Here is a 115343-nt window from a genome sequence, read left to right as displayed (position 1 = left end):
CCGCCCTTCGCCCCCGTCCGGGGCCCCCTCTTCCCCACGGCCCCGGCCGGCGCCTCGCGGCTGCGGCGGATCGCCGTCCCGGCGGGCGTGCTCGCCGCCGTCGTCGGCGCCTTCGGATACGTCGCGACCGTCGACCCGAACCAGCCCGGCCACTACCCCGTCTGTCCGCTGCTGCGGTTCACCGGCGTCTACTGCCCCGGCTGCGGCGGCCTCCGCAGCGCCCACGCCTTCGCCCACGGCGACCTGGCCAGCGCCTTCGGCGCGAACGCGCTCGCCGTGGCCGGCTACGCGGTCTTCGCCGCGCTGTGGACCGTATGGCTGATCCGCGAGGCCCGCGGCAGGCCCCTGCGGATCGCACCGCGCCCCGTGCACTGGTGGGCGATCGGCGCCGTACTGCTGCTCTTCACGGTCATCCGGAACCTCCCCTTCGGCGCCGTGCTCGCCCCGTGAAGTCCCAGCCAGTGGGACAGCCGGCGGCCGGATGCGGGCCCGGCGTCCTCCTGCGGATAACATCGGAGTGGCTGAGCCCGTGGCCTGCTACGTTTTTCTGTCACCGTTCCGGAAGGGGGCCGCTCGCGTGAGTGTGCTCGACGAGATCATCGACGGCGTGCGCGCCGACCTCGCGGAGCGGCAGGCGCGGGTCAGCCTCGACGAGCTCAAGGAACGCGCCGCCCGCGCCCCCCGCGCCAAGGACGGCGTCGCCGCCCTGCGCGGCGAGGGCGTGACCGTCATCTGCGAGGTCAAGCGCTCCAGCCCCTCCAAGGGCGCGCTGGCCGCCATCGCCGACCCGGCCGCGCTCGCCGCGGACTACGAGGCCGGCGGGGCCTCCGTCATCTCCGTCCTCACCGAGGAGCGCCGCTTCGGCGGCTCGCTGGCGGACCTGGAGGCCGTCCGCGCCAAGGTCGACATCCCGATCCTCCGCAAGGACTTCATCGTCACCTCGTACCAGCTGTGGGAGGCGCGCGCCTACGGCGCCGACCTCGTGCTGCTGATCGTCGCCGCCCTCGAACAGGAGGCCCTGGTCTCCCTGATCGAGCGCGCCGAGTCCATCGGCCTCACGCCGCTGGTCGAGGCGCACGACGAGGAGGAGGCGGAGCGCGCCGTCCAGGCCGGGGCCCGCATCGTCGGCGTCAACGCGCGCAACCTCAAGGACCTCAAGGTCGACCGCTCCACCTTCGAGCGCGTCGCCCCCGAGATCCCGGACCACATCGTCAAGGTGGCCGAGTCCGGCGTCCGCGGCCCGCACGACCTGATCGCCTACGCCAACGCCGGCGCCGACGCCGTGCTGGTCGGCGAGTCCCTGGTCACCGGCCGCGACCCGCGCACCGCCGTCGCGGACCTCGTCGCCGCCGGCGCCCACCCGGCGCTGCGCCACGGACGGGGCTGACCCGCCCGTGCCCCTCCCGCCCCCCGAGCCGATGCGCTGCGCGTTGCCCTCGTGGCACCGCGGCTGCCGGGCGCCCGCGCGCCGGGTGCACGGCCGGCGGGTGCGGTACGTGATCGGCGCCGAGCCAGGCCAGGTCAACGGCATGCGATGGCGCACCGGGCGCGCGCTGTAGGCGAGCCCGCAACCGCCCCGGTCCAGGACCGGGGCGGCGCTCCGCCCACGGCGCAGACGGTGCAGCCACCCCTGTGACGACGAGGAGCACATTCCGCATGTCTTCCGACTTCTTCATCCCGGACCCGGAGGGTCTGATCCCCAGCGCCGAGGGCTACTTCGGCGCGTACGGCGGCAAGTTCATCCCGGAGGCGCTGGTCGCCGCCGTGGACGAGGTCGCCGTCGAGTACGAGAAGGCCAAGGCCGACCCCGCGTTCGCCGCCGAGCTCGGCGAGCTGATGGTCCACTACACCGGACGGCCCAGTGCCCTCACCGAGGTGCCCCGCTTCGCCGAGCACGCCGGCGGAGCCCGCGTCTTCCTCAAGCGCGAGGACCTGAACCACACCGGCTCGCACAAGATCAACAACGTGCTGGGCCAGGCGCTGCTGACCCGGCGCATGGGCAAGACCCGGGTCATCGCGGAGACCGGCGCCGGCCAGCACGGCGTCGCCACCGCGACCGCCTGCGCCCTCTTCGGCCTCGACTGCACCATCTACATGGGCGAGATCGACACCCGGCGCCAGGCGCTGAACGTGGCGCGCATGCGCATCCTGGGCGCCGAGGTCATCGCCGTGAAGTCCGGCTCGCGCACCCTCAAGGACGCCATCAACGAGGCGTTCCGCGACTGGGTCGCCAACGTGGACCGCACCCACTACCTCTTCGGCACGGTCGCCGGACCGCACCCCTTCCCGGCGATGGTCCGCGACTTCCACCGCGTCATCGGCGTGGAGGCCAGACGCCAGATCCTGGAGCAGGCCGGCCGGCTGCCGGACGCGGCCGTCGCCTGCGTCGGCGGCGGTTCCAACGCCATCGGCCTCTTCCACGCCTTCGTGCCCGACGCGGAGGTCCGCCTCATCGGCTGCGAGCCCGCCGGACACGGCGTGGAGACCGGCGAGCACGCGGCGACCCTCACCGCGGGCGAGCCCGGCATCCTGCACGGCTCGCGCAGCTACGTCCTCCAGGACGACGAGGGCCAGATCACCGAGCCGTACTCCATCTCGGCCGGCCTGGACTACCCGGGCATCGGCCCCGAGCACGCCTACCTCAAGGACGTGGGCCGGGGCGAGTACCGCGCCGTCACCGACGACGCGGCCATGCAGGCGCTGCGCCTGCTCTCCCGCACCGAGGGCATCATCCCGGCCATCGAGAGCGCGCACGCGCTGGCCGGAGCGCTGGAGATCGGCCGGGAGCTGGGCAAGGACGGGCTGATCCTCGTCAACCTCTCCGGGCGCGGCGACAAGGACATGGACACGGCGGCCCGCTACTTCGGGCTGTACGACACCGACGCGGCCGTCGAGGCGGACGCCGGCAGCGGTGACGCGGAGATCGAGGGGGACGCGCTGTGAGCGGCAACATCGAACTGCTGAACACCACGCTCGCCGCCGCGCGGGCCGAGGACCGGGCCGCGCTCATCGCGTACCTGCCGGCCGGCTTCCCGACCGTCGACGGCGGCATCGAGGCCGTCAAGGCCGTCGTGGCGGGCGGCGCCGACGTCGTCGAGGTGGGGCTGCCGCACAGCGACCCGGTGCTCGACGGCCCGGTCATCCAGACCGCCGACGACATCGCGCTGCGCGGCGGCGTGCGGATCGCCGACGTGATGCGCACGGTCCGCGAGGCCCACGAGGCCACCGGGGCGCCGATCCTCGTCATGACGTACTGGAACCCGATCGACCGGTACGGCGTCGAGCGGTTCACGGCCGAGCTGGCCGAGGCGGGCGGCGCCGGGTGCATCCTGCCCGACCTGCCGGTCCAGGAGTCCGCGCTGTGGCGCGAGCACGCGGGGCGGCACGGTCTGGCCACCGTCTTCGTCGTCGCGCCCAGCAGCAAGGACGAGCGGATCGCCACCATCACCGACGCGGGCTCCGGCTTCGTCTACGCCGCGTCCCTGATGGGCGTCACCGGCACCCGCGCCTCGGTCGGCGCGCAGGCGGAGGACCTGGTCCGGCGGACCCGCGCCACGACCGAGCTGCCGGTCTGCGTCGGCCTCGGCGTGTCCGACGCCGCCCAGGCCGCGGAGGTCGCCGGCTTCGCCGACGGCGTCATCGTCGGTTCGGCCTTCGTCAAGTGCCTGCTCGACGCCCCCGACGAGGCGACCGGGCTCGCCGGTGTCCGTTCACTGGCGGCCGAGCTTGCCGAAGGTGTTCGAAAGCGCTGACACCTGAGATCACCCGAACGGGTGGACCTCGGTCCGGGGAGGCACGCGAGTGCCTCCCCGGGTCGTTTGCGCGGTGTGAGCGAGAAGAACGAACAGGGTAAAAGGGCCGCGCGAGACCGGCTGATCCAGCAGCGTGAGCAGGCGAAGGCGCGCGACCGCCGGCGCCGCACGCTGATCGTGTCCACGGCCGTGGTGGGGGTCCTCGGCCTGGCCGCCGTCGTCGGCGTGATCGCGGCGAACACCGACGGCAAGAGCGACAAGTCCAAGGCGTCCGGGCCCGCCGTCGCCCCGTCCGGAGCGACCGGCAAGGACGCCCTGGCCATCCGGGTCGGCGCGGACGACGCCCCGTCCACCCTCACCATCTGGGAGGACTTCCGCTGCCCGGTCTGCGCCCAGTTCGAGACCGCGTTCCGCGACACGATCCACGAGATGGAGCGCGACGGCCAGATCAAGGTCGACTACCACCTCGCCACGATCATCGACGGCAACATGGGCGGCAGCGGCTCCCTCAAGGCGGCCAACGCGGCGGCCTGCGCGCAGGACGCCGGAAAGTTCCCCGCCTACCACGACGTGCTGTACAGCAACCAGCCCGCGGAGACCGACGACGCCTTCGGTGACAACGACAAGCTGATCGAGCTGGCCAAGAAGGTCGACGGTCTCGACACGCCCGAATTCCGCGGCTGCGTCGAGGACGGCACGCACGACGCGTGGGTGCAGAAGTCCAACAAGGCCTTCAGCGAAGGCGGCTTCCAGGGCACGCCGACGGCCCTGCTCAACGGGGAGTCGATCTTCCCGAAGAAGGGCGACGAGGCGATCACCGTGGCCAATCTGAAGAAGTGGGTCGCCGAGGCGAACAAGGGCAAGAAGCCGGCCACCGCCACGGCCACGCCGTAGCCCGCAGGCGGTGGTGAGGGGGCCGGTCGGGGGAATCGGGGGCCCGCTCGTTACCCAGACGTTGCCGGGTGGGTTGTCCTACCTCCCGCCCGGCAGGGTAGCGTCGACGCTGCCATGAACCTTGCCTACATTCCCAGCCCGTCGACCGGCGTGATCGATCTCGGACCGATCCCGCTCCGCGGCTACGCGTTCTGCATCATCATCGGTGTCTTCGTCGCCGTCTGGTTCGGCAACAAGCGCTGGGTCGCCCGAGGAGGCACCGCCGGCACCGTCGCCGACATCGCCGTCTGGGCCGTGCCCTTCGGGCTTGTCGGCGGCCGGCTCTACCACGTCATCACCGACTACCAGCTGTACTTCAGCGACGGTGAGGACTGGGTCGACGCCTTCAAGATCTGGCAGGGCGGCCTCGGCATCTGGGGAGCGATCGCGCTGGGCGCGGTCGGTGCCTGGATCGGCTGCCGCCGCCGCGGAATCCCGCTGCCCGCCTGGGCGGACGCCCTCGCCCCCGGCATCGCCCTCGCCCAGGCGTGCGGGCGCTGGGGCAACTGGTTCAACCAGGAGCTGTACGGCAGGGCGACCGACGTCCCGTGGGCGCTGAAGATCAGCGAGGGCCCGAACCGGGTCGCGGGCACCTACCACCCGACCTTCCTGTACGAGTCGCTGTGGTGCGTCGGGGTGGCCGTCCTGGTGATCTGGGCCGACCGCCGCTTCAAGCTGGGCCACGGCCGGGCGTTCGCCCTGTACGTCGCGGCCTACTGCGCGGGGCGCGCGTGGATCGAATACATGCGCGTGGACGAGGCGCACCACATCCTGGGCCTGCGGCTCAACGTGTGGACCGCGCTGATCGTGTTCGTGCTGGCGGTGACGTACATCGTGATCTCGTCGAAGGTCCGGCCGGGCCGCGAGGAGGTCGTGGAACCCGGGGCGCCGGAGGCGCCGGAGTCCTCGGAGAAGACGGACGAGGCCGACGAGAAGGCGGACGAGGCCGAGGCGGACGAGCCGGCGGCCGCGGAGGCGGACGCCGACGCGCCGAAGGCGGACGCCGACGAGGACGCGCCGAAGGCGGACGGTACCGCGGAGGCCGCGAAGGGCTGACGCCGCGCGCAAGCTGAGTGAGGGGCCGCCGGGATTCCGGCGGCCCCTCAGCCGTGAAGCCCGGCCCGTCCGGCGATTGAGGACGAAGCGGTCGGGCGGAGCGCCAGGTCACCGCTTCCGCTGGGCCAGCGCCAGCGTCCGCCGCGCCTGCGCGACCACCGCCGCGTCCACGAAGCGTCCGTCCGGAAGGGCCTGGGCCCCCGCCTGGTCGCGGGCCGCCTCCACGATCTCCCAGGCCGCCTCCACCTCCTGCGGCGTCGGACGGAACGCGCGTTCGATCACCGGGAGCTGGCGGGGGTGGATCGCCGCCCGGCCCAGGAAACCCAGGGCCCGCCCGTGGGCGCAGGAGGACCAGAGCCCGTCCAGGTCCCGGACGTCCGCGAACACCGACTGCGCGGGCGGCGCCAGGCCCGCCGCCCGGGCGGCGACCACCAGCCGGCCGCGCGACCAGTCCAGCCCCGCGTCCTCCCGTACGCCCAGGTCCGCGCGGAGGTCCGCCTCGCCCAGGGCGATGGCGCGGACCTGGGGGTGGGCGGAGGCCACCGAGTAGGCGTGCTCGATGCCGAGGGCCGACTCCAGGAGAGGGCACAGGGCCACCCCGGGGGCCAGCGCCGCGATGCGGTGGACGGACGCGGCGTGGGTGATCTTCGGCAGCCGCAGCCCGCCCAGCCCCGGCAGCCCGGCCAGCGCCAGCACGTCCGCCTCGTCGTTGACCCGCACATGCAGCGGCGGCGCCGTGGCGGACGGCGGGTCCGACAGCAGCTCCACCGTCGCGGCCCGGGCGTACTCCTTGCGGTCGGGGGCGACCGCGTCCTCCAGGTCCACGATCACCACGTCCGCCCCCGAGCCGGCCGCCTTGCGCACGACGTCCGGCCGGTCACCGGGCACGTACAGCAGGGTGAGGGGGGCCGCCGCGCTCACAGCACCCGCTCCGCCCGCAGCGCCGAGATCTCGGGCCCGCTCAGCCCCAGCTCGGTCAGGATCTCCTCGGTGTCGGCGCCGTGCGGGCGGCCCGTCCAGCGGATCGCGCCCGGGGTCCGGGACAGCCGGAAGAGGACGTTCTGCATCCGCAGCGGGCCGAGCTCCGGGTCGTCCACCTCGGTGACCGAGTCCAGGGCCCGGTACTGCGGGTCCTCCATCACGTCCCGTACATCGTGGATGGGGGCGATGGCGGCCTCCGCCTTCTCGAACGCGGACAGGGCCTCCTCCCGGCTGTGCCGGGCGATCCAGTGGCCCACGGCCTCGTCCAGCTCGTCGCTGTGCTCGGCGCGGGTCGCGCCCGAGGCGAACCACGGCTCCTCGATCAGGTCCGCCCGTCCGACCAGCCGCATCACCCGCTCCGCGACGGACTGCGCGGAGGTGGAGACGGCCACCCACTGCCCGTCCGAGGTGCGGTAGGTGTTGCGCGGCGCGTTGTTGCGCGACCGGTTCCCGGTGCGCGGCTGTACGTAACCGAGCTGGTCGTACCAGAGCGGCTGCGGGCCGAGCACGGTCAGGATCGGCTCGATGATCGCCATGTCGACGACCTGTCCCTCGCCGGTCCGGTCCCGGCCGGCCAGCGCGGCCATCACCGCGTACGCCGTGGCGAGCGCGGCGATCGAGTCGGCGAGACCGAACGGCGGCAGGGTCGGCGGCCCGTCCGGCTCCCCGGTGATCGCCGCGAAGCCGCTCATCGCCTCGGCGAGCGTCCCGAAGCCGGGCCGGTGGGAGTACGGGCCGTACTGGCCGAAGCCCGTGACGCGCACCAGCACGAGGCGCGGGTTGACCGCGTGCAGCTCGTCGGGGCCGAGCCCCCACCGCTCCAGCGTGCCCGGCCGGAAGTTCTCGATGATCACATCGGTGTCCGCCGCGAGCCGCAGCAGCAGGTCGCGGCCCTCCGGCGCGGAGAGGTCGAGCGTCAGATTGCGCTTGTTGCGGCCGAGGAGCTTCCACCACAGGCCCACCCCGTCCTTCGCGGGCCCGTGGCCCCGGGACGGGTCCGGGCGCACCGGGTGCTCGACCTTGATCACCTCGGCGCCGAAGTCGCCCAGCATCGTCGCGCAGAGCGGGCCCGCGAAGAGCGTGGCGAGATCGACCACCCGCAGTCCGGTGAGCGGCGGCGCCGCGGGGGCGCTCACGCGCCGTCGATTTCGCTGCGGTACGGCATGGAGACCGAGGCGCCCGGTTTCTGTACGCAGAGCGAGGCGGCGGCCGAGGCCCAGGCGACGGCCTGCGGAATCGGGCGCCCCTCGCCGAGCGCCACGGCCAGGGTGCCGACGAAGGTGTCCCCGGCGCCGGTGGTGTCGACGGCGGTGACGTCCGGGGCCGGGAAGTGGATGGTCCGGCTGCCCCGGGCCGCGTACAGGCTGCCCTTCGCGCCGAGCGTGATGAGCACCGCGGGGACCCGGCCGAGCAGGATCTCCGCCGCCGCGTGCGGGTCGTCGTAGCCGGACAGCTCGGCCGCCTCGTGCTCGTTGGGGACCAGCAGGTCGACGTGGTCCAGGAGTTCGGAGGGCAGCTCCCGCACAGGGGAGGGGGTGAGCACCGTCCGTACGCCCTGGGCGTGGCCGGCGCGGGCGCCCTCGATCACCGCCGACATCGGCAGCTCCAGCTGGAGCAGCAGCAGATCCGCCTCGGCGATGGCGGCCATCTCGCCCGGCCCGAGCGCGGTGACGGTGCCGTTGGCGCCGGGGATGACGACGATCGCGTTGGAGCCCTTGGCGTCGACCACGATGTGCGCGGTGCCGCTGGGGCCCTCGGCGGTGTGCAGCAGGTCGGTGTCGACGCCGGAGTGCTCCAGATTCTCCCGCATCCGTACGCCGTACTCGTCGTCGCCGACCGCGCCGATCATCAGCACGTCACCGCCCGCGCGGGCGGCCGCCACGGCCTGGTTGGCGCCCTTGCCGCCGGGGACGGTGCGGAATTCCCGTCCGGTGACGGTCTGGCCGCGCTCCGGAGCCCGGTCGACGTAGGCCACAAGATCCATATTGGTGCTGCCGAGCACCGCGACTCTGGTCATGGGCGGAGTGCCTCCTCGTGGGTGAGCCGGTGGGTCAGGTCGGCCAGGGTGTCGAAGCCGGCCCCGTCGAAGCCGGGGACGGACGTGGCGAGCCGGTTCTTCAGCGGGGCCGTCCACTGTTCGGGCAGCGCGTCCGGCCGCCCGGCGAGCAGTCCGGCGAGCGAACCGGCGGTCGCGCCGTTGGAGTCGGTGTCCCAGCCGCCGGACACCGCCTTGCAGACCGAACCGGTGAAGTCGCCGTCGGCGTGGGTGAGGGCGGCGGCCAGCACGGCCGCGTTGGGCAGCACATGCACCCAGTGATACCCGCCGTACGCCGCGTGCAGCCGGTCCACGACCGTATCGAAGTCCCGCTCCTCGCGGGCGGTCGCGATGCCGTCCCGTACCGCCGCCGCGAACCGCGAGCGCGGCGGCACCACGCGCAGCCCGGTGGCCAGGCAGCCGTGCACATCGGTCTCGCCGGTGGCCGCCTCGGCCAGCGCCGCCGCGGTGAACATCGCGCCGTAGACGCCGTTCCCGGTGTGGGTGAGGACCGCGTCGCGGTACGCCTGCTCCGCGGCGCCCGCCGGGTCGCCGGGCCGGGTCCAGCCGTGCGCGTCGGCCCGGATCTGCGCGCCGATCCACTCCCGGAACGGGTTGCGGTGGCGGGCGGTGTCCGGGGGCTCGATGCCGTCGAGCAGATTGCGGTACGCGATCCGCTCGGCGGTGAACGTACGCCCGGCCGGCAGCTCGTCCAGCCACAGCCGGGCCAGGTCCGCGGTGGTGAAGGCGGTGCCGTGCCGCTGGAGCAGCAGCAGGGCGAGCAGCGGGTGGTTGAGGTCGTCGTCCTCGGGCATCCCGTCGATGTTCTCGGCGAGCGAGGTGGGCGCGGAGCGCCTGTTCCACGGGTAGGCGGCGGCCAGTGGCGCGGGCAGGCCCCGGGCGGTGAACCAGGTGCGCAGCGGCCAGTTGCCGGTGGCCCGGGCCAGGGCGCGGATCCCCTCCAGGGGCAGCTTCTCGACCGGCTTGCCCAGCAGGCAGCCGGCGGCGCGGCCCAGCCAGGCGGCGTGCAGCCGCTCCCGGCCGGGCGCCGGGCGGCCCGGCACGGTGTGCGGCCACTGCGGGCAGGCGGCCCGGATCGCGTCCAGGCCGTCCGGCTCGTCACCGGCCAGCGGGGACTCCAGCAGGGCGAGTTCGTCCAGCAGCCGTTCGGCGACCGCGCGCAGCCCCGGCGGGGTGCCCGGGGCGGAGGCGCCGGCGCGCTCGGGGGCGGGGTGTCCGCCGGCCTCGTACCACCGGCGGGCGATGTCGCGGGCGTCGCGGCCGTCCTCGGCGGCCTGCCGGAGCTCGTGGCCCACCAGGTCCTCCGGCTGCACCCAGGTCACCCGCACCGCCGTGGTCACGGGGTGCCCGCCAGCGTGGCGAACGCGGACTCGTGGGCCCGGCGGCGGGCGGTGTCCCGCGCGAACACCTCACGGGCCACCTCGGCCAGGGTCCGGGCCGGGGCGCGCAGATCGAGGCGGCTGGCCTCGGCGACGGTGGCCGCCCAGTCGGCGGGCACGGCGCTCTCACCGTGCAGGGCGCCCGCGAGCGCGCCGCTCATCGTGGCGATCGAGTCGCAGTCGCGGCCGTAGTTGACCGAGCCGAGGACCGCCTGCCGGTAGTCCCCGCCGGCGGCCAGCAGCATGCCGAGGGCGACCGGCAGCTCCTCGATCGCGTGCAGCCGGGACGGCCGCCGGGCGCCGAGCGAGGGCGCGCGGTAGTCGGGGCCGACGGTGTCGAAGGGGGCGACGGCCGCGCGCAGCGGGACGAGCGCCGACTCCACGTCCCGGTGGCGGGAGGCCGCCTCGCAGACGGCCTCGATCGCGGCCCGGGTGCCGTCCTTGGCGAGCGACAGGCACGCCTCCACGACCGAAGCGGGCGTCGCCCCGGGCGCGCAGGCGGCGGCCACCCCCGCCGCGAAGACGCCCGCCGCCTCCCGGCCGTAACTCGACTGATGGGCCCCGGCGACGTCGATCGCCTCGGCGTACGCCGCCTGCGGATGGGCGGCGTTCACCAGACCGACCGGGGCCATGTACATCGCCGCCCCGCAGTTGACGATGTTTCCGCAGCCCGCCTCGCGCGGGTCGACGTGGCCGTAGTGCAGCCGGGCGACGATCCACTTCTCCGCGAGGAACACCCGCTGCAGCGGCAGCGCCTCGGCCTCCAGCTCGGGAATCCAGCGCGGTTCGCCGATCATCTCCGGTACGAGGTGGTCGGCGACCGCGTACGCGTCGAGATGGCCGCGCACCTTCCCGTACACCCGGACCAGCGCGTGCGTCATCAGGGTGTCGTCGGTGACGTGCCCGTCTCCCTTGTGGTACGGGGCGATCGGGCGGGCGGTCCGCCAGTCGTCGCCGTCCCAGGGGCCGACGATCCCGGTGATCCTGCCGCCGTGCCGGGCCGTGATCTGCTCGGGGGAGCGGCCCTCGACCGGGCCGCCCAGCGCGTCGCCGACGGCGGCGCCGACGAGGGCGCCGGCGATCCGGTCATCGAGCGCGGGCCCCTGCGGGGTCGTGGGCGTCGTGGCTGTCGTGGGGGAGGGGGACGTCGTGGGCGCCAGGGGCACTGTGGAGGTCATGTCCGAATTGTCCACCCAGGGGGGCCGGTTCCGTGTCTGCCAGCAGCCCGGCGAGTTCCAGCAGATCCGTGCCCGCGAACCGGGGCAGCGCGCACCCGGCCAGCGTCCGGCAGGTCTCGCGCCAGCCGTCGGGCACGGAGCCGATGGAGCCCAGTGCCCCGGTCAGCGCGCCGGCCAGGGCGGGCGCGGAGTCCGCCACCCGGGACAGGCAGGCCGCCGCGGGCACGGCCTGCGCGAGGTCGCCCCGGGACGCGGTGGCCAGCGCGAGGGCGACCGGTACGGTCTCGGCGGCGGCGATCCCGTAGCTGTAGACGTGGTCCACGATCTGGTGCTCCAGGACCGGGACGAGCGCGAACGCCCCGGCCCGTTCCCCGGCGAACTCCCGGGCGATCCGGACCGCGTGGGCCGCGTTGCGGGCGATCTCGGTGCCGTCGGGGAGCTGGGCCAGCGCGGCGTTCACGGCCGTCTCCACGTCCGCCCCGCCCAGCGCCTCGGCGCTCGCGGCGGCCATCGCCCGCGCCCCGTGCACCCCGTCGCCGTCCTGCGTGAAGCGCGCGTCGAACTCCGCGAGCTCCGCCGCCGCGTGCGGGTCGCCCGGGTGGACGACCGCCAGCACGGCCGCCCGTACGCACGCCGCGTCGTCGAAGTAGTGCGGGTTGTCGTGCCCGGTGGCGGGCGGCCGAAGCCCGGCGGCGAGGTTTCCGAGCCCGGCCCGCACCGAGATCCGTGCCCGCAACGGCAGCACGGCCGCCTCCACCTCGGTCGCCCGCGCCGCGGCGGCGGCGACCTCGGCGGCGAGGGCGTTCCAGGCCCCGGCCACGGCGGCGCGCACCTGGGCGTCGCGCGCGCCGGGCGCGGCCCCGAGCACGGTCTCCGCCGCGAACGCCGCCCACTCGGCGTCGTCGGACGGCCCGAGCCGCAGTGGCTCGGGGGGCTGGTTGAGCGCGATGGGCACGGGGAGCGTGGTCGTCGCGTTCTGCTCGGCGAAGGTGTCCAGCTCCCGGGTCAGGCGCCGGGTCCACTCCGGCATCCGGGCCGCCCGGTGCCGGGCCGCGGGCCACCCGGCGGCGTCGCCCGCGGCCAGCCCGATGAGCAGCCCTTCGACGCGGGCGCGCCGCGGGGCGCTCATCGCGCCACCGCCCCGGTGCCGGCGGGGCGGGCACACGACCGCGCGCCCCCGACCGGGGCACGGCCGCCCGGCCCGCGGGGATCCGCGTGCCGCGCCGCGTGGGGCGGCTCTTCGCCGGGTGTCGTTGCCGGGGTGGCGTGGTGGGGAGGGGTGGCGGGTGTGTTGCTTCTTGTCGTGCGGCGGCTGGCTGGTTCGCCGGGGTCCGTGTGGTGGGTCGGTTGTTCGCCGGGTGCTGTTGCCGGGTGGCGTGGTGGGGGGTGGGCGCGGGGGTGCTGCTGCTTGCCGGGCGGCAGCCCGCCGGTTCGCCGGGGTCCGCGTGGTGGGCCGGCCCCTCGCCGGGTGCCGTTGCGGGGGCGGCGCGGGGGGGGGGGGGTGCGGGTGTGTTGCTCCTCGTTGCGCGGTGGTCCGCCGGTTCGTCCGGGCCTGTCCGGTCCGGAGCGTCGGCCGCCGCCCGACCGGCCTCCGGCGCCCCCGGCGCACGCTGCGGGGGCCGGCCCGTCGTCGCCGCCCCGGCGGCCCCCGCCAGCAGGTCCGCGATGTCCAGCACGTGGTACCCCCGCATCGACGGCAGGCAGCTGCCGCGTACCGGGCCGATCGCGTCGGCCCAGAGGCGGGGGATCGCCGACGCGCCGTGCAGGGCGCCGGACAGGGCCCCCGCCACCGCGGCCGTCGTGTCGGCGTCGCGGCCCATGTTGACCGCCATCAGCACCGCCGTACGGAAGTCGCCGCGGGCCGCCGCGAAGGCGCCGAAGGCCAGACCGACCGCCTCGGGGGCCAGGTCGGTCCACGGGTAGCCGCCGACGACCACGGCCGAGCGGACCGCGCGTTCGCCGGTGAGGCGGTCGGGGTACGGCCGCAGCGCCGCCGTCACCGCGCGGCGCAGGGAGCGGGCCGTCCAGGAGTCCATCGGGACGACCGAGAGCGCGGCGGCGATCACCGAGGTCACCGAGGCGCCGGTCATCGCGGCGGCCACCCCGGCGGCCACCGCCTGGCCCCCGTAGATCCCCTCGCCCTCATGGCTGACCCGGCCGTCGACCGCGACCAGCCGGGCCGCCTCGGCGGGGCGTCCGGCCGCGAAGACGCCGAAGGGCGCGGCCCGCATCGCCAGGCCGTCGCTCCAGGCGTGCCGGTGCTGGGCGGAGATCGGGGCGGCCAGGCCCCGGCGCAGGTTCTCCAGCGTGCCGCGCTCGCTGAAGCCGGCGCCCCGGAACGGCCCCTCGTCCAGGTCGGCGATCCACAGCCGCCAGGCCCGCTCGACATCGGTGACGGTGAGCTCCGAGCCGTGCCGGGCCAGCAGCAGCCCGGAGAAGATCGCGTACTCCGTGTCGTCGGTGCCCGCCGGGTCGTCGCTGACGAAGCCCTCGATCCGGCCCCAGCGGCGGCGGATCTCGGAGGGCCGCATGTTCTCCGCCGGGGCGCCGAGCGCGTCTCCGGCCGCGAGGCCGAGCAGCGCGCCCCTGGCCCGGTCGAGCGGCCCGCCGGGGGCCGGCTCGTCCGGAAGCCGTGCCGTATGTGTGCCGCCCGCCCGCGGTGCCGTCGGATTTCCTGCGACCGTCTCCATCGCGTCGACCCTTCGCTCGTACCGAGCCAGTACTCGTGCCTGTGGAATCCGTTCCACGCGGAGCCGGGACGAAGGCCGGTTATCCGCACAAAAGGGCCACTCGGATGAAACCTTCCGGACAGCAAGGGAAGCCGTACCTATCCGGTTACGCAGGGTGGTAAGTACGGCCTGCCTTGCTGGCAGCGGCGATTCTTCGTGCGTACTTTCGATGGTGTCGAGCGGAGGCGGGCGGGCAGGAGGCCCGTCTCCGGACCACCCGGACCAGGGGAGAGGGGCGAGCCGTGGCCATCATCGAGACCGACGCCGTACTGCACGAGGCGCACCGGGACAACCACACCCACCGTGACGTCAACGGCGGCTGGCTGCGTCCCGCGGTCTTCGGCGCGATGGACGGGCTCGTCTCCAACCTGGCCCTGATGACCGGTGTCGCCGGCGGCGACGTCTCGCACCGCACCATCGTCATCACCGGCCTCGCCGGACTGGCCGCCGGTGCCTTCTCCATGGCGGCCGGCGAATACACCTCCGTGGCCTCCCAGCGCGAACTGGTCGAGGCCGAGCTGGACGTCGAGCGGCGCGAACTGCGCAAGCACCCGGCGGACGAGGAGCGGGAGCTCGCCGCGCTCTACGAGTCCCGGGGCGTCGAACCGGGTCTCGCCCGCGAGGTCGCCCGCCAGCTCTCGCGCGACCCGGAGCAGGCCCTCGAGATACACGCCCGCGAGGAGCTGGGCATCGACCCGGGCGACCTGCCGTCGCCCCTGGTGGCCGCCTTCTCCTCGTTCGGCGCCTTCGCGCTCGGCGCCCTGCTGCCGGTGCTGCCGTTCCTGCTGGGGGCCGACGCGCTGTGGCCGGCCGTGCTGCTGGCGCTCGCCGGACTGTTCGGCTGCGGCGCGGTGGTGGCCCGGGTGACCGCTCGCAGCTGGTGGTTCAGCGGACTGCGCCAGCTGGCGCTGGGCGGCGCGGCCGCCGCGATCACGTACGGGCTGGGCGCCCTGTTCGGCGTGGCGGTGGGCGGCTGACCCCGCCCGGCTCCCCCCCGTAACGGGCCGGTTCACGCAATCGGCCCGTTACCCGTACGCCACGCGTGTGACGTACGTCTTGGCCCGGGCCTCTGGGCGCGACCGCGCCACGCACCGTAAAATGAGTCTCTATGCAGGGCTACACATAAGTAGCCATTACCCGGCGGTTTCGTTTTCTCCGCCACCGGGCATGAGCCGTAGACACCGCGGGCAACGACGCCTGCTCTCCGCGTCTCCCGGGCGCCGATCCTCCGACAGCGACCCACTCCACCGTCATCGACGGTGTCCGCATGTTGGAATGCTTCATCCGCTTTTTGAGAAGCGCCCCATCATGTAATCTGCACGAAATTTCGCAGAGGGCCAACGTCGTCCCTCGGCACCGCATATGCCACGACGACGACGGGAGAGCCGATGCGCACCGACGCCTGGTCGCCCATGGACGGTCGCCCCGCCCCCCAGGGGATGTACGACCCCCGCAACGAGCACGACGCCTGTGGCGTGGGGTTCGTAGCCACTCTGACCGGTGTGCCCGGCCACGAGATGGTCGAGCAGGCGCTGACCGTGCTCCGCAACCTCGAACACCGCGGTGCCACCGGCTCGGAGCCCGACTCCGGTGACGGCGCCGGCATCCTGCTCCAGATCCCGGACACCTTCCTGCGCGCCGAGGTCCCCTTCGCGCTCCCCGAGGCCGGCGCCTACGCCGTCGGCATCGCCTTCCTGCCCGCCGACGACTCCACCGGCGCAGTCGCCGAACTGGAGAAGATCGCCGGCGAGGAGGGCCTGACGGTCCTCGGCTGGCGCGAGGTCCCGGTCGCCCCGGACATCCTCGGCAACGGCGCCCGCGCCACCATGCCCGAGTTCCGCCAGCTCTTCGTCACCGACGGCGAGAGCACGGGCATCGCCCTGGACCGCAAGGCGTTCGTCCTGCGCAAGCGCGCCGAGCGCGAGGCCGGGGTCTACTTCCCCTCGCTCTCCGCCCGCACCATCGTCTACAAGGGCATGCTCACCACCGGTCAGCTGGAGCCCTTCTTCCCGGACCTCTCCGACCCCCGCTTCGCCACCGCGGTCGCCCTGGTCCACTCGCGCTTCTCGACCAACACCTTCCCGAGCTGGCCGCTCGCCCACCCGTACCGCTTCGTCGCGCACAACGGCGAGATCAACACGGTCAAGGGCAACCGCAACTGGATGAAGGCCCGCGAGTCCCAGCTCGCCTCCGGCCTCTTCGGCGACGCGCCGCTCGACCGGATCTTCCCCGTCTGCACCCCCGACGCCTCCGACTCCGCCTCCTTCGACGAGGTCCTGGAGCTGCTCCACCTCGGCGGCCGCTCGCTGCCGCACTCGGTGCTGATGATGGTCCCCGAGGCGTGGGAGAACCACGACTCCATGGACCCGGCCCGCCGCGCGTTCTACCAGTACCACTCCGCGATGATGGAGCCCTGGGACGGCCCGGCCTGCGTCACCTTCACCGACGGCGTCCAGGTCGGCGCGGTCCTCGACCGCAACGGTCTGCGCCCCGGCCGCTACTGGGTCACCGACGACGGCCTCGTCGTCCTCTCCTCCGAGGTCGGCGTCCTGGACATCGACCCCGCCAAGGTCGTCCGCAAGGGCCGCCTGCAGCCCGGCCGCATGTTCCTCGTGGACACCGCCGAGCACCGCATCATCGAGGACGACGAGATCAAGGCGTCCCTCGCCGCCGAGCACCCCTACCAGGAGTGGCTGGAGACCGGCGAGATCGAGCTGGAGGACCTCCCCGAGCGGGAGCACATCGTCCACACGCACGCCTCCGTCACCCGCCGCCAGCAGACCTTCGGGTACACCGAGGAGGAGCTGCGCGTCATCCTCGCCCCGATGGCCCGCACCGGCGGCGAACCCCTCGGCTCCATGGGCACCGACTCGCCGATCGCCGCGCTGTCGGCCCGCCCCCGGCTGCTCTTCGACTACTTCACCCAGCTGTTCGCGCAGGTCACCAACCCGCCGCTGGACGCCATCCGCGAGGAGCTCGTCACCTCGCTGCGCTCCGTGCTCGGCCCCTCGGGCAACCTCCTGGAGCCGAACGCCGCGTCCTGCCGCAGCGTCGCGCTGCCCTTCCCGGTGATCGACAACGACGAGCTGGCCAAGCTCATACACATCAACGCCGACGGCGACATGCCGGGCATGAAGGCCGCCACGCTCTCCGGCCTCTACCGGGTGCACGGCGGCGGCGACGCGCTGGCCGCCCGCATCGAGGAGATCTGCACCGAGGTCGACGCCGCCATCGAGGACGGCGCCCGCCTGATCGTCCTCTCCGACCGGCACTCCGACGCCGAGCACGCGCCGATCCCCTCGCTGCTGCTCACCTCCGCCGTCCACCACCACCTCATCCGCACCAAGCAGCGCACCCAGGTGGGCCTGCTGGTCGAGGCCGGTGACGTCCGCGAGGTCCACCACGTCGCGCTGCTGATCGGCTACGGCGCCGCCGCGGTCAACCCGTACCTCGCCATGGAGTCCGTCGAGGACCTGGTCCGGGCCGGCACCTTCATCGAGGGCATCGAGGCCGAGGACGCCATCCGCAACCTGATCCACGCGCTGGGCAAGGGCGTCCTGAAGGTCATGTCCAAGATGGGCATCTCCACGGTCGCCTCCTACCGCGGCGCCCAGGTCTTCGAGGCGGTCGGCCTCGACCAGTCCTTCGTGGACCGGTACTTCAACGGCACCGCCACCAAGATCGGCGGCGCCGGCCTCGACGTGATCGCCAAGGAGGTCGCCGCCCGGCACACCAAGGGCTACCCCGCCTCCGGCATCTCCGCCTCGCACCGCGCGCTGGAGATCGGCGGCGAGTACCAGTGGCGCCGCGAGGGCGAGCCGCACCTGTTCGACCCGGAGACGGTCTTCCGCCTCCAGCACTCCACCCGCAACCGCCGGTACGACATCTTCAAGAAGTACACGGACCGGGTGAACGAGCAGTCCGAGCGGCTGATGACGCTCCGCGGCCTGTTCGGCTTCAGGCCGGACCGCCCCTCGATCGACATCGAGGAGGTCGAGCCCGTCTCGGAGATCGTCAAGCGCTTCTCCACCGGCGCCATGTCCTACGGCTCCATCTCGCGCGAGGCCCACGAGACCCTCGCCATCGCGATGAACCAGCTGGGCGGCAAGTCCAACACCGGTGAGGGCGGCGAGGACGCCGACCGGCTCTACGACCCGGCCCGCCGCTCGTCCATCAAGCAGGTCGCCTCCGGCCGCTTCGGTGTCACCAGCGAATACCTGGTCAACGCGGACGACATCCAGATCAAGATGGCCCAGGGCGCCAAGCCCGGCGAGGGCGGCCAGCTGCCCGGCCACAAGGTCTACCCGTGGGTCGCCAAGACCCGTCACTCCACCCCGGGCGTCGGCCTGATCTCCCCGCCGCCGCACCACGACATCTACTCCATCGAGGACCTGGCTCAGCTGATCCACGACCTCAAGAACGCCAACCCGCAGGCCCGCATCCACGTCAAGCTGGTCTCCGAGGTCGGCGTCGGCACCGTCGCCGCGGGCGTCTCCAAGGCGCACGCGGACGTGGTCCTCATCTCCGGCCACGACGGCGGCACGGGCGCCTCCCCGCTCACCAGCCTCAAGCACGCGGGCGGCCCCTGGGAGCTCGGCCTCGCCGAGACCCAGCAGACCCTGCTGCTCAACGGCCTGCGCGACCGCATCGTCGTGCAGACCGACGGCCAGCTCAAGACCGGCCGCGACGTCGTCATCGCCGCGCTGCTCGGCGCCGAGGAGTTCGGTTTCGCGACCGCGCCGCTCGTCGTCTCCGGCTGCGTCATGATGCGCGTCTGCCACCTCGACACCTGCCCCGTCGGCATCGCCACCCAGAACCCGGTGCTGCGCGACCGCTTCTCCGGCAAGGCCGAGTACGTCGTGAACTTCTTCGAGTTCATCGCGCAGGAGGTCCGCGAACTCCTCGCCGAGCTCGGCTTCCGTACGATCGAGGAGGCCGTCGGCCACGCCGAGCTGCTGGACACCGACCGGGCCGTCACCCACTGGAAGGCGCAGGGCCTGGACCTCGCCCCGCTGTTCCACGTCCCCGAGCTGCCCGAAGGCGCGGTCCGGTACCGGAACACCGAGCAGGACCACGCCCTCGACAAGGCCCTCGACAACGAGCTGATCAAGCTCGCCGCCGACGCCCTCAAGGCCGACAGCCCCGAGGCCGCCCAGCCGGTCCGCGCGCAGATCGCGATCCGCAACATCAACCGGACCGTCGGCACCATGCTCGGCCACGAGGTCACGAAGAAGTTCGGCGGTGCGGGCCTGCCCCAGGACACCATCGACATCACCTTCACCGGCTCCGCGGGCCAGTCCTTCGGCGCCTTCCTGCCCAGCGGCATCACGCTGCGCCTGGAGGGCGACGCCAACGACTACGTCGGCAAGGGCCTGTCCGGCGGGCGCGTCGTCGTCCGCCCCGACCGCGGCGCCGACCACCTCGCCGAGTACTCCACCATCGCGGGCAACACCATCGCCTACGGCGCCACCGGCGGCGAACTCTTCCTCCGCGGCCGCACCGGCGAGCGGTTCTGCGTCCGCAACTCCGGCGCCACCGTCGTCTCCGAGGGCGTGGGCGACCACGGCTGCGAGTACATGACCGGCGGCCACGCCGTGGTCCTCGGCGAGACCGGGCGCAACTTCGCGGCCGGCATGTCCGGCGGCATCGCCTACGTGGTCGACCTCAACCGCGACAACGTCAACGCCGGCAACCTCGGCGCGATCGAGGAGCTGACCGACACCGACCGGCAGTGGCTGCACGACGTCGTGCGCCGCCACCAGGAGGAGACCGGCTCCACCGTCGCCGAGAAGCTCCTCGCCGAGTGGGACACCGCCGTGGCCCGCTTCAGCAAGATCATCCCGTCCACCTACAAGGCAGTGCTCGCCGCCAAGGACGCCGCTGAGCTCGCCGGTCTCTCCGAGCAGGAGACCACCGAGAAGATGATGGAGGCGGCGACCAATGGCTGACCCCAAGGGCTTCCTGACCACCGGCCGCGAGGTCGCGCAGACCCGCCCGGTCGGCGAGCGCGTCAAGGACTGGAACGAGGTCTACGTTCCCGGCTCGCTGCTCCCGATCGTCAGCAAGCAGGCCGGCCGCTGCATGGACTGCGGCATCCCGTTCTGCCACAACGGCTGCCCGCTCGGAAACCTCATCCCCGAGTGGAACGACTACGCCTACCGCGAGGACTGGGCCGCCGCCTCCGAGCGGCTGCACGCCACGAACAACTTCCCGGAGTTCACCGGGCGGCTGTGCCCGGCGCCCTGCGAGTCGGCGTGCGTGCTCGGCATCAACCAGCCGGCCGTCACCATCAAGAACGTCGAGGTCTCGATCATCGACAAGGCGTGGGGCAACGGCGACGTGACCCCCAGGCCCCCGGAGCGCCTGTCCGGCAAGACCGTCGCCGTCATCGGTTCCGGCCCGGCCGGTCTCGCCGCCGCCCAGCAGCTGACCCGGGCCGGCCACACGGTCGCCGTCTACGAGCGCGCGGACCGCATCGGGGGCCTCCTCCGGTACGGCATCCCCGAGTTCAAGATGGAGAAGTCGCACATCAACCGCCGCATCGAGCAGATGCGCGCGGAGGGCACCAAGTTCCGCACCGAGATCGAGATCGGCAGGGACATCGACGCCGCGAAGCTGCGCCGCCGCTACGACGCCGTGGTCATCGCCGCCGGTGCCACCGTCTCGCGCGACCTGCCCGTCCCGGGCCGGGAGCTGAACGGCGTCCACTTCGCGATGGAGTACCTGCCGCTCGCCAACAAGGTGCAGGAGGGCGACCTGACGGTCTCCCCGATCAGCGCCGAGGGCAAGCACGTCGTCGTCATCGGCGGCGGTGACACCGGCGCCGACTGCGTCGGCACCGCGCACCGCCAGGGCGCCCTGTCGGTCACCCAGCTGGAGATCATGCCCCGGCCGGGCGACGAGCGGAACGCCAACCAGCCCTGGCCGCCCTTCCCCATGCTCTACAAGGTCACCTCCGCGCACGAGGAGGGCGGCGAGCGCGTCTACTCCGTCTCGACCACCCACTTCGAGGGCGACGAGAACGGCAACGTCCAGGCCCTCCACCTGGTCGAGGTGGAGTTCAAGGACGGTAAGCTGGAGCAGAAGCCCGGCACCGAGCGGGTCATCCCCGCGCAGCTGGTCACGCTCGCGATGGGCTTCACCGGCACCGACCAGGCCAACGGCCTGGTCCAGCAGTTCGGTCTGGAGCTCGACGAGCGCGGCAACATCGCCCGCGACCAGGACTACGCGACCAACGTCGACGGCGTCTTCGTCGCCGGTGACGCGGGCCGCGGCCAGTCCCTCATCGTGTGGGCCATCGCCGAGGGCCGCTCCGCGGCACGCGGTGTGGACCGCTTCCTGACCGGAGCCAGCGCCCTGCCGGCCCCGATCCGCCCGACGGACCGTGCCCTGACGGTCTGACACGGCACACAAGACGTCCCGCACAACGGCGTGCGGAACTGAACGCGGCGCCTGCCCGTCCCCGACCGGACGAACTCGGCAGGCGCCGTGGCGCGTCCGGGGGCGGGCGGCGCCGGACGCTCAGGCGGTCAGCGCCAGCGCGCAGGTCGCCGCCGCCGTCGCCGCCACCGCGAGGACCAGGCCGGTCAGCGCGAAGCGCCGGACACCGATGCGCGTCCCCTGGAACCGGCACCGCTCGAACCACAGCAGCGTCGCCAGCGACCCCCACGGGGTGACCAGCGGACCCGCGTTCACCCCGATCAGCAGGGCCAGCAGCTGATGGTGGTTGCCCGCCGGGACGACCGCCTCGCCCGCCACGTACGCCGGAAGGTTGTTCAGCACGTTGGCGAGCCCCGCGCCCACCCCGGCCGTACGCAGCATGCCCCCGAGGCCGTCGTCCGAGCCGAGCGCCCGCACCAGCACCTCGTGCAGCCCGTGCGCGTTGACCGTCTCCACCACCAGGAACATCCCCGGCACCAGGACCAGCAGCCGCCACGGGACCAGCGAGAGCCGCAGCTCCTCGCGCCGCCGCACCGCGTACGCCGCCACCACGACCACCATCGCCACCAGCGACGCCGACCACAGCGGCACGTCCACCGCCAGGATCGCCAGCAGGAACCCGGCACACGCCACCGAGCACACCCACAGCAGCACCCGGTCCCCGGGCGACGGCACCGGCGGCGGGGTGTACGTGCCGGCGCCCCGCCGCCCCCGGCGCCAGTAGAACACCCACAGGCACCCGGCGGTCGTCCCGATCGCGGCCAGCTGCGGCAGCCACATCACCCCGGCCAGACCGGCCGGGGACAGCGCCACCCGGTCCGCCGCCAGCAGATTGGTCAGATTCGATACGGGCAGCAGCAGGCTCGCCGTGTTGGCCAGCCACACCGTCGTCATCGCCAGCGGCACCGCCGCGATGCCCACCCGCCCGGCCAGCGCCAGCATCACCGGAGTGAGCAGCACGGCCGTGGTGTCCAGGTTCAGGGTGATCGTGGTCAGCGAGGCGAAGGCCACGCACAGCCCGAACAGCAGCGGATACCGCCCCCGCCCGGCCCGCGCCACCCACGCCGCGACCACGTCGAAGACCTGGGCCCGGCCCGCCAGCTCCGCCAGCACGATCACCGTCGCCAGGAACGCCAGCAGCGGCCCGATCCGCCGCAGCTGGTCCTCGGCCGGACCGGCGGGCAGCAGCCCGGTCGCCGCCGCGATCACCCCGGCCAGGAGCAGCCCTCCGGCCAGCCAGTCCAGGGGATGCAGCCGCCGCACCAGGGCACGCGAGCGCTCCGTGAAGTGATCGTTCCGCATGCCGGTCATCGTGTCAGACCGGGGCGCCCCGGCCCCGTTCAGCCGGTCAGCGCCGACGTCTTGAGGACCACCAGCAGCACCAGCACCGCCGCCAGCACCACGCACCCGGCCGCCTGCACCGCCGTACGGCGCCCGGCGGGGGCGTACGCGTACACGACGGTCACCGCCGCACCGGTCAGCAGCCCGCCCAGGTGGCTCTCCCACGAGGTGAAGGCCGCCGAGAGCAGCATCCACACCAGGAACCCGGCCAGGAAGCTGTTGACCGCCCGCATGTCCCGGCCCAGGCGGCGGCTGATGACGTAGAACGCGGCTGCCAGGCCGAAGACCGCACCCGAGGCGCCCACCACCTCGTCCGCCGGCGAGACCAGATACACCAGCACCGAACCGCCCAGCGCGGACAGCAGATACAGGGCGAGGAAACGGACCCGGCCCAGCTGCTCCTCGACGACCCGGCCGAGATTCCACAGGGCGTACATGTTGAACACGATGTGCAGCGCCCCGAACGGCAGCGAACCGAACGACGAGCCGTCCGGCGGCAGATGGAGGAAGGCCCCGGTCAGCAGCCGGTACCACTCGCCGTCCACCACGCCGACCACGTCGAACCCGGGGTAGCCGCCGTCGACGTAGACATACCGCCCGCCGTCCGCGTCGGTCAGCCCGGCCCCCGTCATCGCGAACCGGCCGACCGTCCCGGGGCGTATCAGCTCCGCGAGGTACGCCAGCACATTGAGGGCGATCAGCGCGTACGTGACGACCGGCACCGCGGTCCGCGACACCGTCCCGCCGAACGCGGTCCGCGCCTGCCGCACCGAGCGCTGCCCCTCCTTCACGCACTCCACGCACTGGTGGCCGACCGCCGCCTCACGCATGCAGTCGGGACAGATGAACCGCTCGCAGCGGACGCAGCTCACATACGTCTCGTACGAGGGATGGCGGTAGCACCTGGTCGCGGCGGCCTCCATGGCCGGCTCCTTCGTCTGTACGGGATCGGGGGGCCGGTGGGGGGTCGGCGGCGATCAAGATAGCGAACCCGCGACGGCGGCCCCGACCCGGGCTCCGCACCCACGGAGGGCACCCGAACGGGTGGACCGGAACGGATCCGCCGGAAAACCGGACAGAAGATGACGGGATTCCCCGGTTCCATGACCTCATGACCACGATCACCTGGACCGACTTCCGCACCGCCGAACCCGACTTCGCCGACACCGTGCGGCAACGGTTCGCCCTGTACAGGCACCACGTCCTCGCCACCCTCCGCAAGGACGGATCGCCCCGGCTCACCGGCCTGGAGGTGGACTTCTGGGCGGACGAACCGCACCTCGGCATGATGCCGAACTCCCGCAAGGCCCTCGACCTGCGCCGCGACCCCCGCTTCTGCGTGCACGCCAACCCCGGGCCCGACGCCGAGATGACCGACGGGGACGTCCGGATCTCCGGGCGCGCCGTCGAGGTGACCGACCCCGCCGTCCTCGCCCGCTTCACCGAGGAGCGCACCCCGCCCGAGCCCTTCCACCTGTTCCGCGTCGAGCCCACCGAGGTGGTGCGGGTGGGCCTGGAGAACGGCGACACGCTCGTCGTCACCACCTGGCGCCCCGGCCTCCCGCCGCGCACCGTCCGCAGGGGCAACGACGCCTGATCCGGCCGCCTCCCGACATCCGGCGGCGGCACGTGCTACGGTGGACGTGTTGCAGTTTTGGTACCCATGAACTTTATGTGCGCCTGACGGGAATGCTTCGTCAGGCGCTTTATTGTTTTCCGGCTTTCTCCGGATGGGGCTCAATGCGGCGACTTGGAATTCGTAAAGTGCGAATTTCCGGCACTGCACCTCCTTAGGAGAACGACATGGCTACTGGAACCGTGAAGTGGTTCAACTCTGAAAAGGGCTTCGGCTTCATCGAGCAGGACGGCGGCGGCGCCGACGTCTTCGCCCACTACTCCAACATCAACGCCCAGGGCTTCCGCGAGCTCATCGAGGGCCAGAAGGTCAGCTTCGACGTCACGCAGGGCCAGAAGGGCCCGCAGGCGGAGAACATCGTCCCGGCCTAATTTCCGCCGGACGCGTACCTCGCAGCCGGGGCCCGCACCGTCATGGTGCGGGCCCCGGCTCGTGCTGTCCCAGGAGGACAATCCCGATATGACCCGCTCCGAACGCCAGGACCGTCCCGCCCGCAACCGCCCCTCCCGGGCACGCGGCACGGACCGGGCACAGGCAACCGCACAGGGTTCCGGCAAGGGAACCGGAAAGGCGTCGTCCCGTCGCAGGGCCACGCCGCCGCAGGGCGAATTCGCGCTGCCCGAGACCATCACCCCCGCACTGCCCGCCGTCGAGGCGTTCGCCGAGCTGGACATGCCCGCAGCCCTGCTGAAGACCCTTGCCGCGCAGGGCGTGACCGAGCCGTTCCCGATCCAGGGCGCCACGCTGCCCAACTCGCTGGCCGGCCGCGACATCCTCGGCCGGGGCCGCACCGGCTCCGGCAAGACCCTGGCCTTCGGCCTCGCGCTCCTGGCCCGCACCGCCGGCCGCCGCGCCGAACCGAAGGCGCCCCTCGCCCTCGTCCTCGTCCCGACCCGCGAGCTCGCCCAGCAGGTCACCGACGCGCTGACCCCCTACGCCACCTCCGTCAACCTGCGCCTGGCCACCGTGGTCGGCGGCATGTCGATCACCCGGCAGTCCGCCACGCTGCGGCGCGGCGCCGAGGTGCTGGTCGCCACCCCGGGCCGGCTCAAGGACCTCATCGAGCGCGGCGACTGCCGCCTGGACCAGGTCGCGGTCACCGTCCTGGACGAGGCCGACCAGATGGCCGACATGGGCTTCATGCCCCAGGTCACCGCCCTGCTCAAGCAGGTCGAGGCGGACGGCCAGCGGATGCTGTTCTCGGCGACCCTGGACAAGAACATCGACCGCCTGGTCAAGATGTTCCTCACCGACCCCGTCGTGCACTCGGTCGACCCGTCCGCCGGTGCGGTCACCACCATGGAACACCACGTCCTCCACGTCCTGGACGAGACCGACAAGAAGGCCGTCGCGACGCGGATCGCCGCCCGCGAGGGGCGCGTGATCATGTTCGTGGACACCAAGCGCGCGGCGGACCGTTTCGCCAAGCGGCTCCTCGCCAGCGGGGTACGCGCCGCGGCCCTGCACGGCGGACGCTCGCAGCCGCAGCGCAACCGCACCCTGGACCAGTTCAAGAACGGCCAGGTCACGGCCCTCGTCGCGACGAACGTGGCGGCCCGGGGCATCCATGTCGACGACCTCGACCTGGTCGTCAACGTGGACCCGCCCACCGACCACAAGGACTACCTCCACCGAGGCGGGCGCACCGCCCGCGCCGGGGAGTCCGGCAGCGTCGTCACCCTGGTCCTGCCCGACGAGAAGCGCGACATGACCCGCCTGATGCGCGACGCGGGCATCGCCCCGCGCACCACCAGCATCCGCTCCAGCGACGAGGAACTGACCCGCATCACGGGCGCCCGCGAACCGTCCGGAGTCGCGGTGGTCATAGAGACCCCCCAGCCGGCCCAGCCCAAGCCGCGTACGCGGCCGGCGGGCACGGGCACGCGCTCGGGCAGCCGGGGCCGGGGCCGGGGCCGGGGGGCCGGTGCCTCCAGGGGCACCGCACAGCGCAGCCGCCGCGCCGCGTAACACTTCCGGGGGCGCGGCCCCGGGACCCCCGCTCCTCAATCGCCGGAGGGGCTTGATCTCGCCCCTCGGGCGCCCCCGGGACGATGACCGGTCACGTCGTGCAATCCAGCACCGCGCGGCACAGCGCGCACCGCACCCGCACCCGCCCCCGCACCGCCACCCGGTTCCACTGGTGGCAGACGGGGCACGGGAACGCCACCCGCAACCCGTCCGCCGCCGCCTCGAAGGCGTACGACCTCCCGGGCCCGCCCGACACCGACCGCCGATCCCGGGCGTAGCGCCGCCGCCCCGCCCACCCCGCGGCCGTCAGCGGCGCCCGCGCCGCATCCCGCAGCGCCCGCGCCCGGCCCTCCGTGTACGCGGTGTACGCCTGCGGACTGGTGAACCACGGCGAAGGGTCCTCGCCGAACACCAGCGCCCGCTCGGCCAGCACGTACCCGAACTCCTCCGGGGTCAGATACCCCAGCTTCTGGCTGGACGTCGCGTCCTCGCGGAACGCGTCCAGCAGCAGCCACCCCGCCCCGAGGTACGCCGCCGCCGTGTCCGTCAGGATCTCGTTGTCGCGCGTGCCGGGGAACTCCAGACCCAGCCGGTGCAGCAGCACATGCGCGACCTCGTGCGACAAGGCCGCGCCGATGTCCCGGCGATGGGTGCGGAAGCGGTCGTTCAGCTCCACGAAGTACTCCGGCCCCGCCGCGAGTTCCACGGTCCCCGCGTGCTCCATCGACCGGAACGCCACGATCACCCGGGCGTCCGGCAGCCGGTAGTGGCGCACCATCGCCCGCGCCACCCGCTGCGCGCCCAGGTGCAGATCGTCCGCGTCGGTGAACGCGGCCTCGGCCGGGGCGAGACTCGTCGCGAAACGCCGGACGCCGTCGGCCGACAGCCTCCGGTACAGCGCGGTGATCGCCGAGCGGACCGTCTCCAGATGCGGGAACCCGTGCTCGACCGGGCTGCGTCGAGGGCTGTCCGGCATCTCCGTACCCCCGCTCCTCGCTCCCGGCCCGACTCCTCACCCCTGTAGACGGGGGAGGGAGCCCCGGGGTTGTCAGCCGCCGGTCCGGACCGGCAGCCCCGGGCCCAGCCGGACGAACGGCGCGCCCGCGCCCTCCGTCTCCAGCACCCACACCTCGTTGACCCCGTCCCGCAGCACCGGACCCGGCACATACAGCGTGTGCTGCGGGCCCGCCGACCAGTACCGGCCCAGACAGAAGCCGTTCACCCAGACGAACCCCCGCGTCCAGCCCGGCAGTTCGAGCCCCGCGTGGTCCGCCCCGGCCACCGGCCCGAACGTGCCCCGGTACAGGCCCGGCCCGCCCTCCCCGCCGACCGGCGCGAACGGCACACCCGCCACCGCGCCCGGCTCCTCGAACGCGTCCAGCCGCAGCGCCCGCGCCCGCACCCCGTGCAGATACTGGCGCTCGTGCAGCACGCCCCCCGTGATGCCCTTCGGCTCGCCCAGGCGCGGCCCGTAATTGACCCGGCCCAGCGACTCCACCCACAGCTCCACCTCGGCCGGCCCGGCCACCGGCTCCTCCAGCGCGCAGGCCCCCTCGCTCAGGACGCCCCGGCGCACCCCGTCCACGTACACCACCGCCCGGTCCCGCAGCCCCCGGACCTCCAGCGGGTACGGGCGGCGCGGCCCCGGCACGGCGACCCGGTAGCGGACCAGGCCGCGGTCCACCCCCAGCTCCTCGAACGTCGGCGGCACCCCGGACTCCGCCGCCTCCTCGTCGCCCAGCGCCTCCAGCACCGTGTCCAGCGGCGCCCATTCGGTCAGCTCCGCCCGCACCGGGACGGCCGGCCCGACCGGCTCGGGGGGCAGCGGGGGCAGCGGCGCCTCCGCGTACCCGGCGAGAACCTGCCGGAACAGCCGGAACTTCTCCGTGGCCCGCCCGTACTCGTCCACCGGCGCGTCGTAGTCGTACGACGTCACCGTCGCCAGCAACTCCTCGTCCTGGAGCGGGCCGGAACGGTTCGCGCCCGCCCAGCCGGCGAAGTTCGTACCGCCGTGCGCCATGTAGACGTTCACCGACGCCCCGCACTCCAGGATCTCCGCCAGCGCACCGGCCGCCCGCGCCGGATCGCGGACCACCGGCGGCGCACCCCAGTGCTCGAACCAGCCGCACCAGAACTCCATGCACATCAGCGGACCCGACGCCCGGTGGCGGCGCAGCACCCGGAACGCCTCGCGGGCGCCCGAGCCGAAGTTGGCGGTGGCGAGCAGCCCCGGCACCGAACCGCCGGTCAGCATGTGGTCCTCCGGCCCGTCCGAGGTGAACAGCGGCACGCTCACCCCGTACGCGCGCAGCAGCTCCACCACCCGGCGCAGATGGACCGCGTCGGTGCCGTAACTCCCGTACTCGTTCTCCGCCTGCACCATGATCACCGGGCCGCCCCGGCCGGCCTGCCGCTCCGCGACCTGCGGCAGCAGCTCGGCGAACCAGGCCCGGACCGCGTCGAGATACCCCTCGTCACGGGTCCGCACCCGCCGCCCGAACCGCCCGGTCACCCACACGGGCAGCCCGCCGTTCTCCCACTCCGCGCAGATGTACGGCCCCGGGCGCACGATCGCCCACAGGCCGGCCCGGTGCGCCGCGTCCAGGAACCGCCCCAGCGCCCCGACGTCCCGGAAGCGGCCGGGCCGGGGCTCGTGGAGGTTCCACGGGACGTACGTCTCCACACAGTTCAGGCCCATCGCCCGCAGCATCGCGAGCCGGTGGTCCCACTGCCCCTCGTGCACCCGGAAGTAGTGCAGGGCCCCGGACAGCAGCCGTACCGGCTTCCCGTCGATCGCGAAGCCGTCGTCCCCGACAGTGAAGTCAGCCATGGTGCCCGTTCTCCCGAAGCGCGGAATGTCTCGGTCCAGCCTCACCCCTGGCGTGCGGCCGGTCCATGGACAAAGATCTCGGCTGTTTGGACGCGCGTCGCCCCGACCGGGAGAGAGGGAGCCCATGTACCACACCTGGATGCGCTTCTTCACGCCCAGCCCGCTCCACCACCGCCTCGGTCTCGTCTGCCTCGGCGTCGGCCTCCAGCACGGCACCCTGCCCGCCGTCGGGCCGCGCACCCTGGACCACCACGTGGCCGTCCTCGTCCACTCGGGCAGCGGCTGGTTCGCCGGGCCGGACGGACGGCGGGTCCCCGTCACCGCGCCCAGCCTCCTCTGGCTGACCCCCGGCACCCCGCACCACTACGGCGCCGACCCCGCGACCGGCTGGGACGAGAGCTTCGTCGACTTCACCGGGCCCGCCACCGCCACGTACACCGAACTCGGCTACATCGAACCCGACCGCCCCCTGGTCCCCCTCTCCGACACCGCCGCCCCGCGCGCCGCGATCGGCCGGATGGTCCGGGCCGCCCGGCGCGGCAACCCGCTCCTGGAGGCCGAGACCGGGGCCGCCGTGCACGAACTCCTCGTCGCCCTGCGCCGGGCCCGCGCCGGCCTCGGCCCCGGCGGCGACCCGGTGCTCCGGGCGCTCGCCCGGGACGCCTTCCAGCCGCTGTCGGTCGCCGAGCACGCCGCCCGCCACGGGATGACCTCCGCGCAACTGCGGACGGCGGTGCGCCGGGGCACCGGACGCAGCCCCAAGGACTACCTCCTCACCCTCCGGCTCGGCCGCGCCAAGGAGCTCCTCGCCACGAGCGACCTGCCGGTCGCGGCCGTCGCCCGCCGCGTCGGCTACGACGACCCGGCCTACTTCTCCCGCCTGTTCGCCCGCCGCGTCGGCATCGCCCCGGTCCGCTTCCGCGAACAGCAGGGCCGCGCGGTCCCGGGAGGCTGGAGCGACCGCGTCCCGGACCCCGAACAGCCGCCGACGATCTCCTCGTAGCCCCGTAAGCTCGCTGCCCATGACCACGAACGACATCGACGCCTCCGTACGCGTCGAACTCGACCGGCTGCGCCAGAGCATCGACAACATCGACGCCGCCGTCGTCCACATGCTGGCCGAACGCTTCAAGTGCACCCAGCAGGTCGGCCACCTCAAGGCCGCCCACCAGCTCCCCCCGGCCGACCCGGCCCGCGAGGCCCGCCAGATCGCCCGCCTCCGCGAGCTCGCGGAGAGCGCCCACCTCGACCCGGCCTTCGCCGAGAAGCTGCTCAACTTCATCGTCGCGGAGGTCATCCGCCACCACGAGCGCATCGCGGAGGAGTCCGCGCACGACGCGGAGCCGGCCGAAGAGCGCTGAGCGCCCGTCCGGCGGGCCCGGCCCGGCCGCCTCCGGGCCCGCCGCCGCCCCGCTTCCGCCCGCTTCCGCCCCTGGGGAACCCGCCTGCGCGCCGCCCGGCCGATACGGCAGCATGTCCCCATGTCCGTACTGACGCGCGATGAAGCGCAGGCCCGAGCCCAGATCCTCGACGTACAGCGATACACGATCGAACTCGATCTCACCGCGGGGGAGGAGACCTTCGACTCCCGCACCGTGATCGAGTTCACCGCCCGCACGGCCGGTGACACCTTCATCGAGCTCAGGCCCGCCACCCTGCGCTCGATCAGCCTCGACGGGCAGCCGCTGGACCCCGCACACCTCACCGAGAACCGGTACCCCCTCACCGGGCTCACCGAAGGCCCCCACGAGATCCGCGTCGACGCCGCCATGCGCTACTCCCGCACCGGCGAGGGCATGCACCGCTTCACCGACCCCAGCGACAACGAGACGTACGTCTACACCCAGCTCTTCATGGAGGACGTCCAGCGCGTCTTCGCCGCCTTCGACCAGCCCGACCTCAAGGCGGTCTTCGCCCTCACCGTCACCGCCCCCGAAGGCTGGACCGTCCTCGGCAACGGCATCGCCGAGCACACCGGCGACGGCCGCTGGACCCTGGCCCCCACCCCGCCGCTCTCCACCTACTTCGTCGCCGTCGCCGCGGGCCCCTGGCACTCCGTGACCACCGAGCACGCCGGACTCCCCTTCGGCATCCACTGCCGCCGCTCCCTCGCCCCCCACCTCGACGCCGACGCCGACGAGATCCTCGACATCACCCGGGCCTGCTTCGACCGGTTCCAGGAGAAGTTCACCGAGCCGTACCCCTTCGACTCCTACGACCAGGCGTTCGTCCCCGAATTCAACGCCGGCGCCATGGAGAACCCCGGACTCGTCACCTTCCGCGACGAATTCGTCTACCGCTCCGCCGTCACCGACACCGAACGCCAGACCCGCGGCATGGTCATCGCCCACGAGATGGCCCACATGTGGTTCGGCGACCTCGTCACCCTCACCTGGTGGGACGACATCTGGCTCAACGAGTCCTTCGCCGAGTACATGGGCTACCAGACCCTCGCCGAAGCAACGCGGTTCACCGACACCTGGGTCGACTTCGGCGTCGCCCGCAAGGGCTGGGGATACGACGCCGACCAGCGCCCCTCCACCCACGCCGTCGCCCCCGACCCCGCCGACGTCCCCGACACCGCATCGGCCCTCCTCAACTTCGACGGCATCTCCTACGCCAAGGGCGCCTCCGCGCTGCGCCAGCTCGTCGCCTGGCTCGGCGAGAAGGACTTCCTCGCCGGCATCAACACCCACTTCGCCCGCCACAAGTTCGGCAACGCCACCCTCGCCGACTTCATCGACAACCTCGCCTCCGCCACCGACCGCGACGTCCACGCCTGGGCCGACCAGTGGCTCCGCACCACCGGTGTCGACACCCTCACCGCACACACCACCGAGACCGACACCACCTGGTCACTCACCATCGACCACCAGGGCACCCGCCCCCACCGCCTCAGCGTCGGCGCCTACGCCCACAGCATCGACCCCCAGCACGGCCCCCCCCCCCTCGTCCTGCGCGAACGCTTCGACGCCGGCATCCCCGAGGAAGCCCCCGTCACCCGCCCCGGACGCCGCCCCGCCCTCGTCGTCCTCAACGACGAAGACCTCACCTACGCCAAGATCCGGCTCGACCCGCACTCCTGGAACACCGTCCTGGACAGCCTCTCCGGCGTCCCCGACGCCCTCACCCGCGCCGTCGTCTGGAACGCCGCCCGCGACATGGTCCGCGACGGCGAACTCGCCCCCAGCACCTACCTCGAAGCCGCCCGCGCCCACCTCCCCCACGAAACCGACCTCGCCCTCCTCCAGGGCGTCCTCGCCTTCGCCGACACCCAGGTCGCCGGCCGCTACACCGCCCCCGAGGACCGGCCCGCCGCCCTCGCCACCCTCACCGCCCTCTGCCGCGACCTCATCCGCCGCACCGAGGACGGCACCCACCCCGGCCTGCGCCTCACCGCCGTACGCCACCTCATCGACGCCGCCACCCAGCCCGACACCATCCAGGGCTGGCTCGCCGACGACACCGTCCCCGGCGGACCCGAACTCGACCCCGAACTGCGCTGGCGCATCCTCACCCGCCTCGCCGTCCTCGGCGCCACCGACGAGGCAGCCATCGACGCCGCCCTGGAGGACGACCCCAGCGCCACCGGCCAGGAAGGCGCCGCCCGCTGCCGCGCCGCCCTGCCCACCCCCGAGGCCAAGGCCGCCGCCTGGGACGCGATGTTCCACGACGACAGCCTCTCCAACTACCTCTTCACCGCCACCGCCCAGGGCTTCTGGCAACCCGAACAGACCGACCTCGTACGCGCATACGTGCCCCGCTTCTACCCCGAGGCCGCCCAACTCGCCGCCCGCCGCGGCCCCGCCATCGCCGAAGCCGCCGGACGCTACGCCTTCCCCGCCCACGCCGTCGACCCCGAAAGCCTCCGCGCCGGCGAGGAAGCCCTCGACGACCCGGCCCTCATCCCCGCCCTCCGCCGCAAGCTCATCGACCAGATCGACGACCTGCGCCGCGCCCTGAACGTACGCTCCGCCAACTGACCCCACCCGCACCACCCGTGCCCGGCCCGCCCCTCACCGCGAGGAGCGCGCCGGGCACACCCATACCACCCCACCCCCGGCAACGCGCCCCCACCCGCACCCCACCACCCTTTCGAGTTCAGATCGCCCGGCAACCCGGCCGCGCCGCCCGAAACCCGGACAAGCTGGCACGCACACCCATGACCATGCCCGCAGCCCCGACCACGCGCGCCCGAAGGACCACCCGCCCCCTGCCCGTACCGCCCCTCGCCGGGACCACCACCGGACCCGACGCCCTGCGCCCCCTCCTCGACACCGTCCTCACCGCCCTCGCCGAAGGCGCCCGACGCCGCGACGGCCCCCTCCCCGCAGGCGGACCCGACACCGTCACCGCCCGCACCCGCACCGCCCTCACCCCCCTCATCCCCGACCGGGGCACCGGCGCCCACCACGCCCTCACCACCCTCGTCCAAGCCCTCACCGAAGGCGCCGCCGACCCCGCCGAACCCCTCTGCGCCGCCCACCTCCACACCCCGCCCCTCGCCCTCGCCGCAGCCGCCGACCTCGCCGCCTCCGCCCTCAACCCCTCCATGGACTCCTGGGACCAGGCCCCCGCCGCCTCCACCCACGAAGCCGACACCACCGCCGCACTCGCCGCCGAGATCTACCCCCACCACCCCGCACCCGACGCCCTCATCACCACCGGCGGCACCGAGGCCAACCAACTCGGACTCCTCCTCGCCCGCGAACGCCACGGCCCCGTCCAGCCCATCACCGGCGCCCACGCCCACCCCAGCATCACCCGCGCCGCCTGGCTCCTCGGCCTCCCCGAACCCCTCACCGTGCCCGCCCCGAACGGCACCATCGACATCCCCGCACTCCACGAGACCCTCGCCCGCCACCGCGCACAGGGCCCCCTCCTCGTCACCGCCACCGCCGGCCCCCCCGACACCGGCCAGATCGCCCCCCTCACCGACATCGCCGACCTCTGCGCCCGCCACGGCGCCGAACTCCACATCGACGCCGCCTACGGCGGCCCCCTCCTCTTCAGCCCCACCCACCGCCCCCTCCTCCAAGGACTCGACCGCGCCGACAGCGTCGCCCTCGACCTCCACAAACTCGGCTGGCACCCCGCCTCCGCCGGCATCCTCGCCGTCCCCGACCGCCACCACCTCCACGCCCTCCACCACCAGGCCCCCTACCTCAACGCCGACGACGACACCGAAGCCGGCCTCCCCGACCTCCTCGGCCGCTCCCTGCGCACCACCCGCCGCCCCGACGCACTCAAGATCGCCGTCACCCTCCGGGCCCTCGGCCGCGCCGGACTCGCCGACCTCGTCGACCGCACCTGCGCCGCCGCCCACACCCTCGCCGACCTCGTCACCCGCACCCCCGGCCTCCACCTCCACGACCGCCCCACCATCAGCACCGTCCTCTTCCGCCCCACCGACGCCGACGACCACACCGTCGCCACGGTCCGCCGCACCCTCCTCACCCGCGGCCACGCCGTACTCGGCCGCACCCACCCCCACGGCCGCCTCTGGCTCAAGGCCACCCTCCTCAACCCCCCCACCCCCCCCGACGACCTCCACCGCCTCCTCACCCTCGTCACCCGCCTCACCGCCGAACTCAAGGAAGGCAGCACCCTCCGATGACCGCCGCCCCGCCCGTCCCCGACCCCCACCGCACGCACGACCTCGTCGGCATCGGCATCGGCCCCTTCAACCTCTCCCTCGCCGCCCTCGCCCACGGCCTCCCCACCCCCCTCACCACCGCCTTCTACGAACAGCGCCCCGCCTTCCACTGGCACCCGGGACTCCTCATCGACGGCGCCACCCTCCAAGTCCCCTTCCTCGCCGACCTCGTCACCCTCGCCGACCCCACCAGCCCCTGGAGCTTCCTCAACTACCAACGCACCCAGGACCGCCTCTACCCCTTCTACTTCGCCGAGCGCTTCCACATCCACCGCGCCGAATACGACGCCTACTGCCGCTGGGTCAGCACCCGGCTCCCCGGCCTCCACTTCGGCCACCAGGTCGACGCCATCCGCTGGGACCCCCAGACCGCCCGCTTCGACATCGACCACACCCAACTCGACGCCCACGGCGAAGCCGAGTCACTCGGCCGCACCCACACCCGCCACATCGCCCTCGGCATCGGCACCGAACCCCACATCCCCGACCCCCTCAAACCCCTCACCGACACCGACACCGGCACCGCCCCCGTCATCCACTCCGCCGACTACCTCCACCACCGCGACCGCCTCCTGACGGCCCGCCACATCACGGTCATCGGCTCAGGACAGTCCGGCGCCGAGATCTTCCTCGACCTCCTCCGCGCCCGCCCCACCGGAAGCGAAGGACTCCACTGGCTCGCCCGCACCCCCGCCTTCGCGCCCATGGAGTACTCCAAACTCGGCCTCGAACACTTCACCCCCGACTACACCCGCTACTTCCACGCCCTCCCCGAAACCGTCCGCGACACCCTCGTCCCCCAGCAGTGGCAACTCCACAAAGGCATCGACCACGACACCATCGCCGCCATCCACGACGAGCTCTACCGACGCACCCTCCACGGCGGCTGGCCCGACGCCACCCTCACCCCCGGCGTCACCGTCCGCACCGCCGGACGCGTCGCCAACACCCGCGTCGAACTCCACCTCGCACACACCCAGCAATCCACCCGCACCCGCCTCACCCCCGACGCCGTCGTCCTCGCCACCGGCTACCGCGAACGCCCCCTCGACACCCTCCTCCACCACCTCGCCCCCCACCTCCGCCGGGACACCGCCGGCCGCCCCCGCGTCGACGCCCACCACCGCCTCGACCTCGGCCCCGCCATCACCGGCCACATCTACGTACAGAACGCCGAACGCCACACCCACGGCGTCGGCGCCCCCGACCTCGGCCTCGCCGCCTGGCGCAGCGCCACCATCCTCAACGACCTCACCGGCACCACCCCCTACCCCCTCCCCAAGCGCACCGCCTTCACCACCTTCGGCCTCACCCAGCCCGCCATCCCCACCCAGCAACCCACCCTCGTCCCCCTCACCCGCCCCTGACCCGGAAAAGGGCGGCCGCCCCACCTCCCCGGAAAAGGGGGAGGCGGAACGACCGCCCTCACCAACCACGCACCTAGAACACCGGCACGCCGTCCCGCGTCAGCCGCCAGTCCACCGAAGCGAACTGAGCACCATCCACCGAACCCTTCGCCTGCACCCAGGCGATGATCGTGTTCCGGATCTCCTCCGAATTCGCCCACAGCTGCTTCGCCGCCGGGACGTGCGGGAAGTTGCCGCCGCCGCTCGCCCGGTAGTTGTTCACCGCCAGCACGAACCGCGCCTCCGGGTCGATCGGCTTCCCCTCGAACGACAGACCCACGATCCGCGAACCCACCGGCTTCGCGATGTCGATGTCATACGTCAGCCCCGACACCGCGTCGTAGTTGTAGTCCGGAGTGCCGTCCGCATTCGTCAGCTTCTCCGGGTCCACCGGAGCACCCGCCGCAGTCCGCACGTAGTACTTCGCCGAGAACTCCAGGTAGTCCAGAATCTGCGCACCCGTCACCAGACGCGCCTCCAGCGTGTTCTCGAACGGATACAGACCCGCCGCGTCCTTGATCGTCACATCGCCCGCCGGAATCCGCGCCGTACGCGAGAAGCACGACGCCTGCGACAGCACCGGCAGCTCCGCGTACTCCCCGCCCGCCAACGCCGCCTTCACCGTCTCCGCCTGGACGACGTTGATCAGATCGATGATCGGCTCGTCCTTCCACGCCGCCTCCGCCGTGGACATCTCCGCCGCCGACGTCCCGATCACCTGATTGACGTACGCCACGACCTTCTCGTGCTCGTCCGCCAGCAGCTTCGTGATCCTCCGGTCCTCCACCACCGTGTTCGAGTTCAACACCCGCGAACCGGCCTTCTCGACCACCCAGCGGCCCTTCTCCCACACCACCTCGAAGTCGAACAGCGTCAGCCGCTGCCCCCACTTCAACGGCTCCGAGAGCACGACCTTCTTCCCGGTCTCCTTGTTCTCCACGAAGTACTCGGGAATCTCCAGGTGCGCGTGACCCACCAGGATCGCGTCGATCCCCGGCACCTGCTCCGCCACCAGACCCGCCGCGTTCTCCACGTACGGGATCTGGTCGCCGTACGACGACGTCCCGCTGTTCCCCGAGTGCGCCGACACGATCACCACGTCCGCACCCATCGAACGCAACCGCGGCACGTACTTCGCCGCCTGCTCCTCAAGACCCGGGAACACCATCTTCCCGCTCACGTTCGCCTTGTCCCAGATCGCGATCCCCGGGTTGGTCAGACCCAGGATCCCCACCCGCACATCCCGCCCGTGCGGCGTCCGCAGCTTCTTGATCACATACGGCGCGAACGCCGGCCGCAACGTCTTCGCATCCAGCGCGTTCGCCCCGAGCAGCGGGAAATCGCACTGCTCCTCGAACTTCCGCAGCACCGGAATCCCGTAGTTGAACTCGTGGTTCCCCAGCGCCGCCGCGTCATAGCCGATCGCGTTCATCGCCTGCGCCATCGGGTGCACCGGACCGCGCTTCGCCGTGATCGGGTCGATCTTCGCGTAGTAGTACGAGAGCTGCGTGCCCTGGATCGTGTCACCCGCGTCGATCATCAGCGTGTTCTGGCGGCCCTTCTCCCGCCGCACCTGCTCCACCAGCGTCGAGATCTTCGCCAGGCCCACGTCGTTGTGGTCCTTGTCGTCGAACTCGGCGTCCGTGAAGTAGTCCCAGTTGAAGACGTTCCCGTGCAGGTCCGTCGTCCCCATCACGGTGAACGAGTACCGCTTCTGCGAACGCCCGTGACCCTGACCCTGCCCACGCCCGTGCGCCAGCGCGGGCGACGCGGCGCCGCCCGCCACCACCGCACCCGCGCCGGCCGCGGCCGATGTCCCCAGGAACGTCCTTCGGTTCAGCGGCATCTCTCGTCTCCCACATATCGGTGCACTCGGTGCGAAGTTCTTGTCGTACGCCGTCCGACAACGCGCGTAGATAATCACCCGCGCCCCACCCCCGGCAACACCCCCGCCAGGTTTCCGTTCCATGACCACACACCGACCGGAAGCCGTCCGGCCGTCAACACCCCCACTGTCACACCCGGATGCCACAGTGGACCCATGACCGACACCGCCCAGCCCTACGGCACCCCTGACCAGCCCCGCCTCGCCGTCCGCGGCGAAGCCCGCCTGGAGGTCGACCCCGAGATCGCCCGCCTCTCCATCACCGTCACCGCCCGCGGCAAGGACCGCCGCGCCGCCCTCGAAGACCTCACCCGCCGCAACGCCACCGTCCTCGAACTCGCCCGCGGCTACGGCGACGCCGTCGAGAAGATCGAGACCGGCGCCCTCTCCATCCACCCCGAACTCGTCCAACGGGGCCGGGACGAGAAGATCCGCGCCTACCACGGCCGCGTCTACATCACCGCCGTCCTGAGCGACTTCACCGCACTCGGCGAATTCGTCACCCACGTCGGCGACCTCGACATGACCCAGGTCAGCGGGCCCTGGTGGGCCCTGCGCCCCACCTCGCCCGCCCACGGCGAGGCCCGCCGCCAGGCCGTCCGCGAAGCCGTCCAGCGCGCCCGCGAATACGCCGGAGCACTCGGCGCGGAGCTCGCCGCCCTGGTCGAACTCGCCGACATAGGCGCGGAGAACGCCGCCCCCGTCGCGTATGCCAGGACCGGCGGCTACGGAGGCGCGCTGCCCGCCCCCGCCGGAGCGGGCGCCCCGCCGCCGCCCCCCATCGACCTCGAACCCCAGCGGCAGACCGTGTACGCGCAGGTGAACGCCCGCTTCACGATGACCCCGCCGAAACTCTGAATTCCCCCTGCGCGGACGGTGGCGCGTGCTCATCCGAGCACGCCGCCGCACAATTCAACACTTGTCAACAACCCTTCATGCGAAGGTTGTTGAGCAGTCATTCACAGCCAATTACCTACCCATAGGTAAGGTCTAGGCTCGAACCATGCGCCGAGCCAAAATCGTTTGCACCCTGGGACCCGCGACCGACTCGTACGACCAGATCAAGGCCCTCGTCGAAGCGGGAATGGACATCGCCCGCCTCAACCTCAGCCACGGCAGCTACGCCGAACACGAGGAGCGGTATCACCGCGTACGCAAAGCGTCCGACGAGGCACACCGCAGCGTCGGCATCCTCGCCGACCTTCAAGGCCCGAAGATCCGCCTCGGACGCTTCCGTGAAGGCCCCGTACTCCTTGAACGCGGCGACGACTTCACCATCACCGTCGAGCCGATGGAGGGCGACCGCAACGGCTGCGGTACGACCTACGGCGGCCTCGCCGCCGACGTCACCCCAGGTGAGCGCATCCTGATCGACGACGGCCGCGTCACCCTGGAGGTCACCGAGGTCGACGGCCCCCGCGTCCGGACCACCGTGATCGAGGGCGGCATGGTCTCCGACCACAAGGGCCTCAACCTCCCCGGCGTCGCCGTATCCGTCCCCGCGCTGTCCGAGAAGGACATCGAGGACCTGCGCTGGGCCATCCGCACGGGCGCCGACATCATCGCCCTCTCCTTCGTCCGCAGCGGCCGGGACATCGAGGACGTCCACCGCGTCATGGACGAGGAGGGCCGCCGCCTCCCCGTCATCGCCAAGGTCGAGAAGCCGCAGGCCGTCGAGAACATCGAGGACATCGTCGCCGCCTTCGACGGCATCATGGTCGCCCGCGGCGACCTGGGCGTCGAGATGCCGCTGGAGCAGGTCCCGATCGTCCAGAAGCGCGCGATCAAGCTCGCCAAGCGCAACGCGAAGCCGGTCATCGTCGCGACGCAGATGCTCGACTCGATGATCGACAACTCCCGGCCCACCCGCGCCGAGGCGTCCGACGTCGCGAACGCGGTCATCGACGGCACGGACGCGGTGATGCTGTCCGGTGAGACGAGCGTCGGCAAGCACGCGATCGAGACGGTCCGCACGATGTCCCGCATCGTGGAGGCGGCCGAGGAGGACATCCTCGCGAAGGGGCTCCCGCCGCTGACGGAGCGCAACAAGCCCCGCACCCAGGGCGGCGCGGTGGCCCGCGCGGCGGCGGAGATGGGCGACTTCCTCGGCGCGAAGTTCCTGGTCGCCTTCACCCAGAGCGGCGACACGGTGAAGCGCCTGTCGCGCTACCGCAGCCCCATCCCCCTGCTGGCCTTCACCCCGGACCCGGCCACGCGCTCGCAGCTGAACCTGACCTGGGGCGTCGAAACGTTCCTGGGCCCGCACGTGGACTCCACGGACGCGATGGTGGCCCAGGTGGACGAGGAGCTGCTGAAGATCGGCCGCTGCCAGAAGGGCGACGTCGTGGTCATCACGGCCGGCTCCCCGCCGGGTGTCGCGGGCTCCACGAATCTGGTCCGGGTGCACCACATCGGCGAGGACGACAGCCCGAAGTAGGGCGGCTCAGTGTTTCGGCCCGACGTGAGCGTCCATGAGGGCTACGGACGCCCGTCGGGCGACGGAGATGTTGAACGGGTCGCTGCCCCGGGCGAGCGTGGTCCACTCGACGCCTACGGCGGTGAGTGTGTCGCTGAAGAGCTTGCGGATGTCGTCCGACTTGTTGCTGAAGAAGTACCGGGGGTATTCGTACCGCTTGCGTTCGCCTGCGACGACCCGGGTGGCCCAATTGGTGATGCGGCATCCGTCGGAATGGATCAGCCCTCGGACGAACTCCCAAGGGTGTGCGTCCACGATGTCCTGCTGCCAGGCGGCAAGGGCGATTTCGCGGTGGTGCTTCTTGCCAGGGCCGTGCTGAGGAAACCAGCAGGGCCAGTGCCTGCTGTAACTGGTCACTGCGACACACCCTTGCTTCTGGACGAGATAGGCGGCGCTGGACGGATGGATGGCGGCGATAGCGTTGCGGCATTCTTCAATGAGACCCGGCCATGCATCGGCGCAGACAATACGCAAGTAGTAGCCGAGGCCTCGGGAGTGCGCGCTGATACAGCCGTCGCCTAGGTACAGGCCCAGCAGGTATGAGTAGTTGGCAGGGTCACTGGGCGGGTACGGTACGGGTGCGCAGCGGGAGCATTCGGTGTGCCCCAGGCTGCGCGGCAGTGGCTCGACGCGCGTGAGCCAGGAGCGAATCGCAGCCCGCGAGATGCCGGTCTGCTTGCTCACGGAGTTCTGGCTGAGGCCCTGATCGAGGAGGGCAAGCGCGTGCTTACGTGTTTCCAGGTCGTACACACTGCCGAGCCTGGGCGGGGTGTGGTGCTTCGGAGGGGAAACAATGGTGCAACCACACGATGGTGTGGATCAGTGCCGTTTCCCTGCGGCCTTTGAATCGAAGGAAAAGTGCCCCGGGTCGGACTCGAACCGACACTGTATGGGTTTTGAATCCATCGCCTGCTGCCAATTGGGCTACCGGGGCTGGCAGAATCGAAGGTGCCCTTCGACCCACTGCGCGACCACCATACCGTAGCTGGGTAGGCTCAGGGCAGCAGTCCCTGCCCTGGACCAAGGAGCCCCGTGACCACCCCCGAGTCGCCCCAGCCCGTCGCCGATGACGACAAGTCGCACGTTCCGCCGCTGACGACCCGCGTCGTCATCGCCGAGGACGAGGCACTCATCCGCCTCGACCTCAAAGAGATGCTCGAAGAAGAGGGCTACTCCGTCGTCGGCGAGGCCGGGGACGGGCAGCAGGCCGTCGAGCTGGCGCGGGAGCACAAGCCGGACCTGGTCATCCTGGACGTGAAGATGCCGGTCCTCGACGGGATCTCCGCCGCCGAGAAGATCGCCGAGGAGTCCATCGCGCCGGTCCTCATGCTCACCGCCTTCTCGCAGCGCGACCTCGTGGAGCGGGCCCGGGACGCCGGGGCGATGGCGTACCTCGTGAAGCCGTTCAGCAAGAGCGACGTCGTCCCGGCGATCGAGATGGCCGTATCCCGTTTCTCCGAGCTGAAGGCGCTGGAGAACGAGGTCGCCGACCTCGCCCAGCGGCTGGAGACGCGGAAGCTGGTGGACCGGGCGAAGAGCATCCTGCAGACGGACTACGGGCTGTCCGAGCCGGAGGCGTTCCGGTGGATTCAGAAGACCTCCATGGACCGCCGGCTGTCGATGCAGCAGCTCGCCGAGGCCCTGATCGCGGACGCCGAGGAGAAGAAGAAGGCTGCCGAGTAGGCCCCGTAGCGACAACGAGGAAGGCCCGCGCCGGCAGTGGCGCGGGCCTTCCTCGTATCCGTAAGCGCTCAGTCCTCGCCCAGGTACGCCTTGCGGACGGACTCGTCGTGGAGGAGGTCCGCCCCGGTGCCGGAGAGGACGATCTTGCCGATCTCCATGACGTGGCCCCGGTCGGCCAGCGACAGCGCGGCCTGGGCGTTCTGCTCGACCAGGAGGATCGTCGTGCCGGAGGCGCGGAGTTCGACGATGGTCTCCATGATCTTCTGCATCATGATCGGCGAGAGGCCCATGGAGGGCTCGTCGAGCATGAGCAGCTTGGGCTGGGACATCAGCGCCCTGCCCATGGCGAGCATCTGCTGCTCGCCGCCGGAGAGCGTTCCGGCGGCCTGCTTCCGGCGTTCCCCGAGGATGGGGAAGAGGTCGTAGGCGCGCTGGACGTCCTTCTCGATGCCCGCCTTGTCGTTGCGGAGGTAGGCGCCGAGGAGCAGGTTCTCCGTGATCGTCAGCCGGGGGAAGATGTGGCGGCCCTCGGGGGAGTGGGCGAGGCCCAGGGAGACGATCTTGTGCGCGGGGATGTTGGTGAGCGGTCTGCCCTCGAAGAGGATGCGCCCGGCGAGGGGTTTGAGCAGCCCGGAAAGGGTGCGCAGGGTGGTGGTCTTGCCGGCGCCGTTGGTGCCGATGAGGGTGACCACCTGGCCGGCCTCGACGGTGAACGAGATGCCCTTGACGGCTTCGATCTTGCCGTAGGCGACGCGGAGGTCCTCGACCTCCAGCAGTGCGGTCATCGGTTGCCCTCCTCTTCCGTTTCCGTCTCTTCGGTGTTCGTGTGGGCCTCGGCCGCTTCCACCTCGGCGACCTCGTCCGCGCCGGGGGCGCCTTCGAAGGGGGTGCCGAGGTAGGCGGCGATGACGCGTTCGTCGCTCTGGACCTCGGACGCGGTGCCTTCGACGAGCTTCTCGCCCTGGACGAGGCAGGCGACGCGGTCGCAGAGGTTGAAGATGAAGCGCATGTCGTGCTCGATGACGAGGACGGCGATGCCCTGGTCCCGGATCGCGAAGATGAGCTCTTCGGTGACGCGGGTCTCCTGGGGGTTCATGCCGGCGGTGGGCTCGTCCAGGAGGAGGAGTCCGGGGTCGCTGGCGAGGGCGCGGGCGATCTCCAGTTTGCGCTGGTCTCCGTAGGGGAGGTTGCGCGCGAGGTGGTCGGCCTTGTTCTGGAGGCCGATGAACTCCAGGAGTTCCATGGCGCGTTCGCGGCTGGAGTTCTCCGCGGCCCGGTAGCCGGGCAGGTGGAGCAGGGCGGACCAGAGCCCTTCCTTGGTCCTGGTGTGGCGTCCGACGAGGACGTTCTCCAGGACGGTCATGTTGGCGAAGAGCCGGATGTTCTGGAAGGTGCGGGCGATGCCTGCCTTGGTGACGAGGTGGGGCTTGGGCGGCAGGACGGTGCCCTGGTAGCTGACCTTGCCCTCGGTGGGGACGTAGAGGCCGGTGAGGCAGTTGAAGAAGGTGGTCTTGCCGGCGCCGTTGGGGCCGATGAGGCCGACGATCTCGCCGGTGTTGACCTGGAGGTCGACGTCGCGGACGGCGGTGAGGCCGCCGAAGCGCATGGTGACCCCGCTGGCGTCCAGGACGGTCGTCGTGGTGGCGGTCTTGGTGGTGGTCATGGTGTTACGCCCCCGCCTTGGCGATGCCGGCGTCCGTCTCGTCGGACTTCCGGGGTGTGGGCACGTCGAGCTGGTCGGTCTCGTGGAATTCGAGCTGTTTCCTGCGGTCGGCGACCAGGCCCTCGGGCCGGAAGCGCATCAGGAGGACGAGGGCGATTCCGAAGAGGAAGAGCTGGTAGTCCTGCATGAACTGGAGCTTGGCCGGGATGAGGTAGAGCAGTGCGGCGCCGACGAAGGGTCCGCTGAGGGTTCCCATGCCGCCGAGGATGACGGCGGCGAGGAGGAACGCGGAGTTCGGGGGTACGGAGCCGGCGAACTGGTACTGCTCCGGCGTCACGGTGTAGTTGACGTGTGCCTGTACGGTGCCGGCGAGGCCGGCGAGCGTGGCGCCGAGGGCGAAGGCGAGGAGCTTGAGCCGGAAGGCGTTGATGCCCATGGCGGTGGCGGCGGTCTCGTCCTCGCGGATGGCGACCCAGGCGCGGCCGATGCGGGATTCCCCGGAGCGGCGGAAGACGAGGACGACGACGGCGGTGAAGACGAGCATCAGCAGGTAGTAGTTGGCCGGCCTGCTGAGGGTGAAGGGGCCGATGTCGTGGCTGAGGGCGAAGTCGATCCCGAAGAGGTTGAGGTCGGGGATGCTGGGGATGCCCTGGGAGCCGTTGGTGAGGTCGGGGCCGCTGTTGCCGTTGAGGTTGTTCACGGTGACGCGGAAGATCTCACCGAAGCCGAGGGTGACGATGGCCAGGTAGTCGCCTCGGAGGCGCAGGGTGGGGGCGCCGATCAGGACGCCGAAGATCATGGAGACGACGGCTCCGGTGAGGACGGCGGCCCAGAAGGGGAATTTGACGCCGATCGCGGAGAGCGGGGCGCCGGAGACCAGGGCGGCGGTGTAGGCGCCGACGCCGAGGAAGGCGACGTATCCGAGGTCGAGGAGGCCGGCGAGGCCGACGACGACGTTGAGGCCCAGGGCGACGGTGGCGAAGATGAGGATGTTGACGCCGATGAGGGCGTATTCCGCGGTGTCCTGGGTGAAGGGGAAGCAGAGCGCCGCGACGAGGGCGGCCGCCAGGGTGACGTTGCGGTGCTTGGCGGTCAGCGCGGTGACGCGGGCGATGAGGCCGGCCCGTGCGAGTGCGGTGAAGGTGAAGCCCGCGGTGATGAGGAAGCCGATGAACTGTTCGGAGTCCTCGGTGGGGATGTCGATCCCGTAGGTGAAGACGTACAGCGCGAGCCCGAAGGAGACCGCGATGATGACGATCTCGGCCCAGGCGGGGAGGGCCTTTTTGGCGCGGGGTGCCGAGGGCGCGGTGAGGCTGTGGCGGAAGCGCTGCCAGGCGTTCGGCGCGGGGTCGTCGGCGGAAACCGGGACGTCGTAGGGAAGGGCGAGGGAGGCGATGACGGCGACGAGCGCGCCGATGCCGCTGACCCAGGCTCCCGGTTCGAGGTTGACGACGCCGCCGAGCTCGTAGGAGATGGCGCCCATGGCGTAGCCGGTGGTGCCGAAGGTGGCGAGGGCCAGGAGGCGGACGGGGCTGTTGGTGCCTGCGGGGGTGAGCCAGCGCAGTCCGGGGATGCCGTAGCCGGTGAGGGCGAAGAGCAGGGTGAGGATCGCGCCGGTGAGGGTGAGGACCTGGAGACCGCCGGGGTAGCCGGTGACGGTGAGGTCGCCGGGGAATTCGGAGGTCCAGGTCCAGGGGAGCAGGGTGCCGGCGAGGGCGGCGGCGGCGCCGGCCAGGGTGGCGGCGCGGGCGGCGGGGGCGGGGACGGGGAGGAGTGCGGTGGTCATCCGTATCACGCCCTGTCCGCGACGCGTTCGCCGAGCAGGCCCTGGGGCCGCAGCAGCAGGACGACGATGAGGAGGACGAAGGCCCATACGTCCTTCCAGGCGCCGCCGCCGAAGAGGTCCATGCCGGGTACGTGGCTCATGTAGCCGGTGGCGAGGGATTCGGCGACGCCGAGGACGACTCCGCCGACCATGGCGCCGTAGATGTTGCCGATGCCGCCGAGGACGGCGGCGGTGAAGGCTTTGAGGCCCATGATGAAGCCCATGTGGAAGCCGACCTGGCCGTTCTTGAGCCCGTAGGCGACGGCGGCGACGGCGGCGAACGCGGCACCGATGGCGAAGGCCATGACGATGATGCGGTCGGTGTTGATGCCCATGAGCTTGGCGGTGTCCGGGTCCTGCGAGGTGGCCTGCATGCCGCGGCCGGCGCGGGTCTTGGAGACGAAGAGCCCGAGGGCGACCATGCAGACGGGGGCGGCGATCAGGACGAAGAGGTCGCTGCGCTGGATGTGGGCGCCGAAGAGGCCGAAGGCTTCGCCCTTGAACTGGGGGAAGGGGCGGTCCTTGGTGGCGTCGGGGTACCACTTCCAGATGGCTTGCTGGAGGGCGAGGGAGAGTCCGATCGCGGTGATCAGCGGGGCGAGCCGGGGGGCGTTGCGCAGCGGCCGGTAGGCGAAGCGTTCGGCGGCGGCGCTGACGGCGACGGAGCATATGACGCCGCCGATGATCATGAGGGGGAGGATGGCGAGGAGGTTGGAGCCGGCCGGCATCCAGAGGTAGACGGTGAGAGCTCCGAAGCCTCCGATCATGAAGATCTCGCCGTGGGCGAAGTTGATGAGCTGGATGATTCCGTAGACCATCGTGTAGCCGATCGCGATGAGTCCGTACATCGCGCCGAGGATGAGTCCATTGGCCAGCTGTTGCGGCAGTTCGTGCACCGCAGGGCCTCCGTGGAGTGGTTCGGATATGGCACCGCGCGGGAGTGCTCGTAGCGCTCCCGCGCGGTCTGGGGTCGGGGTCGGGGCGTGCCCGGGGCGGTTACGGCTTGTAGGCCTCGCTGAGCCTGGAGACCCACTTGCCGCCGTCGACCTGGTAGGCGGTCATCATGGTGTTGGTGGTGTCGCCGTACTGGTCGAAGGAGACCGGGCCGGTGACGCCGTCGAACTTGACCTTGCTCATGGCGTCGAGCACCTTGGCGCGGGCGTCGTCGGGGAGCTTGCCGTCGTTCTCGGCGACGACGAGCTTGACGGCCTCGATGATGGACCAGGTGGCGTCGTAGGTGCCGCCCCCGTAGGCCTCGTAGGCGTCCTTGTAGCCGGCGGTCTTGTAGGCCTCGATGAAGTCCTTGGCGGAGTCGAGCTCCTCGACGGGCTTGCCGACGGAGGTCGCGATGTCGCCCTGGGCCTTCTTGTTGAGCTTGATGAAGTCGGCGCTGTACATGCCGTCGCCGCCCATGAGGGGGATCTGGACGCGGGCCTTGAGCTGCTGGCTGAGGGGGGCGCCGGCGGGGTACTCACCGCCGTAGTAGACGGCCTTGGCGCCGGAGCTCTTGACCTTGGTGACGACGGCGTTGAAGTCGCGGTCGTCGGGGTTGACGTGGTCGGAGCCGACGATCTTGCCGCCGAGTCCGGTGTAGGTGGCCTTGAAGGATGCCGCGAGACCGGCGCCGTAGGGCTTCTGGTCGTCGATGAGGTAGACCTGCTTGATCTTCGCGTTGTTGTAGAGGTACTTCGCGGCGAAGGCGCCCTGGATCTGGTCGGTGGTGGCGGTGCGGAAGTAGGTCTTGAAGGGGCGCTTCTTGTCGCCGGTCTTCCAGTTGTCGCCCTGGGTCAGCTCGGTGCCGGTGTTGGCGGGGGAGACCTGGGTGAGGCCGGCGTCGTTGAGCGGCTTCTGCATCGACTGGGAGACGCCGGAGTTCAGCGGGCCGACGACGCCGAGGACCTTCTTGTTGTCGATGAACTTCGTGGCGTTCTGCTGGCCGACGGAGGGCTGGGCCTGGTCGTCGAGCGGCTGGACCTCGAAGGTGATGCCGGGGACGGTCTTCTCCTTGTTCGCCGTCTTGGCGGCGAGGTCGGCGGAGTTCTTGATGCCGAGGCCGAGGGCGGAGAGGTCACCGGTGAGGGGTGCGTCGACGCCGATGACGACGGTGGTGTTGGAGCCGCCGCTGCCGCCGTCGCTCTTGTTGTCGTCGTCGCGCGACCCGCAGGCGGTGAGCGTCAGCGCACCTGTGGTGAGCACTGTGGTGAGGATGAGCAAAGAACGGTGTCGCACGAAAGGTCCTTTCCCTGGCGCGGCCTCCTCTGCTTGAGGTGCCGTGTCGTTCGCCGGGCCGTACTGGATTGGTACAGGGCCGTGCTTGCAGACGCGCCCGGCGGCGCGGTGACTGGCCGTGACTCTAAGGGCAGTGGTGGGGGTCGGGAGTGCTGCCGGCCAAGGATGTGACTGTCTTGTTATGCCCTTGAGCAAGGCTTGAGGTGGCTGGGCGGACATGTACGGCTTTTTACCGGACCGTGAAGTGACCGCAATGTGAGAACACGCAGCTCTGCTAAGGGGCTTGGGGCGATCTTGCTGCTGTCGCCCGAAGGGGGCCGGTGCGGGGGTGCGGGGGCATGGCGGAGGGCCCGGTGGCTGTCGGGCCGGGCTGGCCGAGTCGCGGAGGGGCTGCTCCGCCTCGGGCGTTGATTACTTAGCGTTACGGCGGCGGGGGTGCGGCGACGCGGTGTGGCGGTGGGGGTGGATGGGTGTGGCAGCTGAGTGGGCCATGGAACGGGGCGCGGGGTCAAGGGGGTTGGGGCCGTGAGCTGTGCAATTTCCTTGCAGGGGGCGGCGGTTGTGCCCGGAAATGCCGCTGCCCGGCCGTTTTGGTCACGGCCGGGCAGGGGTGGTGGTGCGGTGGTGCGGGGTCAGGCGGCCTCGGGTGCGGGGGCGTCGCGCAGCAGGCAGGTGAGGCGCGCGGTGCAGACCCGCTTGCCGTGTTCGTCGGTGATGGCGATCTCGTACGTGGCGGTGGTGCGCCCCCGGTGTACGGGGGTGGCGGTGCCGGTGACGAGGCCGCTTCGCACCCCTCGGTGATGGGTGCAGTTGAGGTCGACGCCGACGGCGAGCTTGGACGGGCCGCCGTGCAGCATCGACCCGACGGAGCCCAGGGTCTCGGCGAGGACGGCGGAGGCGCCGCCGTGCAGGAGTCCGTAGGGCTGGGTGTTGCCCTCGACCGGCATGGTGCCGACGACGCGCTCGGCGGAGGCCTCGGTGATCCGGACGCCCATGCGTTCGCCGAGGTGGCCGGCGGAGAAGAGGGCGGGCAGGTCGACGCCGAGTGCGGCGTACTCGTCGATGATCTCCTGGGGGAACGTGGGTGCGGTGTGCTCGCCCATGGGTCCGCCTTTCGTCTCTGTGTGGTGCTCGTCCGCGTCGTTCTTATCAGACGGCTGAGCGGTCGCTTAGCGTGCGGGCTCGAAGCGCACCACGACGGACTTGGAGGCGGGGGTGTTGCTGGTGTCGGCGGTGGAGTCCAGGGGGACCAGCACGTTGGTCTCCGGGTAGTACGCGGCGGCGCAGCCCCGGGCGGTGGGGTAGTGGACGACCCGGAAGCCCGGGGCGCGGCGCTCCACGCCGTCCTTCCACTCGCTGACGAGGTCGGTGTAGGACCCGTCGGTGAGGCCGAGCGCCGCCGCGTCCTCGGGGTGTACGAGGACGACGCGGCGGCCTCCCCTGATGCCCCGGTAGCGGTCGTCCAGGCCGTAGATGGTGGTGTTGTACTGGTCGTGGGAGCGCAGGGTCTGGAGCAGCAGCCGGCCCTCGGGGAGTTCGGGGAATTCGACGGGTGCGGCGGTGAAGTTGGCCTTCCCGGTGGCGGTGGGGAAGCGGCGGGAGTCGCGGGGGCCGTGCGGAAGGGTGAAGCCGCCGGGGTGGGCGATGCGCGCGTTGAAGTTCTCGAAGCCGGGGACGACCCGGGAGATGCGGTCCCGGATGGTCGCGTAGTCCCTCTCGAACTCCTCCCAGGGCGTGGCGGATTCGGCTCCGAGGACGGCGCGGGCGAGGCGGGCGACGATGGCGGGCTCGGAGAGCAGGTGGGGGCTCGCGGGGGTGAGGTTGCCGCGCGAGGCGTGGACCTTGCTCATGGAGTCCTCGACGGTCACGAACTGCTTGCCGCCCGCCTGGACGTCCCTGTCGGTGCGGCCGAGGGTGGGCAGGATCAGCGCGCGGGCGCCGGTGACGGCGTGGGAGCGGTTGAGCTTGGTGGAGACGTGGACGGTGAGGCGGGCGTTGCGCATGGCTGCCTCGGTGACGTCGGTGTCGGGGGTGGCGGCGACGAAGTTGCCGCCCATCGCGAAGAAGGCCTTGGCGTCGCCGTCGCGCAGGGCGCGGATCGCGCGGACCACGTCGTAGCCGTGGTGGCGCGGCGAGGTGATGCCGAACTCCTGGTCGAGGGCGTCGAGGAAGGCGGGCGCCGGGCGTTCGAAGATGCCCATGGTGCGGTCGCCCTGGACGTTGGAGTGGCCCCGCACGGGGCAGACGCCGGCGCCGGGGCGGCCGATGTTGCCGCGCAGCAGGAGGAAGTTGACGATCTCGCGGATGGTCGGCACGGAGTGCTTGTGCTGGGTGAGGCCCATGGCCCAGCAGACGACGGTGCGCCGGGAGGCCAGGACCATGGCGAGGGCCTGTTCGATGGCGGCGCGTTCGAGTCCGGTGGCGGCGAGCGTCGTGTCCCAGTCCGCGTCGGCCGCCGCGGCGGCGAACTCCTCGTAGCCATGGGTGTGTTCGGCGACGAACGTCCGGTCGACGGCGCCCTCGGTCTCCAGGATGAGCTTGTTCAGGAGGCGGAAGAGGGCCTGGTCGCCGCCGATCCGGATCTGGAGGAAGAGGTCGTTGAGCGGGGTGCCCTTGAGCATGCCGTGCGGGGTCTGCGGGTTCTTGAAGCGTTCGAGGCCGGCCTCGGGCAGCGGGTTCACCGAGATGATCTTCGCGCCGGCCGCCTTGGCCGCTTCCAGGGCGGAGAGCATCCGGGGGTGGTTGGTGCCGGGGTTCTGTCCGGCGATGATGATCAGGTCGGCGTGGTGCAGGTCCTCCAGGGAGACCGAGCCCTTGCCGACGCCGATCGTCTCGGTGAGCGCGGAGCCCGAGGACTCGTGGCACATGTTGGAGCAGTCGGGGAGGTTGTTGGTGCCGAATTCGCGGGCGAAGAGCTGGAGGAGGAACGCGGCCTCGTTGCTGGTGCGCCCGGAGGTGTAGAAGACGGCCTCGTCGGGGGAGGCGAGGGCGCCCAGCTCCTCGGCGACGATCTCGAAGGCCCGCTCCCAGGTCACGGCCTCGTAGCGGTCGGCGCCCTCGGGGAGGTAGACGGGCTGGGTGATACGGCCCTGCTGGCCGAGCCAGTAGCCGCTGCGCCCGGCGAGGTCGGAGACGGGGTGGGCGGCGAAGAAGTCGGGGGTGACCCGGCGGAGCGTGGCCTCCTCGGCGACGGCCTTGACGCCGTTCTCGCAGAATTCGGCGGTGTGCCGCTTGTCGCCCTCGGGCCAGGCGCAGCCGGGGCAGTCGAAGCCGTCCTTCTGGTTGACCTTGAGGAGGGTCTGCGCGGCGCGGCGCAGGCCCATCTGCTGCTGGGCGACGCGCAGGCTGTGGGCGACGGCGGGCAGACCGGCGGCGGAGTGCTGGGCCGGTCCGACCCGGGGGGCGTCCTGGACGGGGTCTCCTGCGGGCGGCTTGCCGGCCATGGTGCTCCTCTACGGGTGTGCTGCGGGACCCCGTCAGGTGCCTCGGGGGTCCGCCGGGGGTGTTTCCGTCCCTCGATCCTGGCACGCGGGGCGGGCCGGGCGCCCGGTGAGGCCGCGCGGGCGGTGGCCGGTCCGGATTGTCAGTGGGCCGTGGCAGGATCGGGGTGTGGCTGAGACGGCATCGAAGAAGACGGCAGACAACCGACCGCGCCTGCTCCTGATGGACGGGCACTCCCTGGCGTACCGGGCGTTCTTTGCGCTGCCCGCGGAGAATTTCACGACGGCGGCGGGCCAGCCGACGAACGCGGTGTACGGCTTCATGTCGATGCTCGCGAACACCCTGCGTGACGAGGCGCCGACGCATTTCGCGGTGGCGTTCGACGTGTCCCGCAAGACGTGGCGGGCGCAGGAGTTCCCGGAGTACAAGGCGAACCGCTCGAAGACCCCCGACGAGTTCAAGGGCCAGGTCGAGCTGATCGGCGAGTTGCTGGACGCGATGCGCGCGGACCGGTTCGCGGTCGAGGGCTTCGAGGCGGACGACATCATCGCGACGCTGGCCACGCAGGCCGAGGCGGCCGGCTTTGAGGTCCTGATCGTCACGGGTGACCGGGATTCGTTCCAGCTGATCACGGACAACGTGACCGTGCTCTACCCCACCAAGGGCGTCTCCGAGCTGACCCGCTTCACCCCGGAGAAGGTCGTGGAGAAGTACGGGCTCACCCCCCGGCAGTATCCGGACTTCGCGGCGCTGCGCGGTGACCCGTCGGACAACCTTCCGAGCATTCCCAAGGTCGGTGAGAAGACCGCCGCGAAGTGGATCAACCAGTTCGGCTCGTTCGACGAGCTGATCGCGCGGGCCGACGAGGTCAAGGGCGTGGCCGGGCAGAATCTCCGCGACCACCTGGACGCGGTGAAGATGAACCGCGTGCTGACCGAGATGGTCCGGGACGTGGAGCTGCCGAAGACCCCGGAGGGGCTGGAGCGCGCTCCGTACGACCGCACGGCGGTCACCGGCATCCTCGACATACTGGAGATCCGCAACCCGAGCCTGCGCGAGCGGCTGCTCGCGGTCGACCCGGGCGCGGCGGAGGCCGAGCCGCCCGCGCCCGCCGCCGGGATCGAGCTGGACGGGGCCGTGCTCGGCACCGGCGAGGTCGGCCCCTGGCTGGCGGAGCACGGCGCGCAGCCGCTCGGCGTCATGACGGTCGACACCTGGTCGCTCGGCGCCGGCGCGGTGACCGAGGTCGCGCTCGCCGCCGCCGGCGGGGCCGCCGCCTGGCTGGACCCGGCGCAGCTGGACGAGGCCGACGAGCTGGCGTTCGCCGCCTGGCTCGCGGACCCGGCCCGGCCCAAGGTCATGCACAACGCGAAGAGCGCGATGCGGGTCTTCCCGGAGCACGGCTGGCACCTCGACGGCGTCACGATGGACACCGCGCTCGCCGCGTACCTGGTGAAGCCCGGCCGGCGCTCCTTCGCGCTGGACGCGCTGGCCGTGGAGTATCTGGGCCGGGAGCTGGCTCCGGCCGCCGCGGCCGACGGTCAGCTGGCGTTCGGCGCCGACGACCGGGCGGAGGCCGACGCCCTGATGGCGCAGGCCCGCGCGGTGCTGGATCTCGGTGACGCGTTCACGGAGCGGCTGAAGGAGGTCGGCGCGGCCGGGCTGCTGCACGACATGGAGCTCCCGACGTCGATTCTGCTGGCCCGCCTGGAGCGGCACGGCATCGCGGCGGACCGGGCCCATCTGGAGGGGATGGAGCAGCAGTTCGCCGGGGCCGTCCAGCAGGCGGTGAAGGAGGCGCACGCGTCGGTGGGCCGGGAGTTCAACCTCGGTTCGCCCAAGCAGCTGCAGGAGGTCCTGTTCGGCGAGCTGGGTCTGCCGAAGACCAAGAAGACCAAGACCGGTTACACGACGGACGCGGACGCGCTGGCCTGGCTGGCCGCCCAGACGGAGCACGAGCTGCCCGTGCTCATGCTCCGCCACCGCGAGCAGGCGAAGCTGCGGGTCACGGTCGAGGGCCTGGTGAAGTCGATCGCGGCGGACGGCCGCATCCACACCACGTTCAACCAGACGGTGGCGGCGACCGGCCGTCTGTCGTCCACCGACCCGAATCTGCAGAACATCCCCGTCCGCACGGACGAGGGCCGGGCGATCCGCCGCGGCTTCGTCGTCGGCGAGGGTTTCGAGACGCTGATGACGGCGGACTACAGCCAGATCGAACTGCGCGTGATGGCCCATCTCTCCGAGGACGCGGGCCTGATCGAGGCGTTCACCTCCGGGGAGGACCTGCACACCACGGTCGCCTCGCAGGTCTTCGGCGTCGAGAAGTCCGCGGTCGACCCGGAGATGCGGCGCAAGATCAAGGCCATGAGCTACGGCCTGGCGTACGGCCTCTCCGCCTTCGGCCTCTCCCAGCAGCTGAACATCGAGGCGGGCGAGGCCCGGGTCCTGATGGACACCTACTTCGAGCGGTTCGGCGGGGTCCGCGACTATCTGCGCCGCGTGGTGGAGGAGGCCAGGGCCACCGGGTACACGGAGACGATCTTCGGCCGCCGCCGCTATCTCCCCGACCTGAACAGCGACAACCGCCAGCGCCGTGAGACCGCCGAGCGGATGGCGCTCAACGCCCCGATCCAGGGCACCGCCGCGGACATCGTCAAGGTCGCCATGCTCCAGGTCGACCGGGCGCTGACCGAGGCGGAGCTGAAGTCGCGGATGCTGCTCCAGGTGCACGACGAGATCGTGCTGGAGATCGCCGACGGCGAGCGGGAGCGGGTCGAGGGCATCCTGCGGCACGAGATGTCGACGGCCGTGCGGCTGCGGGCCCCGCTGGACGTGTCCGTGGGCGTCGGCGACGACTGGGAGTCAGCGGCGCACTGACCGCTTCCGGCCGGGGCCCGCGGGGGCCCCGGCCGTCTCCGCCGCTCGTCGCGCGGGGGCCAGGCGCACCGCCGCCGCGTACAGCAGGAGCCCGGCCGCGAGGCCCGCGCCGGCGCCGAAGCAGGCCGTCGGGATGATGTCCAGCGGCGTGTCGACGTGCCCGTGGTACGCGTACCAGCGGGCGCACCGGTGCGCGGTGCCCAGCACGGCGCACAGCCCGATCGAGGCGAGCGCCCAGCCCCGCACCCGCGCGGTCAGGACCGGCACGGACGCGGGCACCGGCCGGTCCCCGGTCCGCCGCAGCCCCGACACCGTGAACCAGGCGAGCAGCAGCAGGGCCGGGGCGGACGTGCCGTACTGGACGAGCGTGAAGACGGGATACCCGGCCACGCTGCCGTCGAGCCCGGGCACCAGCCGCACACCCCACCGGCCGTGATGGGTGAAGGCGTCCCACACGACATGGGTGGCGGACCCGATCACCGCCGAAGCCGCGAACCACGCGGCGTCCCGGACGCCGGGCCCCCGCCGCCCGGGCCCGTTCGCGGCCCCGCCGCCCCGCAGCCAGGTGTGCACGCGCCTCCGCCACCGCGGCGGCATCAGCGCCACCAGCGGGTCGCGCAGCAGCAGCCACAGCCCCAGCGCCAGCGCGGTGATCAGCACGTCCACGGTGACGACGCCCCACACCGCGTGGGTGACCTCGCCGAACTCCATGGCGCCCGGGACCACCGAGTCCGCGAAGTACGTCAGATCGGGGGCGAACGACCCGGCGACCAGGGCCGAGGCGAGCAGCGGGCCACGGCCGGCGCCGTCGCGCCGGATTCCCGGGAGCACGGCGGCGGCATGGCTGAGCGTGAAGGGCATGCGGGCAGTATGCGTGACCCGGCGGGGCAGGCACGGGGTGGCCCGTGGGGCAGCAGGGTTCGTCACGGGAATGTCCGCACGTGGACAACTCGTGTTCAGGAAGGTGAGAAAGCGGTAAGAACCGGCCCGCCCGCCGTGTGCGCGCCGGAGGACGTGCCGTAGGGTCGCCTGAGTCCAGGCGCAGGGGAGCGCCGACCGTGACGAGGGGGAGGGCCCACACTTCATGGCAGCGCAATTCGGTCGCCGACTGTACAGAGGAGCGGCCACCACGGCCGTGGCCGCCGTCGCCGTGGCGGCGCTCTCGGCCTCGCAGGCCCCCGGTGCCCCGTCCCCGCTCGTCGCGGCGGACGGCGAGCACCCGTCCGCGGGCGCCACGACCCCCGCCGACCAGGGCGGCGGCGTCTCCGGCGACTCGCCGTACTACACGGACCTGCCGCCGCTGAACACCCCGGACAAGCCCGGCAGTTCGGCCAACCTGCCCGTCACCGGCAGCGCCGAGTCCGGGATACCCGCCTCCGTCCTCGCGGCGTACAAGAGGGCCCAGGAGACCGTCGCGGGCACGGACCCGTCCTGCCGGCTGCCGTGGCAGCTGCTCGCCGCGATCGGCAAGGTCGAGTCCGGCCAGGCCCGCGGCGGCCGGGTCGACGCACAGGGGACCACGCTCTCCCCGATCCTCGGCCCCGCCCTCGACGGCAACGGCTTCGCCCTGATCAAGGACACCGACAACGGTGCCTACGACGGCGACCGGACGCACGACCGGGCGGTCGGCCCGATGCAGTTCATCCCGTCCACCTGGGCGACCTGGGGCCAGGACGGCAACGGCGACGGCCGCAAGGACCCCAACAACATCTACGACGCCGCGCTCGCCGCCGGACGCTACCTCTGCGCCGGCGACCGCGACCTGTCGACCGCCACCGACCTGGACCGGGCGGTCCTCAGCTACAACCACTCCGACGTGTACCTGCGTACGGTCCGCTCCTGGTTCACGTACTACAACCGGGGCACGCACGAGGTCCCCGACGGCACCGGCGTCCTCCCGGCCGGCCCCACCAGCCGCGACCCGGGCCCCAGCCGTCCGGGCCCCAGCCGTCCGGGCGGCGGCCCGTCGAGCAGCCCGTCCCCGACGCCCTCGCCGTCCGGGACGCCGCAGCCGGGCACCTCCACCGAGCCCACGCAGCCGTCCGACCCCAGCCCCGAGCCTTCGAAGCCGAAGCCCCCGACGCACACCCCGACGCCGGCGCCCACCCCGTCGCAGCGCGTGGCGGCCCTGCAGAACGACGGCACCGGCACGCTGACCGCCACGGCCGGCGAGAAGTTCGGCGCGGGGGTCAAGGTGCGGGCCCGCGACGGCCTCGGCAAGACGGTGGCCGAGGCGAAGGTCACCTTCACCGTCGTCGGGGACACCGACACCACGTTCGACGGCGGCTTCAAGACGGTCACCCGCGCCACCGGAGCCGACGGCAGGGTGTCCTCGCCGGTGCTCCGCGCGGGCGAGAAGACCGGCGAGTTCACCGTGCGGGCCACCGTCGACGGCACCTCCGTCGCCACCACCTTCAAGGTGACCGTCACCGCCCGCCAGGCCGACGCCATCACCAGGACCGGCACCACGAAGCTGACCGCCGTCGCCGGTGAGACCTTCGACCCCATCACCGTCGCCGCCACCTACCAGGGCAAGGCCGCGGGCAAGGTCGCCGTCACCGCCACCGTGATCACCGACGGGGACACCCCGGCCGTCAACGACAAGGGCCCCTACTGCACGAACGACGCGGGCAACCCCGTCCGCACCATCGAGCTCACCACGGCGGCCGACGGCAGCCTGAAGCTCCCGACGTTCTACGCGGACGGCCCGGCCGGCACGTACAAGCTGCGCCTCACCACCGAGGGCGGCGCCACGGTCACCATCGACCTGACCGTCGAGGAGCGCCCGGCCACCGCCGCCTCCTGACCGGGGACCCGCCCGGACAGCCCCTCCGCCGCCCGCCGGCCGAGGGGCTGTCCCCGCTCACCCCCGCTTCGGCCGCGCCTTCGTGAACCGGGTCGCCTCCGCCGCCGCCGGGTCCTCGGGCCACGGGTGCTTCGGATACCGGCCGCGCAGCTCCGCCCGGACCGCCCGGTAGCCGTCGCGCCAGAACGACGCCAGGTCAGCCGTCACCGCGGCCGGCCGCCCGGCGGGGGACAGCAGGTGCGCCAGCACCGGCACGCCCGCCACCCGCGGGGTCTCCTGGAGGCCGAACAGCTCCTGGAGCTTCACCGCGAGCACCGGCTGCTCCCCGCCGTAATCCACCCGGACGCGCGAACCGCTCGGCACCTCGATCCGCTCCGGCGCCAGCTCGTCCAGGCGGGCCGCCTCGCCCGTCGCCCACGGCAGCAGCCGGCGCAGCGCCTGCCCCGCGTCGACCGCCGCCAGGTCGGAGCGCCGCCGCGCCCGCGACAGCTCCGGCTCCAGCCAGGCCCCGGGGTCCGAGAGCAGCGCCCCGTCCGACACGTCCGGCCACGGCCCGCCCAGCACCCGGTGCAGGAACGCCAGCCGCTCCCGCAGCTGCCCCGCGTCCCGGCTCCACCGCAGCAGCCCCACACCCTCCCGTCGAAGCCCCTCCACCAGGGCGTCGCGGACCAGCGCCGGATCGGGCCGCTCCAGCGGGCGGGCGGCCAGCTCGACCGCCCCCAGCCGCTCCACCCGGCGGGCCACCACGTCCCGGCCGTCCCAGCGGACCTCCTCGCCCGCGCACCGCAGCGGCCCCGCGGCCAGCAGCGCGGTGTCCTCGTCGATGACGGCCGCCAGCCGCACCCGGGCGGACGCCGCGTGCGCGGGCCGGTCCGCGACCGCCACGGCCAGCCAGGGCGCCCCGCGCAGCCCGGACCCCTCGCCGGGCTCCGCGCCCGTGCCCGACGCCATCAGGAACGCCCCGCCGCCCCGCGCCCGTGCCACCCGCTCCGGGAAGGCGAGGGCCGCCACCAGGCCCACCGCCGCGTCGTCCGGGACGGACCGGCCGCCGCCCCCGTCGCCCTTGAGCGCGGACGACAGGCGCCGCACCTCCTGGCGCCAGCGCCCCGCGTAGGCGTCCTGGCCCCGGCGCGCGGTGCGCAGCGCGACCGCCAGATCGTCCCCGTACGAGCGCGGCGGCTCCTCGCTCAGCAGCGCCACCACCTCGGCGGCCCGGCGCCCGCCCACCTCGGCCGCCCCGTCCAGCAGCGCCCGGGCCAGCCGGGGGTGCAGCCCGAGCCGGGACATGCGTACGCCCCGCTCGGTGACCCGGCCGTCCGGGTCCACCGCGCCGACCGCGCCGAGCACCTCGCGCGCGGCGGCCATCGCCCCCTGCGGCGGGGCGTCGAGCAGCGCGAGCCCGGAGGCGTCCGGGTCGCCCCAGCAGGCCGCCTGGAGGGCGAACGCCGTCAGATCGGCCACCCTGATCTCCGGGGCGGGATACCGGGCGAGCCGGCCGTCCTCGGCCCGGTCCCAGCAGCGGTACACCGTCCCGGGTGCCTCGCGCCCCGCCCGGCCCGCGCGCTGCCGGCCCGCCGCCTGCGAGGCCCGCACGGTGGTCAGCGCGCTCAGCCCCCGGGCGTGATCGGTGCGCGGCTCCCGGGCCAGCCCCGAGTCGACCACGGTCCGCACCCCGGGGACCGTCAGCGAGGACTCGGCCACCGAGGTCGCCAGGACCACCCGGCGTCCCCCGGACGAGCCGGCCAGCACCGCGTCCTGCACCGCCGCCGGGGCCCGGCCGTGGACCTGGAGCACTTCGGCCCCGACGTCCGCCAGCTGTCCGGCGACCCGGCCGATCTCGCCGACGCCGGGCAGGAAGCACAGCACGTCGCCGTCCCGCTCGGCGAGCGCCCGCCGCACCACGGAGGCGACATGGCTCAGCAGCGCCGGATCGACCCTCGTGCCGTGCGGCGGCCGGACCGGCGCGGACGGCGGGGCCCACACCACCTCCACCGGATGCGACACGCCCCGCGCCCCGATCACCGGGGCGTCCCCGAGCAGCCGCGCCCAGCCCTCCGCGTCCGTCGTCGCGGACGCCGCCACCAGCCGCAGGTCCGGGCGCAGCGCCGCGCGCACGTCCAGCAGGAACGCGGCCACCGTGTCCGCGTCCAGGTGGCGTTCGTGGCACTCGTCGATGATCACCGCGTCCACCCCGGCCAGCTCCTGGTCGCGCTGCAGCCGCTGGAGCAGCACCCCGGTGGTGACGACCTCGACGACGGTGTCCGGGCCGGCCGCCCGCTCGCCGCGCACGGTGAACCCGACGCGCTCCCCGGTCCGCTCGCCCAGCAGCCACGCCATGCGCCGGGCCGCGGCGCGGGCGGCGATCCGGCGCGGCTCGGCGACGACGACCCGGCGCACCGGGCCCTCGCCGGTCAGCCCGGCCAGGGCGAGCGGGACGAGGGTGGTCTTGCCGGTGCCGGGGGGTGCGCACAGGACCGCGGTCCCGTGGTCGTCGAGCGCCCGCCGGAGCGCGGGGACGGCGGTGCGGACGGGCAGCCGGTCGAGGGCGTCGGTGCGGATCACGTCCCCAGTCTCGTACGGGAGCCGCCCGCGCCCCGCACCGGCCGGTGACTCAGTCCCGTACGCAGACGAAGATCGCGGTCCCCGGGATCAGGTTGCCGCGCAGCGGGGACCAGCCGCCCCACTCCCGGTCGTTCCAGGCGGGCCACTCCGGCTCGACCAGGTCCACCAGCCGGAAGCCGCCCGCGACCACGTCCCGGACCCGGTCGCCCAGGGTGCGGTGGTGCTCCACGTAGACCGCGTCGCCGTGCTCGTCCTGCTCGACGTAGGGGGTGCGGTCGAAGTAGGAGGCGGCCACCGACAGGCCCTCGGGGCCCGGCTCGTCCGGGAAGGCCCAGCGGACGGGGTGCGTCACGGAGAAGACCCAGCGGCCGCCGGGGCGCAGCACCCGGCGCACCTCGCGGAAGACCTGGACCGGGTCGGCGACGAAGGGCACCGCGCCGTAGGCGGAGCAGGCCAGGTCGAAGGAGGCGTCGCGGAAGGGCAGCCGCCCCGCGTCCGCCTCGACCAGCGGGACGTCGTCGCCGATGCGCAGGGCGTGCTGGAGCTGGCGGTGGGAGAGGTCCAGGGCGACGGGGCGGGCGCCCTGCGCGGCCAGCCAGCGGGAGCACTGGGCCGCGCCGGCGCCGATCTCCAGGACGTCGAGCCCCTTCAGCCCGGCGGCGGGGCCCAGGAGCCCGGCGGTCGCCTCGTCCAGGCCCTCGGGGCCCCAGACGAAGCGGTCGTCGCCGAGGAAGGCGCCGTGGTCGCTCTGGTACTCGTCGGCGTTGCGGTCCCACCAGCCCCGGCTGGCCCGGCTGCTCTCGGCGGTCCCGGCGCTGCGGCGGGTCGCCTCGGGTTCGGCGGCGTACATCTCTTGGCTCATCGTGTCCGTCGTTGTAGTTTGCCTTCACCCCGTCGTACGCGGTACGTACCAAGGGGGCCTGCGCGGTGCCGCACCGGTGTGTCCGGACGTCGCCGGACACGATCTGGCCTCGGTGAACCCGAGTTGTGCCGGATATGGGGCTTTCCGCCTGTGGTGTCCGCCTTCGCGCATTGACCGTGCTCTGCTGCCCCCGTATGCTACAAGTTGCGCTGCGAGCCTGCGCTCCTCAGACCTAGCAGGCCGCGCTCGCATCTGTTGCTAGTCCCCTCGGTTCACGAGGCGCCTTCCGGTCACGGAATTGGCGCTTCCCGGGCTGTCCGGCTTAGGCAGAGGCGATACGGGCTTTCGGCGTAGCAGTACCTACGACTCACTGTCCGTACCGGAGCCCTTTCCCACATGACGAGCAGCACCGAGACCACCGCCACCACTCCGCAGGTTGCGGTCAACGACATCGGCGACGCGGACGCGTTCCTCGCGGCGATCGACGAGACGATCAAGTACTTCAACGACGGCGACATCGTTGACGGTGTCATCGTCAAGGTTGACCGGGACGAGGTTCTCCTCGACATCGGTTACAAGACCGAAGGCGTCATCCCGAGCCGCGAGCTCTCGATCAAGCACGACGTCGACCCGAACGAGGTCGTGAAGGTCGGTGACGAGATCGAGGCCCTGGTTCTCCAGAAGGAGGACAAGGAAGGCCGCCTGATCCTCTCGAAGAAGCGCGCTCAGTACGAGCGTGCCTGGGGCACCATCGAGAAGATCAAGGAAGAGGACGGCATCGTCACCGGTACCGTCATCGAGGTCGTCAAGGGTGGTCTCATCCTCGACATCGGCCTCCGCGGCTTCCTCCCGGCGTCGCTCGTCGAGATGCGTCGTGTCCGCGACCTCCAGCCGTACGTGGGCAAGGAGCTCGAGGCCAAGATCATCGAGCTGGACAAGAACCGCAACAACGTGGTCCTGTCCCGCCGTGCCTGGCTCGAGCAGACCCAGTCCGAGGTCCGCCAGACGTTCCTCACGACCCTCCAGAAGGGTCAGGTCCGCTCCGGCGTCGTCTCCTCGATCGTCAACTTCGGTGCCTTCGTGGACCTGGGTGGCGTCGACGGTCTGGTGCACGTCTCCGAGCTGTCCTGGAAGCACATCGACCACCCCTCCGAGGTTGTCGAGGTCGGCCAGGAGGTCACCGTCGAGGTCCTCGACGTCGACATGGACCGCGAGCGCGTCTCGCTGTCGCTCAAGGCGACGCAGGAAGACCCGTGGCAGCAGTTCGCCCGTACGCACCAGATCGGGCAGGTCGTCCCCGGTAAGGTCACCAAGCTCGTTCCGTTCGGTGCGTTCGTCCGCGTGGACGAGGGCATCGAGGGCCTGGTCCACATCTCCGAGCTGGCCGAGCGCCACGTGGAGATCCCGGAGCAGGTCGTCCAGGTCAACGACGAGATCTTCGTCAAGGTCATCGACATCGACCTCGAGCGCCGTCGCATCAGCCTCTCGCTGAAGCAGGCCAACGAGGCGTTCGGCGGCGACCCGGCCTCGGTCGAGTTCGACCCGACCCTGTACGGCATGGCCGCGTCCTACGACGACCAGGGCAACTACATCTACCCCGAGGGCTTCGACCCCGAGACCAACGACTGGCTCGAGGGCTTCGAGACCCAGCGCGAGATCTGGGAGACCCAGTACGCCGAGGCGCAGCAGCGCTTCGAGCAGCACCAGGCCCAGGTCATCAAGTCCCGCGAGGCCGACGAGGCCGCCGCCGCCGAGGGTGCCGCCACCCCCGCCGGCAACACGCAGGCCGCCTCGGGCGGCAGCGGCGGCTCCTACTCCTCGGAGTCCTCGGACAACTCCGGCGCCCTGGCGTCGGACGAGGCCCTGGCCGCGCTCCGCGAGAAGCTGGCGGGCGGCCAGAGCTGACGCTCTGTCCCTCCGGCCGGTCATCGGCTGCGGTAGGTAAGTGACCGTGAGGCCCGCTCCCTTCGGGGAGCGGGCCTCACGCGTTTCCGGAGTGAAAGAGCGTGTACGGGGAATGACCAAGAGACCCGGGGCGTTCTTCTCCAGGAACACAAGGAGGAGCGGTAACCGTGCCTGATCCGCAGAGTTTGTACGAATGGGAGCCGAAGGGCCTGGCTGTGGTCGACATGGCGCTCGCCCAGGAGTCGGCCGGCCTGGTCATGCTCTACCACTTCGAGGGCTACATCGACGCGGGTGAGACGGGCGAGCAGATCGTCGACGGCCTGCTCGAATCGCTGCCGCACCAGGTCGTCGCCCGCTTCGACCACGACCGCCTGATCGACTACCGCGCCCGGCGCCCGCTGCTGACGTTCAAGCGCGACCGCTGGACGGCGTACGCGACCCCCGCCCTGGAGGTCCGCGTCGTCCAGGACGCCACGGGCGCGCCGTTCCTGCTGCTGTCCGGGCCGGAGCCGGACGTGGAGTGGGAGAAGTTCGCCGCCGCCGTCGAGGAGGTGGTCGAGCGCCTGGGCGTCCGCCTCGCGGTCAACTTCCACGGCATCCCGATGGGCGTCCCGCACACCCGCCCCGTCGGCATCACCCCGCACGGCAACCGCACCGACCTCACGCCCGGCCACCGCAGCCCCTTCGAGGAGGCGCAGGTCCCCGGCTCCGCCGAGGCACTCGTCGAGTACCGGCTGATGGAGGCGGGCCACGACGTGCTCGGCGTGGCCGCCCATGTGCCGCACTACGTCGCCCGCTCCGCCTACCCGGACGCGGCGCTCACCGCGCTGGAGGCGATCACCGCCGCGACCGGCCTGGTCCTGCCGACCGTCGCGCACGCCCTGCGCACCGAGGCGCACCGCACCCAGACGGAGATCGACCGCCAGATCGGCCAGGGCGACGAGGAGCTGGTCTCGCTGGTCGAGGGCCTCGAGCACCAGTACGACGCGATCGCGGGCGCGGAGACCCGCGGCAATCTGGTCGCCGAACCGGCGGACCTGCCGTCGGCGGAGGAGATCGGCCTCGAATTCGAGAAGTTCCTCGCCGAGCGCGAGGGCGACGTCTGAGCGCGTCCCGCGCCCGCCGCCCGTGCCCCCCGCCCGCGGGGACCACGGGCAGCGGGACACCTTAGGCTGTCGGACATGCTGAATGTGGGCCTGACCGGTGGCATCGGAGCCGGCAAGAGCGAAGTGTCCCGGCTGCTCGTCGGCCACGGTGCCGTCCTCATCGACTCGGACCGCATCGCCCGCGAGGTGGTCGGACCCGGCACCCCCGGACTCGCCGCCGTGGTCGAGGAGTTCGGCCCCGGCATCCTGACCCCGGACGGCGCGCTCGACCGCCCGGCGCTCGGCGCGATCGTCTTCACCGACCCGGACCGCCTCGCCGCGCTCAACGCGATCGTCCACCCCCTGGTCCGCGAGCGCTCCGCCGAACTGGAGCGGGCCGCCGGACCGGACTCCGTGGTCGTCCACGACGTCCCCCTCCTCACCGAGAACGGCCTCGCCCCCCTCTACGACCTGGTCGTCGTGGTCGACGCCGACCCAAAGACCCAGCTCGACCGGCTCGTCCGGCTGCGCGGCATGACCGAGGAGGACGCCCGCGCCCGCATGGCCGCCCAGGCCACCCGCGAGCAGCGGCGCGCCGTCGCCGACCTGGTCATCGACAACGACGGACCGGTCGAGGAGCTGGCGGACCGGGTCCGCGAGGTCTGGGCCCTGCTGACCCGCCGGGCGGCGGAGAAGGGCTGAGCCCGCCTCCGTACCGCCTCATCGGCCGGCCGCGCGCCCGCACCGGAATACCCGCGGCCGGGTCCGCGTTCACCCCGGGACGGACCAGGGAAGGATGCCACCGTGCCCGAGAGGAACCCGGAAACCGACGTCATCGACTTCCGTGCGGCCGAGCAGCTGCTCGCCGCGCGCGATCCCCGGGGCGCCGTGCGGCTGCTCGACTCGGTGATCGCCGCCCACCCCGAGAACACCGCCGCCCGGCTGCTGCGCGCCCGCGCCTTCTTCGCCGCGGCGCAGCTGCGCCCCGCCGAGCTGGAATTCGAGCTGGTGCTGGAGCGCGAGCCGGACAACGCCTTCGCGCACTTCGCCCTGGCCCGCACCTTCGAGCGCTCCGGCCACCCCGAGCGCGCCACCCGCCACTTCCGGCTGGCGGCGGCGCTCGACCCGAAGCCGGAGTACCTGCGCGCGGCCCGCTTCGAGAACTAGCGGGGACTAGGGAGTGCCCGGCGGCGGCCCCTTGCCGCCCCCGGGGCCGTGGTCGGGATCGTAGGGGGGAATGGAGCGGCCCGGCTGGTAGTGCGCGCCCTGGCGCAGCCGGTGCACGACCACGCACAGGTCCACCAGGACCAGCGCGAGCAGCACCCCGCAGACGACGGCCCAGCCGGTGCGGCCGTTCACGGCGAACGCCGTCACCCCGAAGACGGCCCAGGCCAGGCCCCACAGACTCAGCCAGAGCCGCATCCGCAGCGGACTGCGGGCGGTCGTCGGTTCATTGCCGGTACGCATGGCATCGCCTCCCTACCAGCATGGACCCATGCCCGGTCGGGTGCGGCATCGCGGGAGCGGCCGACCGCGCGAGGAAACGCGGCCGGCCGCTCCCCGTACGCGGGTCAGTCGGTCAGCAGCTTCGCTCGCAGCGCCGCCACGGTCGCGTCGTCGAGCTTCAGCCCCTCCCGTACGTACGTGTCGAAGTCGCCGTAGATCTGGTCCACCTCGGCGTACGCGGCGCGCAGCCAGCTCAGCTCCACGGCCTCCGGGTCGCCGGTGTACTGGTTGCTGGCCAGGAAGTCCGCCTCGACCGTGGCCCGGGGGACGCCGAGCAGGGTGAGCAGGACGGCCGTGCCCCAGCCGGTGCGGTCCTTGCCCGCGCTGCAGTGGAAGACCGTGGCGCCCGAGGTGTTCGTGGCGACGGCCGTGACGAGGTCGTGGAAGGCGTAGTCCGCGCCCACGAAGTTGACCATGAACGGGTAGCCGATGGACTGGCCGAGGTCCGACGAGCCGGAGAAGAGCCCGGCGGCGATCGCCTCGGCCAGGGTCATCAGGGCGGAGTCGTGGAAGCGGATGCCGTGGGCGAGCGAGACGACGTCCGCGACCTGGTAGCGCACCCCGGCGGGCAGCCGGTCCGGTTCCTCGTACCGCTCCTGGACGTTGCGCAGGTCCACGTCGAGCGTGAGCTTCTGGGAGACCAGCCGCTGCTGCTCCGCGTCGGTGAGCTTGCTCAGCTTGTTGGAGCGGTAGACCAGGCCCGGGCGCACCCAGCGCCCGTCCGTGGTCCGGTAGCCGCCGATGTCCCGGAAGTTGCGGGCCGAGGCCAGGCCGAGCGAGCGGTCGGCGACGACGAGCGGGCTGCCGCTGTCGGGGACCAGCCGGAAGTACCAGCGCCCGGCCTCGGGGAGCGTGCCCGGGGCGACCGTCAGCGAGCCGGTGCCGGGGGCCGTGCCGAGAGCGGTGCCGGTGGTGGCGTCGGGCGAGGTCACGGCGGTGACGGTCACCGAAGCGGCGGGCGACGCCCAGGTCAGGGTGTGGCCGCCGTCGGCGGTGCGGGTGGCGGTGGCGGCCGTGAACGGGACGGCGGACTGCGCGACGGCGGCCGTGGCGGTCGCGGGCGGCGCGGCGAGGGCGGCCGGGGCCATGACCGTACCGGTCAGGAGGGCGGTGGCGAGGACGGCGCCGGCGATGCGGTGCGTACGCATGGTGCTCCTTGTCGTGACCCTGCGGGGCAGGGGAGGCGTCAGGAGGTCGGTGTGGCGGTGCACGGGGTGGTGCCACAGACATTGATGACCCGGCCGGTGGTCAGGAAGGTGGCCTTCTGCTGACGTGCGGCGGGCGAGTTGCGGGGATCTTCGTGCGGGTCGTGCCCGTACGCGGGAGCGGCGGGCGGTGTGTTGGTGACCGGGGGAGCGGGCGTACCGCTGTCCCAGACGGTCATCGCCGAGCCCCGGTAAGGCAGTTGGCGCGGGGAGACGGTCCGGATGCCCCAGTACGGCACGGCGTCGGGGCTGCGGCCGGCGGCGAGCGCGGGGGTGAGCAGCCGGGCGCCGATGGTGCGCGCCTCGACGTCGGCCGCCGCGTTCGCGACCTGGTGGTCGCCGTACGCGATGTGCATCAGGACCTGGTGGTGGTCGGTGAGGTGGTTGGCGTACGCGTTGGTCTCGCCCCGGTCCCAGACCAGCTGGAAGAGCTGGAGGACCAGTTGCTGGTGCAGCTTGTCCGGGTAGGCGGTGTCCAGGACCTGCTGGAAGGGCGCGAAGTCGGCGCTGCGGTTGAGGAGCAGCCCGTAGTTCATGCCGGTCACGCCGAGCACCCCGCGCCGGATGTCGGGCGAGGCGGCGAGGAGCGCGCCGCCGAGGATGCCGCCCTGGCTGTTCCCGTCGTACGCGAGGCCGTGCCGGATGCCGAGGAGCGGGCGCCCGTCGGCGGTGCGGAAGGCCGGGTCGGTGGTGAGGCCCTTCGCGTGGATCAGGGCGCGGCCGAGGAACAGGGCGTTGAGCATGCCCTGCTCGCTGCGCTCGGGGACGGCGGGGAAGAGGCCCGGGTCGCCGAGCGCGGCCATGACGACGGGGATGTCCTCCCGGGCCATGCCGGTCCAGTCCGTCGCGCAGAACGTGAAGTCGTGCTCGGCGGCCATGTCCTTGACGTTGCCCGCGCCGACCTCGTCGCGGGAGCCGAGCAGCCCGTGCCCGTACAGCGAGGGGTGCGACGGCTCGCGGAAGGCGGCGCGCGGGATCTCGCAGCGGAACGCGGCGGTCAGAGTGCTGCCCGGGAGCCCGCGCGGCGTGCCGTGCCGGTCGCGGCGCAGCACGGAGCCGGGCGGCCCGCCGGGCGCGTCCAGATAGTTGGGGACGGTGATCTCACCGGTGACCTCCCGGGCGATCCGGGCGTCCTGCTCCCGGGTGCGGTCGGTGACCCCGGTGACCTCGAAGGCGGGCGCGCGGTCGCCGAGCCGGCGGAACGCGTCGTCGCGGATGGTGAACAGGTCGCCGGTGAGGCCGCGCGTCGAGGCGACCGTGAAGTCCCAGGCCAGGTAGAGCCCCTGGGGCGGGACGCCCGCCCGGCGCAGCGCGGACAGCGCCGGCCGCAGTTGGTCCTGGCGGGCGCGCAGCGGGTGGTGCGCGGGCAGCCGTTTCCCGGCCACGGCGGCGAAGGGGGCGGCGGCCGGAATCGTATGGCCGGCCCCGTCCTTGAGACGGCGCAGCGCCACGGCGTAGTGGTGGCCGTCCAGGAGGTTGCGGGCCGGGTGGATCAGCAGCGCCCGGCGCGCGGGGTCGGTGGCGTTGCTGTCGGGCTCCGCCCAGTACGGCCACCGCTCACCGGTCGTGGTGTCCAGCAGGACGACCGGCGCGTCCCGGTCCAGGGACCGGCCGATGTCGGTGAGCGGGGCCGCGCCGGTCCTGGCCGGGTCGAGCCCCGGCACCTGGGCGATCAGGGTGGAGCCGGGGGAGAAGCCGTCGGACCGGTTCCAGGCGGTGGGGTCGACGGCCCGCCCGGTCGCGGGCCGGGGCAGCGCCGAGGCGTCGAAGGCCACCCGGCGGCCCGTGTCGGTGCGCGGGTCCGGCCGGGTGTACCAGTCGTTGGGGAACGGCAGCAGGCACTCGGCGGGTGCCAGCGGGTCGCAGCCCCGCGCCGGGGAAGGGCCCGCCGGGGCCGCGTGGGCGGGCGGGGCGAGGAGCGCGGCGGCGCCGAGCGCCGCGGCGAGCAGCCCGTGGAGCATCCGCTGCCGCACGGCTCAGCTCCCCTGGAGGTGGGCGCCGATGATGCGCGCGTAGGCGGCCTCGCCCCGCTGGTTCGGGTGCAGCGGGGCGGCCGACGCGGTCGGCACGTATCCCTCGACCCACTTGTCGGACGGTGCCTGGCAGGCGTCGTGGCCCACGCTCGGCGTGGCTACGTCGATGTACTCGGCGCCGTGTGCGGCGCTCTGCTCGGCGATCACCGCGTTCATCCGGTTCACGCTGCCCTGGAGGAAGTCGGCGTCGACCGGCAGCACGGGCTGCAGCGGCCAGCAGCCGCCCGGCTTGATGTAGAGCCCGTATCCCGTCACCAGGACCCTGGCGTGCGGCGAGCGCTGGTGGATTCCGTCCAGTACGGCTCCGAGGCGCGGCGCGAAGGCGTCGATCCGCTGCGCCACCTGGTCGACCCCGCCCTCGGTCAGCTTGTCCCTGCACGGGGTCGCGGTCGGGTCGAGCTGCATGCAGTCCTGCGCGATCCCGACGAGACCGGCGTCGTTGCCGCCGATGGTGAGGGTCACCAGGTCGGTGTCGGCGCGCAGCGCGTCGAACTGGGGCGCCGCCGAACCCATCGGCACGTCGAGCAGCGACAGGGACTGCTTTTCGGTCATGTGCTTGGACTGGGCCCCGCTGCACGTGACGTCGCGCAGTGAGGCGCCGATGCTCGCGGCCAGTTCGTGCGCGTAGTTGTGCGTGGAGCGACCGCAGGCCAGCGGTCCCGTGATGCCCGGGATGAGGGGCCCCGAGGCCATCGAGTCGCCGAGGGCCACGTACTGCACGGGGTCGTCCGCGGTCGCCGCCCAGGCGCCGGTCGCGGTGGTGCCCACGGCCAGCGAGGCCAGGGCGACGGCGGTGGCGGCTCCTGTGACAGTACGACGGAAAGCCTTGTTCCAGGACGATTTCACGACGACCTCCGGTGCGCTGTGAGTGGGGGCATGGCGGGTGTCGCCGGTCATCATGCAGACTCGAACGCCGTCCTTTAACTGGTGGGTAACGCAGACTTCGCCGGGGGCTTTTGTGACGCGTGACAAAGAACGGGCCGTGGACCAGGGGCCGTTGGCCATCGCCGGACGCCCGGTGGCGGTACGGCTGAGGGCCCGGGTCCCCGCACTGACCGCCCGGGTGGTCGCCCGTCTCCTCAGCGACCTCCCGGTCTACGCGGAGCTGCCGCACGAGGAGATCGCGGGCGACATCGCGGACATCGTCCAGCACAATCTGCGGCTCTTCGCGGACGTCCTCGAACACCGCCGGGCCGCCACCGACGGCGAACTCGCCCAGCAGCGCGACTCGGCGGCCCAGCGCGCCGAGGAGGGCGTGCCGCTGGACGCCATCCTCACCGCCTACCAGGTGGGTGTCGCGATGTGCTGGGAGGAGACCGCGCAGGACGCCGGGCCCGGGGACCTGCCCGCCGTGCTGGAGATCATGGACCGCATCCTCGACCTCCAGCAGCAGCTGACCTCCGCGGTGAGCGGCGCCTATCTGGAGGCCCGGCAGATCCTGGACAGCCAGGAGCACGGCGGCCGGCACGCGCTGATGGCCGCGCTGCTGACCGGTGAGGACCTGGACGGCTTCACCCGCCGCACCGGGCTGCGCCCGGCCGCCCGCTATCTGACGATGACGCTCGCGCTGGCCCCGCACCCGGACGAGGCGGGGGCGGGCCCGCCGCGGGGGCCCGGGGCCGGTCCGGTGTCCGGCCCCGGGGCGGGCGCGGGCGTGGCCGCCCGGCGGAAGATACGGCGCATCCGGACGGCCCTCGACCGGTTCGCCGGGACGCCCGCGCTGACCGCCCTGGACGCGTCCGGCGGCACCGTGCTGCTGCCGGTCGCGAAGCCGCCGCCGTGGGAGGGGCCCGGCGGACTGTGCGACCTGATCGCCGAGGCGACCCGGGCGGCGGGCGTCCCGGTCACGGCCGCGGCCGAGACCGCGTCACCGGACGGGGTGCCGGCCGCGGTGGCGCGTAACGCCGAGATCGTGGACCTGGTGGCCCGCACCGGCCGGGCGCCCGGCCTCTACCGGCTGGCCGACGTGCTCCTGGAGTACCAGCTGAGCCGGCCCAGCGAGGCGCTGCGGGGGCTCGCCGGGCTGCTGAGCCCGCTGGACGCCAAGCCGGAGCTGCTGCACACGCTGGAGACGTACCTCGGACACGGCCTGGACCGCCGGGCCGCGGCGGCGGCGCTGCACGTCCACCCCAACACCGTCGACTACCGCATCCGCCGCATCGACCGCCTCACCGGCCTCTCCCCGGCCCGCCCCGCCGACCTCCAGCACCTCAGCGCCGCCCTGGTGGCGCGCCGCTCGGTCTGAGGGGGCGGGAACCACCGCCCCCGTACGGTCGTTCGGCAGACATGAGCGGACAACGGGTACGCGAGGGGTACGCGGGGACCGGGCCGGGCGCGATCACCCCGGACGGCTGCGCGGTCGAGTTGTACGCCCGGCTGGCCGTGGGTGACGAACCGGACGTGATCGAGGCGGCCGTCCCCGCCGGCGCGCACATCCTGGAACTGGGCTGCGGGGCGGGCCGGGTGACGCACCCGCTGGTGCGGCGCGGCTTCCGGATGACCGTCGTGGACGAGTCGCCGCAGATGCTGGAGCGGGTGCGCGGCGCGCGGACGGTGTGCGCCCCGATCGAGTCGCTGGACCTCGGCGGCGAGACGTTCGACGTCGTCGTGCTCGCGTCGTTCCTCGTCCACGCGGGCGACGAAGAGGTGCGCGACGGACTGCTGCGGACCTGCCGCCGCCATGTGCGCGAGGGAGGCGTGGTGCTCCTGCAGCGCGAGGGGGCGGACTACCACGCCGCGCTCCCGCGCGAGCGCGTCCACCCCGCCGGCTACGCGGTGCGCGTCGTCTCCTCGGAGCCGGCCGGCGACGGGGTGCGCTCGGTGCGCGTGGAGTACGAGTTCGCCGACGCCCGGTGGACGCAGACCTTCCGGTCCCGGCCGCTGACGAAGGAGGCGTTCGAGGGGCACCTGGAGGCGGCGGGCCTGGCGGTGGACCGCTATCTCACGGACGACGGCGTCTGGGTGCGGGCCGTGCCTGTGTAGTGGCCGCCCGGGCGGTCAGTGGATGGTGCTGAAGCTGCGCCAGGGGCCGGCGTTCGGCGCGTTGACGTCCGAGAAGGTGGTGGCGACGTACGTCGTTCCCTTGCCGGTGCAGTCGGGCGTCCGGTACAGCACGATGTCGACCAGGGTCTCGTTGGCCACCGCCTTCGCGCCGGCCGGGGCGAGCCGGTGGCAGCCCTTGACCGAGGGGCTGTTCACCTCGACGACGGCGTCCCGCTCGGTGGTGTAGATGACCGGGCCGACAGCGGTCCGGCCGAGGCCCGAACAGCCTGCGACGGTGAGGGTCAGGAACACGGCCTGGGCGGCGATGCCGAGCAGGCGGCGTCGGCGGTCGATCACGGGCATGGGCGGATCCTCGTCTGTCTCGTCACCACGCACACCGCGGTGCACGTGCCGGTGCCGCTCACCCTGCCCGCTCCCCGGGCCCCCGGCATCCGGGAAGCGGCCGGGTGGGGGAGCACGGCCGCTTCCGGCGTACGCAAGGGGTTCGACCCGGAGCGAAACCAGGCATAACGTGGTATTAGCGCACGAAGAGGTGCGGCGCCGAGAGCCGGGCTCCTCCGGCTGGCAGGGGGCCGTCATGGTCGAGGCACTCGTGATCGCGGTGGTCGCGGCAGCGGCGGTGGGCGCCCTGTATCTGGCGGCGGCCGCCAGGGTCGTCAGGCAGTACGAACGGGGCGTGGTCCTCAGACTCGGCCGGCTCCGCGACGAGGTCCGCCCGCCGGGGTTCACGATGGTGCTCCCGGGCTTCGACCGGCTGCGCAAGGTCAACATGCAGATCGTGACCATGCCCGTGCCGGCCCAGGACGGGATCACCCGGGACAACGTCACGGTCCGGGTGGACGCCGTCATCTACTTCAAGGTGGTCGACCCGGCGAGCGCGGTCGTCGAGGTCGAGGACTACCGCTTCGCGGTCTCGCAGATGGCGCAGACGTCACTGCGTTCCATCATCGGCAAAAGCGATCTGGACGACCTCCTGTCCAACCGGGAAAAGCTGAACCAGGGCCTGGAGCTGATGATCGACAGCCCGGCGGTCGGCTGGGGCGTGCAGATCGACCGGGTCGAGATCAAGGACGTCTCGCTGCCGGAGACCATGAAACGCTCGATGGCCCGCCAGGCCGAGGCCGACCGCGAGCGGCGCGCCCGGGTCATCAACGCGGACGCCGAGCTGCAGGCGTCCAAGAAGCTCGCCGAGGCGGCGTCGGAGATGTCCGCCCAGCCGGCGGCGCTCCAGCTGCGACTGCTGCAGACCGTGGTGGCCGTGGCGGCCGAGAAGAACTCCACGCTGGTGCTGCCGTTCCCGGTGGAGCTGCTGCGGTTCCTGGAACGCGCCCAGCAGCAGGGGGCGCCCGCTCCCGAGGCCGCGCAGGCGCCGGACCCCGGTACGCCGGACCCGCGCCCGGCCGCCCCCTCCGAGCCGTACGCCCACCACTGACCGGTCCGCGCGCGTCGCTCTCCGGCCGCCGCCCGATCCGTACGAGCTGCGGGAACGGCGGCGTCCGGGCCTCGCCGAAGCCTGCCACCGACCGGTTCGCGCGCGTCGTTCTCCGGCTGCCGCCCGATCCGTACGAGCTGCGGGAACGGCGGCGTCCGGGCCTCGCCGAAGCCTGCCACTGACCGGTTCGCGCGCGTCGTTCTCCGGCTGCCGCCGGACGCGTACGAGCTGCGGGAACGGCGGCGTCCGGGCCTCGCCGGGGCCTGCCACCGACCGGTTCGCGCGCATCGTTCTCCGGCTGCCGCCGGACGCGTACGAGCTGCGGGAACGGCGGCGTCCGGGCCTCGCCGGGGCCCGTTGTCAGACCCCCCGCCTAGACTCGCGGAGCAGTGGGACCGGTACGGAGCATCCGTGCTGACCAGCGACGAAGCATGCGAGGGGAGGAACCGGTGAGCACCGCACCGCCGCCGCGGGACGCGGACGACAGCCGTCTGCCGCGCTGCGCCGCCGTCTTCCTGCCCGGTACGCCCCCGCGCCGAGGACGCGTCGCCTTCTGGGACCCGCTCGACGCCCCGCTCCCCCGGACCGACGGCGCCCGGAGCGAGGAGATCACGGTCGTCCGGCCGTCCGGCACCGGGGGTGAGGTCCGCCTGCAGGCCGTGCCCGCGCTCCTGCTCACCGTCGCCGACGCCCTGCCCCTGCTCGCCCGCGCCCGCCACCTGCCCTCCGCCCACCCGGCGACCCGCGCCTGGGGCGCCGCCGCCCTCCACGCGCTGCACCTGGTGGCCGGCGGCCGGGTGCTTCCCGGGCTGACCGCCGACGACCACGACGCCTGGCGGGCCGGCCCGCGCGCCGCCGGGGACGTCGCCCACCTGCGCGCGGTGGCCGCCGCCCTGCCCTGGGAGGGGCACGCCGTCCCGCTGCCCGGCCACACCCCGCCCCGGCTGCCCGACCCCGAGGCGCTGATCGGCGCCTTCCTCGACGCCGTCGCCGACACCCTGCCCCGGACGCCCGCCGCCGCGTTCGCCATGGGCGCCCCCTTCGCGGCGGCCGAGCCCCAGCACCTGCCCGGCGCCAGGGAATGGGCCGTCGAGGTCGCCTCGGGCCTGGACGCCGGGGTCCGGGTCTCGCTCCGCCTGGACCTCTCCGCGTACGAGCTCTTCGACACGACCGGCACGACCGGCACGACCGACACGGCCGGCACGGCCGGTCCCGGCGCGGCGGCCGACGGGACCGCCCGGCGCGCCGCCGCCGCGGTCACCCAGGTGCACAGCCTCGCCGACCCCACCTACGTGGTCGACGCCGCCGCCCTGTGGGCCGGTGAGGCGGGCGAGCCCTTCGGGCCCCGGACCCGGGTCGACACCGCGCTCGCCCTGCGCCGCGCCGCCCGCGTCTGGGCCCCGCTCGAACGGCTCCTGGACCAGCCCGTCCCCGATGTGCTGGCCCTCGGCGAGGACGAGCTGTACGAACTCCTGGGCGACGCCGGGAGCCGGCTCGCCGCCGCCGGAGTGAGCGTCCACTGGCCCAGGGAGCTGGCCCGCACCCTCACCGCCTCGGCCGTGGTCAGGCCCGCGCCCGGGACGGCCACGGACGGCACCGCGTTCTTCGACGCGGAACAGCTCTTCGCGTTCGACTGGCAGCTCTCGCTCGGCGACCAGCAACTCACCGAGGCGGAGATGGACGTGCTCGCCGAGGCCCACCGCCCCGTGGTGCGGCTGCGCGACCAGTGGGTCGTCGTGGACCCGGCGCTCGTCCGCAAGGCCCGCAAGCGGGAGCTGGGCCTGCTCGACCCGGTGGACGCCCTGGCCGTCGCCCTGAGCGGCAGCGCCGAGGTGGACGGCGAGCAGGTCGACGCGGTGCCCGCCGGCGCGCTCGCGGAGCTGCGCGACCGCCTCCTCGCCGACGACACCGCGCTCGCCCCGCCGCCCGGACTGCACGCCACGCTCCGGGACTACCAGCTGCGCGGCCTGGCCTGGCTGGACCGGATGACCTCCCTCGGCCTCGGCGGCTGCCTCGCCGACGACATGGGCCTCGGCAAGACGATCACCCTGATCGCGCTCCACCTCCACCGCGCCCACCCCGCGCCCACGCTCGTCATCTGCCCCGCCTCCCTGCTGGGCAACTGGCACCGCGAGATCAACCGCTTCGCCCCCGGCGTCCCCGTGCGCCGGTTCCACGGCACCGGCCGCACCCTCGCCGGGGCCGGCCGGGGCTTCGTCCTCACCACCTACGGCACGATGCGCTCCAGCGCCACCGAGCTGGCCGCCCACCGCTGGGGCCTGGTCGTCGCCGACGAGGCGCAGCACGTCAAGAACCCCCACTCCTCCACCGCGAAGGCCCTGCGCACCATCCCCTCCCCGGCGCGCGTCGCCCTCACCGGCACCCCCGTCGAGAACAACCTCTCCGAGCTGTGGGCGCTGCTCGACTGGACCACGCCGGGACTGCTCGGCCCGCTCAAGGCTTTCCGGGCCCGCCACGCCCGGATCGTGGAGAACACCGGCACGGCGGCGGGCCTCGGCAACGACGAGGCGGTCGAGCGGCTGTCCCGGCTGGTCCGCCCGTTCCTGCTGCGCCGCAAGAAGTCCGACCCCGGGATCGCGCCCGAGCTGCCGCCCAAGACGGAGACCGACCACCCCGTCTTCCTCACCCGCGAGCAGGCCACGCTGTACGAGGCCACGGTCCGCGAGACCATGGCGTACATCGAGGCGTCCGAGGGCATCGCACGGCGCGGACTGATCATGAAGCTGCTGGCCTCGCTCAAGCAGATCTGCAACCACCCCGCGCAGTATCTGAAGGAGGACGCCGCCCGGCTCACCGGACGCTCCGGGAAGCTCGCCCTCCTGGACGAACTGCTCGACACGATCCTCGCCGAGGACGGCTCCGTGCTGGTCTTCACCCAGTACGTGACGATGGCCCGGCTGCTGTCCGCCCATCTGACCGCCCGCGCGATCCCCTCCCAGCTCCTGCACGGGGGCACCCCGGTGGCCGAGCGGGAGCGGATGGTGGACCGCTTCCAGTCCGGCGAGGTCCCGGTCTTCCTGCTCTCCCTCAAGGCGGCGGGCACCGGCCTCAACCTCACCCGGGCCGCCCATGTCATCCACTACGACCGCTGGTGGAACCCGGCGGTCGAGGAGCAGGCCACGGACCGGGCCTACCGCATCGGCCAGACCCAGCCGGTCCAGGTGCACCGGCTGATCGCCGAGGGCACGGTGGAGGACCGGATCGGCGAGATGCTGCTCGCCAAGCGGGCGCTGGCCGACGCCGTCCTCGGCAGCGGCGAGAGCGCGCTCACCGAGCTGAGCGACCGCGACCTGGCCGACCTCGTCTCCCTCCGGAGGCCGTCATGAGCCCCGCCCCCCGCCGCCCCGGCGCCGCCCGCCCCACCACCGGACCGCTCGCCGCCCGCCGGGACGCCCGCCCCGGTGCCCGCTCCCGCCCCGGCCCCGACGACCTGCGGCGCACCTTCGAGGCCGTCCCGGCGCGCACGTCCGGGGAGGGCGAGCCGTTCGCGGAGAGCTGGTGGGGCCGGGCCTGGGTGGCGGCCCTGGAGTCCCTGTCGATGGACGGCCCGCGGCTCGCCCGGGGCCGGGACTACGCGGACGGCGGCCACGTCGCCGCGATCACCGTGACACCGGGGCACGTCGTCGCCTACGTCCACGGCAGCCGCCCCCGCCCCTACCGGGCGGAGCTGCGGCTGCGCGCCTTCACCGACCCCGACTGGGACACCCTGCTCGACGCGGTCGCCGCCCGCCCCGGCCACCTCGCCGCGCTCCTCGCCAAGGAGATGCCGCACTCCCTGGCCGACACGGCGACCGAGGCCGGGATGACCCTGCTCCCTGCCCCGGGCGACCTCGACCCCGCCTGCACCTGCCCCGACCGCGGCAGGCCCTGCAAGCACGTCGCGGCCCTCAGCTACCAGATGGCCCTGCTGCTGGACACCGACCCGTTCGTCCTGCTCCTGCTGCGCGGCCGGGGCGAGCGCGAACTCCTGGAGGAGCTGGCCCGGCGCAACGCCGCGCACTCCGCCCGGGAGCGGCCCCCCGCCCCGGACACCCCGTCCGTCCCCGCCGCGCAGGCGGTGGCCGGCCGCTTCCTGCCCCCGCTGCCCGCGCCCTTCCCCGTGGCCCCGCACCCGGGCCGCCCGCCCGCCTACCCCGTCCTGCCCGGCGCCCGCGACCCGCTCGCCCTGGACCAGCTCGCCACCGACGCGGCGGCCCGCGCGCACGCCCTGCTGACCACCGGCCACGACCCGCTCGCCGGGCTCACCACCTGGCAGGACGCCGTCCGTCTGGCCGCCGCCGGACCCACCGCCGGGCTCACCGCGACCACCCGCGCCCTCTACCGCGAGCTGGCCTCCGCCACCGGCCGCAACACCACGGACCTGGCCCGCGCCGTGGCCGCCTGGCGGCAGGGCGGGGCCGAGGGCCTCGCGGTCCTGGAGACCCCGTGGGACCCCCCGGCCGGTCCGTTCGACCGCGCCCGCCCGGCCCTCGCCGCGGCCGGGTTCCCCCGCTTCCAGCCCTGGCACAACCACCTCACGCACCCCGGCGGCGCCCTCCAGCTCCGCTTCGGCCGCGACGGCCGCTGGTACGGCTACGAGTCGGACCCGGGCCAGGACGAGTGGTGGCCGCGCGCCGCCCCGGACCACGACCCGGTCGGCGCACTCCTGGAGCTGACCGGCGGCTGAGGCGGCCTCAGGTCCGCCCGGCGGGCAGTACCGCGTCGACCACGGCGGCGGCGAACCCGGGTGGGACGGCCTCGTTCCGGAGCGCCGCCCGCACCCACACGGCCCCGGCGATCAGGTCGAGCAGCAGCTTCGGGTCGGCCCCCGGCAGCAGCTCCCCGCGTGCGGCGGCCCGGGCGAACACCGGCTGCTCGCGCGCGAACCGGTCCGCGAAGAAGTCCCGGGCCAGCGCGGCGAGCTCGTCGCCGGCCAGCCCCGACCCCGAGGCCAGGGCCCGCACGACCGCCCGGGTCCGCACGCCGGTGACCAGTGCGGACACGTGTTCGGTGAGGGCGATCAGGTCCCCGCGCAGCGAACCGGTGTCGGGGATGTCGATGTCCAGTACCCGGGCCCGCAGCAGCGCCGCCCGCAGCAGCGCCGCCTTCGACGGCCACCAGCGGTAGATCGTCGTCTTGTTGACCCCGGCCTCCTGGGCGACGGCCTCGACGGTGAGCCCCGCGTACCCGCGCTCGGCGAGGAGCCGCAGTGTGGCGTCGAAGATCGCCTCGGCGGCGCGGGGGCCCTTTCCGGGGCGGGGCGGCTGGGGAGGGGCGGACATGGCGGCTCCAGACAGAAATGCAACGCAACGTTGCGTTGCATTATAGGCTGTGGCCGACCACCGGCACACGGCACGCGGAGGGGCACTCATGAAGCACGACAGGTCGTCCGGGGTTTCCCGGGCGGTGACCTGGGGGCTGCTGGCCGCCTGGGCGGCCAATGACCTGGAGGAGACCGCCACCATGGCGGGCTGGCTCCGGACCGCGCGGCCGGGGCTCAGAAAGCGGCTGCCCCGGGTGCCCGACCGGGTGTGGGACCGGGCGGACCTCTCGCAGCGCGAGGTGAACACGGCCATCGGCCTGATGGGCGTGCTCGTCGCGGTGGCCGCCGCCGACGGGGCACGCACGGGCGGGCGCAGCCCCTTCTTCCGTACCGTCCTGGCCGGGTTCGGGCTCCACGGGGTGGTGCACCTCGCGCAGTCGGCGGCGTACGGCGGCTACACCCCGGGCGTGGCCACCTCGCCGACCGTCGTCATCCCGTACTCGCTCTGGGCGCTGCGCCGGCTGCGGGCGGCGGGCATCCCGGCCGGCGGCGCCCGCGAGGCGGCGGCCGGACTGGCGCTCCTCCCGGCCGCCGTGGCGGGCGCGCACGCGGCGGCCCGGGTGCTGGCCCGGCCCCGTGGCGCCGGCGCATGAGACGGCCGGCCCGGCGCGGGGACGGGGCCGGGCTCAGAAGTCGGCCGTCAGCCGCTCCTCCAGCCGGGCCACCGCGTCCTGGGCGTACTCCTTCTCGTAGGCGTCGCGGATGCGCTCGATCTGGCGCCCCCGCAGCCGCGCCTCGGAGGCGGGGTAGAGCAGCGTCAGCTCGTAACTGCGCTCGCGCTCGATGACCCCGCGGGAGTCCCGCCACTGACCCCGGCCGTCCTGAACGGTCAGCCCGTTCGGGAAGCGCGGGGTGACCTCCTCGTCGATGAACGCGAGGAACTGCCGGTCGGTCACCTCCGGCCCGCCGTCGGGCCGTTCGGTGCCGAAGAGCAGCCGGGTCTCGATGTAGTCCTGCCCCCGGACGGCCCCCACGGCCGGGCGGGGCTCCGGCGAGGCACCCGAGCCGAGCGTGGCGTACGCGACGGGCGTGCCCACCGCCAGGACGGCGAGCCCCGCCGCGGCGGAGACCAGCGCGGTCCGCCGTGGCCGGCGCCGGCCGCCGGGGGAGCCGGCCGGGTCGCTCGCGACGGCCGTGCGGGACAGGAGAGGCATGGCGGAGCCCTTCGTTCCGGAGTACGGGGAAGGCGCGGAAGCGCGGGCCTCACTGTCGCAAGCGGGCCCCGGCGGAGGGCGGCGGAAGCCGGGAGTCACCGGGAAACCACTCGATCGGGCGGGCGTGCACCGGCGCACGGGAGGGCGGCGGCCCCGCCGAAAACCTTTGGCCCAGGCGTGGTTGGCGCTGCTAGTTTCCACGGCGTGGCGAAACTCAATCAGATCATCGCAGTGGAGAAGGGTGTCAAGTCCAAGGCACACCAGGACCTGACGGCGGCGCACCACGGCCTCCAGAAGGCCGGACTCCTCGCCGGGATCTCCCGGACCTACCAGCCGAAGGACGAGGAGGGCGAGCAGCTGCCGCCCGAGTCGACGCCGGTCCAGGTCAAGGCCGAGGACGTGCTGCGGGAAACCGCCAGGACGCTCACCCGCCTGTTCGACGTGACCGCCACGAAGGACTGGGCGAACTGCGCGGCCCGCGCCGACGTGACGGTCGACGGCCGGGTCCTGGTGAGTGACGTACCGGTGTCCTACCTGCTCTTCCTGGAGAAGCAGCTCACCGACCTCAACACCTTCGTCCGCAAGCTGCCGGTGCTCGACACCGCCGAGGCGTGGACCCAGGACCCGTCCACCGACGCCTGGAAGACCGAGCCGGTGCGCACCCTGCGTACCAAGAAGGTGCCCCGCAACCATGTGAAGGCGGAGGCCACCGACAAGCACCCGGCGCAGGTCGAGGTGTACTACGAGGACGTGCCGATCGGTTACTGGACGACCGTGAAGTTCTCCGGGGCGCTGCCCGCGCGCCGGGTCAACGAACTGCTCGACCGGGTCGAGAAGCTGCAGCAGGCCGTCAAGTTCGCCCGCGAGGAGGCCAACGGCGTGGAGGTCACGGACCAGAGGGTGGGTGACGCCGTCTTCGGTTACCTCTTCGGGTGACCGACCATGGATTCCCCGGCGGCGGTCGAAGCCGTCGGGGTGCGCGAGGAGCGCAAAGCTGAAACTGAAGTTTGTCGTGACGAAGCGGCTCCGGTGGAGACCGTGATCAATCTCAGACTCTCGCTCCAGGCTCAGCATGCGCCGCCCATCGCCGGATCAAACGGGCCCGTGCCCGTGGGCGTCGAGATGCCGGTTCGACTCCGGCCCGTGGAGCTTCGGTCCGCGGTCGTCTAAAGGCAGGACGCGACGACATGAAACTGATGCGGGCCCTTAAACGTGCCGGCGTGTCACGCGGGCGGCAATCACAGGGCTCGGGGGCCGGCTACGCCCCCGGGCCCGCTCCTCATTCCGGCGGCCCCCCGGCCCTCACTGCCGGTACCCCGCCAGGAACCGCCCGATCCGGCTGATCGCGGCGTCCAGGTCGTCCGCGTGCGGCAGGGTGAGGATGCGGAAGTGGTCGGGGCGCGGGTAGTTGAAGCCGGTGCCCTGGACCACCTGGATCTTCTCGCGCAGCAGCAGGTCCAGGACGAACTTCTCGTCGTCCGCGATCGGGTGCACCTTCGGGTCGATGCGCGGGAAGGCGTACAGCGCGCCCTTCGGCTTCACGCAGGACACGCCCGGGATCTCGTTCAGCTTCCGCCAGGCGCGGTCGCGCTGCTCGTACAGCCTGCCGCCGGGCACCACCAGGTCCTTGATCGACTGCCGGCCGCCGAGCGCGGCCTGGATGGCGTACTGGGCGGGCGCGTTGGGGCACAGCCGCATCGAGGCGAGCATCGTCAGCCCCTCCAGATAGCTGCGGGCGTGCTGCTTCGGGCCCGACACCACCATCCAGCCGGAGCGGAACCCGGCCACCCGGTACGTCTTCGAGAGCCCGCTGAAGGTGAGGCAGACGAGGTCCGGGGCGAGCACCGCCACGCTGTGGTGCTCCGCGTCGTCGTAGAGGATCTGGTCGTAGATCTCGTCGGCGAACACCATCAGGCCGTGCCGGCGCGCCAGGTCGAGGATGTCCAGAAGGACCTCGCGCGGATAGACGGCACCGGTCGGGTTGTTGGGGTTGATGATCACCACGGCCCGGGTGCGGTCGGTGATCTTCGAGGCCATGTCGGCGACGTCCGGATTCCAGTCCGACGCCTCGTCGCAGGTGTAGTGCACGGCCTTCCCGCCGGCCAGCGTCGTGACCGCGGTCCACAGCGGGTAGTCCGGGGACGGGATCAGCACCTCGTCGCCGTCCTCCAGGAGCCCCTGGACGGCCATCGAGATGAGCTCGGAGACGCCGTTGCCGAGGAAGACGTCGTCCACGCCGACCTCGGTCAGGCCCATCGCCTGGTAGCGCTGGACCACCGCGCGCCGGGCGGACAGGACGCCGCGCGAGTCGGTGTAGCCGTGCGCCTGCGGGAGCATCCGGATCATGTCCTGGACGATCTCCTCCGGCGCCTCGAAGCCGAAGAGGGCCGGGTTGCCCGTGTTGAGCCGGAGCACGCTGTGGCCCGCCTCCTCCAGGGCGTTGGCGTGCTCGATGACGGGGCCCCGGATCTCGTAACAGACCTCGTTGAGCTTGCTGGACTGGCGGAATTCCATGCGGTGCCTCCCCGACCCGATTGCGATACTTGGTTTTACCAAGCCCGGGCTTGGAAAGTCCAACAACATGTCTAGACTGCGTCGCATGCCACGTCAGCCACAGCCAGCGACCCGCCCGGCCCGCCGCCGGAGTTACGACCAGTTCTGCGCCGGTGCCCGGGCGCTGGACGCCGTCGGCGACCGGTGGACGCTGCTGATCGTCCGTGAACTGCTGGCCGGTCCCCGCCGGTACACCGATCTCCACGCCGACCTGCCGGGCGTCAGCACGGACGTGCTGGCCTCCCGGCTCAAGGACATGGAGCAGGGCGGCCTCGTCACCCGCCGCAGGCTCCCGCCGCCGGCCGCCGCCACGGTGTACGCGCTCACCGCACGCGGGCACGGCCTGCTGCCGGTCCTCGCCGCGCTCGCCGAGTGGGGCGCCCCCGCGCTGGCCGAGCGGCGGCCCACGGACGCGGTCCGGGCGCACTGGTTCGCGCTCCCCCTGCTGAGCGCCCTGAAGGGGGCGGCCACGGGCGTGCTCGATGTACGGCTGGACGAGGGCGAGTTCCACATCCGTACGGGCGAGGTGGCCGCCGGCGAGCCGGTGTACGGGGACGGGCCCGCCGCCGACGCCGACGCGCGCATCGTCCTCGACGCGGAGCTGTGCCTGGCGCTGGGGCGCGGCGAACCGACGTTCGCCGAGGCGGTCGGGGACGGCCGGATCGAGGTGTCCGGGGACGGCGCGCTGGCCGAGGAGCTGCGCGGTCGCTGACGGCGGTTGGGCCGGATGCCGGTGGTGTGATTCCCGCGGCCCCGTTCCGGGTAACGTCGGGACATTTGCGACGGCCGTGACACCAGAAGGCGGGAGAGGCGCGTGGGGACCGACGGACAGCGGAGCCTGACGGGGCAGCAGGGACGGCGGGGACGGCAGGGGCGGCCGGGCCGGGCGCTCGTCACCGCGGCGGGCGTGGCCGCGCTCGCCTTCGTACCGACGGCGGCCGGTGCAACGCCCGGCAGCGGGGTGACCGCCACCGTGGTCGCCGAGGGCACCTCGCCCGGCCCGCTCAGGGTGGAAGCCCCCGAGGGCCGGGCGGACGTCACCTTCACCACCGCCACCATCGCGCCGGGCGGCTCCACCGGCTGGCACACCCACCGGGGCCAGCTGATCGTCGTCGTCAAGTCCGGCACGCTCACCCGCACCCTGGACGACTGCACGGTCGAGGAGACGCCGGCCGGCACGACCTTCGTCGAGCCGGCCGGGCGGAACCACCGCCACATCGGACGCAACCTCGGCAGCGAGCCCGTCGTGCTCTGGGTGACCTATCTGCTGCCCGAGGGCAGCCCGCTCTCCGACGACGCCGATCCGGTGGAGTGCCGGCCGGGGAGGTGACCCCTCGCGGCGGCGCTCGCCCGGCGGCCCGCCGTCAGCGGGCGAGCGTCTCCCCGTACGCGCCGAGCCCGGCGACCACCAGCCCGTCGCGGAGGGTCAGCACCTCGTACACCCGGCCGCCGATCTGGTTGCGGTAGTCGATCACGAGCGTGTCGACGCCCGCCCGGACGTCCATCACCTCGAACTCCAGGTCCGGGATGAGTTCGAGCCCGCGCTTCCAGTACGCCCGCAGGGCGTCCTTTCCGCGCACGGTCCCGGACGGGTCGCCGGTGAACCGCGCGATCATCGGGGAACTGAAGGTCACGTCCTCGTGATAGTGCGTCAGGATGCGCTCCAGGTCGCGGGAGTTCCAGTCGTCCTGCCAGCGCGCCGCGAACTCACGGGCGAATGCGAGATCCATGGCCACGACGTTAACCGCCGAGGCGGTTTCCGGCGGCGGGATTCCGGCATCCGGCCACCGGGCGGGACGCGCGATGATGGACGGGTGCGATTCGAAGCGATCACCTGGGAACGGCTGACGGACGCGCTCGCCGCGCACGCCGACGCGCTGGAACCGGCCGACGGCGGACCCTGGCTGAAGATCGCCGTCGACGGCGCCCCGGCCGCCCGCCCCGGCGACCTGGCCGAGTCGGCCGCCGAGGCGCTGCGGCTGCGGGGCCGCGCCGTGCTCCCCGTGTCCACCGCCGGATTCCTGCGGCCGGCGAGCCTGCGCTACGAGTACGGGAAACGGGACCCGGACTCGTACTTCGGCAGCTGGTTCGACACCGGCGCCCTGTGGCGCGAGGTGTTCGGCCCCCTGGAACCGGGCGGCAGCGGGCGGGTGCTGCCCGACCTGTGGGACCCGGCGACGGACCGGGCCACCCGCAGCCCGTACCACCGGCTGCCGGAGGGCGGGGTGCTGCTCCTGCACGGCCCGCTGCTGCTCGGGCACTGGTTCCCGTTCGACCTCGCCGTCCACCTGCGCCTCTCGGCGGGTGCGCTGCGCAGGCGCACGCCGCAGGACGAACTGTGGACCCTGCCCGCCTTCGAGCGGTACGAGGACGAGGTGGCGCCCGCCGACGGCGCGGACGCGGTGGTGCGCGCGGACGACCCGGCGCACCCGGCGTGGACGGGACTGCGGTGAGACGTGCGGGTTCGAGTCCCGCTACTCACCCGGCAACGGCGGACGCCCGCCCACCGTCGCGACGGCCTCCGCCCCCGCCCGGCACCCGGCCGCCGCCGCGGCCCCGTCGTCCGCGCCCGCCAGCCGGGCCGCGAGGAAGCCGCCGGTGAACGCGTCGCCCGCGCCGGTCGAGTCCACGGCCCGCCCGACCGGCTCCGCCGGGACCCGGCCGGTCACCGCGCCCCCGGTGGCGAGCAGCGCCCCGCCCTCGCCGAGCGTCACCACGACCCGGCGGGCGGGCATGCTCAGCTTGGCCGCCGCGTCCGCGGGGTCCGGCAGCCCGGTGAGCAGCCGGGCCTCGTCCGCGTTGGGCAGCAGCAGGTCCGCCCGCTCGGTCAGGGCGAGGAACCGGTCGACACCGAGCTGCGCCAGGAAGCCGGCCGACGCGGGGTCCACGCTCACCGGAACGTTCCGCCGCACGGCCTCCCGCAGGGCGAGCAGGGCCGTCGCCCGGCTCGTCGCGGCGAACAGCAGATAGCCCGACAGGTGGAGATGGGCGACCCCGTCGAGCAGCGCGGGCGACCAGTCATCGGGGGAGAGCCGCAGCACCGCGCCGCTGTCGGTGAGGAAGGTGCGCTCGGCGGCGGCGTCCACCAGGGCGACGACGGTCGCGGTCGGCGCCTCCGGGTCCACCGCGAGCAGCCCGCGCACCCCCGCCCGCCGCAGCAGCCCGCGGTGCCAGTCCGCCGAGTCGGCGCCCACCCGGGCCAGCAGCCGCACGTCCCGGCAGCCCGCGCGCGCCGCCCAGCAGGCGACGTTGGCCCCCGCGCCGCCCGCCCGGGTCCGGATCACGGCCGCCGTGTCCGTGCCGTGGGCCAGCGCCGATCCGTGCCGGGCCACCACATCGGTGACCACGTCCCCGACGACGAGGAGGCCGCCGCTCACCGCGCCGCCCAGGCGGTGGCGATCCGGGCGGCGAGTGCCACATTGCCCCGGACCGCCGCGAGGTTCGCCTCCAGCGAGGCGCCCCCGGTGCGCCGCACCAGATGGTCCAGCAGGAACGGCGTGACCGCCTGCCCCGTGACCCCCCGCTCCCGGCACGCCTCCAGCGCCTCGGCCAGCACCCGGTCGTGCAGACCGGGGTCCAGCTGCGCCTCCTCCGGTACGGGGTTGGCCACGATCAGCGCGGCCTCGGGGCCGCCCAGCGCGTCCTGGGCGCGCATCACCTCGGCGACCTCCTCGGGCGAGGTCACCGTCCAGTCGACCGGCTCGCCGGAACTGCTGAGGTAGAACCCGGGGAACGTCCCCGTGCCGTAGCCGAGCACCCCGACACCGAGCGTCTCCAGCCGTTGCAGCGTGGCCGGGACGTCCAGGATCGACTTCACGCCCGCGCAGACCACGGTGATCCCCGTCCGCGCCAGCAGCCGCAGGTCCGCCGACTCGTCCTGCGTCTGCGTCCAGCCCCGGTGCACCCCGCCGAGACCGCCGGTCGCGAAGACCCGCAGCCCGGCCCGGGCCGCCAGGAAGGCGGTGGCCGACACGGTCGTCGCCCCGCTCGCCCCGGCCGCCAGCGCCGGGGCGAGGTCGCGGTGCCCCAGCTTGCGCATCCCCGGGTCCTCGGCCACCCGCTCCAGCTCCGCCTTGTCCAGACCGATCCTGGCCCGCCCGTCCAGCACCGCCACGGTCGCGGGCACGGCCCCCGCGGACCGGACGAGCCCCTCCAGCTCCCCGGCGACCCGCAGATTGCGGGGGCGAGGGAGGCCGTGGGCGATGATCGTCGACTCCAGGGCGACGACCGGCCGGTGCGCGGCGAGGGCGGCCCGCACCTCGGCGGAGAGGACCGGCGCGTACGGGGTGGCGTGGAGGGGCGCGTTGAGTGACATGTCCACATCCCTGTCGCGGGTGGGCGGGACTCAAACGTGAGCGGCCCCGGCCGGTGGCGCGAAACTTCCCGTCAGCGGCGGCGCGCCGGGGCCTAAGGTCGGCCCATGCCTTCCGCGACCGGCCGGCCCGCCTCCTCCGTACGTGACTTCTACGACGGCCTGGCCTCCGACTACGACCTCATGTACGCCGACTGGCAGGCGAGCATCGAGCGCCAGGCCGCCGCGCTGTCCGGCCTGATCGGCACGGCGCTCGGCGCGGGCGCCGCGTACGACGTGCTGGACTGCGCCTGCGGCATCGGCACCCAGGCCCTCGGCCTCGCCGCGCTCGGGCACCGGGTCACCGGAAGCGACCTGAGCCCCGCCGCGGCGGCCCGCGCCGCGAAGGAGGCGGCCGCGCGCGGCCTGCACCTGCGCACGACGGCCGCCGACATGACCCGGCTGCCGTTCGCCGACCGCTCCTTCGACGTCGTCGTGTGCGCCGACAACTCGCTGCCGCACCTGCTCACCCCGAAAGCGGTGGAGGCGGCGCTCGGCGAGATGCACAGGGTGCTGCGCCCCGGCGGCGTACTGCTGGTCTCCACCCGGCCGTACGACCGGCTGCGCGGCGAGCGGCCCGCGTCCACGCCGCCGCAGGTCAGGGAGGAGCCGGGCGGCCGGATCGTCACCTTCCAGCTGTGGCACTGGCGACCGGACGGCGAGCGCTACGACCTGGAGCACTTCCAGCTGCACCCCGCGGCAGGGGGCGGCGACGGCTGGGACGTGCGCACGCGCCGCACGACGTACTGGGCGCTCACGCGGGACCAGCTCACCGGATTCGCCCGAGGGGCCGGCCTGACGGAGCCCGTCTGGCACGACCCGGCGGACACGGGCTTCTTCCAGCCGGTGCTGGTCGCGCACCGGCCGGACGCGGACCCGGACCCCGCCTGACGGCACCGCTCAGAACAGCGGCTCCGGCAGCACCCCTTCCAGCGCCAGCAGCCGCCGCTTCGTCTCCAGGCCGCCGCCGAAGCCGCCGATCCCGCCGTCGCTCTCCACCACCCGGTGGCACGGCACCACGACAGGCAGGGGATTGGAGCCCATCGCCGCGCCGACCGCCTGGGCCGCGCCCGGCTGCCCCACCCGCCCGGCCAGCTCTCCGTAACCGGCGACCGTCCCGTACGGCACGCCCCGGGCCAGCTCCCGCAGCACCTGGCGGTTGAAGCCGGCGGTCAGCGACCAGTCCAGGTCGAGCGAGAACTCCCGCAGCGTCCCCGCGAAGTACGCCGCGAGCTGGCGTATCGGCTCGGCCAGCCGGGCGGAGCCGGGGGCCTCCACCGGCTCCGCGCCGAGCCGGCCGCGCAGCCGGTCCAGCACCTCGTCCCGTATCTCCGGGCGGGCGTGGAAGACCACGCAGACCAGTCCGGTCTCCGTCGCGGCCAGGAGCAGCGGACCGATGCCGCTCTCGACCACGACCCACTCGACGACCCCGTTGCTGTCCATGCCGCCACCGTACGGCCGCCCACTGACAACGGGACCCGGAACCGCCTCAGCCCCGCGTGGCCGCGCGCACCACGTCGGGGGTGTTCGTGATGATCCCGTCCACCCCCATGTCCTGGACCCGGCGCGCCGCCGCCGCGTCGTTCACCGTCCAGGGGTTGACCTGGAGCGTCTTGCCGTGCGGGCCCTTCAGGGCGTGCGCCGCCTTCACATAGCCGCCCGTCAGGCCGGCGTACGAGGGGTTGATCTGGTCGGCGAACGCGGCGTACGCGGGCAGCTCGGAGACGGCCGGGGCGCCGAGGAAGCCGGTGACCACGTCCGGGCGCAGGGAGTGCACCGTCCGCACGCTGTCGGCACCGAAGCTCTGGATCACCAGGCGGCCCTGGACGTGGCTCCGGTCCAGCCAGCCCTCCTCGTCCAGCACCCGCAGGGTCGCCCGCTCGATCCCCGGGTAGCTCTCCGGGCTCTTGATCTCCAGCAGGAGGTTCTGGCCGTTGTGGCCGAGCCGCTTCAGATACTGGCGCAGGGTCGGCACCCGGCTCCCGGCGTAAGCGGGCCCGAACCAGCCGCCCGCGTCCAGCCGGGAGATCTCGGCGGCCGTGAAGTCCTTGACCGCCCAGGGCGCGCGGTCCGGGAACACCTCCTCGGCGTTCGTCGTCCGTCTGAGGTCCGTGTCGTGGATCACGACCACCACCCCGTCCCTGGTGAGCTGGACGTCGTTCTCCACCCAGGTGAAGCCCAGGGCGTCGGCCTTGTCCACGGCCGTGAGCGTGTTCTCGGGGGCGTACGCGGAGGCGCCCCGGTGCGCGTAGACGCGCGGGTGGTCCGCCGCCGCGTCGGCGGCCGTGCGGACCGGGGCGATCTGCCGGACCGGGTGCCGGGCCGGCGGGGCGTCCGTGACCGGGGTGCCCGGATTCGACATCAGCAACGTGCCGGCGCCCATGACGGCGGCGGCGGCGACGGAGGCGGTAGCGGTGCCAGGGGACACGTGGACTCCTTGCGTCAGGGTTGCGGCCGGCACGAGCGTCCCAGCCGCCCCCGAACGGGGGACAGGCGAAGGATGGCCACCGTGTGAACGCCCCTCGGGGACCGCGTCACGCGCTGTCGGCCAGGTCGATAAGATGCGGCACTTCAGTTGTGACCGCCGGGCCTTGCGCCCGGACGACGGGCCCTGGGATCGTCCTGACCCGGGCTTGCTGCTGCGAAGGGCGTACAAGGATGCAGGGCACGATCGACGGCTTCAGCTACGGGGCGGTGACCCCTGTGGCGGCGTTCCTCATGGCGTGCCTCGGCGCGGCGCTGGGCCTGCGCTGCACCACACGGTCACTGCGTACCGAGCGTTCCTTCAGGGCCGGCTGGCTGGCTCTCGGGGCGACCTCCATAGGTTCGGGCATCTGGACCATGCACTTCATCGCGATGACGGGCTTCTCCGTCGAAGAGGTGCCGATCGGCTACGACAAACCGATCACCTTCGCCAGCCTCGCCGTCGCGGTCGTCATGGTCGGCATCGGGATCTTCCTGGTCGGGTACCGGGGCGCCACCCGCATGGCCCTGGTGACGGGAGGCACGATCACCGGACTCGGTGTGGCCTCCATGCATTACCTCGGCATGGCCGGGATGAGGCTTGATGGGCGGTTCGAGTACGACACGGTCACCGTGGCCCTCTCCGTGGTCGTCGCCGTCGTCGCCTCGACCGCCGCGCTCTGGGCCGCCGTCTCCATCCACGGCTTCCTGCCCAGCCTCGGCGCGAGCGTCGTGATGGGCGTCGCCGTGAGCGGCATGCACTACACCGGCATGGCCGCGCTCCGGGTCCATCTGCACCCGTCCGCCGCGACCGCGGCCCACGCCCCCGGCGACAGCCCTGGATCGCTGCTCGTGCCCATGCTGCTCGGCCCCGTCTGCTTCCTGCTGCTGGCCGCCGTCGTGGTCATGTTCGATCCGCTGGTGGTCATGGGCACGCCCGACTGGGACGACCCGCGCGCCGCGCGGGTGCCCGGCGTCCCGCCACGGAGCCAGGTCCCGCGCTTCGGCACGTACGCCGACCCGGCCTCCTTCCACTCCCGCCCGCGCGACGCCGTGGAGTCCGCGGACTGGTGAACCGGCCCCGTTGTCAGTGGCGGGTCGTACGGTGGTTGCATGCGGCCAGTCTCGAAGATCGAACGTACGGTGGCGCCTTTCGAGGTCGTCAGCCCCTATCAGCCCAGCGGCGACCAGCCCACGGCCATCGCCGAGCTGGAGAAGCGCGTCCGCGCGGGTGAGAAGGACGTCGTGCTCCTCGGCGCGACCGGCACCGGCAAATCCGCGACCACCGCGTGGATGATCGAGAAGCTCCAGCGCCCCACCCTGGTCATGGCGCCGAACAAGACGCTCGCCGCCCAGCTGGCCAACGAGTTCCGCGAGCTCCTCCCGAACAACGCCGTCGAGTACTTCGTCTCGTACTACGACTACTACCAGCCCGAGGCGTACGTCCCGCAGTCGGACACCTACATCGAGAAGGACTCCTCGATCAACGAAGAGGTCGAGCGGCTGCGCCACTCCGCGACCAACTCGCTGCTCACCCGGCGCGACGTCGTCGTGGTCGCCTCCGTCTCCTGCATCTACGGCCTCGGTACGCCGCAGGAGTACGTCGACCGCATGGTCCAGCTCAAGGTGGGCCAGGAGATCGACCGCGACGCGCTGCTGCGCCGCTTCGTGGAGATCCAGTACACGCGCAACGACCTGGCCTTCACCCGGGGCACCTTCCGGGTGCGCGGCGACACCATCGAGATCTTCCCGGTCTACGAGGAGCTCGCCGTCCGCATCGAGATGTTCGGCGACGAGATCGAGGCCCTGTCCACGCTGCATCCGCTGACCGGCGAGGTCATCAGCGAGGACCAGTCCCTCCACGTCTTTCCCGCCAGCCACTACGTGGCGGGGCCCGAGCGCATGGAGAAGGCCGTCAGCGGCATCGAGCGGGAGCTGGAGGAGCGCCTGGCCGAGCTGGAGAAGCAGGGCAAGATGCTGGAGGCCCAGCGGCTGCGCATGCGTACGACCTACGACATCGAGATGCTCCGCCAGATCGGCACCTGCTCCGGCGTCGAGAACTACTCGATGCACTTCGACGGCCGTTCCCCCGGCACCGCCCCCAACACCCTCCTCGACTACTTCCCGGAGGACTTCCTCCTGGTGCTGGACGAGTCGCACGTCACGGTCCCGCAGATCGGCGCCATGTACGAGGGCGACGCCTCCCGCAAGCGGACCCTGGTCGACCACGGCTTCCGGCTGCCGTCCGCCCTGGACAACCGCCCGCTGAAGTGGGAGGAGTTCCTCCAGCGGATCAACCAGACGGTCTACCTCTCCGCCACCCCGGGCAACTACGAGATGTCCCGCGGCGACGGATTCGTGGAGCAGATCATCCGCCCGACCGGCCTGGTCGACCCCGAGGTCGTCGTCAAGCCCACCGAGGGCCAGATCGACGACCTGGTGCACGAGATCCGGGCGCGCGCCGAGCGCGACGAACGGGTCCTGGTCACCACGCTCACCAAGAAGATGGCCGAGGACCTGACCGACTACTTCCTGGAGCTCGGCATCCAGGTCCGCTACCTCCACAGCGACGTCGACACGCTGCGCCGCATCGAGCTGCTGCGCGAGCTGCGCTCCGGCGAGTACGACGTCCTGGTCGGGATCAACCTCCTGCGCGAGGGCCTGGACCTGCCCGAGGTGTCGCTCGTGGCCATCCTCGACGCCGACAAGCAGGGCTTCCTGCGCTCGGGCACCTCGCTGATCCAGACCATCGGCCGCGCGGCGCGCAACGTCTCGGGCCAGGTCCACATGTACGCGGACAAGGTCACCCCGGCCATGGCGCAGGCCATCGACGAGACCAACCGCCGCCGCGAGAAGCAGATCGCCTACAACACCGAGCGCGGCATCGACCCGCAGCCGCTGCGCAAGAAGATCAACGACATCGTCGCCACCATCGCCCGCGAGGAGATCGACACCGAGCAGCTGCTCGGCACCGGCTACCGCCAGGGCAAGGAGGGCAAGGCGCCCGTGCCCGCCCTCGGCAAGCACGCCGTGCCGGGCGACGGCAAGGCGGCGACGGCCGGGAAGTCCGCGAAGGCCGGCAAGGCGGGCAAGGCGGGCCGGGAGGCGCCGGCGGTCACCGACCGGCCGGCGACCGAACTGGCCGGGATCATCGAGGAGATGACGGACCGGATGCGCGCCGCCGCGGCCGATCTCCAGTTCGAGGTCGCCGCCCGGCTGCGCGACGAGGTGGGCGAGCTGAAGAAGGAGCTGCGCCAGATGCGCGAGGCCGGTCTGGCCTGACCGGCCGGGCGGTCCGGGCCGCATGTTGCAGGACCGACACAAAACGGCCCAGGCCCTCCGCGCGGATGACACCACTGCGTAGGGTGCTGGGAAACCGCACAAGGACGGTTGCGGGGAATGCGGAGAGGGGACAGCGCGTGACGGTCAACATGACCAAGGGTCAGGCCATCAGCCTGCAGAAGAGCGACGGGGGGACCCTGACCGCGGTACGGATGGGGCTCGGCTGGCAGGCGGCACCGCGCCGCGGCCTGTTCGGCTCGCGCACCCGGGAGATCGACCTGGACGCCTCGGCCGTCCTGTTCGCCGACAAGCAGCCGGTGGACGTCGTGTTCTTCCGGCACCTCACCAGCGACGACGGCTCGGTGCGGCACACCGGGGACAACCTCGTGGGCGGTGCCGGTTCCGGCGGCGACGACGAGGCGATCCTCGTGGACCTCCAGCGGGTGCCGGTCCACATCGACCAGATCGTCTTCACGGTGAACTCCTTCACCGGCCAGACGTTCCAGGAGGTGCAGAACGCCTTCTGCCGCATCGTGGACGAGACCAACGGCCAGGAGCTCGCCCGCTACACGCTGGACGGCGGCGGGCAGTACACCGCGCAGATCATGGCGAAGGTGCACCGGGCGGGCAACGCCTGGAAGATGACCGCCATCGGCACCCCGGCCAACGGCCGCACCTTCCAGGACCTCATGCCGGCGATCCTGCCGCACCTGTAGGACGGCACACCGGACCGCGAGGTCCGCAGCACGGTACGGGCAGCTCCCGGCGGCATCGGCCACCGGGAGCTGCCCGCGTACTTCACCAACACCAGCGGTAACACGTCGAGGGGACAGGGCAATGACGGCCGAGCTGGTCCGGGGGCAGAACCACACCTTGCCCCAGACCCGTCTGGAGATCCGGATATCGGCCGGGACGCCCGTCGTGGCCGGCGCCACGCTCGGCGACGAGCACGGCACAGTGGCCGGCGCCGAGTGGGTCGCCCACCCCGGATCGCCGCAGCTGCACGGCCTCGAAGTGTCCCGGCAGGCCGCCGCCGGCCACCGCCTCGCCGTCGACCTCGACGCCCTGCCCGCCGGGGTCCACCGGGTCACGGTGCTGCTGGCCCTCCCGCTCGGCGCCGGCGGGCCGACCCGCTTCGGCGCCGTCGCCTCGCCCTTCGTCGCGGTGACCGCCCTCGACGGCACCGAGATCGCCACCTTCACGCTGACCGGCCTCGACAGCGAGTCCGCGGTCGCCGCCCTCGAGCTGTACCGCCGCCAAGGCGCCTGGAAGGTCCGCGCGGTCGGCCAGGGGTACGCGGGCGGCCTCGCGGCCATGCTCGCCGACCAGGGCCTGGACCGGGCCGCCGAGCTGGCCGGGACGATCCAGGAGGCGGTCGCCCGGGGCCTGGCCCGCTCGGTGTCCCCGCCGCCCCGCACCCCGGAGGGCGACCGGGTCAGGCACGCGCCCACCCCGGCCCCCGCCCCCGGCGACGGGCAGCCGCCCGTCCCGCCGCCCGCGCCCCCGCAGCCCGAGCCCCTGGCGGAGCCGGCCGCCCCGGCCGGCCCGATCGACTACGCGCACCCGCGCCGCCTGCCCACCGCGCCCCCGCCGCCGCCCCCGGCCGCGCCGCCCGCGCAACCGGGTCAGCCCGCCCAGCCCGTCGCCGGGGACGCGACCGGCTGGTCCATGGACGAGCGCCTGTACAACCAGGTGTGGGGCATGTTCGAGGACCTGGCCCGGGCCGTCGCCGCCTACCGCAGCGCCGTCGACTTCGCCGAGTCCCGGATGGACCAGGAGCTGGAGCGCACCCTGTCCGACCCGCGCAGCCGCATCGGGGGAGCGGGCGACCGGGCCCGCGAGGAGGCCCGCGCCAAGCGGGACGAGCTGACCGCCCGGGCCCGTGAGTCCCTGGACCGCGACCTCGCCCAGCTCGACGCCGAGTCCGCCGTCGTGGAGCCCGCGCTGCCGGCCCCCTACGCGGGCTGGGACAACCCCGTCTGGCACGGCTACCGGGTGCCGATGGAGATCCCCATGGCGCTGCGCATCGGCGACCTCCACCTCCCGGAGCGCGCCGATCTGCGCATCCCGCTCCTCGTCCGGCTGCCGCTGGAGCGGGGCATGTGGATCGACAGCGGGCGCACGGCCTCCGAGGCCGCCGCGCTGACCGGCCCGGACCAGCTGCGCAGGCTGGCGATGGAGACCGCCGTGCTGCACGCGGCCCGGCTGCTCGCGGTCTACCCGCCGAACGAGTTCACCGTCCACGTCATCGACCCGGCCGGGTCGGCCGCCGAAGCGCTCGCCCCGCTGGTCCGCTCCGGGGTGCTGCCCTCGCCGCCCGCCGCCGGGGCCCAGGGCGTCTCCTCGGTCCTCGCCCACCTCACCCGGCGGGTGGACCTGGTGCAGATGGCGATCCGGGCCGGTGCCGCCGACTCGCTGCCGCCGGACCTGGACCCGGCCGAGCAGCTGCTGATCGTCAACGACTTCCCGCACGGCTTCGACGACCGGGCGGTGACCCAGCTGCGCTACCTCGCCGACGAGGGACCCTCGGTGGGCGTCCACCTGATGATGGTCGCGGACCGGGAGGAGGCGTCCGAGTACGGCCCGGTCCTGGACCCGCTGTGGCGCTCGCTGCTGCGGGTGACCCCGGTCGCCGACGACCATCTGGCCGACCCCTGGGTCGGTCACGCGTGGACGTACGAGCCGCCCAGGACTCCGCCGGGGAGCACGGTCCTGGACCAGGTGCTGGAGAGGGTGGCCCACGCCCGCCGCACCGGGTCCCGCTGAGCCGCCGCTCGCCCCCGTACGGCTCGGTGCAGACTCGTAAACCCCTGGCAAAACACAGCTGACTTGCGGTTTTGGAGATTATTTAGACTTCTCTTTACCTTTCCTTGGTATTTCCTGTACCGTTCATGGAGCGGAGGGGAGTACTCCCATACGCGGCGTTCCCGTCAGTACGGACTGTGACCGGTCCCGGGGCGCCGGCCCGGCGCGCAGCCCGCGCGCCCGGGTGGAAGAGACCTCCGGCAGCGACGACGCTGATCAGTAGCCCGTAGCGAACTGCCGGAGGCGCAGTGGACGTTTCATGGACCCTCTGGGCGCTGACCATCTTTGGTCTGTGCGCCCTCATCGCCGTCGACTTCTTCATCGGGCGCAAGCCCCATGACGTGTCGACCAAGGAAGCCGGGATCTGGACGATCGTCTGGATCGCGCTGGCCGCCCTCTTCGGTCTCGGGCTGCTCGTCTTCGGCGAGACCCAGGCGTCGGGCGAGTTCTTCGCCGGCTACATCACCGAGAAGTCGCTCAGCGTCGACAACCTCTTCGTCTTCGTGCTGATCATGGCGAAGTTCTCGGTGCCCTCCCACCTCCAGCAGCGGGTGCTGCTGATCGGCGTGCTGATCGCGCTGGTGCTGCGGGCGGTCTTCATCGCCGCCGGCGCCGCGGTCATCGCCAACTTCTCGTGGATCTTCTACATCTTCGGCGCGTTCCTGATCTACACCGCCTGGAAGCTGATCCAGGAGGCGCGGGCCGACGAGGAGGACGAGGAGTTCGAGGAGAACCGCCTCCTGAAGAGCATCGAGCGCCGCTTCGGCGTCTCCGACCGGTACCACGGCACCAAGCTCTTCATCCGCAACAACGGCAAGCGCGTCATGACCCCGCTGATGGTCGTCATGCTCGCCATCGGCACCACCGACGTGCTGTTCGCGCTGGACTCCATCCCCGCGATCTTCGGCCTCACCCAGGACCCGTACATCGTCTTCACCGCCAACGCGTTCGCCCTGATGGGTCTGCGCCAGCTGTACTTCCTGATCGGCGGGCTGCTGGAGAAGCTGGTCCACCTCAGCTACGGGCTGTCGGTGATCCTCGGCTTCATCGGCGTCAAGCTCGTGCTGCACGCCCTGCACGAGTCCGGGGTGCACGTCCCCGAGATCTCCATCCCGGTCTCGCTCGGCGTGATCTGCGGGGTGCTGATCATCACCACGATCACCAGCCTCATGGCCAACAAGAAGAAGGCCGAGGCCGAGGCGCGCGAGGCGGAGACCGGCGACAGCGTCCAGTCGCGGGGGTAAGGGGACGACGAGGACGGCCCCGCCTCACCAGCCCCGGGCGCGCCACTCGGGCAGGTGGGGCCGTTCGTCCCCCAGCGTGGTGTCGCGCCCGTGGCCCGGGTAGACCCAGGTCTCGTCCGGCAGCGGCGCGAAGAGCTTGGTCTCCACGTCGTGCAGCAGGCTCGCGAACGCCTCGGGGTCCTTGCGCGTGTTGCCGACGCCGCCGGGGAAGAGGCAGTCCCCGGTGAACAGATGCGGGGCCCCGTGCGGGTCGTCGTACAGGAGCGTGATCGAGCCCGGGGTGTGACCGGTCAGATGGCGGGCGGTGAGCGCCACCTCGCCGACCCGGATGGTGTCGCCGTCCTCGACCAGGACCTCCGTGGGCACCTCGATGCCCTCGGCGTCGAACCGGCCCGCGTAGGTGCGCGCCCCCGTGGCCGCGACGACCTCGGCCAGCGCCTGCCAGTGGTCGCGGTGCCGGTGGGTGGTGACGACGGAGAGGATCGAGTCGTCACCGATCAGCCGCAGCAGCGTCCCGGCCTCGTCGGCCGCGTCGATCAGCAACTGCTCGCCGGTGGCCCGGCAGCGCAGCAGATAGGCGTTGTTGTCCATCGGCCCGACGGCGACCTTCGAGATCATCAGGTCCGTCAGCTCGTGCACATCGGCGGGCCCGCCGACCCTGACCGCTCCGCTGTACGTCATGCTCCTCAGCCTATAGCGGGCGGCGGCCTAGAGCGGGGGCAGCGCCGGGAGCGCTCCGCCCTCGGCGGTCAGCGCCGAGCCGTCGCGCCGCCCGCTGAGCCAGCCCAGCAGCTCGGGCGCCGCGCCCCGGACCCCGACCGGCCCGCCCGCGGCGCCGCCGCCGGTCGTCCACGTCCGCCCGGTGTCGTCCGCGAGCGTCGTCGGCGCGACCTCCGGGTGCCCGGCGAACCGCTCGGCCAGGAATTCGATCTCCCGCGCGGTGAACTCGTCCGGCAGGTCCTCCAGCTCGTAGCCGATGCCCAGGTCGACGTGGTGCAGCTCCACCTCGACGCGGCGCCGGAACGGCAGCCGGGACGCGGAATCCGTCACTCCGTTGCGCAGGGTCACCGTGCGCGACCAGTCCGCGGGCTCGGCCGCCGCGTCGGCGAAACGGGCCGCGGTCGCCGTCAGGTCGGCCAGCTGCTGCGCGTGGGACCGGGAGGCGTCGCGCTCGATGTCGCGGTCGCGGGTTTCGCTGTCTGCGTACATCGGCAGGCCGCGGAGAACATTTACGAGCGCGTCGGCGTTACGGGAGAGGTGCGCGAGGACATGACCGCGGCTCCAGCCCGGAAGCCGCGACGGCTCGGACAGCGCCGCGTCGTCCAGTTTCGCGGTGGCGCCGCGCAGTCGGTCCGTCGCTTCCCGGAGTGCTGCCAGGTCGTGCGCGTGATCAGTCATGGGGCCGAGCCTAGCCTCGGCCACTCGTTCGGGTGAAGGAGTTCTCAGCCGTCCGTAATTCGAATGTGCGTGCTATACGCTCGAAGTCGAAAGCTTCGTACACCGCTGTGGCGCCGCCCATACCCTGGGCCAGGGGCTCAGTTCCCCCGCTTCTCTCTAGAAAGGTGCGGACCGGCGTGGCCGACCGTCTCATCGTCCGTGGCGCTCGCGAGCACAACCTCAAGAACGTCTCGCTCGACCTCCCCCGCGACTCCCTCATCGTCTTCACCGGGCTCTCCGGGTCGGGCAAATCGTCGCTCGCGTTCGACACGATCTTCGCCGAGGGCCAGCGGCGCTACGTGGAGTCGCTCTCCTCGTACGCCCGGCAGTTCCTCGGCCAGATGGACAAGCCGGACGTCGACTTCATCGAGGGCCTGTCGCCCGCCGTCTCCATCGACCAGAAGTCGACCTCGCGCAACCCGCGCTCGACGGTCGGCACCATCACCGAGGTCTACGACTACCTCCGGCTGCTCTTCGCCCGGATCGGCAAGCCGCACTGCCCCGAGTGCCACCGCCCCATCTCGCGCCAGTCGCCACAGGCCATCGTGGACAAGGTCCTCGGCCTGCCCGAGGGCAGCCGCTTCCAGGTGCTCTCGCCGCTGGTGCGCGAGCGCAAGGGCGAGTTCGTGGACCTGTTCTCCGACCTCCAGACCAAGGGCTACAGCCGCGCCCGGGTGGACGGCGCCACCATCCAGCTCTCCGAGCCGCCCACGCTCAAGAAGCAGGAGAAGCACACGATCGAGGTGGTCATCGACCGCCTCACCGTGAAGGACAGCGCCAAGCGCCGGCTGACGGACTCCGTCGAGACCGCGCTCGGCCTCTCCGGCGGCATGGTCGTGCTCGACTTCGTGGACCTCCCCGAGGACGATCCCGAGCGCGAGCGGATGTACTCGGAGCACCTCTACTGCCCGTACGACGACCTCTCCTTCGAGGAGCTGGAGCCGCGCTCCTTCTCCTTCAACTCCCCGTTCGGCGCCTGCCCCGACTGCACCGGCATCGGCACGCGCATGGAGGTCGACCCGGAGCTGATCGTCCCGGACGAGGAGAAGTCCCTGGACGAGGGCGCCATCCACCCCTGGTCCCACGGCCACACCAAGGAGTACTTCGGCCGCCAGATCAACGCCCTGGCCGAAGCCCTCGGCTTCCGTACGGACATCCCCTGGGCCGGGCTGCCGCAGCGCGCCAAGAAGGCCCTGCTGCACGGCCACAAGATCCAGACCGAGGTCCGCTACCGCAACCGGTACGGGCGCGAGCGCGCCTACACCACCCCGTCCTTCGAGGGCGCCGTCCAGTTCGTCAAGCGGCGGCACTCCGAGGCCGAGAGCGACTCCAGCCGGGAGCGCTTCGAGGGGTACATGCGCGAGGTCCCCTGCCCGACCTGCGAGGGCACCCGGCTCAAGCCGATCGTCCTCGCGGTCACGGTGATGGAGAAGTCCATCGCCGAGGTCTCCGCGATGTCCATCAGCGAGTGCGCCGAATTCCTCGGCCGCCTCAAGCTGAACGCCCGCGACAAGAAGATCGCCGAGCGGGTCCTCAAGGAGGTCAACGAGCGGCTGAGGTTCCTGGTCGACGTCGGCCTGGACTACCTCTCGCTCAACCGCGCCGCGGGCACCCTGTCCGGCGGCGAGGCCCAGCGCATCCGGCTCGCCACGCAGATCGGGTCCGGCCTCGTCGGCGTGCTGTACGTGCTGGACGAGCCCTCCATCGGACTGCACCAGCGCGACAACCACCGGCTGATCGAGACCCTGGTCCGGCTGCGCGACATGGGCAACACGCTCATCGTCGTGGAGCACGACGAGGACACCATCAAGGTCGCCGACTGGGTGGTCGACATCGGCCCCGGCGCCGGTGAGCACGGCGGCAAGGTCGTCCACTCCGGTTCGCTCAAGGAACTGCTGGCCAACGACAAGTCGGTCACCGGGCAGTACCTGACCGGCAAGAAGTCGATCCCCGTGCCCGAGGTGCGGCGGCCCGTGGACCCCGCGCGGCTGCTCACGGTGCACGGCGCCCGGGAGAACAACCTCCGGGACATCGACGTCTCCTTCCCGCTCGGCGTGCTGACCGCCGTCACCGGCGTCTCCGGCTCCGGCAAGTCGACACTGGTCAACGACATCCTCTACACCCACCTGGCCCGCGAGCTGAACGGCGCCAAGTCGGTGCCCGGCCGCCACACCCGGGTGGACGGGGACGATCTGGTCGACAAGGTGGTGCACGTCGACCAGTCGCCCATCGGCCGTACGCCCCGGTCCAACCCGGCCACGTACACCGGCGTCTTCGACCACGTCCGCAAGCTGTTCGCGGAGACGATGGAGGCCAAGGTCCGCGGCTATCTGCCGGGCCGGTTCTCCTTCAACGTCAAGGGCGGCCGCTGCGAGAACTGCTCCGGCGACGGCACCATCAAGATCGAGATGAACTTCCTGCCCGACGTGTACGTCCCGTGCGAGGTCTGCCACGGCGCGCGCTACAACCGGGAGACCCTGGAGGTCCACTACAAGGGCAAGTCCATCGCCGAGGTGCTGGACATGCCGATCGAGGAGGGCCTGGAGTTCTTCGAGGCGGTCCCGACCATCGCCCGCCATCTGCGCACGCTCAACGAGGTCGGCCTCGGATACGTCCGGCTCGGCCAGTCCGCGCCGACGCTCTCCGGCGGCGAGGCCCAGCGGGTGAAGCTCGCCAGCGAGCTCCAGAAGCGCTCCACCGGCCGCACGGTCTACGTCCTGGACGAGCCGACCACCGGTCTGCACTTCGAGGACATCTCCAAGCTGATCAAGGTGCTCTCCGGCCTGGTCGACAAGGGGAACTCGGTGATCGTCATCGAGCACAACCTCGACGTCATCAAGACCGCCGACTGGGTGGTCGACATGGGCCCCGAGGGCGGCAACGGCGGCGGCCTGGTCGTCGCCGAGGGCACCCCGGAACACGTGGCGGGCGTCCCCGCCAGCCACACCGGGAAGTTCCTCCAGGACATCCTGGACGCCGACCGGATCAGCGAGGCCGCCGTCCCGGCCGCCCGCAAGCCCGCCGGGAAGAAGGCCGCGAAGTCCGCCCCGGCCGCCAGGAAGACGGCGACGGCCGGCACGGCCGCGGCGAAGAAGACGGCCGCCAAGAAGACGGCCCGGGCCCGCAAGGGCTGACACCGGACACCCGGTGCGAGGCGGCGGCCCTTGCCGAAGGGGCCGCCGCCTCGCCGCGTTCCCGGCGGTCCCCGCCCGCCCCCGGCCGGCCACGACCGCCACGACCGGGCCGCGCGCGGGGGCGTCCGTCTCCGCCGGTATGGTCGGTTACGTCACCGATGCCGCGGCCACCCCCGGGCAGCCCCGGCACGGTCCCCGATCTGACCGCCCGACCCGTGGAGACCGCATGTCCGGCCAGCCCGCCGCCCGCCGCACCGTGCTGAAGGGCGCCGCTCTCGCGGGCGTCGCCGGGCTGGGAGCCGCCGCCTGCTCGACCGACTCGAAGCTCGGCCACGCCCAGACGCCGACCCCCACCGCCCCCGTCGAGCTCGGCGCGCCCGACGAGATCCCCGTCGGCCAGTCCAAGCTCTACCGCGAGCAGCGCGTCGTCGTGACCTGCCCGGCCAAGGGGGAGTTCAAGGCGTTCAGCGCCCAGTGCACCCACGCGGGCTGCCTGCTGGACAAGGTCGAGAAGAACGAGGGCCACTGCCCCTGCCACGGCAGCGTCTTCGACACCACGACCGGCAAGGCCCTGCACGGCCCCGCGACCGTGCCGCTGCCCGACGTCCCGGTCCGCGTCGAGGGCGGAAAGCTGATCGCGGGCCCCGACGCCTGAACCACCGGTCCCGCCCGGCTACTCCCAGTCCCAGTCGATCCCCACCAGCCCCGGCCGCACCCCCTGCTCCACCAGATGCACGGTGCGGTGCCGGCCGGTCAGCGTGAGCTCCGCCCGCGCTCCCCGGGGCGCGCCCGCCGATGCCTGGGCGAAGCTCCGGCACCGCACCGGCAGCGCCTCCTCGGCGAAGCCGACCTGGAGCACGTACTGCCCGCCGCCGAAGGTGAAGCCGCGCAGGTACTCGCCGCAGGGCCCGCCCGTGCCGTCCTCGAAGCCGTAGCCGAAGAGATACGTGTCGCCCGCCCGCAGCCGGGTGTCGAACAGCAGCTCGGCGACCAGCACCCCGGTCTCCCGGTCCCAGCGGACCCGGCCCGTCCGGCAGTTCTCCCGGGCGCGCACCGCGACCCGCGCCGGATCGCAGCCCGGGTCCCCGACGTACACCGCGAGATAGCGGTCGATGCCGTCCCGGTGGGCACGCACCACGTGCTGGGAGGCCCGCCGCAGCATCTCGCGTCCCGGCCCGATCCGTACCCGCTCCTGGTGGCCCACCGTGTGCAGCCCGCCGTCCGCGGGTGACTCCAGGTCCGCGAGCAGCCCCTCCACCGCCCCGGAGGTCGCCACCAGCGAGCGGTACGTGCGCGCGGGCGGGCGCTCGGCGTCAGGGCGGGGCTCCTCGGCGTCCAGGAGGCCGAGCAGCGAGTCCGGCGGCAGGGCGAGGACCTCCTCCAGGGCCTTCACGGCGCGCAGCGACTCCGGGCGCCGCGGGCGGCGGGCGCCCCGCTGCCAGTAACTCAGGCTCGTCACGCCGAGCTCGATCCCCCTGTGCGCCAGGTGGTGCCGGACCCGCTGGAGCGGCAGCCCGCGCACCGACAGCGCGGTGCGCAGGGCCAGATGGAACGGTCCGGTGTGCAGCACCTGCGCCAGTTCGGCCTCGGTGTGCCGCATGGGGTCCTCCAGGTGAACGTTCACGCCGGCCGGGCGCGGGGCCGCGCCGGCGGGGGGCCGGTCCGCAGGTGGCCGGGGGCGCGCGTTCACACCTCGGCCCCGGGCGTTCACACCGCGGTGTTCACCCGCATTCAAGCGTGTTGACCCGTCCCCGACAACGGTTGATGCTCCTCCACAGCGTCCGGCCGCGCTCCTCACCACCCCCACCCCCCCGCCCCGGGAGGAACGCCATGCGCAACCCAGGAACCAGGCCCGCCCGGCTGTCGCTGACAGCCGTACTGGCCGCCGTGCTGCTCGCCGTCCCCACGGCGACCGCCACCGCCGCCGACCAGCCCCGCACCACCCCGGTCCGGGCCGCCGACCGGGCCGCGTCCGCCCCGACGGCCGCCCTCGCCGCCACCCGGCGGCTGAACATCACGATGCAGGCGCAGCAGAAGTCCAACTGGTGCTGGGCAGCGTCCGGCAACACCATCGCCACCTGGTACGGCCGCGACTACAGCCAGAACCAGTTCTGCAACGCCGCCTTCGGCCGCGCCCAGGGCTACGAGTGCCCCAACTCGCAGGCCACGCTCGGCGACGTCCAGAACGGCCTGTACTGGGCGGGCATCAACCCCGGCTCGTACGTCAGCGGCTGGCTGCGCTACTCCACCGTGCAGACCGAGATAGCCGCCGGGCGCCCGGTCGAGACCCGCATCCAGTGGTCGTCGGGCGGCGGCCACATGCACGTCCTGTACGGCTACGACGACGCCGACGGCCTCGTCTACTGGGGCGACCCCTGGCCCTCCAGCAACCGCTACAACTGGGCCTCGCACGCCTGGTACGTGAACAACGGCGAGTTCTCCTGGACCCACTCGCTCTACCGGATCGGGGCGTGACGCCATGACCACCACCAGCCCCCGGCGCACCCGCCGCCCCCTCGCCGCCGTGGCCGCCGCCGGTCTCCTCGCCGGCACGGCCCTGCTCACCGCCGCCCCGCAGGCGTCCGCCGCGGACGGCCCCCAGACCGGACCCGCGGCCCTGGCCGCGGCCCACGAGGCGGCCACCGACGCCACCACCCTGCGCACCCTGTCCCGGTTCTTCGCCCGCGAGGGGGCCGTCAGCGAGAAGGCCGCCGCTCCCCGCATCCAGGGCGGGGCCGTACCGGTGCGCACCCTGTCCGCCGAGTTCGTCGCGGGCGAGCCGGGCGCCCCCGTCGCCTCCCTCGACTACCTGGCCAGCACCGCCGTCTCCTCGGACGGGCGGAAGGCGTCGCTCTGGACCCTGCCCGAGCCCGGCGAGAACGGGGACTGGCAGGTGGTGAACATCGCCACCGGCGACGACGAGGCCCGCTACACCGCGGCCGGCGCCCGCGAGCTGCCCGGCGGCACCGTCTTCCGCGAGCCCCAGATCGACGCCTGGTACGTGCAGAAGGGGGACCGGGTCCTCCCGCTCGACCAGGACGCCGTCCGGGCGGTCGGCAAGCGGGGGACGACGCTCTCCGCCTACCGCACCCGGGTCCACGACGCCTACGCGGACAAGCTCCCCGGCTCCGCGTACGCCCGCAAGGGCGAGGCCGGCGGCTACGGACCCGGGGCGGAGAAGGCGACCGGCCCCGCCGTCGCCGCCACCCCCCAGGCCGCCCTGACCGCGGGCTCCGCCGGGGGCGCCGCCGCCGCACTCGCCCTGTGCGGGGCCACCGCCCTGCGCCTGAGGAACCGCCGCCGGACCGGGTGACCCGCCCGGCCCCCTGACCCCGCGCTCCGGGACAGGTGCTCCCCACCCCCGTCCCGGAGCGCGGCGCCGTCCGGGCACCCCGCGCTGTCACTGCCCGCAAGTAGGGTGGGGAGCATGGCAGACCCCTCCAGCTACCGCCCCAAGCCGGGACAGATCCCCGACTCCCCGGGGGTCTACAAATTCCGCGACGAACACCGCCGGGTGATCTACGTCGGGAAGGCCAAGAGCCTGCGCCAGCGCCTGGCCAACTACTTCCAGGACCTCGCCGGCCTCCACCCGCGTACGCGCACGATGGTGACCACGGCCGCCTCCGTGGAGTGGACGGTCGTCGCCACCGAGGTAGAGGCGCTCCAGCTGGAGTACTCCTGGATCAAGGAGTTCGACCCCCGGTTCAACGTCAAGTACCGAGACGACAAGAGCTACCCCTACCTGGCGGTCACGCTGGGCGAGGAGTTCCCCCGCGTCCAGGTGATGCGCGGCGCCAAGAAGAAGGGCGTGCGCTACTTCGGCCCGTACGGACACGCCTGGGCGATCCGCGAGACGGTCGACCTGATGCTCCGCGTCTTCCCCGTCCGCACCTGCTCCGCCGGAGTCTTCAAGAACGCCGCCCGGACCGGCCGCCCCTGCCTCCTCGGCTACATCGGCAAGTGCTCGGCCCCCTGCGTCGGCCGCGTCACCCCCGAGGAACACCGCGAACTGGCCGACGACTTCTGCGACTTCATGGCCGGCCGCACCGGCACGTACATCCGCCGCCTGGAGAAGGACATGATGGCGGCCGCCGAGGAGATGGAATACGAGCGGGCCGCGCGGCTGCGCGACGACGTCGAGGCCCTGAAGCGCGCGATGGAGAAGAGCGCCGTCGTCCTCGCCGACGCCACCGACGCCGACCTCATCGCGGTCGCCGAGGACGAGCTGGAGGCCGCCGTCCAGATCTTCCACGTGCGCGGCGGCCGGGTCCGCGGCCAGCGCGGCTGGGTCACCGACAAGGTGGAGAACGTCGACACCTCCGGCCTCGTGGAGCACGCCCTCCAGCAGCTGTACGGGGAGGAGAGCGGCGACTCCGTCCCCAAGGAGGTCCTGGTCCCGGCCCTGCCCGAGGACCCGGCGGCGGTCTCCCAGTGGCTCGCGGACCGGCGCGGCTCCCAGGTCAGCCTGCGCATCCCGCAGCGCGGCGACAAGAAGGACCTGATGGTCACCGTCCAGCGCAACGCCCAGCAGGCGCTCGGACTGCACAAGACGAAGCGGGCGTCCGACCTCACCACCCGCTCCCGGGCCCTGGAGGAGATCGCCGGGGCCCTGGGCCTGGACACCGCCCCGCTGCGCATCGAGTGCTTCGACATCTCCCACCTCCAGGGCGACGACGTCGTCGCCTCCATGGTGGTCTTCGAGGACGGCCTGGCCCGCAAGGGGGAGTACCGCCGCTTCCAGATCAAGGGCTTCGAGGGCCAGGACGACGTCCGCTCGATGCACGAGGTGATCAGCCGCCGCTTCCGCCGCTACCTCCAGGAGAAGGAGCGCACCGGCGAGTGGGAGGAGACCCCGGCGCCCACCGGCCCCGTCCCGGCGGCCCCGGACGCCGCGGACGGGGGCGCGCCGGCCGCCGGGGAGGCCCGCGAGGACGACGGCCGCCCCAAGCGGTTCGCGTACCCGCCGCAGCTCCTCGTCGTGGACGGCGGGCAGCCGCAGGTCGCCGCCGCCAAGCGGGCCCTGGACGAGCTGGGCATCGACGACATCGCGGTCTGCGGCCTCGCCAAGCGGCTCGAAGAGGTCTGGCTGCCCGATGACGACGACCCGGTGGTCCTGCCCCGCTCCAGCGAGGGCCTGTACCTCCTCCAGCGCATCCGCGACGAGGCGCACCGCTTCGCCATCACCTACCAGCGCGCCAAGCGGGCCAAGCGCATCCGTGCCAGCCCGCTGGACGCCGTCCCCGGCCTCGGAGACACCCGGAAACAGGCCCTCATCAAGCATTTCGGCTCCGTCAAGAAGCTGCGGCAGGCGACAATCGAGGAGATCTGCGAGGTTCCCGGGATAGGCCGCAGGACAGCGGAGTCCGTGGCCGTCGCCCTCGCGGCGGCCGCCCCGGCCGCACCCGCCGTGAACACGGCCACAGGAGAGATCATGGAAGAGGACGACGGGGGCAGCACCACATGACCGAGCACGAACATACCGAGCACGCGCAGGAGCACGGGCACGACCGCCCGGACCGAGCAGACGGAGCAGCACACGTGAGTACGGCCACCCCGACCGAGACGGGCGACGCCACCGCGGCCATCCCGGAGCTGGTGATCATCTCCGGCATGTCCGGTGCCGGACGCAGCACCGCGGCCAAGTGCCTGGAGGACCTCGGCTGGTTCGTCGTGGACAACCTGCCGCCCGCGCTGATCCCCACCATGGTGGAGCTCGGCGCCCGCTCCCAGGGCAACGTGGCCCGGATCGCCGTCGTGGTCGACGTGCGGGGCCGCCGCTTCTTCGACAACCTGCGCGAATCCCTCGCCGACCTGGACGCCAAGGGCGTCACCCGCCGGGTGGTCTTCCTGGAGTCCTCCGACGACGCCCTGGTCCGCCGCTTCGAATCGGTCCGCCGCCCCCACCCGCTCCAGGGCGACGGCCGCATCGTGGACGGCATCGCCGCCGAGCGCGACCTGCTGCGCGAGCTGCGCGGCGACGCCGACCTGGTGATCGACACCTCCAGCCTCAACGTCCACGAGCTGCGCGCCAAGATGGACGCCCAGTTCGCCGGCGACGAGGAGCCGGAGCTGCGCGCCACCGTGATGTCCTTCGGCTTCAAGTACGGCCTGCCGGTCGACGCCGACCTGGTCGTCGACTGCCGCTTCCTGCCGAACCCGCACTGGGTGCCGGAGCTGCGCCCCTTCACCGGGCTCAACGAGGAGGTCTCCTCGTACGTCTTCGACCAGCCCGGCGCCAAGGAATTCCTCAACCAGTACACCGAACTGCTGCAGCTCGTCGCCGCCGGCTACCGCCGCGAGGGCAAGCGCTACGTGACCATCGCGGTGGGCTGCACGGGCGGCAAGCACCGCTCGGTGGCCATGTCCGAGAAGCTGGCGGCCCGGCTCGCCACGGAGGGGATCGAGACCGTGCTCGTACACAGGGACATGGGGCGCGAGTGACCAGTCGCAATCTGCGCCTGCGCCGGCTGCGGGGCGCGGCGCCCGCGCTCTCCGTGCGCAAGCGCGGCGCCCAGCCCAAGGTCGTCGCCCTCGGCGGCGGCCGGGGCCTGTCGGCCTCCCTCACCGCGCTGCGCCGGATCACCGGCGACCTGACCGCCGTGGTCACCGTCGCCGACGACGGCGGCTCCAGCGGCCGGCTGCGCGAGGAGCTGGGCGTCCTGCCCCCGGGCGACCTGCGCAAGGCGCTGGCCGCCCTCTGCGGCGACGACGAGTGGGGCCAGACCTGGGCCCAGGTCATCCAGCACCGCTTCCAGTCCAAGGGCGACCTGCACGAGCACGCCGTCGGCAATCTGCTGATCGTCGCCCTCTGGGAGCAGCTGGGCGACCACGTCCAGGCCCTCGACCTGGTCGGCAAGCTGCTCGGCGCGCACGGCCGGGTGCTGCCCATGTCCGCCGTGCCGCTGGAGCTCCAGGCCCTCGTCAAGGGCCACGACCCGGACCGCCCGGAGGACGTGGACACCGTGCGCGGCCAGGCCACCGTCGCCCTCACCCCGGGCGAGGTGCAGTCCGTGCACCTGGTCCCGGCCGACCCGCCGGCCGTCCCCGAGGCGGTCGCCGCCGTCCGGGACGCGGACTGGGTGGTCCTCGGCCCCGGCTCCTGGTTCTCCTCGGTCATCCCGCACCTGCTCGTGCCCGAACTGCTCGACGCGCTGATCGAGACGAAGGCCCGCAAGGTCCTCTCGCTGAACCTCGCCCCGCAGCCCGGCGAAACAGAAGGCTTCTCACCGCAGCGTCATTTGGAGGTTTTGGGACGACACGCCCCTAAACTCGCCCTGGACGTGGTGCTGGCCGACGAGGCCGCCGTGCCCGACCGCGAGTCCCTCGCCGACGCAGCCAAACGGCTCGGTGCCGCGGTCGAGCTGGCGCCCGTGGCCTCACCCGACGGCGTTCCGATCCACGATCCGGAGCTGTTGGCCGCCGCGTACGACCGTATTTTTCGGATGCATGGAAGGATCGGCCCATGGCGATGACGCCGGCGGTGAAGGACGAAGTCTCCCGGCTTCCCGTGACCCGGACCTGCTGCAGGAAGGCAGAGGTCTCGGCGATTCTCCGGTTCGCGGGCGGCCTCCACCTGGTGAGCGGCCGGATCGTGATCGAGGCGGAGCTGGACACCGCGATGGCGGCACGCCGGCTCAAGCGGGACATCCTGGAGATCTTCGGGCACAGCTCGGAGCTGATCGTGATGGCCCCCGGCGGACTGCGGCGCGGTTCGCGCTACGTCGTACGGGTGGTGGCGGGCGGCGACCAGCTGGCGCGCCAGACCGGGCTCGTCGACGGCCGGGGCCGCCCCATCCGCGGCCTGCCCCCGCAGGTGGTCTCGGGGGCCACCTGCGACGCCGAGGCCGCCTGGCGCGGGGCGTTCCTGGCGCACGGCTCGCTCACCGAGCCGGGCCGCTCCTCCTCCCTGGAGGTGACCTGCCCGGGCCCGGAGGCCGCGCTCGCCCTGGTCGGCGCCGCCCGCCGGCTCTCCATCGCCGCCAAGGCCCGCGAGGTGCGCGGCGTGGACCGGGTCGTCGTCCGCGACGGCGACGCGATCGGCGCCCTGCTCACCCGGCTCGGCGCCCACGAGTCGGTGCTGGCCTGGGAGGAGCGCCGGATGCGCCGCGAGGTCCGGGCCACCGCCAACCGCCTCGCCAACTTCGACGACGCGAACCTGCGCCGCTCCGCCCGGGCCGCGGTCGCCGCGGGCGCCCGGGTGGGCCGCGCCCTGGAGATCCTGGGCGAGGAGGTCCCGGAGCACCTGGCGGCGGCCGGGCGGCTGCGCATGGAGCACAAGCAGGCGTCGCTGGAGGAGCTGGGCGCCCTCGCCGACCCGCCGCTGACCAAGGACGCGGTCGCGGGCCGCATCCGCCGGCTCCTCGCGATGGCCGACAAGCGCGCCCAGGACCTGGGCATCCCCGGTACGGAATCCACTCTCAGCGAAGAGCTGGCCGACGGCCTGGTCGGCTGAGCCGGGCACCGGGCCCGCGCCCCGTGAGGGGAACGGCCCCCCGGCCCGCGGCCGTTGACGCTGAGTAACCGCTGCGCGGAAGGCCGGACGCCACCGGAGGCCCGTATTCCTACTGGGGAGTACGGGCCTTTCGCATGCTTTCCGGCCCCGCTCGATGTCACCCCGGCGGCTCCGGAGAGGTAGGGTCGGAGGCGGTCGGGGACATCCCATACAACTCGCCGGCGTCGAAAACCGGCGTACCTAACGAGGAGATCGGTTCGTGACGATCCGCGTAGGCATCAACGGCTTTGGCCGCATCGGTCGTAACTACTTCCGCGCGCTGCTGGAGCAGGGTGCGGACATCGAGATCGTGGCTGTCAACGACCTGGGTGACACCGCGACCACGGCCCACCTGCTGAAGTACGACACCATCCTGGGTCGCCTGAAGGCAGAGGTCAGCCACACCGCCGACACCATCACCGTCGACGGCCACACCATCAAGGTGCTCTCCGAGCGCAACCCGGCCGACATCCCCTGGGGTGAGCTGGGCGTCGACATCGTCATCGAGTCGACCGGCATCTTCACCAAGAAGGCCGACGCCGAGAAGCACATCGCCGGTGGCGCGAAGAAGGTCCTCATCTCGGCTCCGGCCAAGGACGAGGACATCACCATCGTGATGGGCGTCAACCAGGACAAGTACGACGCGGCCAACCACCACGTCATCTCCAACGCGTCCTGCACGACCAACTGCGTCGCCCCGATGGCCAAGGTTCTGGACGAGAACTTCGGCATCGTCAAGGGCCTCATGACGACGGTCCACGCGTACACCAACGACCAGCGCATCCTGGACTTCCCGCACAAGGACCTGCGCCGCGCCCGCGCCGCCGCCGAGAACATCATCCCGACCACGACCGGCGCCGCCAAGGCGACCGCTCTGGTCCTGCCGCAGCTCAAGGGCAAGCTCGACGGCATCGCGATGCGCGTCCCGGTCCCGACCGGCTCGGCCACCGACCTGGTCGTGACCCTCCAGCGCGAGGTCACCAAGGACGAGGTCAACGCCGCGTTCAAGAAGGCCGCCGACGACGGCGACCTGAAGGGCATCCTGTACTACACCGAGGACCCGATCGTGTCCTCGGACATCGTCAGCGACCCGGCGTCCTGCACCTTCGACTCCTCCCTGACGATGGTCCAGGAGGGCAACACGGTGAAGATCCTCGGCTGGTACGACAACGAGTGGGGCTACTCCAACCGTCTCGTCGACCTCACCGTCTTCGTCGGCGGCCAGCTCTGAGCACCGCCGCACCGGCAGGCATCTCGATGTGAGCACGGGGCTCGAACAGCGCGACGCTGCGCTGTTCGAGCCCCCTCGCATGCTCACTCGTCCTCCAAGGAGTCCAGACAGATGAAGACGATCGACGCACTTCTCGCCGACGGGGTCGCCGGCAAGCGGGTATTCGTCCGCGCCGACCTCAACGTGCCGCTGAGCGGCACCACCATCACCGACGACGGCCGCATCCGCGCCGTCGCCCCGACCGTCCGCAAGCTGGCCGAGGCCGGCGCGCGGGTCGTCGTCGCCTCGCACCTGGGCCGCCCCAAGGGCGCCCCGGACCCGGCGTTCTCGCTGGCGCCCGCCGCCACCCGGCTCGGCGAACTGCTGGGCGCGGACGTGGCGTTCGCGACCGACACGGTCGGCGAGTCCGCCCGCGCCACGGTCGCCGCGCTCACCGACGGCCGGGTCGCGGTCATCGAGAACCTCCGCTTCAACCCCGGCGAGACCTCCAAGGACGACGCCGAGCGCGGCGCGTTCGCGGACCAGCTGGCCGAGCTGGCCGACCTGTACGTGGGCGACGGCTTCGGCGCCGTCCACCGCAAGCACGCCTCGGTCTTCGACCTCCCGGCCCGCCTCCCGCACGCCGCGGGCGACCTCATCGCCACCGAGGTCGGCGTCCTGAAGAAGCTCACCGAGGACGTCCAGCGCCCCTACGCGGTCGTCCTCGGCGGCGCCAAGGTCTCCGACAAGCTCGGCGTCATCGACCACCTCCTGGAGCGCGCCGACCGCATCCTGATCGGCGGCGGCATGGCGTACACCTTCCTCAAGGCCCAGGGCCACGAGGTCGGCAGCTCGCTGCTCCAGGAGGACCAGATCCCGGCGGTCCAGGAGTACCTGCGGCGCGCCGAGGCGAAGGGCGTGGAGTTCGTCCTCCCCGTCGACGTCGTCGTCGCGCCCTCCTTCCCGGACCTGAAGACCAAGGCCCCGGCCCACCCGGACACCGTCCCCGCCGACGCCATGCCGGCCGGGCAGATGGGCCTGGACAACGGTCCGGAGACCAACAAGCTCTACGCATCGAAGCTCGCCGACGCGGCCACCGTCTTCTGGAACGGCCCGATGGGCGTCTTCGAGCACCCCGACTTCGCCGAGGGCACCCGGGCCGTCGCCCAGGCCCTCGTCGACTCCTCGGGCTTCAGCGTGGTCGGCGGTGGCGACTCCGCCGCCGCGGTCCGCATCCTGGGCTTCGACGAGAACGCGTTCGGACACATCTCGACCGGTGGCGGCGCCAGCCTCGAATATCTCGAGGGCAAGACGCTGCCCGGCCTCGCCGCTCTGGAGGACTGACCTTTCATGACCACCCGCACCCCGCTGATGGCGGGCAACTGGAAGATGAACCTCAACCACCTCGAGGCCATCGCCCACGTCCAGAAGCTCGCCTTCGCCCTGGCCGACAAGGACTACGACGCCGTAGAGGTCGCCGTCCTGCCGCCCTTCACCGACCTGCGCTCCGTGCAGACGCTGGTCGACGGCGACAAGCTGAAGATCAAGTACGGCGCCCAGGACATCTCGGCGCACGACTCCGGCGCGTACACCGGTGAGATCTCCGGCCCCATGCTCGCCAAGCTGAAGTGCACCTTCGTCGCCATCGGCCACAGCGAGCGCCGCCAGTACCACGGCGAGACCGACGAGGTCTGCAACGCCAAGGTGAAGGCCGCGTACAAGCACGGCCTGACGCCGATCCTGTGCGTCGGCGAGGGCCTGGACGTCCGCAAGGCCGGCGAGCAGGTCGCGTACACCCTCGCGCAGCTCGACGGCGCCCTCAAGGACGTCCCGGCCGAGCAGGCCGAGTCCATCGTGGTCGCCTACGAGCCGGTCTGGGCCATCGGCACCGGCGAGGTCGCCACCCCGGAGGACGCGCAGGAGGTCTGCGGTGCGATCCGCGCCCGCCTCGCCGAGCTGTACTCGCAGGAGCTGGCCGACGCGGTCCGCATCCAGTACGGCGGCTCGGTGAAGTCCGGCAACGTCGCCGCGATCATGGCCCAGCCCGACGTCGACGGCGCCCTGATCGGCGGCGCGGCGCTCGACGCGGACGAGTTCGTCAAGATCGTCCGCTTCCGCGACCAGTGAGTATGCGGTAGCGCGGATCCGTCGTACCCTTGCGGGGGCCGGGGAGGGCGACCTCCCGGCCCCCGTTGTTCGCACGCTGTCGGTATTTCCGGAAAGTAGGGACCAGCCGTGATTCTGGGGTTCGAGATCGCCCTGATCGTCTTCAGCCTGTTGCTGATGCTGCTGGTGCTGATGCACAAGGGCAAGGGCGGCGGTCTCTCCGACATGTTCGGTGGCGGCATGCAGTCCTCCGTCGGCGGCTCCTCGGTAGCCGAGCGCAACCTCGACCGCATCACCGTCGTGGTCGGTCTGGCCTGGTTCGCGTGCATCGTGGTGCTTGGTCTGCTCATCAAGCTCGACAACTGACCCGTCGTACGCGTTTCCCGGTGCGGGTGTAACTCCTTCCCCTGGACGCGCGTTGGGCCTTACGTAGACTGGGGCATCCTCGAGCACCATCACGCAGGGAGTTACGACCGTGGCAAGTGGCAACGCGATCCGGGGGAGCCGGGTCGGGGCGGGGCCGATGGGGGAGGCCGAGCGCGGCGAGTCCGCGCCACGGCTCCGCATCTCCTTCTGGTGCTCGAACGGGCACGAGACGCAGCCCAGTTTCGCCCATGACGCGCAGGTACCGGACACCTGGGACTGCCCCCGCTGCGGTTTCCCGGCCGGCCAGGACCCGGAGAGCCCGCCCGACCCGCCGCGCACCGAACCGTACAAGACGCACCTCGCGTACGTACGCGAGCGCCGCAGCGACGCGGACGGCGAGGCCATCCTCGCCGAGGCCCTGGCGAAACTCCGCGGCGAAATCTGAGACCTCCACCGGCCGGGCACCCCACGGGTGCCCGGCCGCAGTGCTTCCGACGTGCCGCAGCCCGCCGTTGTCACGTCCGGCCGCCTGATCAATTAGGTTGGAGGGGCAGCGGGGAACTGCGGTTACGAGAGAAGTGGGCTGATGTCCGGGATGAACGCAACAAGCCGTACCAGGCTCAACCAGACGCCGGAATGGGCCGCGCTGGGCAAGCACCGTGAGCAGCTCGGGTCGACCGGTCTGCGCCAGCTGTTCGCGGACGACCCGGAGCGCGGCACCGGGTACGCCCTGCGGGTCGGCGACCTGTACCTCGACTACTCCAAGCACCTGGTCACCGACGAGACGCTGGCGCTGCTGCGCGAGCTGGCCGCCGCGACCGACGTCGCCGGGCTCCGGGACGCCATGTTCCGCGGCGACAAGATCAACACCACCGAGGACCGGGCGGTCCTGCACACCGCGCTGCGCGCCCCGCGCGACGCCGTCATCGAGGTCGACGGCGAGAACGTGGTGCCGGCCGTGCACGCGGTGCTCGACAAGATGGCGGCGTTCTCCGACCGGGTCCGGTCGGGGGAGTGGACCGGCCACACCGGCAAGCCCATCAAGAACATCGTCAACATCGGCATCGGCGGCTCGGACCTCGGCCCCGCCATGGCGTACGAGGTGCTGCGCTCCTTCACGGACCGCTCGCTCACCTTCCGCTTCGTCTCCAACGTGGACGGCGCCGACCTGCACGAGGCCGTCCGCGACCTCGACCCGGCCGAGACGCTGTTCATCATCGCCTCGAAGACCTTCACCACCATCGAGACGATCACCAACGCCACCTCCGCCCGCAACTGGCTCCTCACCGGCCTGAGGGCCGGTCAGGAGGCCGTCGCCAAGCACTTCGTGGCGCTGTCGACCAACGCGGAGAAGGTCGCGGACTTCGGCATCGACACGGCCAACATGTTCGAGTTCTGGGACTGGGTCGGGGGCCGCTACTCGTACGACTCCGCCATCGGCCTCTCGCTGATGATCGCCATCGGCCCGGACCGGTTCCGCGAGATGCTCGACGGCTTCCACCTCGTCGACGAGCACTTCCGCACCGCCCCCGCCGAGGAGAACGCCCCGCTGCTGCTCGGCCTGCTGGGCGTCTGGTACGGCGCGTTCTTCGACGCCCAGTCGCACGCGGTGCTGCCCTACAGCCACTACCTGTCCAAGTTCACCGCGTACCTCCAGCAGCTGGACATGGAGTCCAACGGCAAGTCCGTGGACCGCGACGGCAACCCCGTCGACTGGCAGACCGGCCCGGTCGTCTGGGGCACCCCGGGCACCAACGGTCAGCACGCCTACTACCAGCTGATCCACCAGGGTACGAAGGTCATCCCGGCCGACTTCATCGGCTTCGCGCAGCCGGTCGAGGACCTGCTGCCCGGGCTGGTCGCCCAGCACGACCTGCTGATGGCCAACTTCTTCGCCCAGACCCAGGCCCTCGCCTTCGGCAAGACGCCCGACGAGGTGCGCGCCGAGGGCGTCCCCGAGGAGCTGGTGGCGCACAAGACGTTCCGGGGCGACCACCCCACGACGACGATCCTCGCCGACCGGCTCACCCCGTCCGTGCTGGGCCAGCTGATCGCCCTGTACGAGCACAAGGTCTTCGTCCAGGGCGCCATCTGGAACATCGACTCCTTCGACCAGTGGGGCGTCGAGCTCGGCAAGGTCCTCGCCAAGAAGATCGAGCCCGTGCTGACCGAGGGCGAGGGCGGCGAGCAGCTGGACAGCTCCACCGCCGCGCTGGTCTCGGCCTACCGCGAGCTGCGGGGGCGCTGAGGTCCCGCCCGAGGGGGCCCGGCCGGACGGCCGGGCCCCCTCAGCCGTGCGTCGTGTCGATGACGCAGAAGCGGTTGCCCTCCGGGTCGGCCAGCACCACGAAGTCCGGGTCCTCGGGATACAGCGCCCAGTCGACCTCCGCCGCGCCGAGCGCGAGCAGCCGGGCCACCTCGGCGTCCTGCTCCCGCGTGTACAGGTCGAGGTGGACGCGGGGCACCTCCTGCACCGGGGAGTCGCTGCGGCCCAGGGCGAGCCCGGCACCCGGCCCCTCGGCGGGGACCAGCACCACCCAGTCGTCCCGGGCCGGTTCCCGCTCCACGTAGCCCAGGGCCGCCTTCCAGAAGGCCGCCGCCC

The 115343-nt window shown here is 72.7% G+C and carries 96 protein-coding genes, 1 tRNA gene and 1 pseudogene (2 of these 98 only partly in view); 57 read left to right on the top strand and 41 right to left on the bottom strand.

What is annotated here, in order from left to right; genetic code table 11:
* From FKN01_RS11100 to lgt, 7 genes are all read left to right on the top strand, one after another.
* Positions 1–450, top strand: the 3' portion of a protein-coding gene (locus tag FKN01_RS11100; protein WP_143619086.1) for a DUF2752 domain-containing protein. The gene continues 66 nt to the left of window position 1, outside the view; 450 of the gene's 516 nt are visible here — the last part of the coding sequence; its start codon lies beyond the left edge, outside the window; its stop codon occupies positions 448–450.
* A gap of 127 nt (positions 451–577) precedes the next feature.
* Positions 578–1387: an indole-3-glycerol phosphate synthase TrpC gene (gene trpC, locus FKN01_RS11095; protein WP_143619084.1), complete on the top strand. Its 810-nt coding sequence runs from the start codon at positions 578–580 to the stop codon at positions 1385–1387.
* 31 nt (positions 1388–1418) lie between these two features.
* Entirely contained in the window at positions 1419–1559 is a 141-nt protein-coding gene (trpM, locus tag FKN01_RS33705) for a tryptophan biosynthesis modulator TrpM (protein ID WP_398931915.1), read from the top strand.
* Between the two features lie 97 nt (positions 1560–1656).
* Positions 1657–2943, top strand: coding sequence for a tryptophan synthase subunit beta (gene trpB, locus FKN01_RS11090; protein ID WP_143619082.1), 1287 nt, complete (start codon positions 1657–1659; stop codon positions 2941–2943).
* Complete coding sequence (gene trpA, locus FKN01_RS11085; RefSeq protein ID WP_143619080.1) at positions 2940–3752, top strand: tryptophan synthase subunit alpha; 813 nt, start codon at positions 2940–2942, stop codon at positions 3750–3752. The genes trpB and trpA overlap by 4 nt, the downstream gene beginning before the upstream one ends.
* A gap of 75 nt (positions 3753–3827) precedes the next feature.
* Positions 3828–4646: a thioredoxin domain-containing protein gene (locus FKN01_RS11080; RefSeq protein ID WP_143619078.1), complete on the top strand. Its 819-nt coding sequence runs from the start codon at positions 3828–3830 to the stop codon at positions 4644–4646.
* A 114-nt stretch (positions 4647–4760) separates the two neighbouring features.
* Complete coding sequence (gene lgt, locus FKN01_RS11075; RefSeq protein ID WP_143619076.1) at positions 4761–5741, top strand: prolipoprotein diacylglyceryl transferase; 981 nt, start codon at positions 4761–4763, stop codon at positions 5739–5741.
* A gap of 108 nt (positions 5742–5849) precedes the next feature.
* On the opposite strand, the gene FKN01_RS11070 is transcribed toward lgt, so the two are convergent.
* The 7 genes and pseudogenes from FKN01_RS11070 to FKN01_RS11040 all read right to left on the bottom strand — a co-directional run.
* Complete coding sequence (locus tag FKN01_RS11070; protein ID WP_143619074.1) at positions 5850–6662, bottom strand: CoA ester lyase; 813 nt, start codon at positions 6660–6662, stop codon at positions 5850–5852.
* A complete protein-coding gene (locus FKN01_RS11065; protein WP_143619072.1) occupies positions 6659–7858 on the bottom strand; it encodes a CaiB/BaiF CoA-transferase family protein in 1200 nt (399 codons plus the stop codon). The genes FKN01_RS11070 and FKN01_RS11065 overlap by 4 nt, the downstream gene beginning before the upstream one ends.
* Positions 7855–8739, bottom strand: coding sequence for a ribokinase (rbsK, locus tag FKN01_RS11060; protein WP_143619070.1), 885 nt, complete (start codon positions 8737–8739; stop codon positions 7855–7857). The genes FKN01_RS11065 and rbsK overlap by 4 nt, the downstream gene beginning before the upstream one ends.
* Positions 8736–10118, bottom strand: coding sequence for an ADP-ribosylglycohydrolase family protein (locus FKN01_RS11055; protein WP_143619068.1), 1383 nt, complete (start codon positions 10116–10118; stop codon positions 8736–8738). Before FKN01_RS11055 ends, rbsK begins: the two co-directional genes overlap by 4 nt.
* Complete coding sequence (locus FKN01_RS11050) at positions 10115–11335, bottom strand: ADP-ribosylglycohydrolase family protein (protein WP_143619066.1); 1221 nt, start codon at positions 11333–11335, stop codon at positions 10115–10117. Before FKN01_RS11050 ends, FKN01_RS11055 begins: the two co-directional genes overlap by 4 nt.
* Positions 11244–12464 carry an ADP-ribosylglycohydrolase family protein gene (locus tag FKN01_RS11045; protein WP_143619064.1) on the bottom strand — a complete coding sequence of 407 codons (1221 nt, stop codon included), beginning with the start codon at positions 12462–12464 and terminating at the stop codon, positions 11244–11246. The genes FKN01_RS11050 and FKN01_RS11045 overlap by 92 nt, the downstream gene beginning before the upstream one ends.
* Positions 12465–12957: 493 nt before the next feature.
* A pseudogene (locus FKN01_RS11040) lies at positions 12958–14025 on the bottom strand (ADP-ribosylglycohydrolase family protein); the annotation flags it as partial.
* Positions 14026–14306: 281 nt separating this feature from the next.
* Between FKN01_RS11040 and FKN01_RS11035 the strand changes: the two are divergent.
* The 3 genes from FKN01_RS11035 (at position 14307) to FKN01_RS11025 (ending at position 21465) form a co-directional block, all read left to right on the top strand.
* Positions 14307–15041 carry a VIT1/CCC1 transporter family protein gene (locus tag FKN01_RS11035; RefSeq protein ID WP_143619062.1) on the top strand — a complete coding sequence of 245 codons (735 nt, stop codon included), beginning with the start codon at positions 14307–14309 and terminating at the stop codon, positions 15039–15041.
* Between the two features lie 411 nt (positions 15042–15452).
* On the top strand, positions 15453–20012 hold the full coding sequence (gene gltB / locus FKN01_RS11030) for a glutamate synthase large subunit (RefSeq protein WP_143619060.1): 4560 nt from the start codon (positions 15453–15455) through the stop codon (positions 20010–20012).
* A complete protein-coding gene (locus FKN01_RS11025; protein WP_143619057.1) occupies positions 20005–21465 on the top strand; it encodes a glutamate synthase subunit beta in 1461 nt (486 codons plus the stop codon). The genes gltB and FKN01_RS11025 overlap by 8 nt, the downstream gene beginning before the upstream one ends.
* Positions 21466–21585: 120 nt before the next feature.
* On the opposite strand, the gene FKN01_RS11020 is transcribed toward FKN01_RS11025, so the two are convergent.
* A complete protein-coding gene (locus tag FKN01_RS11020; RefSeq protein WP_143619055.1) occupies positions 21586–22806 on the bottom strand; it encodes an SLC13 family permease in 1221 nt (406 codons plus the stop codon).
* A gap of 38 nt (positions 22807–22844) precedes the next feature.
* On the bottom strand, positions 22845–23768 hold the full coding sequence (locus tag FKN01_RS11015; RefSeq protein WP_143619053.1) for a rhomboid family intramembrane serine protease: 924 nt from the start codon (positions 23766–23768) through the stop codon (positions 22845–22847).
* Between the two features lie 188 nt (positions 23769–23956).
* Here FKN01_RS11015 and FKN01_RS11010 point away from each other — a divergent pair, with 188 nt between their 5' ends.
* The 3 genes from FKN01_RS11010 (at position 23957) to FKN01_RS11000 (ending at position 26449) form a co-directional block, all read left to right on the top strand.
* Positions 23957–24442 carry a pyridoxamine 5'-phosphate oxidase family protein gene (locus FKN01_RS11010; RefSeq protein WP_143619051.1) on the top strand — a complete coding sequence of 162 codons (486 nt, stop codon included), beginning with the start codon at positions 23957–23959 and terminating at the stop codon, positions 24440–24442.
* A 206-nt stretch (positions 24443–24648) separates the two neighbouring features.
* Positions 24649–24852, top strand: coding sequence for a cold-shock protein (locus FKN01_RS11005; RefSeq protein ID WP_143619049.1), 204 nt, complete (start codon positions 24649–24651; stop codon positions 24850–24852).
* Positions 24853–24940: 88 nt separating this feature from the next.
* Positions 24941–26449: a DEAD/DEAH box helicase gene (locus FKN01_RS11000; protein WP_143619047.1), complete on the top strand. Its 1509-nt coding sequence runs from the start codon at positions 24941–24943 to the stop codon at positions 26447–26449.
* Between the two features lie 91 nt (positions 26450–26540).
* Here FKN01_RS11000 and FKN01_RS10995 read toward each other — a convergent pair whose 3' ends face one another.
* Both FKN01_RS10995 and FKN01_RS10990 read right to left on the bottom strand, forming a co-directional pair.
* Entirely contained in the window at positions 26541–27425 is an 885-nt protein-coding gene (locus FKN01_RS10995) for a hypothetical protein (RefSeq protein WP_143619045.1), read from the bottom strand.
* Between the two features lie 72 nt (positions 27426–27497).
* Positions 27498–29279 carry a beta-galactosidase gene (locus FKN01_RS10990; protein WP_143619043.1) on the bottom strand — a complete coding sequence of 594 codons (1782 nt, stop codon included), beginning with the start codon at positions 29277–29279 and terminating at the stop codon, positions 27498–27500.
* Between the two features lie 124 nt (positions 29280–29403).
* On the opposite strand from FKN01_RS10990, the gene FKN01_RS10985 reads away from it, so the two are divergent.
* The 5 genes from FKN01_RS10985 to FKN01_RS10965 all read left to right on the top strand — a co-directional run bounded on the left by FKN01_RS10985 (position 29404) and on the right by FKN01_RS10965 (position 36302).
* The gene (locus FKN01_RS10985) at positions 29404–30282 is read left to right on the top strand and encodes an AraC family transcriptional regulator (RefSeq protein ID WP_143619041.1); all 879 of its coding nucleotides are present in this window, start codon (positions 29404–29406) and stop codon (positions 30280–30282) included.
* Positions 30283–30301: 19 nt separating this feature from the next.
* Positions 30302–30640 (top strand): chorismate mutase, encoded by a 339-nt coding sequence (locus FKN01_RS10980; RefSeq protein WP_143619039.1) that lies wholly within the window; start codon positions 30302–30304, stop codon positions 30638–30640.
* Between the two features lie 120 nt (positions 30641–30760).
* Entirely contained in the window at positions 30761–33262 is a 2502-nt protein-coding gene (gene pepN, locus FKN01_RS10975; protein WP_143619037.1) for an aminopeptidase N, read from the top strand.
* Between the two features lie 230 nt (positions 33263–33492).
* Complete coding sequence (locus tag FKN01_RS10970; RefSeq protein WP_143619174.1) at positions 33493–34896, top strand: aminotransferase class I/II-fold pyridoxal phosphate-dependent enzyme; 1404 nt, start codon at positions 33493–33495, stop codon at positions 34894–34896.
* Positions 34893–36302: a lysine N(6)-hydroxylase/L-ornithine N(5)-oxygenase family protein gene (locus tag FKN01_RS10965; RefSeq protein WP_143619035.1), complete on the top strand. Its 1410-nt coding sequence runs from the start codon at positions 34893–34895 to the stop codon at positions 36300–36302. Before FKN01_RS10970 ends, FKN01_RS10965 begins: the two co-directional genes overlap by 4 nt.
* Positions 36303–36375: 73 nt before the next feature.
* Here FKN01_RS10965 and FKN01_RS10960 read toward each other — a convergent pair whose 3' ends face one another.
* Positions 36376–38187: a bifunctional UDP-sugar hydrolase/5'-nucleotidase gene (locus FKN01_RS10960; RefSeq protein WP_143619033.1), complete on the bottom strand. Its 1812-nt coding sequence runs from the start codon at positions 38185–38187 to the stop codon at positions 36376–36378.
* A gap of 195 nt (positions 38188–38382) precedes the next feature.
* On the opposite strand from FKN01_RS10960, the gene FKN01_RS10955 reads away from it, so the two are divergent.
* Together FKN01_RS10955 and pyk are read left to right on the top strand one after the other, a co-directional pair.
* Positions 38383–39084: an SIMPL domain-containing protein gene (locus tag FKN01_RS10955; RefSeq protein ID WP_143619031.1), complete on the top strand. Its 702-nt coding sequence runs from the start codon at positions 38383–38385 to the stop codon at positions 39082–39084.
* 145 nt (positions 39085–39229) lie between these two features.
* Positions 39230–40663 carry a pyruvate kinase gene (gene pyk, locus FKN01_RS10950; protein ID WP_143619028.1) on the top strand — a complete coding sequence of 478 codons (1434 nt, stop codon included), beginning with the start codon at positions 39230–39232 and terminating at the stop codon, positions 40661–40663.
* Positions 40664–40669: 6 nt separating this feature from the next.
* Here the strand turns inward: pyk and FKN01_RS10945 are convergent, their stop codons facing one another.
* Complete coding sequence (locus FKN01_RS10945) at positions 40670–41452, bottom strand: helix-turn-helix domain-containing protein (RefSeq protein WP_143619026.1); 783 nt, start codon at positions 41450–41452, stop codon at positions 40670–40672.
* A 109-nt stretch (positions 41453–41561) separates the two neighbouring features.
* Positions 41562–41636, bottom strand: a tRNA-Leu gene (locus FKN01_RS10940).
* A gap of 98 nt (positions 41637–41734) precedes the next feature.
* Between FKN01_RS10940 and FKN01_RS10935 the strand changes: the two genes are divergently transcribed.
* Positions 41735–42385, top strand: coding sequence for an ANTAR domain-containing response regulator (locus FKN01_RS10935; protein ID WP_018518762.1), 651 nt, complete (start codon positions 41735–41737; stop codon positions 42383–42385).
* A gap of 68 nt (positions 42386–42453) precedes the next feature.
* Here FKN01_RS10935 and FKN01_RS10930 read toward each other — a convergent pair whose 3' ends face one another.
* The 7 genes from FKN01_RS10930 to FKN01_RS10900 all read right to left on the bottom strand — a co-directional run bounded on the left by FKN01_RS10930 (position 42454) and on the right by FKN01_RS10900 (position 51545).
* The gene (locus tag FKN01_RS10930; RefSeq protein WP_143619024.1) at positions 42454–43170 is read right to left on the bottom strand and encodes an ABC transporter ATP-binding protein; all 717 of its coding nucleotides are present in this window, start codon (positions 43168–43170) and stop codon (positions 42454–42456) included.
* Complete coding sequence (locus FKN01_RS10925) at positions 43167–44048, bottom strand: ABC transporter ATP-binding protein (protein ID WP_143619022.1); 882 nt, start codon at positions 44046–44048, stop codon at positions 43167–43169. Before FKN01_RS10925 ends, FKN01_RS10930 begins: the two co-directional genes overlap by 4 nt.
* A gap of 4 nt (positions 44049–44052) precedes the next feature.
* Positions 44053–45834 carry a branched-chain amino acid ABC transporter permease gene (locus FKN01_RS10920; protein ID WP_143619020.1) on the bottom strand — a complete coding sequence of 594 codons (1782 nt, stop codon included), beginning with the start codon at positions 45832–45834 and terminating at the stop codon, positions 44053–44055.
* A 5-nt stretch (positions 45835–45839) separates the two neighbouring features.
* Positions 45840–46769, bottom strand: a complete 930-nt coding sequence (locus FKN01_RS10915) for a branched-chain amino acid ABC transporter permease (protein ID WP_143619018.1) — start codon at positions 46767–46769, stop codon at positions 45840–45842.
* Between the two features lie 100 nt (positions 46770–46869).
* The gene (locus FKN01_RS10910; protein ID WP_143619172.1) at positions 46870–48087 is read right to left on the bottom strand and encodes a branched-chain amino acid ABC transporter substrate-binding protein; all 1218 of its coding nucleotides are present in this window, start codon (positions 48085–48087) and stop codon (positions 46870–46872) included.
* A 647-nt stretch (positions 48088–48734) separates the two neighbouring features.
* On the bottom strand, positions 48735–49205 hold the full coding sequence (locus tag FKN01_RS10905; RefSeq protein WP_143619016.1) for a PaaI family thioesterase: 471 nt from the start codon (positions 49203–49205) through the stop codon (positions 48735–48737).
* 66 nt (positions 49206–49271) lie between these two features.
* Positions 49272–51545, bottom strand: coding sequence for an FdhF/YdeP family oxidoreductase (locus tag FKN01_RS10900; RefSeq protein ID WP_143619014.1), 2274 nt, complete (start codon positions 51543–51545; stop codon positions 49272–49274).
* 166 nt (positions 51546–51711) lie between these two features.
* Between FKN01_RS10900 and polA the strand changes: the two genes are divergently transcribed.
* On the top strand, positions 51712–54423 hold the full coding sequence (gene polA / locus FKN01_RS10895; RefSeq protein WP_143619012.1) for a DNA polymerase I: 2712 nt from the start codon (positions 51712–51714) through the stop codon (positions 54421–54423).
* Here the strand turns inward: polA and FKN01_RS10890 are convergent.
* Positions 54409–55284 (bottom strand): DUF4184 family protein, encoded by an 876-nt coding sequence (locus FKN01_RS10890; protein WP_143619010.1) that lies wholly within the window; start codon positions 55282–55284, stop codon positions 54409–54411. The two genes, polA and FKN01_RS10890, sit on opposite strands and share 15 nt — an antisense overlap.
* A gap of 223 nt (positions 55285–55507) precedes the next feature.
* On the opposite strand from FKN01_RS10890, the gene FKN01_RS10885 reads away from it, so the two are divergent.
* Entirely contained in the window at positions 55508–57229 is a 1722-nt protein-coding gene (locus tag FKN01_RS10885; RefSeq protein ID WP_143619008.1) for a lytic murein transglycosylase, read from the top strand.
* Positions 57230–57286: 57 nt separating this feature from the next.
* Here the strand turns inward: FKN01_RS10885 and hrpB are convergent, their stop codons facing one another.
* Together hrpB and FKN01_RS10875 are read right to left on the bottom strand one after the other, a co-directional pair.
* On the bottom strand, positions 57287–59791 hold the full coding sequence (gene hrpB, locus FKN01_RS10880) for an ATP-dependent helicase HrpB (RefSeq protein ID WP_143619006.1): 2505 nt from the start codon (positions 59789–59791) through the stop codon (positions 57287–57289).
* Positions 59792–59840: 49 nt separating this feature from the next.
* The gene (locus FKN01_RS10875; protein ID WP_398931911.1) at positions 59841–60641 is read right to left on the bottom strand and encodes a class I SAM-dependent methyltransferase; all 801 of its coding nucleotides are present in this window, start codon (positions 60639–60641) and stop codon (positions 59841–59843) included.
* 408 nt (positions 60642–61049) lie between these two features.
* Between FKN01_RS10875 and rpsA the strand changes: the two genes are divergently transcribed.
* The 4 genes from rpsA to FKN01_RS10855 all read left to right on the top strand — a co-directional run bounded on the left by rpsA (position 61050) and on the right by FKN01_RS10855 (position 64810).
* The gene (gene rpsA / locus FKN01_RS10870; protein WP_143619002.1) at positions 61050–62558 is read left to right on the top strand and encodes a 30S ribosomal protein S1; all 1509 of its coding nucleotides are present in this window, start codon (positions 61050–61052) and stop codon (positions 62556–62558) included.
* A 167-nt stretch (positions 62559–62725) separates the two neighbouring features.
* Complete coding sequence (locus FKN01_RS10865; protein WP_143619000.1) at positions 62726–63664, top strand: PAC2 family protein; 939 nt, start codon at positions 62726–62728, stop codon at positions 63662–63664.
* A 75-nt stretch (positions 63665–63739) separates the two neighbouring features.
* Positions 63740–64345 (top strand): dephospho-CoA kinase, encoded by a 606-nt coding sequence (gene coaE / locus FKN01_RS10860; protein ID WP_143618998.1) that lies wholly within the window; start codon positions 63740–63742, stop codon positions 64343–64345.
* A gap of 102 nt (positions 64346–64447) precedes the next feature.
* On the top strand, positions 64448–64810 hold the full coding sequence (locus FKN01_RS10855) for a tetratricopeptide repeat protein (protein ID WP_018518777.1): 363 nt from the start codon (positions 64448–64450) through the stop codon (positions 64808–64810).
* Between the two features lie 6 nt (positions 64811–64816).
* On the opposite strand, the gene FKN01_RS10850 is transcribed toward FKN01_RS10855, so the two are convergent.
* The 4 genes from FKN01_RS10850 to FKN01_RS10835 form a co-directional block, all read right to left on the bottom strand.
* Positions 64817–65110 (bottom strand): DUF6343 family protein, encoded by a 294-nt coding sequence (locus tag FKN01_RS10850; protein WP_143618996.1) that lies wholly within the window; start codon positions 65108–65110, stop codon positions 64817–64819.
* A gap of 104 nt (positions 65111–65214) precedes the next feature.
* Entirely contained in the window at positions 65215–66297 is a 1083-nt protein-coding gene (locus FKN01_RS10845) for a tyrosine-protein phosphatase (protein ID WP_143618994.1), read from the bottom strand.
* A gap of 38 nt (positions 66298–66335) precedes the next feature.
* The gene (locus tag FKN01_RS10840) at positions 66336–68327 is read right to left on the bottom strand and encodes a hypothetical protein (RefSeq protein ID WP_143618992.1); all 1992 of its coding nucleotides are present in this window, start codon (positions 68325–68327) and stop codon (positions 66336–66338) included.
* A 3-nt stretch (positions 68328–68330) separates the two neighbouring features.
* Positions 68331–69233 carry an SGNH/GDSL hydrolase family protein gene (locus FKN01_RS10835; RefSeq protein WP_143618990.1) on the bottom strand — a complete coding sequence of 301 codons (903 nt, stop codon included), beginning with the start codon at positions 69231–69233 and terminating at the stop codon, positions 68331–68333.
* A gap of 151 nt (positions 69234–69384) precedes the next feature.
* On the opposite strand from FKN01_RS10835, the gene FKN01_RS10830 reads away from it, so the two are divergent.
* Together FKN01_RS10830 and FKN01_RS10825 are read left to right on the top strand one after the other, a co-directional pair.
* Positions 69385–70632 (top strand): helix-turn-helix domain-containing protein, encoded by a 1248-nt coding sequence (locus tag FKN01_RS10830; protein ID WP_143619170.1) that lies wholly within the window; start codon positions 69385–69387, stop codon positions 70630–70632.
* 41 nt (positions 70633–70673) lie between these two features.
* Entirely contained in the window at positions 70674–71369 is a 696-nt protein-coding gene (locus FKN01_RS10825) for a bifunctional 2-polyprenyl-6-hydroxyphenol methylase/3-demethylubiquinol 3-O-methyltransferase UbiG (RefSeq protein WP_143618988.1), read from the top strand.
* A 15-nt stretch (positions 71370–71384) separates the two neighbouring features.
* Here the strand turns inward: FKN01_RS10825 and FKN01_RS10820 are convergent, their stop codons facing one another.
* A complete protein-coding gene (locus FKN01_RS10820; protein ID WP_143618986.1) occupies positions 71385–71732 on the bottom strand; it encodes a hypothetical protein in 348 nt (115 codons plus the stop codon).
* A 235-nt stretch (positions 71733–71967) separates the two neighbouring features.
* Here FKN01_RS10820 and FKN01_RS10815 point away from each other — a divergent pair, with 235 nt between their 5' ends.
* The 3 genes from FKN01_RS10815 (at position 71968) to FKN01_RS10805 (ending at position 77509) form a co-directional block, all read left to right on the top strand.
* Positions 71968–72822, top strand: coding sequence for a slipin family protein (locus FKN01_RS10815; protein WP_143618984.1), 855 nt, complete (start codon positions 71968–71970; stop codon positions 72820–72822).
* Between the two features lie 431 nt (positions 72823–73253).
* Positions 73254–76169, top strand: coding sequence for a DEAD/DEAH box helicase (locus tag FKN01_RS10810; RefSeq protein WP_398931842.1), 2916 nt, complete (start codon positions 73254–73256; stop codon positions 76167–76169).
* Positions 76166–77509: an SWIM zinc finger family protein gene (locus FKN01_RS10805; RefSeq protein ID WP_143618980.1), complete on the top strand. Its 1344-nt coding sequence runs from the start codon at positions 76166–76168 to the stop codon at positions 77507–77509. The genes FKN01_RS10810 and FKN01_RS10805 overlap by 4 nt, the downstream gene beginning before the upstream one ends.
* A gap of 7 nt (positions 77510–77516) precedes the next feature.
* On the opposite strand, the gene FKN01_RS10800 is transcribed toward FKN01_RS10805, so the two are convergent.
* Positions 77517–78104 carry a TetR/AcrR family transcriptional regulator gene (locus FKN01_RS10800; protein WP_143618978.1) on the bottom strand — a complete coding sequence of 196 codons (588 nt, stop codon included), beginning with the start codon at positions 78102–78104 and terminating at the stop codon, positions 77517–77519.
* Between the two features lie 88 nt (positions 78105–78192).
* Between FKN01_RS10800 and FKN01_RS10795 the strand changes: the two genes are divergently transcribed.
* Entirely contained in the window at positions 78193–78738 is a 546-nt protein-coding gene (locus tag FKN01_RS10795; RefSeq protein WP_260696846.1) for an HXXEE domain-containing protein, read from the top strand.
* A 33-nt stretch (positions 78739–78771) separates the two neighbouring features.
* Here the strand turns inward: FKN01_RS10795 and FKN01_RS10790 are convergent, their stop codons facing one another.
* Positions 78772–79299 (bottom strand): DUF3574 domain-containing protein, encoded by a 528-nt coding sequence (locus FKN01_RS10790; protein ID WP_143618976.1) that lies wholly within the window; start codon positions 79297–79299, stop codon positions 78772–78774.
* 204 nt (positions 79300–79503) lie between these two features.
* Here FKN01_RS10790 and FKN01_RS10785 point away from each other — a divergent pair, with 204 nt between their 5' ends.
* On the top strand, positions 79504–80235 hold the full coding sequence (locus tag FKN01_RS10785; protein ID WP_143618974.1) for a hypothetical protein: 732 nt from the start codon (positions 79504–79506) through the stop codon (positions 80233–80235).
* A gap of 366 nt (positions 80236–80601) precedes the next feature.
* Here FKN01_RS10785 and FKN01_RS10775 read toward each other — a convergent pair whose 3' ends face one another.
* Positions 80602–81813, bottom strand: a complete 1212-nt coding sequence (locus FKN01_RS10775; RefSeq protein WP_143618972.1) for a pyridoxal phosphate-dependent aminotransferase — start codon at positions 81811–81813, stop codon at positions 80602–80604.
* Between the two features lie 85 nt (positions 81814–81898).
* Here FKN01_RS10775 and FKN01_RS10770 point away from each other — a divergent pair, with 85 nt between their 5' ends.
* Both FKN01_RS10770 and FKN01_RS10765 read left to right on the top strand, forming a co-directional pair.
* Positions 81899–82564, top strand: coding sequence for a winged helix-turn-helix transcriptional regulator (locus tag FKN01_RS10770; RefSeq protein ID WP_143618970.1), 666 nt, complete (start codon positions 81899–81901; stop codon positions 82562–82564).
* Between the two features lie 102 nt (positions 82565–82666).
* Complete coding sequence (locus tag FKN01_RS10765; RefSeq protein WP_185992806.1) at positions 82667–83182, top strand: cupin domain-containing protein; 516 nt, start codon at positions 82667–82669, stop codon at positions 83180–83182.
* A gap of 34 nt (positions 83183–83216) precedes the next feature.
* Here FKN01_RS10765 and FKN01_RS10760 read toward each other — a convergent pair whose 3' ends face one another.
* The gene (locus FKN01_RS10760) at positions 83217–83582 is read right to left on the bottom strand and encodes a nuclear transport factor 2 family protein (RefSeq protein ID WP_143618967.1); all 366 of its coding nucleotides are present in this window, start codon (positions 83580–83582) and stop codon (positions 83217–83219) included.
* Positions 83583–83666: 84 nt separating this feature from the next.
* Between FKN01_RS10760 and FKN01_RS10755 the strand changes: the two genes are divergently transcribed.
* Positions 83667–84305: a uridine kinase gene (locus FKN01_RS10755; protein ID WP_143618965.1), complete on the top strand. Its 639-nt coding sequence runs from the start codon at positions 83667–83669 to the stop codon at positions 84303–84305.
* A 21-nt stretch (positions 84306–84326) separates the two neighbouring features.
* On the opposite strand, the gene FKN01_RS10750 is transcribed toward FKN01_RS10755, so the two are convergent.
* The gene (locus FKN01_RS10750; RefSeq protein ID WP_143618963.1) at positions 84327–85229 is read right to left on the bottom strand and encodes a carbohydrate kinase family protein; all 903 of its coding nucleotides are present in this window, start codon (positions 85227–85229) and stop codon (positions 84327–84329) included.
* Positions 85226–86167, bottom strand: a complete 942-nt coding sequence (locus tag FKN01_RS10745) for a pseudouridine-5'-phosphate glycosidase (RefSeq protein ID WP_143618961.1) — start codon at positions 86165–86167, stop codon at positions 85226–85228. The genes FKN01_RS10750 and FKN01_RS10745 overlap by 4 nt, the downstream gene beginning before the upstream one ends.
* A 105-nt stretch (positions 86168–86272) precedes the next feature.
* On the opposite strand from FKN01_RS10745, the gene FKN01_RS10740 reads away from it, so the two are divergent.
* Positions 86273–87094: a class I SAM-dependent methyltransferase gene (locus FKN01_RS10740; RefSeq protein WP_143618959.1), complete on the top strand. Its 822-nt coding sequence runs from the start codon at positions 86273–86275 to the stop codon at positions 87092–87094.
* Positions 87095–87103: 9 nt separating this feature from the next.
* Here FKN01_RS10740 and FKN01_RS10735 read toward each other — a convergent pair whose 3' ends face one another.
* Entirely contained in the window at positions 87104–87646 is a 543-nt protein-coding gene (locus FKN01_RS10735) for a methylated-DNA--[protein]-cysteine S-methyltransferase (RefSeq protein ID WP_143618957.1), read from the bottom strand.
* A gap of 46 nt (positions 87647–87692) precedes the next feature.
* Positions 87693–88586: a glycerophosphodiester phosphodiesterase gene (locus FKN01_RS10730; protein ID WP_398931907.1), complete on the bottom strand. Its 894-nt coding sequence runs from the start codon at positions 88584–88586 to the stop codon at positions 87693–87695.
* A gap of 275 nt (positions 88587–88861) precedes the next feature.
* Between FKN01_RS10730 and FKN01_RS10725 the strand changes: the two genes are divergently transcribed.
* The 5 genes from FKN01_RS10725 to FKN01_RS10705 all read left to right on the top strand — a co-directional run bounded on the left by FKN01_RS10725 (position 88862) and on the right by FKN01_RS10705 (position 95997).
* Positions 88862–89740: an MHYT domain-containing protein gene (locus FKN01_RS10725; RefSeq protein ID WP_143618953.1), complete on the top strand. Its 879-nt coding sequence runs from the start codon at positions 88862–88864 to the stop codon at positions 89738–89740.
* A 39-nt stretch (positions 89741–89779) separates the two neighbouring features.
* A complete protein-coding gene (gene uvrB / locus FKN01_RS10720; RefSeq protein WP_143618952.1) occupies positions 89780–91948 on the top strand; it encodes an excinuclease ABC subunit UvrB in 2169 nt (722 codons plus the stop codon).
* 137 nt (positions 91949–92085) lie between these two features.
* On the top strand, positions 92086–92664 hold the full coding sequence (locus tag FKN01_RS10715; RefSeq protein ID WP_026171720.1) for a TerD family protein: 579 nt from the start codon (positions 92086–92088) through the stop codon (positions 92662–92664).
* 121 nt (positions 92665–92785) lie between these two features.
* Positions 92786–94714: a TerD family protein gene (locus FKN01_RS10710; RefSeq protein WP_143618950.1), complete on the top strand. Its 1929-nt coding sequence runs from the start codon at positions 92786–92788 to the stop codon at positions 94712–94714.
* 287 nt (positions 94715–95001) lie between these two features.
* Positions 95002–95997 carry a TerC family protein gene (locus tag FKN01_RS10705; protein WP_143618948.1) on the top strand — a complete coding sequence of 332 codons (996 nt, stop codon included), beginning with the start codon at positions 95002–95004 and terminating at the stop codon, positions 95995–95997.
* 24 nt (positions 95998–96021) lie between these two features.
* On the opposite strand, the gene FKN01_RS10700 is transcribed toward FKN01_RS10705, so the two are convergent.
* Both FKN01_RS10700 and FKN01_RS10695 read right to left on the bottom strand, forming a co-directional pair.
* Entirely contained in the window at positions 96022–96678 is a 657-nt protein-coding gene (locus FKN01_RS10700) for an MBL fold metallo-hydrolase (RefSeq protein ID WP_143618947.1), read from the bottom strand.
* A gap of 27 nt (positions 96679–96705) precedes the next feature.
* Entirely contained in the window at positions 96706–97395 is a 690-nt protein-coding gene (locus FKN01_RS10695) for a maleylpyruvate isomerase family mycothiol-dependent enzyme (protein WP_143618945.1), read from the bottom strand.
* Positions 97396–97571: 176 nt separating this feature from the next.
* Between FKN01_RS10695 and uvrA the strand changes: the two genes are divergently transcribed.
* Positions 97572–100568: an excinuclease ABC subunit UvrA gene (gene uvrA / locus FKN01_RS10690; protein WP_143618943.1), complete on the top strand. Its 2997-nt coding sequence runs from the start codon at positions 97572–97574 to the stop codon at positions 100566–100568.
* Between the two features lie 226 nt (positions 100569–100794).
* Positions 100795–101223 carry a Rieske (2Fe-2S) protein gene (locus FKN01_RS10685; protein ID WP_143618941.1) on the top strand — a complete coding sequence of 143 codons (429 nt, stop codon included), beginning with the start codon at positions 100795–100797 and terminating at the stop codon, positions 101221–101223.
* 18 nt (positions 101224–101241) lie between these two features.
* Here FKN01_RS10685 and FKN01_RS10680 read toward each other — a convergent pair whose 3' ends face one another.
* Positions 101242–102168 (bottom strand): hypothetical protein, encoded by a 927-nt coding sequence (locus FKN01_RS10680; protein ID WP_143618939.1) that lies wholly within the window; start codon positions 102166–102168, stop codon positions 101242–101244.
* 230 nt (positions 102169–102398) lie between these two features.
* Here FKN01_RS10680 and FKN01_RS10675 point away from each other — a divergent pair, with 230 nt between their 5' ends.
* The 12 genes from FKN01_RS10675 to pgi all read left to right on the top strand — a co-directional run bounded on the left by FKN01_RS10675 (position 102399) and on the right by pgi (position 114989).
* Complete coding sequence (locus tag FKN01_RS10675; RefSeq protein ID WP_143618937.1) at positions 102399–103043, top strand: papain-like cysteine protease family protein; 645 nt, start codon at positions 102399–102401, stop codon at positions 103041–103043.
* Positions 103044–103047: 4 nt separating this feature from the next.
* Complete coding sequence (locus FKN01_RS10670) at positions 103048–103881, top strand: hypothetical protein (RefSeq protein WP_143618935.1); 834 nt, start codon at positions 103048–103050, stop codon at positions 103879–103881.
* A gap of 114 nt (positions 103882–103995) precedes the next feature.
* Positions 103996–106032 carry an excinuclease ABC subunit UvrC gene (gene uvrC / locus FKN01_RS10665; protein WP_143618933.1) on the top strand — a complete coding sequence of 679 codons (2037 nt, stop codon included), beginning with the start codon at positions 103996–103998 and terminating at the stop codon, positions 106030–106032.
* Positions 106029–107009: an RNase adapter RapZ gene (gene rapZ / locus FKN01_RS10660; protein ID WP_143618931.1), complete on the top strand. Its 981-nt coding sequence runs from the start codon at positions 106029–106031 to the stop codon at positions 107007–107009. The genes uvrC and rapZ overlap by 4 nt, the downstream gene beginning before the upstream one ends.
* Positions 107006–108040: a uridine diphosphate-N-acetylglucosamine-binding protein YvcK gene (gene yvcK, locus FKN01_RS10655; protein WP_143618929.1), complete on the top strand. Its 1035-nt coding sequence runs from the start codon at positions 107006–107008 to the stop codon at positions 108038–108040. Before rapZ ends, yvcK begins: the two co-directional genes overlap by 4 nt.
* The gene (whiA, locus tag FKN01_RS10650) at positions 108031–109020 is read left to right on the top strand and encodes a DNA-binding protein WhiA (protein ID WP_018104603.1); all 990 of its coding nucleotides are present in this window, start codon (positions 108031–108033) and stop codon (positions 109018–109020) included. Before yvcK ends, whiA begins: the two co-directional genes overlap by 10 nt.
* A gap of 259 nt (positions 109021–109279) precedes the next feature.
* Positions 109280–110290, top strand: a complete 1011-nt coding sequence (gene gap / locus FKN01_RS10645) for a type I glyceraldehyde-3-phosphate dehydrogenase (protein WP_143618927.1) — start codon at positions 109280–109282, stop codon at positions 110288–110290.
* A 111-nt stretch (positions 110291–110401) separates the two neighbouring features.
* Positions 110402–111613: a phosphoglycerate kinase gene (locus tag FKN01_RS10640; protein ID WP_143618924.1), complete on the top strand. Its 1212-nt coding sequence runs from the start codon at positions 110402–110404 to the stop codon at positions 111611–111613.
* Positions 111614–111619: 6 nt separating this feature from the next.
* Positions 111620–112396 (top strand): triose-phosphate isomerase, encoded by a 777-nt coding sequence (gene tpiA, locus FKN01_RS10635; protein WP_143618922.1) that lies wholly within the window; start codon positions 111620–111622, stop codon positions 112394–112396.
* Between the two features lie 108 nt (positions 112397–112504).
* Positions 112505–112741, top strand: a complete 237-nt coding sequence (gene secG / locus FKN01_RS10630; RefSeq protein ID WP_143618920.1) for a preprotein translocase subunit SecG — start codon at positions 112505–112507, stop codon at positions 112739–112741.
* 109 nt (positions 112742–112850) lie between these two features.
* Positions 112851–113186: an RNA polymerase-binding protein RbpA gene (locus FKN01_RS10625; protein WP_073864697.1), complete on the top strand. Its 336-nt coding sequence runs from the start codon at positions 112851–112853 to the stop codon at positions 113184–113186.
* A gap of 150 nt (positions 113187–113336) precedes the next feature.
* On the top strand, positions 113337–114989 hold the full coding sequence (gene pgi / locus FKN01_RS10620) for a glucose-6-phosphate isomerase (protein ID WP_143618918.1): 1653 nt from the start codon (positions 113337–113339) through the stop codon (positions 114987–114989).
* Between the two features lie 40 nt (positions 114990–115029).
* On the opposite strand, the gene FKN01_RS10615 is transcribed toward pgi, so the two are convergent.
* Positions 115030–115343 carry the 3' portion of a VOC family protein gene (locus tag FKN01_RS10615; protein ID WP_143618916.1) on the bottom strand. It continues 43 nt past the right edge of the window, so 314 of the gene's 357 nt are visible here — the last part of the coding sequence; the start codon falls outside the window, past its right edge; the stop codon is at positions 115030–115032.

The organism is Streptomyces sp. 130 (assembly GCF_007096885.1).
Taxonomy (GTDB): Bacteria; Actinomycetota; Actinomycetes; order Streptomycetales; family Streptomycetaceae; genus Streptomyces.
The sequence above is the reverse complement of the archived record's forward strand: the minus strand, read 5'-3'. Positions and strand labels throughout refer to the sequence as shown.

Bases quoted from the DNA above. Each gene is read 5' to 3' on its own strand.
- pyk (WP_143619028.1), top strand. From the start codon at position 39,230: ATGCGCCGAGCCAAAATCGTTTGCACCCTGGGACCCGCGACCGACTCG.
- FKN01_RS10640 (WP_143618924.1), top strand. From the start codon at position 110,402: ATGAAGACGATCGACGCACTTCTCGCCGACGGGGTCGCCGGCAAGCGG.
- FKN01_RS10905 (WP_143619016.1), bottom strand. From the start codon at position 49,205: ATGGGCGAGCACACCGCACCCACGTTCCCCCAGGAGATCATCGACGAG.
- tpiA (WP_143618922.1), top strand. From the start codon at position 111,620: ATGACCACCCGCACCCCGCTGATGGCGGGCAACTGGAAGATGAACCTC.
- lgt (WP_143619076.1), top strand. From the start codon at position 4,761: ATGAACCTTGCCTACATTCCCAGCCCGTCGACCGGCGTGATCGATCTC.
- FKN01_RS10710 (WP_143618950.1), top strand. From the start codon at position 92,786: ATGACGGCCGAGCTGGTCCGGGGGCAGAACCACACCTTGCCCCAGACC.
- FKN01_RS10800 (WP_143618978.1), bottom strand. From the start codon at position 78,104: ATGTCCGCCCCTCCCCAGCCGCCCCGCCCCGGAAAGGGCCCCCGCGCC.
- FKN01_RS10925 (WP_143619022.1), bottom strand. From the start codon at position 44,048: ATGACCACCACCAAGACCGCCACCACGACGACCGTCCTGGACGCCAGC.
- rbsK (WP_143619070.1), bottom strand. From the start codon at position 8,739: ATGACCAGAGTCGCGGTGCTCGGCAGCACCAATATGGATCTTGTGGCC.
- whiA (WP_018104603.1), top strand. From the start codon at position 108,031: ATGGCGATGACGCCGGCGGTGAAGGACGAAGTCTCCCGGCTTCCCGTG.
- FKN01_RS10685 (WP_143618941.1), top strand. From the start codon at position 100,795: ATGTCCGGCCAGCCCGCCGCCCGCCGCACCGTGCTGAAGGGCGCCGCT.
- FKN01_RS11000 (WP_143619047.1), top strand. From the start codon at position 24,941: ATGACCCGCTCCGAACGCCAGGACCGTCCCGCCCGCAACCGCCCCTCC.
- trpB (WP_143619082.1), top strand. From the start codon at position 1,657: ATGTCTTCCGACTTCTTCATCCCGGACCCGGAGGGTCTGATCCCCAGC.
- trpM (WP_398931915.1), top strand. From the start codon at position 1,419: ATGCGCTGCGCGTTGCCCTCGTGGCACCGCGGCTGCCGGGCGCCCGCG.
- FKN01_RS10900 (WP_143619014.1), bottom strand. From the start codon at position 51,545: ATGGCCGGCAAGCCGCCCGCAGGAGACCCCGTCCAGGACGCCCCCCGG.
- coaE (WP_143618998.1), top strand. From the start codon at position 63,740: ATGCTGAATGTGGGCCTGACCGGTGGCATCGGAGCCGGCAAGAGCGAA.
- FKN01_RS10885 (WP_143619008.1), top strand. From the start codon at position 55,508: ATGGCAGCGCAATTCGGTCGCCGACTGTACAGAGGAGCGGCCACCACG.
- FKN01_RS10810 (WP_398931842.1), top strand. From the start codon at position 73,254: ATGCGAGGGGAGGAACCGGTGAGCACCGCACCGCCGCCGCGGGACGCG.
- FKN01_RS10965 (WP_143619035.1), top strand. From the start codon at position 34,893: ATGACCGCCGCCCCGCCCGTCCCCGACCCCCACCGCACGCACGACCTC.
- FKN01_RS10770 (WP_143618970.1), top strand. From the start codon at position 81,899: ATGCCACGTCAGCCACAGCCAGCGACCCGCCCGGCCCGCCGCCGGAGT.
- FKN01_RS10820 (WP_143618986.1), bottom strand. From the start codon at position 71,732: ATGCCCGTGATCGACCGCCGACGCCGCCTGCTCGGCATCGCCGCCCAG.
- FKN01_RS10680 (WP_143618939.1), bottom strand. From the start codon at position 102,168: ATGCGGCACACCGAGGCCGAACTGGCGCAGGTGCTGCACACCGGACCG.
- uvrB (WP_143618952.1), top strand. From the start codon at position 89,780: ATGCGGCCAGTCTCGAAGATCGAACGTACGGTGGCGCCTTTCGAGGTC.
- pepN (WP_143619037.1), top strand. From the start codon at position 30,761: ATGTCCGTACTGACGCGCGATGAAGCGCAGGCCCGAGCCCAGATCCTC.
- FKN01_RS10985 (WP_143619041.1), top strand. From the start codon at position 29,404: ATGTACCACACCTGGATGCGCTTCTTCACGCCCAGCCCGCTCCACCAC.
- FKN01_RS10745 (WP_143618961.1), bottom strand. From the start codon at position 86,167: ATGTCACTCAACGCGCCCCTCCACGCCACCCCGTACGCGCCGGTCCTC.
- FKN01_RS11020 (WP_143619055.1), bottom strand. From the start codon at position 22,806: ATGCGGAACGATCACTTCACGGAGCGCTCGCGTGCCCTGGTGCGGCGG.
- FKN01_RS10980 (WP_143619039.1), top strand. From the start codon at position 30,302: ATGACCACGAACGACATCGACGCCTCCGTACGCGTCGAACTCGACCGG.
- uvrC (WP_143618933.1), top strand. From the start codon at position 103,996: ATGGCAGACCCCTCCAGCTACCGCCCCAAGCCGGGACAGATCCCCGAC.
- gltB (WP_143619060.1), top strand. From the start codon at position 15,453: ATGCGCACCGACGCCTGGTCGCCCATGGACGGTCGCCCCGCCCCCCAG.
- FKN01_RS11010 (WP_143619051.1), top strand. From the start codon at position 23,957: ATGACCACGATCACCTGGACCGACTTCCGCACCGCCGAACCCGACTTC.
- FKN01_RS10775 (WP_143618972.1), bottom strand. From the start codon at position 81,813: ATGGAATTCCGCCAGTCCAGCAAGCTCAACGAGGTCTGTTACGAGATC.
- FKN01_RS10845 (WP_143618994.1), bottom strand. From the start codon at position 66,297: ATGCGTACGCACCGCATCGCCGGCGCCGTCCTCGCCACCGCCCTCCTG.
- FKN01_RS10995 (WP_143619045.1), bottom strand. From the start codon at position 27,425: ATGCCGGACAGCCCTCGACGCAGCCCGGTCGAGCACGGGTTCCCGCAT.
- FKN01_RS11045 (WP_143619064.1), bottom strand. From the start codon at position 12,464: ATGAGCGCCCCGCGGCGCGCCCGCGTCGAAGGGCTGCTCATCGGGCTG.
- FKN01_RS10815 (WP_143618984.1), top strand. From the start codon at position 71,968: ATGGTCGAGGCACTCGTGATCGCGGTGGTCGCGGCAGCGGCGGTGGGC.
- FKN01_RS10825 (WP_143618988.1), top strand. From the start codon at position 70,674: ATGAGCGGACAACGGGTACGCGAGGGGTACGCGGGGACCGGGCCGGGC.
- FKN01_RS10740 (WP_143618959.1), top strand. From the start codon at position 86,273: ATGCCTTCCGCGACCGGCCGGCCCGCCTCCTCCGTACGTGACTTCTAC.
- FKN01_RS10955 (WP_143619031.1), top strand. From the start codon at position 38,383: ATGACCGACACCGCCCAGCCCTACGGCACCCCTGACCAGCCCCGCCTC.
- rpsA (WP_143619002.1), top strand. From the start codon at position 61,050: ATGACGAGCAGCACCGAGACCACCGCCACCACTCCGCAGGTTGCGGTC.
- FKN01_RS10675 (WP_143618937.1), top strand. From the start codon at position 102,399: ATGCGCAACCCAGGAACCAGGCCCGCCCGGCTGTCGCTGACAGCCGTA.
- FKN01_RS10805 (WP_143618980.1), top strand. From the start codon at position 76,166: ATGAGCCCCGCCCCCCGCCGCCCCGGCGCCGCCCGCCCCACCACCGGA.
- FKN01_RS10920 (WP_143619020.1), bottom strand. From the start codon at position 45,834: ATGACCACCGCACTCCTCCCCGTCCCCGCCCCCGCCGCCCGCGCCGCC.
- pgi (WP_143618918.1), top strand. From the start codon at position 113,337: ATGAACGCAACAAGCCGTACCAGGCTCAACCAGACGCCGGAATGGGCC.
- rapZ (WP_143618931.1), top strand. From the start codon at position 106,029: ATGACCGAGCACGAACATACCGAGCACGCGCAGGAGCACGGGCACGAC.
- FKN01_RS10670 (WP_143618935.1), top strand. From the start codon at position 103,048: ATGACCACCACCAGCCCCCGGCGCACCCGCCGCCCCCTCGCCGCCGTG.
- FKN01_RS10875 (WP_398931911.1), bottom strand. From the start codon at position 60,641: ATGTACGCCGCCGAACCCGAGGCGACCCGCCGCAGCGCCGGGACCGCC.
- FKN01_RS11050 (WP_143619066.1), bottom strand. From the start codon at position 11,335: ATGACCTCCACAGTGCCCCTGGCGCCCACGACGTCCCCCTCCCCCACG.
- FKN01_RS10990 (WP_143619043.1), bottom strand. From the start codon at position 29,279: ATGGCTGACTTCACTGTCGGGGACGACGGCTTCGCGATCGACGGGAAG.
- FKN01_RS10930 (WP_143619024.1), bottom strand. From the start codon at position 43,170: ATGACCGCACTGCTGGAGGTCGAGGACCTCCGCGTCGCCTACGGCAAG.
- FKN01_RS10790 (WP_143618976.1), bottom strand. From the start codon at position 79,299: ATGCCTCTCCTGTCCCGCACGGCCGTCGCGAGCGACCCGGCCGGCTCC.
- FKN01_RS11005 (WP_143619049.1), top strand. From the start codon at position 24,649: ATGGCTACTGGAACCGTGAAGTGGTTCAACTCTGAAAAGGGCTTCGGC.
- FKN01_RS10795 (WP_260696846.1), top strand. From the start codon at position 78,193: ATGAAGCACGACAGGTCGTCCGGGGTTTCCCGGGCGGTGACCTGGGGG.
- FKN01_RS10890 (WP_143619010.1), bottom strand. From the start codon at position 55,284: ATGCCCTTCACGCTCAGCCATGCCGCCGCCGTGCTCCCGGGAATCCGG.
- FKN01_RS11025 (WP_143619057.1), top strand. From the start codon at position 20,005: ATGGCTGACCCCAAGGGCTTCCTGACCACCGGCCGCGAGGTCGCGCAG.
- FKN01_RS10960 (WP_143619033.1), bottom strand. From the start codon at position 38,187: ATGCCGCTGAACCGAAGGACGTTCCTGGGGACATCGGCCGCGGCCGGC.
- FKN01_RS10725 (WP_143618953.1), top strand. From the start codon at position 88,862: ATGCAGGGCACGATCGACGGCTTCAGCTACGGGGCGGTGACCCCTGTG.
- FKN01_RS10735 (WP_143618957.1), bottom strand. From the start codon at position 87,646: ATGGACAGCAACGGGGTCGTCGAGTGGGTCGTGGTCGAGAGCGGCATC.
- FKN01_RS10760 (WP_143618967.1), bottom strand. From the start codon at position 83,582: ATGGATCTCGCATTCGCCCGTGAGTTCGCGGCGCGCTGGCAGGACGAC.
- FKN01_RS11015 (WP_143619053.1), bottom strand. From the start codon at position 23,768: ATGGAGGCCGCCGCGACCAGGTGCTACCGCCATCCCTCGTACGAGACG.
- FKN01_RS10695 (WP_143618945.1), bottom strand. From the start codon at position 97,395: ATGACTGATCACGCGCACGACCTGGCAGCACTCCGGGAAGCGACGGAC.
- FKN01_RS10700 (WP_143618947.1), bottom strand. From the start codon at position 96,678: ATGACGTACAGCGGAGCGGTCAGGGTCGGCGGGCCCGCCGATGTGCAC.
- FKN01_RS10730 (WP_398931907.1), bottom strand. From the start codon at position 88,586: ATGGGCGCCGGCACGTTGCTGATGTCGAATCCGGGCACCCCGGTCACG.
- FKN01_RS10850 (WP_143618996.1), bottom strand. From the start codon at position 65,110: ATGCGTACCGGCAATGAACCGACGACCGCCCGCAGTCCGCTGCGGATG.